The sequence below is a fragment of the Ralstonia sp. 25C genome, from assembly GCF_051904805.1.
In the GTDB taxonomy this organism is placed as follows: Bacteria; Pseudomonadota; Gammaproteobacteria; order Burkholderiales; family Burkholderiaceae; genus Ralstonia.
The window spans coordinates 978628-1093382 of record NZ_CP196738.1 but is presented as its reverse complement, the minus strand read 5'-3'; the positions used below and the strand labels follow the sequence as shown (position 1 = coordinate 1093382).

The 114755-nt window shown below is 59.5% G+C and carries 103 protein-coding genes and 5 pseudogenes (2 of these 108 only partly in view); 47 read left to right on the top strand and 61 right to left on the bottom strand.

The window, feature by feature from the left end:
* Nucleotides 1-73 carry the 3' end of a hypothetical protein gene (locus tag ACS7SF_RS23355; RefSeq protein ID WP_439892867.1) on the top strand. The gene continues 221 nt to the left of window position 1, outside the view, so the window shows 73 of its 294 coding nt (coding positions 222-294); its start codon lies beyond the left edge, outside the window; it ends in the stop codon at nt 71-73.
* A 124-nt stretch (nt 74-197) separates the two neighbouring features.
* On the opposite strand, the gene ACS7SF_RS23350 is transcribed toward ACS7SF_RS23355, so the two are convergent.
* The 6 genes from ACS7SF_RS23350 to ACS7SF_RS23325 form a co-directional block, all read right to left on the bottom strand.
* Entirely contained in the window at nt 198-1334 is a 1137-nt protein-coding gene (locus tag ACS7SF_RS23350) for a porin (protein WP_439892866.1), read from the bottom strand.
* Between the two features lie 111 nt (nt 1335-1445).
* Nucleotides 1446-2666, bottom strand: coding sequence for a 3-(3-hydroxy-phenyl)propionate transporter MhpT (mhpT, locus tag ACS7SF_RS23345; protein WP_439892865.1), 1221 nt, complete (start codon nt 2664-2666; stop codon nt 1446-1448).
* 29 nt (nt 2667-2695) lie between these two features.
* Nucleotides 2696-4429, bottom strand: a complete 1734-nt coding sequence (locus ACS7SF_RS23340; RefSeq protein WP_439892864.1) for a tannase/feruloyl esterase family alpha/beta hydrolase — start codon at nt 4427-4429, stop codon at nt 2696-2698.
* A 60-nt stretch (nt 4430-4489) separates the two neighbouring features.
* Nucleotides 4490-6391 (bottom strand): feruloyl-CoA synthase, encoded by a 1902-nt coding sequence (locus tag ACS7SF_RS23335; RefSeq protein WP_439894464.1) that lies wholly within the window; start codon nt 6389-6391, stop codon nt 4490-4492.
* An 81-nt stretch (nt 6392-6472) separates the two neighbouring features.
* Nucleotides 6473-7936 (bottom strand): aldehyde dehydrogenase, encoded by a 1464-nt coding sequence (locus tag ACS7SF_RS23330; RefSeq protein ID WP_439892863.1) that lies wholly within the window; start codon nt 7934-7936, stop codon nt 6473-6475.
* Nucleotides 7937-7979: 43 nt separating this feature from the next.
* The gene (locus ACS7SF_RS23325; protein WP_439892862.1) at nt 7980-8813 is read right to left on the bottom strand and encodes a p-hydroxycinnamoyl CoA hydratase/lyase; all 834 of its coding nucleotides are present in this window, start codon (nt 8811-8813) and stop codon (nt 7980-7982) included.
* Between the two features lie 190 nt (nt 8814-9003).
* Here ACS7SF_RS23325 and ACS7SF_RS23320 point away from each other — a divergent pair, with 190 nt between their 5' ends.
* From ACS7SF_RS23320 to ACS7SF_RS23305, 4 genes are all read left to right on the top strand, one after another.
* A complete protein-coding gene (locus ACS7SF_RS23320; RefSeq protein ID WP_439892861.1) occupies nt 9004-9486 on the top strand; it encodes a MarR family winged helix-turn-helix transcriptional regulator in 483 nt (160 codons plus the stop codon).
* Between the two features lie 177 nt (nt 9487-9663).
* On the top strand, nt 9664-12858 hold the full coding sequence (locus ACS7SF_RS23315) for an efflux RND transporter permease subunit (RefSeq protein ID WP_439892860.1): 3195 nt from the start codon (nt 9664-9666) through the stop codon (nt 12856-12858).
* Nucleotides 12851-14143: an efflux RND transporter periplasmic adaptor subunit gene (locus ACS7SF_RS23310; protein ID WP_439892859.1), complete on the top strand. Its 1293-nt coding sequence runs from the start codon at nt 12851-12853 to the stop codon at nt 14141-14143. Before ACS7SF_RS23315 ends, ACS7SF_RS23310 begins: the two co-directional genes overlap by 8 nt.
* Nucleotides 14140-15600, top strand: a complete 1461-nt coding sequence (locus ACS7SF_RS23305; RefSeq protein WP_439892858.1) for an efflux transporter outer membrane subunit — start codon at nt 14140-14142, stop codon at nt 15598-15600. Before ACS7SF_RS23310 ends, ACS7SF_RS23305 begins: the two co-directional genes overlap by 4 nt.
* Before the next feature lie 3 nt (nt 15601-15603).
* Here ACS7SF_RS23305 and ACS7SF_RS23300 read toward each other — a convergent pair whose 3' ends face one another.
* Nucleotides 15604-16533, bottom strand: coding sequence for a hypothetical protein (locus tag ACS7SF_RS23300; RefSeq protein WP_439892857.1), 930 nt, complete (start codon nt 16531-16533; stop codon nt 15604-15606).
* A 662-nt stretch (nt 16534-17195) separates the two neighbouring features.
* Between ACS7SF_RS23300 and mqo the strand changes: the two genes are divergently transcribed.
* The gene (gene mqo, locus ACS7SF_RS23295) at nt 17196-18854 is read left to right on the top strand and encodes a malate dehydrogenase (quinone) (protein ID WP_439892856.1); all 1659 of its coding nucleotides are present in this window, start codon (nt 17196-17198) and stop codon (nt 18852-18854) included.
* Nucleotides 18855-18973: 119 nt separating this feature from the next.
* Nucleotides 18974-19453, top strand: a complete 480-nt coding sequence (locus ACS7SF_RS23290; RefSeq protein ID WP_439892855.1) for a hypothetical protein — start codon at nt 18974-18976, stop codon at nt 19451-19453.
* Nucleotides 19454-19459: 6 nt separating this feature from the next.
* Here the strand turns inward: ACS7SF_RS23290 and ACS7SF_RS23285 are convergent, their stop codons facing one another.
* A complete protein-coding gene (locus tag ACS7SF_RS23285) occupies nt 19460-20113 on the bottom strand; it encodes a helix-turn-helix domain-containing protein (protein ID WP_439892854.1) in 654 nt (217 codons plus the stop codon).
* A 95-nt stretch (nt 20114-20208) separates the two neighbouring features.
* Here ACS7SF_RS23285 and ACS7SF_RS23280 point away from each other — a divergent pair, with 95 nt between their 5' ends.
* The 5 genes from ACS7SF_RS23280 to ACS7SF_RS23260 all read left to right on the top strand — a co-directional run bounded on the left by ACS7SF_RS23280 (nt 20209) and on the right by ACS7SF_RS23260 (nt 25489).
* Complete coding sequence (locus ACS7SF_RS23280) at nt 20209-21501, top strand: MFS transporter (protein ID WP_439892853.1); 1293 nt, start codon at nt 20209-20211, stop codon at nt 21499-21501.
* A 17-nt stretch (nt 21502-21518) separates the two neighbouring features.
* Nucleotides 21519-23042 carry an amidase gene (locus ACS7SF_RS23275; RefSeq protein WP_439892852.1) on the top strand — a complete coding sequence of 508 codons (1524 nt, stop codon included), beginning with the start codon at nt 21519-21521 and terminating at the stop codon, nt 23040-23042.
* A 31-nt stretch (nt 23043-23073) separates the two neighbouring features.
* Nucleotides 23074-23436, top strand: coding sequence for a RidA family protein (locus ACS7SF_RS23270; RefSeq protein WP_439892851.1), 363 nt, complete (start codon nt 23074-23076; stop codon nt 23434-23436).
* A gap of 10 nt (nt 23437-23446) precedes the next feature.
* Nucleotides 23447-24700, top strand: coding sequence for an NAD(P)/FAD-dependent oxidoreductase (locus ACS7SF_RS23265; protein WP_439892850.1), 1254 nt, complete (start codon nt 23447-23449; stop codon nt 24698-24700).
* Nucleotides 24701-24931: 231 nt separating this feature from the next.
* Nucleotides 24932-25489 carry a hypothetical protein gene (locus tag ACS7SF_RS23260; protein ID WP_439892849.1) on the top strand — a complete coding sequence of 186 codons (558 nt, stop codon included), beginning with the start codon at nt 24932-24934 and terminating at the stop codon, nt 25487-25489.
* A 90-nt stretch (nt 25490-25579) separates the two neighbouring features.
* On the opposite strand, the gene ACS7SF_RS23255 is transcribed toward ACS7SF_RS23260, so the two are convergent.
* Nucleotides 25580-26239: a glutathione S-transferase family protein gene (locus ACS7SF_RS23255; RefSeq protein WP_439892848.1), complete on the bottom strand. Its 660-nt coding sequence runs from the start codon at nt 26237-26239 to the stop codon at nt 25580-25582.
* Between the two features lie 265 nt (nt 26240-26504).
* Here ACS7SF_RS23255 and ACS7SF_RS23250 point away from each other — a divergent pair, with 265 nt between their 5' ends.
* Entirely contained in the window at nt 26505-27860 is a 1356-nt protein-coding gene (locus ACS7SF_RS23250) for a polyhydroxyalkanoate depolymerase (RefSeq protein WP_439892847.1), read from the top strand.
* Between the two features lie 101 nt (nt 27861-27961).
* Entirely contained in the window at nt 27962-29134 is a 1173-nt protein-coding gene (locus tag ACS7SF_RS23245; protein WP_439892846.1) for a hypothetical protein, read from the top strand.
* A 42-nt stretch (nt 29135-29176) separates the two neighbouring features.
* Here ACS7SF_RS23245 and ACS7SF_RS23240 read toward each other — a convergent pair.
* The 5 genes and pseudogenes from ACS7SF_RS23240 to ACS7SF_RS23220 all read right to left on the bottom strand — a co-directional run.
* Nucleotides 29177-29353 (bottom strand): annotated as a pseudogene (locus ACS7SF_RS23240) (cyanase); the annotation flags it as partial.
* Nucleotides 29354-29890: 537 nt separating this feature from the next.
* Nucleotides 29891-31786, bottom strand: a complete 1896-nt coding sequence (locus tag ACS7SF_RS23235) for a hypothetical protein (protein ID WP_439892845.1) — start codon at nt 31784-31786, stop codon at nt 29891-29893.
* 88 nt (nt 31787-31874) lie between these two features.
* Nucleotides 31875-33584: a site-specific integrase gene (locus ACS7SF_RS23230; RefSeq protein ID WP_439892844.1), complete on the bottom strand. Its 1710-nt coding sequence runs from the start codon at nt 33582-33584 to the stop codon at nt 31875-31877.
* Complete coding sequence (locus ACS7SF_RS23225) at nt 33577-34842, bottom strand: tyrosine-type recombinase/integrase (RefSeq protein ID WP_439892843.1); 1266 nt, start codon at nt 34840-34842, stop codon at nt 33577-33579. Before ACS7SF_RS23225 ends, ACS7SF_RS23230 begins: the two co-directional genes overlap by 8 nt.
* 240 nt (nt 34843-35082) lie before the next feature.
* A complete protein-coding gene (locus tag ACS7SF_RS23220; RefSeq protein WP_439892842.1) occupies nt 35083-35784 on the bottom strand; it encodes a hypothetical protein in 702 nt (233 codons plus the stop codon).
* 107 nt (nt 35785-35891) lie between these two features.
* Here ACS7SF_RS23220 and ACS7SF_RS23215 point away from each other — a divergent pair, with 107 nt between their 5' ends.
* From ACS7SF_RS23215 to ACS7SF_RS23200, 4 genes and pseudogenes are all read left to right on the top strand, one after another.
* Nucleotides 35892-36128: a hypothetical protein gene (locus ACS7SF_RS23215; RefSeq protein ID WP_439892841.1), complete on the top strand. Its 237-nt coding sequence runs from the start codon at nt 35892-35894 to the stop codon at nt 36126-36128.
* A 1668-nt stretch (nt 36129-37796) separates the two neighbouring features.
* On the top strand, nt 37797-38402 hold the full coding sequence (locus ACS7SF_RS23210; RefSeq protein WP_439892840.1) for a hypothetical protein: 606 nt from the start codon (nt 37797-37799) through the stop codon (nt 38400-38402).
* Between the two features lie 55 nt (nt 38403-38457).
* Nucleotides 38458-38574 (top strand): annotated as a pseudogene (locus ACS7SF_RS23205) (IS3 family transposase); the annotation flags it as partial.
* Nucleotides 38570-38897 (top strand): annotated as a pseudogene (locus tag ACS7SF_RS23200) (ATP-binding protein); the annotation flags it as partial. The pseudogenes ACS7SF_RS23205 and ACS7SF_RS23200, both read left to right, overlap by 5 nt.
* On the opposite strand, the pseudogene ACS7SF_RS23195 reads toward ACS7SF_RS23200, so the two are convergent.
* From ACS7SF_RS23195 to ACS7SF_RS23180, 4 genes and pseudogenes are all read right to left on the bottom strand, one after another.
* Nucleotides 38836-39179 (bottom strand): annotated as a pseudogene (locus tag ACS7SF_RS23195) (hypothetical protein); the annotation flags it as partial. The pseudogenes ACS7SF_RS23200 and ACS7SF_RS23195 overlap by 62 nt on opposite strands.
* 119 nt (nt 39180-39298) lie before the next feature.
* On the bottom strand, nt 39299-40462 hold the full coding sequence (locus ACS7SF_RS23190; protein ID WP_439892839.1) for a porin: 1164 nt from the start codon (nt 40460-40462) through the stop codon (nt 39299-39301).
* 282 nt (nt 40463-40744) lie between these two features.
* Nucleotides 40745-42046: an MFS transporter gene (locus ACS7SF_RS23185; protein WP_439892838.1), complete on the bottom strand. Its 1302-nt coding sequence runs from the start codon at nt 42044-42046 to the stop codon at nt 40745-40747.
* Between the two features lie 57 nt (nt 42047-42103).
* Nucleotides 42104-42943 (bottom strand): carbon-nitrogen hydrolase family protein, encoded by an 840-nt coding sequence (locus ACS7SF_RS23180; RefSeq protein WP_439892837.1) that lies wholly within the window; start codon nt 42941-42943, stop codon nt 42104-42106.
* 413 nt (nt 42944-43356) lie between these two features.
* Between ACS7SF_RS23180 and ACS7SF_RS23175 the strand changes: the two genes are divergently transcribed.
* The gene (locus ACS7SF_RS23175; RefSeq protein ID WP_439892836.1) at nt 43357-44313 is read left to right on the top strand and encodes a LysR substrate-binding domain-containing protein; all 957 of its coding nucleotides are present in this window, start codon (nt 43357-43359) and stop codon (nt 44311-44313) included.
* Between the two features lie 239 nt (nt 44314-44552).
* Here ACS7SF_RS23175 and ACS7SF_RS23170 read toward each other — a convergent pair whose 3' ends face one another.
* From ACS7SF_RS23170 to ACS7SF_RS23150, 5 genes are all read right to left on the bottom strand, one after another.
* On the bottom strand, nt 44553-45554 hold the full coding sequence (locus tag ACS7SF_RS23170; protein ID WP_439892835.1) for a WD40/YVTN/BNR-like repeat-containing protein: 1002 nt from the start codon (nt 45552-45554) through the stop codon (nt 44553-44555).
* 17 nt (nt 45555-45571) lie between these two features.
* Nucleotides 45572-47929 (bottom strand): efflux RND transporter permease subunit, encoded by a 2358-nt coding sequence (locus ACS7SF_RS23165; protein ID WP_439894463.1) that lies wholly within the window; start codon nt 47927-47929, stop codon nt 45572-45574.
* A 120-nt stretch (nt 47930-48049) separates the two neighbouring features.
* Nucleotides 48050-49780 (bottom strand): DUF1302 domain-containing protein, encoded by a 1731-nt coding sequence (locus ACS7SF_RS23160; RefSeq protein ID WP_439892834.1) that lies wholly within the window; start codon nt 49778-49780, stop codon nt 48050-48052.
* A gap of 149 nt (nt 49781-49929) precedes the next feature.
* The gene (locus ACS7SF_RS23155) at nt 49930-51297 is read right to left on the bottom strand and encodes a DUF1329 domain-containing protein (RefSeq protein ID WP_439892833.1); all 1368 of its coding nucleotides are present in this window, start codon (nt 51295-51297) and stop codon (nt 49930-49932) included.
* A 5-nt stretch (nt 51298-51302) separates the two neighbouring features.
* Nucleotides 51303-51554 carry a hypothetical protein gene (locus ACS7SF_RS23150; RefSeq protein ID WP_439892832.1) on the bottom strand — a complete coding sequence of 84 codons (252 nt, stop codon included), beginning with the start codon at nt 51552-51554 and terminating at the stop codon, nt 51303-51305.
* Nucleotides 51555-51810: 256 nt separating this feature from the next.
* Here ACS7SF_RS23150 and ACS7SF_RS23145 point away from each other — a divergent pair, with 256 nt between their 5' ends.
* Complete coding sequence (locus ACS7SF_RS23145) at nt 51811-52710, top strand: LysR substrate-binding domain-containing protein (protein ID WP_439892831.1); 900 nt, start codon at nt 51811-51813, stop codon at nt 52708-52710.
* Nucleotides 52711-52773: 63 nt separating this feature from the next.
* On the opposite strand, the gene lhgO is transcribed toward ACS7SF_RS23145, so the two are convergent.
* The 11 genes from lhgO to ACS7SF_RS23090 form a co-directional block, all read right to left on the bottom strand.
* Nucleotides 52774-53976: an L-2-hydroxyglutarate oxidase gene (gene lhgO, locus ACS7SF_RS23140; RefSeq protein ID WP_439892830.1), complete on the bottom strand. Its 1203-nt coding sequence runs from the start codon at nt 53974-53976 to the stop codon at nt 52774-52776.
* A gap of 14 nt (nt 53977-53990) precedes the next feature.
* Nucleotides 53991-54929, bottom strand: coding sequence for a glutarate dioxygenase GlaH (glaH, locus tag ACS7SF_RS23135; protein WP_439894462.1), 939 nt, complete (start codon nt 54927-54929; stop codon nt 53991-53993).
* 129 nt (nt 54930-55058) lie between these two features.
* Nucleotides 55059-55847, bottom strand: a complete 789-nt coding sequence (locus ACS7SF_RS23130) for an HAD hydrolase-like protein (protein WP_439892829.1) — start codon at nt 55845-55847, stop codon at nt 55059-55061.
* 332 nt (nt 55848-56179) lie between these two features.
* Nucleotides 56180-57607 (bottom strand): aldehyde dehydrogenase family protein, encoded by a 1428-nt coding sequence (locus tag ACS7SF_RS23125; RefSeq protein WP_439892828.1) that lies wholly within the window; start codon nt 57605-57607, stop codon nt 56180-56182.
* Complete coding sequence (locus tag ACS7SF_RS23120; RefSeq protein WP_439892827.1) at nt 57604-58839, bottom strand: CaiB/BaiF CoA transferase family protein; 1236 nt, start codon at nt 58837-58839, stop codon at nt 57604-57606. Before ACS7SF_RS23120 ends, ACS7SF_RS23125 begins: the two co-directional genes overlap by 4 nt.
* 101 nt (nt 58840-58940) lie before the next feature.
* Complete coding sequence (gene gabT / locus ACS7SF_RS23115; RefSeq protein WP_439892826.1) at nt 58941-60257, bottom strand: 4-aminobutyrate--2-oxoglutarate transaminase; 1317 nt, start codon at nt 60255-60257, stop codon at nt 58941-58943.
* 77 nt (nt 60258-60334) lie between these two features.
* Nucleotides 60335-60874 carry a hypothetical protein gene (locus tag ACS7SF_RS23110; RefSeq protein ID WP_439892825.1) on the bottom strand — a complete coding sequence of 180 codons (540 nt, stop codon included), beginning with the start codon at nt 60872-60874 and terminating at the stop codon, nt 60335-60337.
* A gap of 193 nt (nt 60875-61067) precedes the next feature.
* Entirely contained in the window at nt 61068-62606 is a 1539-nt protein-coding gene (locus ACS7SF_RS23105; protein ID WP_439892824.1) for an APC family permease, read from the bottom strand.
* A 130-nt stretch (nt 62607-62736) separates the two neighbouring features.
* Nucleotides 62737-64239, bottom strand: a complete 1503-nt coding sequence (locus ACS7SF_RS23100) for an aldehyde dehydrogenase (protein WP_439892823.1) — start codon at nt 64237-64239, stop codon at nt 62737-62739.
* 191 nt (nt 64240-64430) lie between these two features.
* Nucleotides 64431-65888 (bottom strand): sigma-54 interaction domain-containing protein, encoded by a 1458-nt coding sequence (locus ACS7SF_RS23095; protein ID WP_439892822.1) that lies wholly within the window; start codon nt 65886-65888, stop codon nt 64431-64433.
* Nucleotides 65875-67044 carry a PAS domain-containing protein gene (locus ACS7SF_RS23090; protein WP_439892821.1) on the bottom strand — a complete coding sequence of 390 codons (1170 nt, stop codon included), beginning with the start codon at nt 67042-67044 and terminating at the stop codon, nt 65875-65877. Before ACS7SF_RS23090 ends, ACS7SF_RS23095 begins: the two co-directional genes overlap by 14 nt.
* A 268-nt stretch (nt 67045-67312) precedes the next feature.
* Here ACS7SF_RS23090 and ACS7SF_RS23085 point away from each other — a divergent pair, with 268 nt between their 5' ends.
* The 6 genes from ACS7SF_RS23085 (at nt 67313) to ACS7SF_RS23060 (ending at nt 72760) form a co-directional block, all read left to right on the top strand.
* Nucleotides 67313-67915, top strand: a complete 603-nt coding sequence (locus tag ACS7SF_RS23085) for a dimethylamine monooxygenase subunit DmmA family protein (protein WP_439892820.1) — start codon at nt 67313-67315, stop codon at nt 67913-67915.
* Nucleotides 67912-68877, top strand: a complete 966-nt coding sequence (locus tag ACS7SF_RS23080; protein ID WP_439892819.1) for a PDR/VanB family oxidoreductase — start codon at nt 67912-67914, stop codon at nt 68875-68877. The genes ACS7SF_RS23085 and ACS7SF_RS23080 overlap by 4 nt, the downstream gene beginning before the upstream one ends.
* Nucleotides 68878-68889: 12 nt before the next feature.
* The gene (locus tag ACS7SF_RS23075) at nt 68890-69936 is read left to right on the top strand and encodes a heme-dependent oxidative N-demethylase family protein (protein ID WP_439892818.1); all 1047 of its coding nucleotides are present in this window, start codon (nt 68890-68892) and stop codon (nt 69934-69936) included.
* Nucleotides 69937-70040: 104 nt separating this feature from the next.
* Nucleotides 70041-70460 carry a nuclear transport factor 2 family protein gene (locus ACS7SF_RS23070; protein ID WP_439892817.1) on the top strand — a complete coding sequence of 140 codons (420 nt, stop codon included), beginning with the start codon at nt 70041-70043 and terminating at the stop codon, nt 70458-70460.
* 226 nt (nt 70461-70686) lie between these two features.
* Nucleotides 70687-71214 (top strand): hypothetical protein, encoded by a 528-nt coding sequence (locus tag ACS7SF_RS23065; RefSeq protein ID WP_439892816.1) that lies wholly within the window; start codon nt 70687-70689, stop codon nt 71212-71214.
* A gap of 481 nt (nt 71215-71695) precedes the next feature.
* On the top strand, nt 71696-72760 hold the full coding sequence (locus tag ACS7SF_RS23060) for a porin (RefSeq protein ID WP_439892815.1): 1065 nt from the start codon (nt 71696-71698) through the stop codon (nt 72758-72760).
* Nucleotides 72761-73025: 265 nt separating this feature from the next.
* On the opposite strand, the gene ACS7SF_RS23055 is transcribed toward ACS7SF_RS23060, so the two are convergent.
* Complete coding sequence (locus ACS7SF_RS23055; protein WP_439892814.1) at nt 73026-73787, bottom strand: FadR/GntR family transcriptional regulator; 762 nt, start codon at nt 73785-73787, stop codon at nt 73026-73028.
* A 108-nt stretch (nt 73788-73895) separates the two neighbouring features.
* Between ACS7SF_RS23055 and ACS7SF_RS23050 the strand changes: the two genes are divergently transcribed.
* From ACS7SF_RS23050 to ACS7SF_RS23035, 4 genes are read left to right on the top strand one after another with little or no spacing between them, the layout of a single operon-like run.
* Entirely contained in the window at nt 73896-74618 is a 723-nt protein-coding gene (locus tag ACS7SF_RS23050) for a gamma-glutamyl-gamma-aminobutyrate hydrolase family protein (protein ID WP_439892813.1), read from the top strand.
* A 19-nt stretch (nt 74619-74637) separates the two neighbouring features.
* Nucleotides 74638-75507: an ABC transporter substrate-binding protein gene (locus tag ACS7SF_RS23045; protein WP_439892812.1), complete on the top strand. Its 870-nt coding sequence runs from the start codon at nt 74638-74640 to the stop codon at nt 75505-75507.
* Entirely contained in the window at nt 75504-76610 is a 1107-nt protein-coding gene (locus ACS7SF_RS23040) for an amino acid ABC transporter permease (protein WP_439892811.1), read from the top strand. The genes ACS7SF_RS23045 and ACS7SF_RS23040 overlap by 4 nt, the downstream gene beginning before the upstream one ends.
* 3 nt (nt 76611-76613) lie before the next feature.
* Nucleotides 76614-77357, top strand: coding sequence for an amino acid ABC transporter ATP-binding protein (locus ACS7SF_RS23035; protein ID WP_439894461.1), 744 nt, complete (start codon nt 76614-76616; stop codon nt 77355-77357).
* Nucleotides 77358-78018: 661 nt separating this feature from the next.
* Here the strand turns inward: ACS7SF_RS23035 and ACS7SF_RS23030 are convergent.
* The 6 genes from ACS7SF_RS23030 to ACS7SF_RS23005 form a co-directional block, all read right to left on the bottom strand.
* The gene (locus tag ACS7SF_RS23030; RefSeq protein WP_439892810.1) at nt 78019-78468 is read right to left on the bottom strand and encodes a GlcG/HbpS family heme-binding protein; all 450 of its coding nucleotides are present in this window, start codon (nt 78466-78468) and stop codon (nt 78019-78021) included.
* A 119-nt stretch (nt 78469-78587) separates the two neighbouring features.
* The gene (locus ACS7SF_RS23025) at nt 78588-80045 is read right to left on the bottom strand and encodes an NAD-dependent succinate-semialdehyde dehydrogenase (protein ID WP_439892809.1); all 1458 of its coding nucleotides are present in this window, start codon (nt 80043-80045) and stop codon (nt 78588-78590) included.
* Nucleotides 80046-80154: 109 nt separating this feature from the next.
* On the bottom strand, nt 80155-80460 hold the full coding sequence (locus tag ACS7SF_RS23020) for a DUF1330 domain-containing protein (protein ID WP_439892808.1): 306 nt from the start codon (nt 80458-80460) through the stop codon (nt 80155-80157).
* A 2-nt stretch (nt 80461-80462) separates the two neighbouring features.
* Nucleotides 80463-81149, bottom strand: coding sequence for a type 1 glutamine amidotransferase domain-containing protein (locus ACS7SF_RS23015; protein WP_439894427.1), 687 nt, complete (start codon nt 81147-81149; stop codon nt 80463-80465).
* 104 nt (nt 81150-81253) lie between these two features.
* Entirely contained in the window at nt 81254-81859 is a 606-nt protein-coding gene (locus tag ACS7SF_RS23010; RefSeq protein WP_439894426.1) for a TetR/AcrR family transcriptional regulator, read from the bottom strand.
* A 116-nt stretch (nt 81860-81975) separates the two neighbouring features.
* The gene (locus tag ACS7SF_RS23005) at nt 81976-82629 is read right to left on the bottom strand and encodes a hypothetical protein (protein WP_439894425.1); all 654 of its coding nucleotides are present in this window, start codon (nt 82627-82629) and stop codon (nt 81976-81978) included.
* Here ACS7SF_RS23005 and istA point away from each other — a divergent pair.
* Nucleotides 82598-83938, top strand: coding sequence for an IS21 family transposase (istA, locus tag ACS7SF_RS23000; protein WP_439894424.1), 1341 nt, complete (start codon nt 82598-82600; stop codon nt 83936-83938). The two genes, ACS7SF_RS23005 and istA, sit on opposite strands and share 32 nt — an antisense overlap.
* Nucleotides 83935-84684 (top strand): IS21-like element helper ATPase IstB, encoded by a 750-nt coding sequence (istB, locus tag ACS7SF_RS22995; protein ID WP_439894423.1) that lies wholly within the window; start codon nt 83935-83937, stop codon nt 84682-84684. Before istA ends, istB begins: the two co-directional genes overlap by 4 nt.
* 190 nt (nt 84685-84874) lie before the next feature.
* Here istB and ACS7SF_RS22990 read toward each other — a convergent pair whose 3' ends face one another.
* Nucleotides 84875-86035 carry an IS30 family transposase gene (locus tag ACS7SF_RS22990; protein WP_439893089.1) on the bottom strand — a complete coding sequence of 387 codons (1161 nt, stop codon included), beginning with the start codon at nt 86033-86035 and terminating at the stop codon, nt 84875-84877.
* 419 nt (nt 86036-86454) lie between these two features.
* Between ACS7SF_RS22990 and ACS7SF_RS22985 the strand changes: the two genes are divergently transcribed.
* From ACS7SF_RS22985 to ACS7SF_RS22975, 3 genes are all read left to right on the top strand, one after another.
* A complete protein-coding gene (locus tag ACS7SF_RS22985) occupies nt 86455-86667 on the top strand; it encodes a hypothetical protein (protein ID WP_439894422.1) in 213 nt (70 codons plus the stop codon).
* Between the two features lie 184 nt (nt 86668-86851).
* Nucleotides 86852-87142 (top strand): hypothetical protein, encoded by a 291-nt coding sequence (locus tag ACS7SF_RS22980; protein WP_439894421.1) that lies wholly within the window; start codon nt 86852-86854, stop codon nt 87140-87142.
* A 114-nt stretch (nt 87143-87256) separates the two neighbouring features.
* On the top strand, nt 87257-87505 hold the full coding sequence (locus ACS7SF_RS22975; protein WP_439894420.1) for a hypothetical protein: 249 nt from the start codon (nt 87257-87259) through the stop codon (nt 87503-87505).
* A 50-nt stretch (nt 87506-87555) separates the two neighbouring features.
* On the opposite strand, the gene ACS7SF_RS22970 is transcribed toward ACS7SF_RS22975, so the two are convergent.
* Nucleotides 87556-87795: a hypothetical protein gene (locus tag ACS7SF_RS22970; protein ID WP_439894419.1), complete on the bottom strand. Its 240-nt coding sequence runs from the start codon at nt 87793-87795 to the stop codon at nt 87556-87558.
* Nucleotides 87796-88052: 257 nt separating this feature from the next.
* Here ACS7SF_RS22970 and ACS7SF_RS22965 point away from each other — a divergent pair, with 257 nt between their 5' ends.
* The 3 genes from ACS7SF_RS22965 to ACS7SF_RS22955 all read left to right on the top strand — a co-directional run bounded on the left by ACS7SF_RS22965 (nt 88053) and on the right by ACS7SF_RS22955 (nt 90615).
* Entirely contained in the window at nt 88053-88340 is a 288-nt protein-coding gene (locus ACS7SF_RS22965; protein WP_369120163.1) for an H-NS histone family protein, read from the top strand.
* A gap of 492 nt (nt 88341-88832) precedes the next feature.
* Nucleotides 88833-89723: an HNH endonuclease gene (locus ACS7SF_RS22960; protein WP_439894418.1), complete on the top strand. Its 891-nt coding sequence runs from the start codon at nt 88833-88835 to the stop codon at nt 89721-89723.
* A gap of 13 nt (nt 89724-89736) precedes the next feature.
* On the top strand, nt 89737-90615 hold the full coding sequence (locus ACS7SF_RS22955; RefSeq protein ID WP_439894417.1) for an HNH endonuclease: 879 nt from the start codon (nt 89737-89739) through the stop codon (nt 90613-90615).
* Nucleotides 90616-91023: 408 nt separating this feature from the next.
* Here the strand turns inward: ACS7SF_RS22955 and ACS7SF_RS22950 are convergent, their stop codons facing one another.
* From ACS7SF_RS22950 to ACS7SF_RS22900, 11 genes are read right to left on the bottom strand one after another with little or no spacing between them, the layout of a single operon-like run.
* Nucleotides 91024-91248, bottom strand: a complete 225-nt coding sequence (locus ACS7SF_RS22950; RefSeq protein WP_439894460.1) for a UTRA domain-containing protein — start codon at nt 91246-91248, stop codon at nt 91024-91026.
* Nucleotides 91249-91253: 5 nt separating this feature from the next.
* Nucleotides 91254-92201, bottom strand: a complete 948-nt coding sequence (locus ACS7SF_RS22945) for an NAD-dependent epimerase/dehydratase family protein (protein WP_439894416.1) — start codon at nt 92199-92201, stop codon at nt 91254-91256.
* Complete coding sequence (locus ACS7SF_RS22940; RefSeq protein WP_439894415.1) at nt 92198-93205, bottom strand: fumarylacetoacetate hydrolase family protein; 1008 nt, start codon at nt 93203-93205, stop codon at nt 92198-92200. The genes ACS7SF_RS22945 and ACS7SF_RS22940 overlap by 4 nt, the downstream gene beginning before the upstream one ends.
* Nucleotides 93202-93798, bottom strand: coding sequence for a cupin domain-containing protein (locus ACS7SF_RS22935; protein ID WP_439894414.1), 597 nt, complete (start codon nt 93796-93798; stop codon nt 93202-93204). The genes ACS7SF_RS22940 and ACS7SF_RS22935 overlap by 4 nt, the downstream gene beginning before the upstream one ends.
* Complete coding sequence (locus ACS7SF_RS22930) at nt 93795-94607, bottom strand: cyclase family protein (RefSeq protein WP_439894459.1); 813 nt, start codon at nt 94605-94607, stop codon at nt 93795-93797. The genes ACS7SF_RS22935 and ACS7SF_RS22930 overlap by 4 nt, the downstream gene beginning before the upstream one ends.
* A gap of 2 nt (nt 94608-94609) precedes the next feature.
* On the bottom strand, nt 94610-95782 hold the full coding sequence (locus ACS7SF_RS22925) for an MFS transporter (RefSeq protein ID WP_439894413.1): 1173 nt from the start codon (nt 95780-95782) through the stop codon (nt 94610-94612).
* Nucleotides 95783-95798: 16 nt separating this feature from the next.
* Complete coding sequence (locus ACS7SF_RS22920; protein WP_439894412.1) at nt 95799-96929, bottom strand: FAD-dependent oxidoreductase; 1131 nt, start codon at nt 96927-96929, stop codon at nt 95799-95801.
* Entirely contained in the window at nt 96926-97294 is a 369-nt protein-coding gene (locus tag ACS7SF_RS22915) for a Rieske (2Fe-2S) protein (RefSeq protein ID WP_439894411.1), read from the bottom strand. The genes ACS7SF_RS22920 and ACS7SF_RS22915 overlap by 4 nt, the downstream gene beginning before the upstream one ends.
* A gap of 17 nt (nt 97295-97311) precedes the next feature.
* Nucleotides 97312-98265, bottom strand: a complete 954-nt coding sequence (locus ACS7SF_RS22910; RefSeq protein WP_439894410.1) for a VOC family protein — start codon at nt 98263-98265, stop codon at nt 97312-97314.
* 28 nt (nt 98266-98293) lie between these two features.
* The gene (locus ACS7SF_RS22905) at nt 98294-99454 is read right to left on the bottom strand and encodes an alpha/beta hydrolase family protein (protein WP_439894409.1); all 1161 of its coding nucleotides are present in this window, start codon (nt 99452-99454) and stop codon (nt 98294-98296) included.
* A gap of 21 nt (nt 99455-99475) precedes the next feature.
* Nucleotides 99476-100408 carry a SphA family protein gene (locus ACS7SF_RS22900; protein WP_439894408.1) on the bottom strand — a complete coding sequence of 311 codons (933 nt, stop codon included), beginning with the start codon at nt 100406-100408 and terminating at the stop codon, nt 99476-99478.
* A 305-nt stretch (nt 100409-100713) separates the two neighbouring features.
* Here ACS7SF_RS22900 and ACS7SF_RS22895 point away from each other — a divergent pair, with 305 nt between their 5' ends.
* Nucleotides 100714-101658, top strand: coding sequence for a LysR family transcriptional regulator (locus tag ACS7SF_RS22895; protein ID WP_439894407.1), 945 nt, complete (start codon nt 100714-100716; stop codon nt 101656-101658).
* 111 nt (nt 101659-101769) lie between these two features.
* Entirely contained in the window at nt 101770-101943 is a 174-nt protein-coding gene (locus tag ACS7SF_RS22890; RefSeq protein WP_439894406.1) for a hypothetical protein, read from the top strand.
* 397 nt (nt 101944-102340) lie between these two features.
* Here the strand turns inward: ACS7SF_RS22890 and ACS7SF_RS22885 are convergent, their stop codons facing one another.
* Entirely contained in the window at nt 102341-102718 is a 378-nt protein-coding gene (locus ACS7SF_RS22885; protein ID WP_439894458.1) for a helix-turn-helix domain-containing protein, read from the bottom strand.
* A 1109-nt stretch (nt 102719-103827) separates the two neighbouring features.
* Between ACS7SF_RS22885 and ACS7SF_RS22880 the strand changes: the two genes are divergently transcribed.
* Complete coding sequence (locus ACS7SF_RS22880; RefSeq protein WP_439894405.1) at nt 103828-104124, top strand: hypothetical protein; 297 nt, start codon at nt 103828-103830, stop codon at nt 104122-104124.
* A 200-nt stretch (nt 104125-104324) separates the two neighbouring features.
* Here the strand turns inward: ACS7SF_RS22880 and ACS7SF_RS22875 are convergent, their stop codons facing one another.
* From ACS7SF_RS22875 to ACS7SF_RS22865, 3 genes are all read right to left on the bottom strand, one after another.
* Nucleotides 104325-104555, bottom strand: coding sequence for a hypothetical protein (locus tag ACS7SF_RS22875; protein WP_439894404.1), 231 nt, complete (start codon nt 104553-104555; stop codon nt 104325-104327).
* A 272-nt stretch (nt 104556-104827) separates the two neighbouring features.
* Nucleotides 104828-105427: an ImmA/IrrE family metallo-endopeptidase gene (locus tag ACS7SF_RS22870; RefSeq protein ID WP_439894403.1), complete on the bottom strand. Its 600-nt coding sequence runs from the start codon at nt 105425-105427 to the stop codon at nt 104828-104830.
* Nucleotides 105411-105767, bottom strand: coding sequence for a helix-turn-helix domain-containing protein (locus ACS7SF_RS22865; protein WP_439894402.1), 357 nt, complete (start codon nt 105765-105767; stop codon nt 105411-105413). The genes ACS7SF_RS22870 and ACS7SF_RS22865 overlap by 17 nt, the downstream gene beginning before the upstream one ends.
* 433 nt (nt 105768-106200) lie before the next feature.
* Here ACS7SF_RS22865 and ACS7SF_RS22860 point away from each other — a divergent pair, with 433 nt between their 5' ends.
* The 6 genes from ACS7SF_RS22860 to ACS7SF_RS22835 all read left to right on the top strand — a co-directional run bounded on the left by ACS7SF_RS22860 (nt 106201) and on the right by ACS7SF_RS22835 (nt 111107).
* A complete protein-coding gene (locus tag ACS7SF_RS22860; protein ID WP_439894401.1) occupies nt 106201-106914 on the top strand; it encodes a hypothetical protein in 714 nt (237 codons plus the stop codon).
* A 2-nt stretch (nt 106915-106916) separates the two neighbouring features.
* Nucleotides 106917-107393, top strand: coding sequence for a hypothetical protein (locus ACS7SF_RS22855; RefSeq protein ID WP_439894400.1), 477 nt, complete (start codon nt 106917-106919; stop codon nt 107391-107393).
* Nucleotides 107390-107872, top strand: a complete 483-nt coding sequence (locus ACS7SF_RS22850; RefSeq protein WP_439894399.1) for a hypothetical protein — start codon at nt 107390-107392, stop codon at nt 107870-107872. The genes ACS7SF_RS22855 and ACS7SF_RS22850 overlap by 4 nt, the downstream gene beginning before the upstream one ends.
* A complete protein-coding gene (locus ACS7SF_RS22845; RefSeq protein ID WP_439894398.1) occupies nt 107869-109350 on the top strand; it encodes a ThiF family adenylyltransferase in 1482 nt (493 codons plus the stop codon). The genes ACS7SF_RS22850 and ACS7SF_RS22845 overlap by 4 nt, the downstream gene beginning before the upstream one ends.
* Nucleotides 109351-109572: 222 nt before the next feature.
* Complete coding sequence (locus ACS7SF_RS22840) at nt 109573-110181, top strand: hypothetical protein (RefSeq protein ID WP_439894397.1); 609 nt, start codon at nt 109573-109575, stop codon at nt 110179-110181.
* Between the two features lie 131 nt (nt 110182-110312).
* Complete coding sequence (locus ACS7SF_RS22835; RefSeq protein ID WP_439894396.1) at nt 110313-111107, top strand: hypothetical protein; 795 nt, start codon at nt 110313-110315, stop codon at nt 111105-111107.
* Between the two features lie 617 nt (nt 111108-111724).
* On the opposite strand, the gene ACS7SF_RS22830 is transcribed toward ACS7SF_RS22835, so the two are convergent.
* The 3 genes and pseudogenes from ACS7SF_RS22830 to ACS7SF_RS22820 form a co-directional block, all read right to left on the bottom strand.
* A complete protein-coding gene (locus ACS7SF_RS22830) occupies nt 111725-112510 on the bottom strand; it encodes a hypothetical protein (protein WP_439894395.1) in 786 nt (261 codons plus the stop codon).
* Nucleotides 112511-113671: 1161 nt separating this feature from the next.
* Nucleotides 113672-113947, bottom strand: a pseudogene (locus ACS7SF_RS22825) (cyanase); the annotation flags it as partial.
* Between the two features lie 147 nt (nt 113948-114094).
* A protein-coding gene (locus ACS7SF_RS22820; RefSeq protein ID WP_439894394.1) for a porin crosses the window boundary here: on the bottom strand, nt 114095-114755 show its 3' portion. Its footprint extends 428 nt past the window's final position; only the last 661 of its 1089 coding nucleotides appear in the window; its start codon lies beyond the right edge, outside the window; its stop codon occupies nt 114095-114097.

Here is a 114755-nt window from a genome sequence, read left to right as displayed (position 1 = left end):
CCTAGGCTGCCCTAACGGCTGCTGCACCGCCGATGGGAAGCCCACGATCGTCCCCATTGGATCGCCTGATTAGGCCTTTCGGGTTCTATCAACCGCCCACGGGGTACCTCTCGGTGTCCTTCCCCTGCGTGGTGGACAAGAAGCGTCGCGACGCCTGATCGGCCGCAAGACTGTCAGGCGCCACCTTACCCACTAAATCAAAACGCCGTCCGCACCCCCACCATCGCGCCGAGCTGGCCCACACCCTTCGCGGGCGTGGTCCCGCCGCCACCGCCGCTCACGGAATACTGCGCGTTAGCGCTGTTCCACAGATAGCCCGTCTGCGCGTACAGCGCCGTGCGCTTGGACAGCGCATACACGCCGCGCACCACGGCCATCGTCGCGCTGCGGCTCTGGTCTGCATTGACGATGCGAAGCAGGCCGGCATCCAGCGTGAGCGCGCCGGTGAGCGGGTAACTGCCGTTGACGAAGTACAGGTTGGAGCGCACGTCACCGGCGGCGGCTTGCAGGTGACGGCCGATCCAGCCTGCGCTGAGTTTGGCGTTACCCAGCTTCACATAGCCATTGGCGACGATGCGGCGGTCCTTGTCGCCGGCGTCGGCAAAGGCAATGGGTGCGCTGCCGTTGAAGAACGAAGCGGTGGCGCCCGTGCCGCCGCGCTGCTCTTCATAAGCGCCCGCCACGCCGAAGGTGGCGGCATCGTATTTCACCATCGCAGACATCGTGCGGCACGCCGACGGGTTGCCGGCCACTTCCCCGGCGCACGTGCCGGATGCCGGCACACCGCCTGCCGCATCGTGACCAAACGAGTACGTGGCGCCCACCGTCAAACCGTTGAAAGTGCCCTTGTACCCGATGCTGTTGTCGGTGCGGGCGTTGGGGATGTAGGCATCCAGCGAGCCGACGGCGTATTGGCTGGGGCCGAGGATGTCAGCATCGAGCATGGACAGGAAGACCATGCTGTACTGCCGGCCGAACGTGACGGTGCCGTAGTCGCTCGCCAAGCCCACCCACGCTTGCCGGCCGAACAGGCGGCCGCCCTGGCCGGACGTGCCGGTGTCGGTGTTGAAGCCGCTCTCCAGCGTGAACACGGCCTTCATGCCGTTGCCGAGGTCTTCTGCGCCGCGCAGCCCCCAGCGCGAAGGCAAGGTCCCCGTGACGGACGGGATGCGTGTCAGGCCATTGCCGTTGGCATTGGCGTGGCTGACGTATTCGATGCCGGTATCAACTAGGCCGTAAAGCGTGACGCTCTGGGCGTTGGCGGCACCGCTGGCAAGTGCACAAGTGGCGGCGGCCAGCGCGATGCGGCGCAGGCACGAGGTGGTGTTTTGCATGTGGGGGCCCCTCCTAGGGTCGAGCCGGTCCCGCCCCCCATATCTGGCGAGCCGGCAGTTTGGAATGTGTGAAAGGCGCCATCCGGGCGGACGGCGCCAGCATGCGATGCGCTAGTCCTGCACGCGCGGCCGCTTGAGCAACAGCAGTGCAGCCACTGCGGCCACGATGGTGACGGGGATGCTCGCGCCGATGATGGTGGTTCCGTTCTGCCCCATCGCCAGCAACTGCCCGGCGAGCATCGGGCCGGCAATCGAGCCCAGCCGGCCCACCGCCACCGCCGCTCCCACGCCGGTGCCCCGCACGGCCGTCGGGTAGTACGCCGCCCCCAGCGCATAGAGCACCGACTGCGCGCCGACCACGAACAGCCCCGCCATGAAGGCCCCCACCGACATCGAAACCATGCCGCCCGCCGCCGCCAGCAGCGCCAGCGCGGCGATGATGCCGACATACATGCCCGACACCACCCAGCGCGGGCGTGCTGCGTCCATCAGCATGCCGATGCCCAGCGCCCCGGCGCCAGCGCCGATGTTGAACAGGATCTGCACCATGCCCACCTGCGGGCGGCTCAGCCCCTGCGCGGCCATCAAGGAAGGCAACCAATTGAGCAGGAAGTACAGCACGATCAGCGTGAAGAAATAGCTCACCCACAGGAACAGCGTGGCGGCGGCGCGGCGTTCGCCGAACAACGCCCAGGACACCGGCGGTGGCTGAACATTGGCACGTTGCGCGCTATCAAAGCGGCGCGATTCCCGCAGCGTCAGCAGCAGCGGCACCACCACCAGCGGCCCGAAACCGCCCACGTAGAAGATATGGCGCCAGCCCGTGTCACCTGCACTCAACAAGCCGACCACCGCCGCGATGGCCCCGCCGAACGGAATGCCGCAGTACATGACACTCACGGCGGTGTTGCGCAGGCGCGTGGGCACGGCCTCGGCACACAGCGCGATCAGGTTGGGCATGGCGGCGCCCAGCCCGAGACCGGTCGCCACGCGGATCACCAGCAGGCTGTTGAAATCCCACACGTGTGCGGTGGCGATGGAAAAAATGCCGAACAGCGCGGTCGCCAGAATCAGCACGCGCTTGCGGCCGATGCGATCGGCCAGGCGGCCGCCCAGCATCGCACCGGGCAGCAGCCCGAACGTGCCCGCACTGAAGGCCAGGCCCATCTGCCCGACCGACAGGCCGAACTCGCGCGCCATGCGCGGCGCGGCCACGCCGATGGATTGCAGATCGAGCCCCTCGAGCAGCGCAACGATGAAGCACAGCCCGAGGGTCATGGCGATGCCGGAGCCCGCTGACTCGCGGCTCAAGGCAGGACTTGTGGTTTGCATGGCGTCTCCTTCCGGAAGTTGGGCCGACGTCATTGGCAGCTGAAGCTGGATGCGTCGTTGATGTTGCCGGTGCCCCTGTAGCGCGCGGTCTTCGGATACGCGCACAGTGGGCGGGTGCGGTCGTGGCCGGCGGCATTCCAATCGCTCGGCACTTCGGTGTTGGGCACGGCGTTGGCAGGTCCGCGCGCGGTAGCAACCACGCTGTCGGGCGCAACGCCACGTTCAACCCACGCCACCAGCGGTGTCAGCATGTCGAACTGGTCGGCCGTCGGGCCGCCCGAGCAGTGGTTCATGCCGGGCACCGGATAGAAGCGTGCGAAGTTGCTGGCATCGCCACCGTTGGCAGCGGCCAGGCGCTGGTACCAGTCCGTTGTGTCGTCGGACGAGAAAACCGGATCGCTGGTGCCGTGGTAGACCATCAGCTTGGCGCCACGCTGCTTGAGTGTGCTGAGGTTGGTCTCGTTGGGCGGCGTCATGAATGACCATGACGATTCGGTGTAGGTGGCGTCGGTAGCGAAGATCTTGGGCGCGTCGGTATCCATGTTGAACGCCAGCCCGTATGCCGTGAGCGTGGTGATGGCCGATGCCGGCTGCGGCGGGGTCGTGAACAGAAACGCCAGTGCCGCCGGATCCAACCGCAGCGAGTTGCCCTGCTTCCACGCAGCCCAGCCGCTGCCGCTGATGCCGGCATCGAACGGGAAGCCCGAGTACAGCGCTTGGCCCGCGCTGTTGCGCGCGCCGGCAAACACGTTTGCCAATACGGTCTTCTGTGCCGGGGTCAGGCACGTGCCGTCGCGTGCGCCGCTGCAGGTCGGCACATCGTTCGCGAGGCTGAACGCAGCCTGGCAGGCCTTGAGGTTGTTCACCATGCCGTCGGTCGCACCGTCCAGCGCATCACACTTGGCGAGCACGTGGCTGGCCACCATGGCCCGCTCCGTATCGGTGAGCGACGTGGTGATGTCGGGTTGCCCTGCGCTGGTGTTGGCCGTGGCCACCGTGGCCAGTTGCTGCGCGGTATACACCTCGTTGATGGCCGCCTTGGGCAAATGGAAGCCCGGGTCGCCCGCCAGAATGCCGTCATACGCATTGGCCGAACGCGCTGCCGCCACCATCGCATGGCGCCCGCCATTGGAGCAGCCGCCAAAGTAGCTGCGGTCCGGCGCCTTGCCGTACACCTGCGCGATCATCGACTTCGCCATCGGCGTGAGCACGGCGACCGCGTTGTAGCCGTAGTCCTGCCGTGCTTGTGGGTCCAGCCCGAACAGCGGGTTCTGGCTACCGTTGTGCCCCGCATCGGAACTGATGACGGCAAAGCCCGAGCCCAGCGCGCTGCTGATGGGCCCACCGCCCAGGCTCCCAAGCGCCGTCAGCACAGCGCCGTCCAGCCCGCCGTTGGCCTGATAGAAGAAGCGGCCGTTCCACGCTTTCGGCAGGCGCATCTCGAAACCGATGGCGTAGGTCTTGCCGTCCACTGGGCTCACACGCGTGTTCATGGTGCCGGTGATCAGGCAATGCTCGGGCACGGCGTTGCCGCCCACGGTCAACGTGCCGGCGGCCACGGTAGAGACCGCCGTAATGCTGGTGTTGGCAAAGCTCAGCTTGCCGGCAAAGCTCTCGCACGTGGCGGCGAGGTTCATGCCGGTGGCGGGGGCGAGTTGGGGCAAGGCATCGCTGGTGTTAGCACTGTCGTCGTTGCAGCCGGCACAGCTCAGCGCGAGGGCGAGCGCGGACAGTGCCATGCCCCGTGACATGACGGTCTTCATGAGTCTCCTCCTGGGTGGATGAACCGGTCTTTGCCGGTTGGTCGTGGTGCTGCGTTGGGATCAGCCCGCGCGAATCACGGCAGGGTCGCCATCGCGATACAGCGCGTCGACCTGCGCCGCGCGGTAGGCCAGCACAGCGCGCTGGTTGAGCGTGCCCTTGTCGGTGATCTCGCCGCGGTCCAGCGACGGCGGCGCGTCCAGCAGCATCAGCCGCGCCACGCGCGTTGCACTGCCGGTGGCCGTGGCGTTCAGCTCATGCAGCAGCGCGGCGAATGCGGAACGCACGTTAGGTGCCGCCAGCACCTCCGCCACGGTCGCCGTGGACAGAAGACCCGCGAGAGCCCGGCAGCGCTCGACCTGCGGAAACACCAGCAGCCCGATGTCGTCACGGTTCATGCCGGCAATCACCACGTCCTGCACATACGGTGCGCCCGTCGCGATCACGCAGGCGCGCAGCGGCCCGACGCTTACGAAGGTGCCGGAGCTGAGCTTGAAGTCCTCGGCGATGCGGCCATCGAAGACGAGGCCTTTCTCGGGCTGCGCCGGATCATAGAAACGCAGGGCGTCCCCGCTGCAGTAGTAGCCGTCTTCGTCGAAGACGTCAGCGGCGGACGCATCGCCCAAACGCCAGTAACCCCGCATGACGTGCGGCCCGCGAAAGCGCGCTTCCAGCTTGTCGCCCACGGGCACGAGCTTGAGTTCGCAGCCCGGCGCCGGTGTGCCGACATAGCCCGCGCGCATGATCGGCCCGGTGGTGAAGAGGCAGCATGGCGAGGTCTCGGTCATGCCCAGGCCAGCCATGATGCGGATGCGTTCTCCGCAGTGCTGGCCGGTCACGCGTTCGAGCCGGTCCCACGCGTCTTGCGACAACCCCGCGCCGCCAAAGAAGTAGAGCTTCACGCGCGAGAAGAAGGTCTCGCGCAGTGCCGGGTCCCGTTCGAGCGCCAGCGCAAGTTCTTCCCACCCCTTGGGCACGTTGAAGTACGCCGTGGGCGCAATCTCGTGCAGGTTGCGCAGGGTCTCGTCAAACTTGCCGGGCACGGGGCGGCCATCGTCGATATACAGCGTGCCGCCGTTGTAGAGCACGATGCCTACGTTGTGGCTGCCGCCAAAGGTGTGATTCCAGGGCAGCCAGTCCACCAGCACCGGCGGCTCCTTGGCGAACTCGGGAATGGTCTGGCGCAGCATCTGCTGGTTGCTGCACAGCATGCGGTGCGTGGTCGGCACAGCCTTGGGCTGGCGTGTCGAGCCGGAGGTGAACAGCACCTTCACCAGTGTGTCGGGGCCGGTGGCAGCCTGTGCAGCGTCGGCGGTGGTCACCGGTGTTTGCAGCAGCGTATCGAAAGCGGTGGCCTTGGTGACGATATGGCCGGGCAATGCACCGTCCCGCGTGATGACTTCAATACCCTCCGGCACCACAGCGTCGATCGCCTTGGCGAAGGCCACGCCATCTGCTGCATAGACGAGCCCCGGCGTGAGCACGTCGAACACATGGCGCAGCTTGCCGAAATCCGTCGACACCAGCGCATACGGCGGCGACACCGGCGCATACGGCACACCCGCCCACATGGCGCCAAACGCCAGTTGCAGATGCTCCAGGTCATTGCCCGACAGGATCACCAGCGGGCGCTCGGCAGATACACCGCGATCCAGCAACGCCTGGCCGATGGCACGCGCGCGCTCCAGCATCTCGCGGTAGGTCAGCTTGATCCATTCGCCATCCGCGCCACGACGTGCGGCCAGCACGCGATCCGGGTGGCGCTGCGCACCGGCCACCAGGCAATCCGTCATGCGCTGGGGGTGGTCCGCCAGTGCTTCGGTATTGCGCACATGCCAGACCGTGCTGTCCCGCTCGTCCCTCTCGCAACGCGCGGGCGCATCGCTCACGGCGACCTGTCGATAGGGCACGCTCGTCGGGGGCGACGCGTGGTGCCCGGTTTGAACCTGCCGGGTTTGCTGCATTTCGACGTGGTTCACGTCTTGTCTCCTGAATGCGCCGCCCGTTTTATGGTTGTAGTGGGCGGCTGCGGCACTTCAGATCGGTTAAATCGGGTAGTGGCGAGGCGTGTTCTGTAGCGTGATCCAACGCAGTTCGGTGAATTCGGCAATCGATGCCTTGCCGCCAAAGCGGCCATAACCACTGCTCTTCACGCCGCCAAAGGGCATCTGCGCCTCGTCGTGCACGGTGGGCCCGTTGATATGGCAGATGCCTGACTCAATGCGCTGCGCAACCTGCATGGCACGTGACACATCGCGACTGAACACGGCGGCCGACAAGCCGTATTCGCTGTCGTTGGCCAGGCGAATCGCTTCTTCATCGCCATCCACGCGCGCCACCGTCACCACGGGGCCGAACGATTCCTCGCCGTACAGCCGCATGGCCGGTGTCACGCCATCGACGATGACTGGCTGCACGATCGCGCCATCTGCGTGCAGACCTACCGGCAGCGCGGCACCTTGTGTGCGCGCGTCTTCCACGAGTGCTTGCACACGCTTGGCCGCATCCACGCTGACCATCGCGCCGAGCTGTGCGGTAGCGTCCATCGGATCGCCCGCGCGCAGCGTGCGGGCCTTGGCGGCCAGCTTGTCGACCAATGCATCGGCAACCTTGCGATCGACGATCACGCGTTCGGTCGACATGCAGATCTGGCCCTGGTTGAAGAACGCGCCAAAGGCGATAGCCTCCACTGCGGCATCCAGGTCGGCATCGTCCAGCACCAACACCGGTGCCTTGCCGCCCAGCTCCAGCAGCGCGGGCTTGAGGTGGCGCGCCGCGTGCTGCGCGATGATGCGCCCCACGTGCGTCGAGCCGGTGAAGTTCACGCGCCGCACGGCCGGATGCGCGATCAAGCGTTCGACCACCTGCGCAGCATCCGCCGGCGCATTCGTCACCACGTTGACCACGCCGTCGCCCAGGCCGGCTTCGTGCAGTACCGTGCCGATCAGCCTGTGGATACCCGGGCACATTTCCGATGCCTTGAGCACGACCGTATTGCCGCACGCCAGCGGCATCGCCAGCGCACGCGTGCCCAGAATCACCGGCGCATTCCACGGTGCAATGCCGAGCACGACGCCGCACGGCTGGCGCACCGCCATCGCAAAATTGCCCGGCACATCCGACGGGATCACGCTGCCGTCGATCTGCGTGGTCATGGAGGCGGCTTCGCGCAGCATGTTGGCGGCCAGCATGACGTTGAAGCCGATCCAGTTGGGGCTGGCGCCCGTCTCGGCAGCACCGGTGCGGATGAACGCTTCGGTGTGCTGGTCCATCAAGTCAGCGGCCTTGAGCAGGCGCTTGCGGCGCTCGCCCGACGGCAATGCGGCCCACGCGGGGAAGGCATCGGCAGCTGCTTGCACGGCAGCGTCCGCGTCCTCCAGCATGGCCGCCGCTGCGCGCGAGGCCACCGCGTCGTTGACGGGGTTGCGGCGCTCGAAGGTGGCACCGTTGGCGGCCGGCCGGCTTTGTCCGCCGATCAGCAGGGTCACAAGCTGATTCACGTCAGGCATGGAATCGTCTCCGGGGGCGTTGTATGCGGGATCGACGATGGCTTTAAGCGCGCTTGTACGCTTGCAGGCCCGGCTTGATCGACTTGTCGTCGAGGAACTGCTTGAGCCCCTGCTCGCGGCCGCCTTCCGGATCACGCAGCGTGGCCTGGTCGAGCTTGGCGTAGAGGTAGTCCTCGTTCTGCTCCCACGTCAGCTCGCGGCTGCGCTTGAAGCCGTGCTTGGCGGCGCGCAGCACCACCGGGTTCTTCTCCAGCAGCTTCTCGGCCAGCGCCACAGTGCGGGCGCGCAGATGGGTGCGCGGCACGCTCTCGTTGACGAGGCCCATGGCGGCGGCCTGCTGGCCGGTGAAGGTCTCGCCGGTCATGATGTAGTACAGCGCCTGGCGGTGGCCCACCGTATCGGCCATCGCCTTGCTGACGAGGTTGCCCGGCGGGATGCCCCAGTTGATTTCCGACAGGCCGAATGTGGCTTCATCTGCAGCAATCGCCAGGTCGCAGGCCACCAGCGGCGAGAACCCACCGCCAAAGCACCAGCCATTGACCATCGCGATGGTCGGCTTGGCGTACATGCGCAGCAGCTTCCATTGCCATTGGCAGGCATCGCGGCGGATCTTCTCTTGCAGAATTTCCGGGCCGGCGTCGACTTCGCGGAAGTACTCCTTCAGGTCCATGCCCGCCGTCCAGGCGTCACCCGCACCGGTCAGCACCAGCACCTTGGCGTCGGCATCCAGCTCCAGCGCTTCGAGCACCTGGATCATCTCGGCATTGAGCGTCGGGCTCATGGCGTTGCGCTTTTCGGGGCGGTTGAACGTCACCCACGCGATGCCCTGGTCGACCTTCACGTCCACGGTTTTCCAGCGCCCTTGGTAATCAGCCATTTCCATCTCCTTGATCTGTCGGCTTGCTTGAGACCGGCACCGTCCGGTGTGCGGCGCGTCTCAGCTTGGTGCCCATTTAATATCAGGTAGCCTGATATAACAAGGAGATTGTGCTTGCCGTAAACCCTGATCCAAACGACACGTAGCAGAATGTGCGCATCTGCACGCGCATCCACCTCACCCCACATCCATGGCGGCCACAAAAACCACCCGCACCGCACCTCGATCGAACCCGCCAGGCCCAGCCTCTGCTCCGGCAACGTCTGCCCGCTTGCCCTACCTGATCGGCCGTACCGATCGCATCGTCAAGCGGCGGTTAGGTGAAGCGCTCGCCCCGCACGGGCTGACGGTGCCGCAGTTCACCGCGCTGTCGGTGCTGCACGCACGCGGCAACCTGTCGAACGCGCAACTGGCGGAGCGCTCGTTCATGTCGCCCCAATCGGCCAATGAGGTGGTGAAGACGATGGAAGCGCGCGGGTGGGTCACCCGTACGCCCGACCCGACGCACGGTCGCATCGTCATGCTGGGCCTGACGGACGCGGCGCTGGCGCTGCTGGCCATCTGCGACGAAGCCGTCAGCCGGCTGGAGGCGGAAATGCTGCAGGGCATTGATGCCGCGCATGCCGAACTACTGCACGATCTGCTGCTGCAATGCGGGCGTAACCTGCGCTGAGCGCGGGCCTTCTCTGGCCCCTTCAGTTGCCCCGGCAATCGCCGTTATGCAATGTAATAAAGACAGATCAAAGGAACATGCAGAGCGACTGACCCCGGCGATAGAATGGTGAGTCGCCGCCGTTCGAGCGGCTTGCGCCCCGATCAACGCCTCGCACCGCAGTTCTGAAACCTCTCCATGTGGATTGTCCAACTCGCGCTGCGAAGGCCGCTGACGTTCATCGTCCTCGCCCTGCTGATTCTGCTGGCGACGCCGTTTACGCTCATGCGTACGCCAACGGACATCTTTCCGGAAATCGATATTCCGGTCGCCAGCATTATCTGGAACTACAACGGCCTGCCTGCCAAGGAGATGGCCGACCGCATCGTCTCCGTGACGGAGCGCAGCCTGACGACCACCGTCAACGACATCGAGCACATCGAGTCGCAATCCCTCGGTGGGGTGTCGATCATCAAGGTCTTCTTCCAGCCCAACGCCAACATCCAAACCGCGCTCGCGCAGATCGTGGCGAGCACGCAGGCGCAGGTGCGGCAGTTGCCGCCGGGCACCACGCCGCCGCTGGTGATCAAGTATTCGGCGTCGAGCATTCCGATCCTGCAGCTCGGGCTCTCAAGCAACACACTCTCGGAGCAGGAACTCAACGATGCCGCAGTGAACTTCCTGCGCCCGCGCCTGATTACCGTGCCGGGCATCGCAGTGCCGTTTCCGTACGGCGGCAAGAGCCGGCAGATCACGGTGGACCTCGACACGCAGAAGCTGCTGGCGCAAGGCCTCACGCCCGTGGACATCGTCAACGCAGTGGGCGCGCAGAACCTGATCCTGCCCGCCGGCACGCAAAAGATCGACGCGACCGAATACGGCGTCACGCTCAACGGCACGCCGGGCAGCATCGCGGCGCTCAACGCGATTCCGGTCAAGACCAGCAATGGCGCCACGCTCTACCTGGGCGATGTGGCCAACGTGCGCGACGGCTTCTCGCCGCAGACCAACGTGGTGCGCCAGGACGGCCAGCGCGGCGTGCTGCTCTCCATCTTGAAGAACGGCGGCGCGTCCACGCTGGATATCGTCAACAACATCTACAAGCTGTTGCCGACCGCCGCCGCCGCGCTGCCGCAAGACCTGAAGATCACGCCGCTGTTTGACCAGTCGCTCTTCGTGAAAGCCGCCATTGAAGGCGTAATTCGCGAAGCGATCATCGCCGCGTGCCTGACGGCGGCCATGATCCTGCTGTTCCTCGGCAACTGGCGCAGCACGGCCATCATCGCCGTGTCGATTCCCTTGTCGATCCTGTCGTCGATCATCGTGCTGCACCTGATTGGCGAGACCATCAACCTGATGACGCTCGGCGGCCTGGCGCTGGCAGTGGGGATTCTGGTGGACGATGCCACCGTCACCATCGAGAACATCGAGCGCCACCTGCACGAGGGCAAGGACCCCGTCACGGCCATCCTGGACGGCGCGGCCGAGATTGCCGTGCCGGCCTTCGTGTCGACCATCTGTATCTGCATCGTCTTCGTGCCGATGTTCTTCCTCACGGGCGTGGCGCGTTACCTGTTCGTGCCGATGGCCGAGGCGGTGATCTTTGCGATGCTGGCGTCGTACGTGCTGTCACGCACGCTGGTGCCGACGCTGGTGATGATGCTCATGACCGGCCATACGAACGACGCCAAGAAGCCCAGCGCATTCCGCCGGATTTACGAATCCTTCAACACGCAGTTCGAGCACATGCGCGGCAACTACGCCGCCATCCTGGGCGGGCTGCTGGAGCACCGCCGGGTGTTTGCCCTGTCGTTCCTGGGCTTCTGCGTGGCGTCGTGCGCGCTGTACTTTGCGCTGGGCCGCGACTTCTTCCCCGATGTGGATGCCGGCCAGATCCGCCTGCACATGCGCGCGCCGTCGGGCCTGCGCATCGAAGAAACCGCGCGCCTCGCGGATGAAGTCGAAACCGCCATCCGCGAGATCATTCCCAAGCAGGAACTGTCGACCATCCTCGACAACCTGGGCGTGCCGAACTCGGGCATCAACCTGTCGTACAGCAACGCCGGCACGATCGGCACGCTGGATGGCGAAATCCTCATCGCCCTGCATGAGGGGGAGCGCAAACCCAGCGCGGTCTATATCAGCCGCCTGCGCGAAGAATTGCCCAAGCGCTTTCCCGGCGTGGAATTCGCGTTCCAGCCGGCGGACATCGTCAGCCAGATTCTGAACTTCGGTTTGCCGTCGGCGATTGACGTGCAGTTCTCGGGCTCCGATGTGGCCACCAATCAGCAGTTGGCGGGCATTCTGGCCAACCGCATCAAGCAGATTCCGGGCGCAGTCGATACACACGTGCACCAGCGCTTCGACCAGCCAACGCTGGCTCTGAACATGGACCGCACCCGCATCCAGCAGGTCGGTCTGGAAGGGCGTGACGTGGCGCAGAACCTGCTGGTGTCGCTCAGCTCGAGCTTCCAGACCTCGCCCACGTTCTGGCTGAATCCGGTCAACGGCGTCGTGTATCAGGTGGCCGTGACGAGCCCGCAATACCGCGTCGATTCGCTCGATGCGCTGCTGCGCACGCCGGTCGCCGGCTCGCGTGGCGGCGCTGGACAAGCGGGCGGCCCGCAGTTGCTCGGCAACCTCGTGCAGGTAAGCCCCGGCGTCCAACCGCAGGTGGTGTCGCACTACGACATCACGCCGGTGGTGGACGTGTATGCCGCCGTGCAGGGGCGTGACCTGGGCGCCGTCGCCAAGGAAGTGCAGAAGGCCGTTGACGACATCCGCCCCAAGCTGCCGCGCGGCGCGCAGGTGACGGTGCGCGGCCAGGTGAAGACGATGGAATCGTCGTTCCTCGGCTTGGGGCTGGGCCTGGTGATGGCCATCGTGCTGGTGTACCTGCTGATCGTCGTGAACTTCCAGTCGTGGATCGATCCGCTCATCATCGTGACCGCCCTGCCGGCGGCGCTGGCGGGCATTGCTTGGATGCTGTTCGTGACGGGGACGACGCTGTCGGTGCCGTCGCTCACGGGCGCGATCATGACGATGGGCGTGGCGACGGCCAATTCGATTCTGCTGATCTCATTTGCGCGTGAGCGGCTGGCGGAAGGCATTGCGCCGGTGCAGGCCGCGCTGGAAGCCGGCGCCACCCGCCTGCGCCCGGTGCTGATGACGGCGCTGGCGATGATCATCGGCATGGTGCCCATGGCGCTGGGCCTGGGCGAAGGCGCAGAGCAGAACGCGCCGCTGGGTCGCGCGGTGATCGGCGGTCTGCTGTTTGCAACCGTCTCGACCCTCTTCTTTGTTCCGGTGGTGTTTGCCAGCGTGCACAACAGATTGCAGCGGCGCGCCACCCGGCGTAGTCACGATTTGCGGGGAAGCGAAGGACATGTCTGAGCAAACTTCCGGTGCCCATGTGGACCACAAAGCTGGGCACCATGTCGTCACGGTTGACCCGATAGAACAGGTTGACCGCGCCCCAGCCATGCGCCGTGCACGCTGGGTGCTGATTGTCGTGGCCGTGCTGCTGGCGCTGGGCGCGGCACGCACGCTGGTGAACCGCTACACCAACGCGCATGCGCTGGAGCGCCAGGTGAACGCGCAGACCAGCCGCTACGTCAACACCACCGCGCCCAAACCCGCCAAAGCCAACCGCGAGCTGACGCTGCCGGGCACGCTGCAGGGCTATGTGGAATCGCCCATCTACGCGCGCACCAGCGGCTACGTGCTGCGCTGGTACAAGGACATCGGCGCGCATGTGGACAAGGGGGAGGTGCTGGCACTGCTCGATACGCCCGAAGTCGATCAGGAGTTGAACCAGGCCCAGGCCGCGCGCAACCAGGCCGCCGCACGCAAGGCGCTGGCGCAGACCTCGCTCACGCGCTGGCAGAACCTGCGCCAGAAAGACGCCGTCTCGCAACAGGAACTGGACGAGCGCACCAGCGCCGCCAACCAGTCCCAGGCCGACCTGGCCGCCGCCGAGGCCAACGTGCGCCGCCTGCAGGAGCTGCAGGGATTCCGCCGTGTGGTCGCGCCGTTTGCTGGCGTGGTCACCAAGCGCAATGTCGACGTGGGCGCGCTGGTCAACGCCGGCAACGCGGGCGCCAACCGCGAGCTGTTCACGCTGGCGCAGACCGATCCGCTGCGCATCTATCTGTACGTGCCGCAGGCGTATTCGCAGCAAGTGAAGGTTGGGCAGGACGTGGCCGTCACGGTGGCCGAGCTGCCGGGCCAGACCTTCCACGGCACCATCGCGCGCGCGTCCGGCGCCATCGACGCCGCCACCCGCACCATGCAGGTGGAAGTGCAGTTGCCCAACAAGGAAGGCCGCCTGTTGCCGGGCGCGTATGTGCAGGTCGCCATCCAGGGCAAGACCTCCGGCGAAGAAACCGATGCCGGCGCGTCGACGGCATTCATCGTCCCCACCAACACGCTGCTGTTCCGCAAGGAAGGCCCGCGCATTGCCATCGCAGAAAACGGCCGTGTCGACCTGCGCCCCGTCGTCATCGGGCGAGACTACGGCCGCAATGTCGAAATCGTCTCGGGCCTGAAGGCGAACGATGCGCTGATCCTCAACCCGGCCGACTCCATCGAACAGGGCGAAGCCGTGACCATCGTCGCGCCTGCGCCTGCGCCTGCATCGGCACCGGCACCGGCGGCTTCTGCGCCGCACGCATCATGATCCGCCTGGCCCGGCCACGCGCGACCGCACTGGCGGCGACGCTGATCGTCTCGCTGGCCGGCTGCTCGCTGGCGCCGACGTATGAGCGCCCGGCGATGGACGTGCCCGCGCACTGGCAGACCGAAGCGCCCTGGCGCGCCGCGCAGCCCGCCGACGACGCACCCAAGGGCCCGTGGTGGCAGCGCTTCAACGATCCGCAGCTCGACCAGCTGATCACGCAGGCGCTGCAGCAAAACCAATCGCTCAAGGTCGCGCTGTCGAACCTGGAGCAGGCGCAGGCACAAACGCGTATCGCACGTGCCAGCTTGCTGCCGACAATCACGGCCACCAACAACGACACACGCACGCGCACGTCGGCGGAACGACCGCTCTCGTCGTACACCAGCCCGACCATGTCGACCGTGCAGAGCGATTTCGTGCTGCGCGCTGACGCGAGCTACGAAGCCGACCTCTTCGGCCGCGTGCGCAATACCGTCGCCAACGCTGCTGCCAGCGAAGAACAGGCCGGCGCCAATTTCGAGAACTTCCGCCTGCTGCTCGCCGCACAGGTGGCCACCACCTGGTACAACCTGCGCGAAACCGACGCGGAAATCGCCGTGGTGCAGGAAGGCCTGGCCCTGCAGCGCAAGGCACTCGATTACGTCACCTCGCGGCATCAGGATGGCGTGGCCTCGGGGCTCGATCTTGCACAACAACAAACGCTGGTCGACAGCACCGCCACGCAAGCCGAGCTGCTGACCAAGCAACGCGCGCAGTACGAACACGCCCTGGCCACGCTGGTGGGCACGCCCGCGCCCGCGTTCCATATCGACCCGATTCCGCTCAAGGGCACGGCGCCGCAGATTCCGGTGGCGTTGCCGTCCGATGTGATCGAACGCCGCCCCGATGTGGCCGCCGCCGAGCGCGGTGCCGCCGCCGCCAATGCACAGGTGGGCGTGGCACGCGCCGCCTTCTTCCCCAGCGTGATGCTCAACGGCGGCGCCGGTTGGGAAAGCCGCGATCTCGCACTGCTGTTCTCGGCGCCTACGCTGCTGTGGTCATTCGGCACGCAGATCGCGCAGACGGTGTTCGATGCCGGCCGCACGCGCGCGCGCGTGGACTTTGCCAACGCGGCTTATCAGGGTGCGATCGCCAACTACCGGCAAACGGTGCTCGGCGCGTTGCAAGAGGTAGAAGATGGATTAGCCGGGCTGCAATCGCTGGATCGCGCCGCAAGCCAGGCGCGCGCGGCCGTGGAGAGCGCTCGCAAGGTCTATGACATTGCCAGCGTGCGTTACGAAGGCGGGCTGGCGACGTCGCTGGACGTAATCACCGCGCAGCAGTCGCTGCTGAACAACCAGCGCACGGCGGTGCAGATTCTCGGCCAGCAGATGGCGACGAGCGTGTTCCTCGTCAAAGCGGTGGGCGGGGATTGGAACCACACCGTCACCACGCCGCCGGCGACGGCCAAGCAGTAGACGTCAGGCCACGGCGCGCAGGAAACGCGCGCCGGCAAATAGGCCGGCCAGCCAACACAATGGCAGCACGGCCCATACGAGTATTTCGATAAGCACGTTGGCATCGTCGGGTAAGCGCATTGCAAGCGCAATCACCGCAGCCATGAGCGCGCCCGCTACGACAAGGCTGATCAACAATGCACCCAGCCCAGAGGCGAGTGTGCGCGCCAGTGCGGGATGCACATGTGCCGGCGGGCACAGCAGCGCCATGCGGGCACGCACATAGGCGGCCGTGCGCGCGCTATCGGTGCCATCGGCGTGATGGCGCATCACTTGCGCCCAGGTTTGCGTATCCAGCACGCCGGAACTCAACTCCTGACTCACGCGGCGCAATGCCGCGCGCTCGCGCGCATGGTCGGTGGCATCGGTGGGTGTTTCGTTTCGGCTGGGCCGGTCAAACACCGCCGGAACGGCTGCCGGATCGCTGGCGCGCACCTCATGCCGATAAGTCACGCGCGCACGGCGTGAAAGCAACAGATATGCGGCCGACCCAAGAAGAAGCACGGCTTCAAGTACGACCAGCAGCATGACCGGCAACGACCCCGCTGTCCCACCCGATGCCTGCGCGAGAATCGTCGTCATTCGGCTGCCCATGGCAAGCGTGGCCGACAACTGGAGCAGGCAGTACGCCAACCAAAGCGCGGGAAACCAGCGCACACGCAGAAACGCGAAGGCAATCAGCACCAACGGAAAAGCCAGCCCCGCACACGCCACCACCGGCTTCGTCGAGCCGCCCGCCATCTGGCCAAGCGTCAGGACCATGCTCAGCCCAAAGACGATTGCCAGCATCGGCAGGGTATTCAGCCACAACAGCGTCAAGAGCCAGCCGCGCACGCCGTACAACCGATGCGCTTTCGCGCGCGCCGCTGAAATTGCGATCCAGCTTTCCTGCATGAAGCTCCTTTGTCTGGCGGGACAGCCTCTTGCTGTCGAGCAATGCCAAGTTTTGCGCATTGTGTCATCGCGCCGCTAGCATCCACCCCCCTCGACCGTGGGGAAATTCTTAAATGTTCCTAACACTTCCGCCAACCCAGTGCCGGCGCGGCTTTGCGGCGAAACAACGTTATTTAATTCTGATTGATACAACGCTAACTGTTGTTCTGACGTCTCGACTTCCGCGGCAGTCCCCGGGGCATGGTTATGGCCGACACCGAAGTTGCGTTGCTGCATTCGAAGAGGGGCAAAGCGCCAATGCTGCGCCGCAAAACACAATCGTCAATTTCGGTTATATTACGCGCCCGGTCGCGCGTAGCACGTCAACACGCGGCCCCTTCCGCAACCCGCAACGGCAAAACCAACGGGCTTGCGGATGCGCATATCCGGCGTTGCCCCACATGCCCTGTTACGGCGCAGTTCTGCGCTTTGACGCGCGTTTGCGGCAATACGCGCCCTCCTTTTCTCGCGCTCGCATCTCGCGGCGCCCTGTATCCCCGAGTCGGTGCATCGATTGCAGTCCTCACGGAACGCTGTGCGGACAGGGGCTGAGTTCGTCGTGTTGCGACGCACCATTTCGGGGCACAGGAAAGGCCGGCGTACGGTGAATTCGTTCAGTCAGTTTGAGAGAGTGGGTTGTGGTGATCAAAGCAATTCGAAGGGTCGTATCGGCGGTGGTGGTGGCGTGCTTCGCGGCAGCGTCCGCGCACGCGGCCGAGGCCAAGAAGGTGGATGTGCTGCTGGTGGGCGGCGGCATCATGAGTTCGACGCTGGGCGTCTGGCTGCACGAGCTGGAGCCGAGCTGGTCGATGATGATGGTCGAGCGCCTGGACGGTGTGGCCAAGGAAAGCTCCAACGGCTGGAACAACGCCGGCACGGGGCACTCGGCGCTGGCTGAGCTGAACTACACGCCCGAGAAGGCTGACGGCCATATCGACATCTCGAAGGCCATCGAGATCAACGAGTCGTTCCAGATCTCGCGCCAGTTCTGGACGTGGCAGGTCAAGAACGGTGTGCTGACGAACCCGCGCTCGTTCATCAATTCGACCCCGCACATGAGTTTTGTGTGGGGCGATGCAAACGTTCGCTACCTCAAGAAGCGCTATGAAGCACTGCAGGCGAGCCCGCTGTTCCGCGGCATGCAGTATTCGGAAGACTTCGACCAGATCAGCAAGTGGGTGCCGCTGATGATGGAAGGCCGTGACCGCTCACAGAAGGTGGCGGCCACGTGGATGCCGGTCGGCACCGACGTGAACTTTGGCGAGATCACGCGCCAGTTCGTCAGCTACCTGCAGCGCCAGCCGAACTTTGCGCTGTCGCTGTCCAGCGAAGTACGCGGCATCAAGCGCAATGACGACGGCACGTGGCACGTGACGTACGTCAACCTGCAATCGGGCGCGCAGCAGGACGTGGATGCCAAGTTCCTGTTCATCGGCGCGGGCGGCGGTGCGCTCAAGCTGCTGCAGGCCTCGGGCATTCCGGAAGCGCGCGAGTACGGCGCCTTCCCGGTAGGCGGCTCGTTCCTCGTCACCGACAACCCCGAGGTGGTGCAGCGCCATCTGGCCAAGGCGTATGGCAAGGCGTCGGTCGGTTCGCCGCCGATGTCGGTGCCGCACCTGGATACGCGCGTGCTCGACGGCAAGCGCATCATCCTGTTCGGGCCGTTTGCGACGTTCTCGACCAAGTTCCTGAAGAACGGGTCGTACCTGGACCTGCTGCGCAGCACGAACACGCACAACGTCGTGCCGATGATGCACGTGGGCGTGGATGAATTCCCGCTGGTGGAATACCTGGCCGGCCAGTTGATGCTGTCGGATGACGACCGCTTCAACGCGCTCAAGGAATATTTCCCGAACGCGAAGAAGGAAGACTGGCGCCTGTGGCAAGCCGGTCAGCGCGTGCAGATCATCAAGCGCGACGAGGCTAAGGGCGGCGTGCTGAAACTCGGCACGGAGATCGTCGCGTCCAAGGACGGCACCATCGCTGGCCTGCTCGGCGCATCGCCGGGTGCATCGACCGCTGCGCCGATCATGCTGAGCGTGCTGGAGAAGGTGTTCAAGGACAAGGTGGCCACGCCCGCGTGGCAGCAGAAGATCCGCCAGATCGTGCCGAGCTACGGCACCAAGCTGAACGACAGCCCGGCAAAGGTCTACGAAGAGTGGGTCACCACGGCCAACGCACTGCAGTTGAGCCCGCCGCCGCAGATCGACATGCGGGTGGCGCCGGCTGCCAAGCCTGCTGCGCCGCAGCCCGCTAAAGCCTCGGCAGAGATGGCGCTGTAATCCCGCTGCCTTCGCTTTGCATCAACGCATTTCGCCCCGCTCTGTCGGGGCGATTTCCTTTGCGCGATAAAAAACCGGATCAACCGGTCCGGCCAAGCTCTACAACTTCGGGTGTCACCATGAAACGCCATCGCATCATTCTCTCCGCACTGCTACTGACCACGGGCCCGCTGGCCGGCACCGTGCACGCTGCGCCCGATTGCGTGGGCACCGCCGCGCCGTTCTTTGAAACCGGCGACATCCAGTGGCAATGGAACGCTGCGCTCAAGGCCCACGAGCACATGATCTGCGGCGATGCCACCACGCCGGGCAAGCCGTTCATCCAGATGCTGAAGTTTCCGCCCAACTACGTGGGCAGCCGCCACAACCATCCGATCGATCGCGTGGTGATCGTGGAAAGCGGCAAGTGGATTTCCACCACCTACGACGGCCCCAAGGGCGCGGCGGAAGAACACGTGATCACCGCCGGCAAAAAGTACTACGAGCCGGCGTACTACGACCACAGCTTTGCCACCGGAGAAGACGGCGCCGTCATCTACGTGCTGGGCTGGTCCGGCCCGAACATCCGCCTCGACCCAAACTACAAGCACGCAGATTGATCCCGCTTAGATCACGTCACCCAGATCGCGCACATCGGTGCCGGTGCAGCACGCAAGGATTTCGGCCGGCTCTTCGCTGACGGACAGATAGACATGGCCGACGGCGCTGTCGAAATACAGGCTGTCGCCGGGCGCCAGGCGAAATGCCTCGCCGTTCTCAAAGCGCAGTTCGATTTCGCCGCCCAGCACGAAGACGAACTCTTCGCCTGGATGGCGGATGTAGTCGGGAAAATCGTCGACCGAGCGTGCGCGGATGTGTGCCCGCATCGGCAGCATGCGTTTGCCGGTCAGCGCGTCGGCCAGCATGCCGTATTCATAGTTCGGCGTGTCGTAGATGACCTGACCGCCCGAGGGCGTGAAGGTCGGACGCAACGGGCCGGCATCGGGCGTGCGGCGCCGGCCGAGCAGTTGCTCGAATTCCAGCCCCAGTGCTTGCGCCAGGCCCGCAAACTTTTCATACGTGAGGGCAATGTCGCCGCGCTCCGCTTTGGAGATGGTCAACAGCGCCACGCCAGAACGCTCCGACAGCTCCTGCAGCGTCAGCCCATGCGCCTTGCGCGCCTCGCGGATGCGCGCGCCCACTTCCTGATGGTTGAGCTGCGCCGGGGCCTCATCGGCGGGTAAATCGTCTTGGATGGCGGCTTTTGTGCTCGATGCCACGCGCTGTCTCCGGGTTTTCTCGTATACGAGAATTTAATTTTTCTCGTATACGATAACTTAAACCCTTGCCAGCCTCCAACCCCTAGGAGAGCCCCGTGTCGACACTCGCCCTCGACAGCCGCCCCGCGCTGTCACGCACGCAAGTCATTGCCGCCACCACCATCGGCACGGCGCTCGAGTTCTACGACTTCACCATCTACAGCTACTTCGCCATCCAGATCGGGCAACTGTTCTTTCCTTCGGCCTCGCCGGTGAACCAGTTCCTGTTGTCGATCGGGGTGTTTGGCGTGGGCTTTGTGGTGCGGCCACTGGGCGGCGTGATCATCGGCGCGTATGCCGACCGCGCCGGCCGCAAGAAGGCGATGGTGCTGACCATCATGATGATGGCGCTGTCGTGCGCATTGATCGCCACCGCGCCCACGTACGCCACGGCGGGCATCTTCGCGCCGATGATCGTGCTGGCTGCGCGGCTGATGCAGGGCTTTGCCGCCGGCGGCGAATTCGGGCCGGGCACCACGCTGCTGGTCGAATATGCGACCGACCGCACACGCGCATTCTTCGCCAGTTGGAACTTCGCAGCCACGGCGTTGGGGCTCGCGCTGGGCGCGGCAGTGGCCACGCTCATCAACGTGACGCTATCCAAAGAAGCGGTGCTGGCCTGGGGCTGGCGGCTGCCGTTCCTGTTGGGCATCTTCGCGGCGCCCATGGGCATGCTGATCCGCCGCCGGCTGGAAGAAACGCTGGACAACCGCGCCGCTGCACCCGGACACGCCAAGCCCCAAGGCGCACTCAAGGCCGCGCTCACCACGCATTGGAAACTCACCGTGCTTGGCACGTTTGCAGAGCTGGGCGGCTCGGTGTCGGTGTACATCACCGCGTTCTTCCTGCCGAGCCACGCAGTGCGCACGCTGCATATGTCGCCGACGGCTGCCGTGGCCTCGGGCGTGGTCAGCTCGCTGGTGCTGTTCGTGGCTGCACCGATTGCCGGCCGTCTGGCCGATCGCTACACCCGCAAGCGCGTGCTGGTCACCTCGCGCATCATCATGCTGCTGGCGGTGTATCCGGCGTTTGCGTTCCTGGGCGCGCATCCGACGCCGCTGACGCTGTACGCGGTGTCGGCCTTGTTGGCGGTGTTCGTGGCTGCGCAGATCGTGCCGGTGCTGGTGATGATTCCCGAGCTGTTTCCCAAGCACGTGCGCGCCACGGGCATTGCGCTCACGTATGTGGTGAGCGCATCGTTCTTCGGCGGGTTCTCGCCGTTCATTGCGAGCTGGCTGGTGGAGCGCACCGGCAACTCGCTGGCGCCAGCGTGGTACGTAGCGGCGGCATGCCTGGTGTCATTGGTGCCGGTGATCTGGCTGCGCGATCGCACGGGTGAAGCGCTCTAAATGGATTGAGGACTGCTATGTCGCACAACGACCCACTCGTCACCCTGTCCGCCGTAGAACTGCGCCGCCTGATCGGCGCCAAGGAAATCTCGCCCGTCGAGCTGCTCGATGCCTGCATTGCGCGCATCGAAGCCATCAACCCCGCCGTCAACGCCGTTACGGCAACGTGCTTTCCGCAGGCGCGTGAAGCCGCAAAAGCCGCCGAACGCGCAGTGCTCAAGGGCGAACCGCTCGGCCTGTTGCACGGCCTGCCGCTGGGTGTGAAAGACCTGGAAGACACTGCCGGCTTGCTGACGACGTATGGCTCCCCCACCGCGCGCAGCAACGTGCCGACGCAGGATGTGGTGCTGGTCGAACGGCTGCGGGCCGCAGGCGCCGTGCTGGTCGCAAAGACCAACGTGCCGGAGTTTGGCGCGGGCGCCAACACGCGTAACCCGGTGTGGGGTGCCACCGGCAACCCGTTCAATCCGATGCTGAATGCGGGCGGTTCGTCCGGGGGTGCGGCGGCGGCGCTGGCGTGCGACATGCTGCCCATCTGCACCGGCTCCGACACCGGCGGCTCGCTGCGCATTCCGGCCTCCAAATGCGGCGTGGTGGGCTTTCGTCCATCGCCGGGCTTGGTGCCGAATTCGCGCAAGAAGCTGGGCTGGACGCCCATCTCCGTCGTCGGCCCGATGGGGCGCACGGTGGCCGAAGCGTGCCTGCAACTCGCGGCCACAGCCGGCCTCTCGGCGAGCGACCCGCTCAGCTATGCCGTGGACCCGCTCAGCTTCATCACACCCTCGCCTATCGATCTCTCCACCCTGCGCGTTGGCTGGACGGAAGACTTCGGCTGCTGCGATGTCGACGCCAGCATCCGCACCCTCTTCCGCGAGCGCATTGCGGCCATCGCGCCAATGTTCCAATCGTGCGAGCCCGTGCAGTTTGACTTGGGTGACGTACACCGCTGCTTTGACGTGATCCGCGCAGAGAGCTTTGTCGCCGGCCTGCACGACGCCTACACGCGCGATCCGGCCTCGATCGGCCCCAACTCGCGTGCCAACTACGAGCTGGGCGCCGCGATGACGCTGGCTGACTGCGCGTGGGCACAGGCGGAGCAAACCCGCATCCTCAAACGCTTCCAGGCGGCGTTCAGTCAGTACGACGTAATCCTCTCGCCGACGACACCGGTGTCGCCGTTCCCGTGGAGCGAGCTGTATGCCACGCACATCGACGGCCGCGCGCAAGAGAACTACTACCGCTGGCTGGCGCTGACCTACGTCGTTACGCTGACCACGCATCCGGCGCTGTCATTGCCATGCGGTGTCGACCACGACGGCATGCCGTTCGGCCTGCAGATCGTCGGCCCCTTTCATGGCGACCGCAAAACGCTGGCCGTGGCGCATGCGCTTGAGCAGGCGTTCGACGCGTCTGCTACGCTGCGTCGTCCGCGTCCGGACCTCGCCAAGCTGGCACAACCGACGCCGGCACTGCAATCCATCGTCACTGCGCCGCCGGTGTTCGATGCCACCACGAGTGGCGTGGGCACCTCGGCCGTCTGAACCTACAACAGACCCCTTCTCGATACTCGACATGACCGACATCCAACGCTTCCACACCAACGCCCGCATGAGCCAGATCGTGATTGCCAACGGCATCGTGCATCTGGCCGGCCAAGTGCCTGACGCCGCCTTCGATTTCAAGTCGGTGACCGAGCAGACCAACAACATCCTCGCGCGCATCGACGCGCTGCTGGCCGACGCCGGTGTCAACAAGACGCGCCTGATCTCGGCCAACATCTGGCTGACCGACGCCAAGCACTTCGCCGAGCTGAACGCCGCATGGGAAGCCTGGGTGCCTGCCGGCCACGCGCCCACGCGCGCCTGCGTGCAGTCGGGCCTGATGCGCCCGGGCATCGACGTGGAAATCGCTGTGACGGCGCTGGCCAAGGGCTGAGGAGCCGCCCATGCGCTTTGACACCCTTGTGCTGGGCGCCGGCATTGTCGGCGTATCGGTGGCGGTGCACTTGCAGAAACGCGGGCGCGCCGTCGCCCTCGTGGATCGCCGGGCGCCGGGCTTTGAAACGTCGTTCGGCAATGCGGGGCTGATCCAGCGCGAGGGTGTGTATCCGTATGCGTTTCCGCGCGATCTGGCGACGCTGCTGCGCTACGCGGGCAACACGTCGGCGGACGTGCACTACCACCCCGGCGATTTACCCCGGTTGCTGCCGTTTCTGTGGCAGTACTGGCGCAATTCGCATCCGACGCGGCACGCCGCCATTGCGCGGGCGTATGCGCCGCTCATCGCGCACAGCGTGAGCGAGCATCGCGCGCTGGCGGAAGCAGCCGGCGCCATGCACTTGATCCGCCCGAGCGGCTGGATCAAGGTCTTCCGCAATGCCGCCACGCAAGACAAGGAAACGCGCAACGTCGAGCGCTGGCAACGCGAATACGGCGTCGCCTTTGAAGCGCTGGACCCCGCGCGCCTGCGCGAGGGGGAGCCCCATCTGGACACATCGCTGCTGGGCGGCCTGCGCTACACGGAAGCCGATTCCGTGAGCGACCCGAACGCGCTGGTGACGGCGTATGCGAAGTACTTCGAGCAACTTGGCGGCCGTCTGGTTGAAGCCGATGCCAACACGCTGACGCCTAACGCGCCGTGGCTCTTGCAGACGAAGGCCGGCGAGCTGCGCGCAGACAACGTCGTCGTCGCCATGGGCCCATGGTCGGACGTGCTGACATCGCGCCTGGGCTACAGCCTGCCGCTGGCCGTCAAGCGCGGTTATCACATGCATTACGCACCGGCGGACGGTGCGCAGTTGAACCACCCGGTGCTGGATGCCGACGGCGGCTACGTGCTGGCCCCGATGGCACGTGGCATCCGCCTGACCACCGGCGCCGAGCTCGCCCACCGCGACGCGCCGAAAACGCCCGTGCAGTTGAACGCTGTCGAACCTGTCGCACGCACGCTCTTCCCGCTGGCCGAACGTATCGATGCGGAACCGTGGATGGGCGCCCGCCCCTGCACGCCCGACATGCTGCCGATCATCGGGCCGGCGCCGCACCACGCGAACATGTGGTTCGCGTTTGGCCACGCACACCACGGCCTGACGTTGGGCCCCATCACCGGACGCTTAATTGCAGAAATGATGGCGGGCGAAACACCGGCTGTGGATGCTCACCCGTTCCGTGCGCAACGCTTCTGGGATTCGGCTCGCTAGCTCAGGTCAGGTCACGCCCGCCGTGGCGCAGGTCCTTGATCGACAAGTCATCATCCGACCCGCGCCGCTACAACTTTCAGCGCAGAAACCCGCTCGGCGAACGGCTTGCCCTGCTCCAGCGAAATCATCCGCACGGTAGCGCCACGTCCATACCCCACTTCATGTCCGCCACATGTGCCGCACTTTGCTTTACGCTGCACCGCCTCAACACTCTCCGATATTCGATTCGCCATGAAACGCCTGCTACTGACCGCGCTGTGCCTGTCGAGCACCGCAGCCTTCGCCAAGGGTCCGGTTTTACTGGAAACCCCGATCACCTATCTGCCTGACGCAGGCGTGGTGCAGTCGATCAAGGATGAATGCAAGATCGAAGACATGCTAGCCAAGCACATGGGCGGCGTGCTGCGCAAGATCGACAAGGCCGACAACGTCACCATCGCCGCCGGCAGCGATGCGGGCGATGCATCTGTGTTGCGTTTGCAGATCTCGCACGTGCTGGGCGTCGGTGGCGGCGCCTGGACAGGCCCCAAGGCCATCACGGTCGTGGCCTCGCTGCTTCAGGACGGCAAGGTGGTGCGTCAGACCAAGATCAACCGCTGGACAATCGGCGGCATGTGGGGCGGCTTCAAGGGCACGTGTTCGATTCTGGAGCGTAGCGCCACCGCCATCGGCAAGGACCTGGGCCGCTGGGCACGCGATCCGTCCTACACGATCAAGAACGAGGACCCGCCTGCCGAAGCCGCATCGGCCCCGGCTGCGCAAACCGCGTCGGCGGAAAAGCAGCAATAAGCGCAGCGAGACCGATCGGTGTTTGCGCCGATGGCGGGCACGCCGCCATCGCGCTTCGGAGTCCGGCGGGAAGCGCGTCAGAACCCCGCCCTAAAACTCCATATCCAGCTCGTCAATATCTTCCTTCTCGGCCTTTGCCTCGGCAATCCATTCGGCAACGTGCGGGTGCGCGAGCACGCGCATGCAGTACTCGGCGATCTCCGGATCGAGCTTGACGTCGTAGGTCAGGAATCGCATGACGACGGGCGCATACATGGCGTCGGCCATGCTGATCTCACCAAACAGCCAGGGGCCGCCGTACTGGGCTAGGCATTCGCGCCAGATGAGCGTGATCCGCTCGATGTCGTGCTGCGCGCGCGACCAGATGCGGAAGTTCGGAAAATGTGCGCGCAAGTTCATCGGCAGAGCGGAGCGCAGCGCGCTGAAACCCGAATGCATCTCGCCGCAGATTGCGCGGCAATGTGCGCGAGCATGCCGGTCGGCGGGCAACAGCTTGGCCTCGGGTGAGAGTTCGTTGAGGTATTCGGCAATCGCCAGCACGTCCCACACCTTGCGGCCCTCGTGCGTGAGGCACGGCACCAGGATCGACGGCGACAGCAGCAGCAATTCCGCGCGCGATGAGGCATCGATCGGCACGCTCACCGTCTCGAACGGCAGGCCGCTCAATTTGGCGAGCAACCACCCACGCATCGACCACGACGAATAATTGCGGCTGCTGATGGTGAGCGTGGTCAGGTCGGCGGATTTCATCTCGGTCCCCGGTTGTCGCGTTTCCAATCCGGTGCATGGTCGGCGCCAGGCACCTTGCCGGTGCGCTGTCTGCACTCCTGCGCTGCAAGGGCGCAGGCCGCGCCGCGCCCGGCGTGAATGCCGCGCAAAGCCTGTGCCAGTCATCACCAGCACGCATGCGGTTTCCCGCCCACCGGCGCCTGAGTTGGCACACGTATTGCCTGCTTCGCTCGACCTGCTTTCACGTCCGTTCGCGTGCATTCACGTGTCCTGCGGCGCAATCGCCATGAACCTGCTCGCGTATCCCCTCTACCAGTGGCTCTCCGAATGCCTGCGGCCCGCGCGGGCATGGGCCTCGTTCTCGCGGCTGGCGATGGCGCAGTGGCCACCCTCGACCGAGCACCCGACTGGCCGCGCCATCGATGCTTGGCTCGAACTGCTGGAATGCAGCGCGATCACGCACCGCCGCCCGTCGTTCGGCATCGACAGCGTTGAGGTCAACGGCCAGGCGGTGCCGGTGGTGGAAGACACCGCGATGCAAACGCCGTTCGGCACCCTCGTGCATTTCCGCAAGGCCACACCCACGCGGCAACCGCGTGTGCTGGTTGCCGCGCCCTTGTCCGGCCACTTCGCCACGCTGCTGCGCGGCACGCTGCGCACGATGCTGGCCGACCACGACGTGTATGTGACGGACTGGCATAACGCACGCGACATTCCCGTTTCAGCCGGGCGCTTCGGCTTTGATGAATACGTCGGCCACCTGATCGACTTCATCCGCCACATCGGCCCGGATGCACACGTGCTGGCCATCTGCCAGCCGACCGTAGCCGCGCTGTCGGCGGTCTCGCTCATGGCCGCCGACAACGACCCCGCGCAGCCGGCCAGCCTCACACTCATGGCCGGCCCCATCGATTGCCGCGTGGAGCCAACCGCAGTCAATGCATTGGCAAACAGCAAGCCGATCGAATGGTTCGAGAAGAACCTGATCGGCGTCGTGCCGCCCGGCTTTGTGGGCGAGCAGCGCCGCGTGTATCCGGGCTTCGTGCAGTTGAGCGCGTTCATGTCGATGAATTCGGATCGTCACGTGCAATCGTTTGAAGAGCTGTACTACCAGCGCGCGAAGGGGGACCCTGCCAAGGCAAACACGATCCGCGCCTTCTACGACGAATATCTCGCCACGTGCGACCTCACCGCCGAGTTCTATCTGGAAACGGTCGAAAAGGTGTTTCAGCAATACGCACTGCCGCTCGGCCAGCTGATAGTCGGCGGCAGACTGGTTGAACCGGCAGCAATCCATCGCACCGCGCTGCTGACGGTCGAGGGCGAGAAGGACGACATCTGTGCAGTCGGGCAAACCGTGGCCGCGCAAGACCTCTGCTCGGGGCTGCCGCCGTATCTGAAGACCCACCATGTGCAAGCCGGTGTGGGGCACTACGGCGTGTTCAACGGCAGCAAATGGGAAAAGCAGATCTACCCGATTGTGCGCGCCACCATCCACGACAACGAGCCCTTCGATGCCAGCACCACCGCCGGCGACGCAGACAACGCCCACCGCGTCACGCTATGGGCGCTGCTCAATGCACAAGCGTCGAGCCAGACCGTCACGCGCGGGCGCTCGCGCAAGGTGGCGGTCACAAACTGACCCCCAAGGTCGGTGTCAGCGAGGCGTAATTTGGACGGACGAGGATCGAGCCACGAGCGGGTCATTCTCCATCGACGTTGATCGATTCACGGAGGGTTGCGATGAACACTCACACCACGGAGTCCCCACGCGCTTCGAGCCTGTTGCATCCGGCCGGCCAGCCCATCCGCCTCAATACGGGGGACTTCGTTGCCATCGATCGCCGCCAGGATGCCAAGTACGAGGCGACCTATCGCCCGCAGGCACTCTACAGCCGCGCCGACGAAGGCTTTGCCGCCAACAACGAAGCCTTTCTGCTGCATGAGGTCGCCACCAACCGGCCGATCTACCTGGAAGACACGGGCCCGACCGATTTCCACACGCATCTGCCGCCGGGCGCCTTCCAGTTCGTGCTGGTCACATCGGGCGTGTTTACGTTCGACTACGATGGCCGGCTGCATTACGTCGGCCCCGGCTCGGTGATCCTGCAAAGCGCGATCGTGCATCGGCAGCTTTTCTACACGTGGTCTGGCCTGTCTACGGAAGACAACTTGAGCACGCCGCAAACCGTGGTGCCCGATGCGCTTTCCATGGGTTGCTCGGGCAAGTTTCTCGAAGCGTTCATCACCGATCCGACCACGTTTCCCAACCCCACGATCGTGCCGCCAGCACTGATCAACGAAGCCGAAACGCCGCGCATCGCCTGGAGCCATCCGGTGCATGATCGGCCGGCAGGCGCAGGCTTCTGGGTGCAAGACCCGCTGGAGTTGAATGCGCTCTACAGGCCGTTGGCCGGCGATTCCATCCGATCGCCCGAACCGGTGTACGTGCGCGACACTGGCATCGAAGCGCCAAGCGGCCAGCTTGTGACGGGACACCTCATCGCCACCGACCCTCACGGCGAGTCAAGCCTGCCCAAGAGCCAGGCGGGCACGGTCGACGCGGCTTCCTTTTCGAAGGGCGAGGTGGTCATCTACCGCGTCATTCGCGGCACGGCCACATTCAAGGACGGCGCGGGCAAGCTGTTTGAACTGACCGCCGGCGACGTGGTGACGGCGGGCCAGCATTCGGTCGCGCTCGTCGGCATGGACGAAGACACGCAGATTCTCCGGCTTGGCCTGCTGCAGAACATCGAGAATCTGCGCAGTTGGACGCCCGCGCAATGCGAAGAGATCGACGGTTTGGCGGGCCGCATCATTACCAAGACCGAGACGCGCCCGCAGCGGACCGAGGGCAAGCCGGTCGGGTATCTCTACGAAGCAGTCGCCGCATCCAACGGAAACACCGGCCGCTGACCGACGAGCACGACAGCAGCGGCGGCGATGGCGCGTAACGGTTCAGTAGGTCTTGTACGGCAGGAACTTGCCGCTCATGACGATGCGTACCCGATCGCCCTTGGGGTCGGGCTCGCGCTGGACGTCCATGTTGAAGTCGATCGCGCTCATGATGCCGTCGCCAAACTCTTCGTGGATCAGCGCTTTGAACGTGGTGCCGTACACGCTGATAGCGTCCACCCGCGAATAGCAGATGTATGGACACGGCGGAAACCCTTATAACTAGGCGCTTCCGCGCCAGGGGCCGATGTCCACAGCAAAAGCCGACAGATCCGGGCTGTCGTGCTGCGGATGTCCATACCTCACCGCCTTCTGATTGGCGTTGGCGGCGGCAGCACTTCATCGAGTCTTCGTTGAAGCGACTGCACCTCTTCGGTGAGTTCCAGGATCCTCCGGTTTGCGCTAGCCATTAGCGATTGTGCCGCGTCGCGTTGCTTTATAAGATCCGCCTTTAGTTCTCGATCAAATCGCGTTGCGCAGCGACGCGCGATTTTCGACCGATGTTGAGACGCACCGTCATTTCCTCGAATCTCAACATATGCCTGGATCTCTCGAACTAGAGATGGGAATCTTGATTTCTTTAATGCCGAAGGATCGCACCCTGCCTCTCTAGCGACGTTATTCTGCGAAACTGTAGCATCCGAATTAAGTATCTCCGGGTTGCCATTCTTGAGGCGCTCGAATGCCTGCCTAAATCGATCCTCAGCACTCGTCAATTCACTTCCGCTCAACGACATTCAAAAAACTCTCCATTCCGATCCGTTCTTTTTCCAGTGCTTTATAACGCGGACTATCCTCTGACAATCGCGCCATTTCCGCGAGCAACCATTCGAGGTTTCTTTTAACTTGAGGCGCCTTAGTCCGATCAAAAATCGCGTCCACGCACGGTTTAGTTCCACCCCCGCCAGCGCAGTGCGTGATGGACTCCACTCCGCCATACTCACACGGCCCCGACTTAAGACACCCACCCAACCTTGTTTGGCGATATGAGATCTTTCCATTCTTCGCCCAATTGACCAGTTTCGTTTCGTCCTTGCTACTCAGCAAAGTAACAACGGAGTGCTGATTCCGATCGACAGGATGCGGTGGGACAAATCGCTCACTCATGGCACCCTTAATTCTCAACGCCAGTGCTTCATACATAGCGGTTACAATCGTAGCCTCTACACTTTCATTGAGGTGCAACCGGGTGTAGCCGCGGGCATAGTAGAGTGGCATTAGCCTAGAACTATGCTTCATCTGCAGCTGCATCGAGCTGTCGGAGATAATTCCCGACGAGAACATATTCACTGCACCCGTGCGACGATACTGGTGCCAGGCCAGCGGCCACACCTTACCGACGGCGTATTCATTCTCTGGCAAGTTTGGCGTTAGCTTTCTTGCGATTCTGAGATCCTTCTCGGAAATTCGCATTTTCTCCACATCGAATAGCCGCGGATAAGTTTCTATGATTTCTGATACAGGTGGTACGGGCGGCCGAAGGTCATAGCGTCTTAGTTTTTTCGTTCCCCACGGCTCCGTTGCGAAACTTCGAAGATATGGGTCTACCCGATCTAACGGTGTTAGCATCAACTTCGGGTTCGCTTCGTCACATCGAACTCTCAGGCGCGCAATCACCGTCATTGCCTCGACCGCCACAGAAACACTCGGACTCGCAACCCATCTGGCGTCGGAATCTTGAATAGTTTTGGTAGTTTCTCCACAGATGACCGGCACGCGCCCCAGCTTCTCGTCTGTCTCCCATAGGAGACAGGAGGCTCGTAGAGCTGCTACTTCCTCCTTTCTTTGGAGGGTGAAGTTGGCGATGTAGGCAAGACCCGCGAGCACAACCATGTTCATGTAGGTGGACATCGCTCGCGGCGTCAACCTGTTCGATGGGCTTGGCACCCAGGTCCTAAGCAGCTCTTCAATACCAAAACGTCTGGCCGTATCGGAAAACGGCCCTAGGCTTCTGCCCGAGCCAAAAGGTGTCTTCCAGTTATCTCTGCCGGCCACAGCAGCTTGCAGCGAACCAAGGCTTGCCTCATAAGCATCAATGCAAAAATTGAAACAGGCCACAACTTGGTCACGATGCGCGAGAAACTGATCGAGGCACTCACGTAGGCGACCAACCTGATACGACCAGATGCGTGGGGGAATGTATGCTGTCTGCACTCTCTCTTGGTCGAGCGGCGCAGTTGCCCATCGCTTCAATGCTGGCGGGTCAAGGACAACGAATCCGACGGCGGCGCGCGCTGTGTATAGCCGGTGAAATTCCTTAATGTCGCTTAGTCTTCTACTCGGTGTCATAACGCTAGGAAGTTGCTCCACCACCTTCGGAAAGCGCGCGAGATCACTCGCCAAGATGCTGTTGCGGTTGCACAAGGAGACGACCGCCCGAGCCATATTATGGAAGGCTAGCAATGCGGCAATCGAGCGAACGGCGCGAGGTCCCCACATGCGCCACGTAACAAGAACTCGAAGCAAATCAGCGTTGCGAGAATCGAGATAGCTTCGTCGAGGGTCCTCACCATCACCAAAATTCAGGGTGAATGCTCTACCCGCCAGTGGGGCCAAATTCCAAATTGCGTCGCCCCACCGAGACAGCACGGTTCCGTCGACATCGATGCTCACAGGCCAATCTCGCGGAGGCGGCCAACTTGGCGGTCGAAAACAAGGCGAGGATTCAGTGATCCAATTCGGTTTGAGGGCCAGACCAAGGTCAATGATCCGCGCTTTCATAGCCCTCACCCTCAACTTCGTTGATCAATAGTGCCCAGTCGGGGTGGTAGCTTCCCTCGTCTAACCTCGCCATCGACTCCGCGACCCAGTCATTACGGACGGCATTGGAATCACGGAACCACGCTAATTTTTTGCTGATACGCTTTATCGCATGATCCGCCGGGTGCTCACTTTTTTCTCCTGTCGGAGGACAGTACCTGGCCACCTCGACAGTCTTGAGGTGTCTAAAGGAGGTCAAGGCCCATATGTAGTCGAAAGAATCAATATCTCGATGATGTGCACACCATAGGCATCCCGAAGGATGGAGGCAGTCAGGACTCGGGGCGGACTGCGGCTTAAAGGAAACGACTTCTGGCTTGCCATTGCAAGCACCTGCCACTATCGAAGCGTGCGGTGTATTCGTAGTTAGATGCGGATCGGCTTTGCTCCAGAACCGCGTAATCTCCGCAATCGCCACCTGCTGGGAGGGATCTTCATAGTTGCGGAATAGCGTCTGCTTACTATGCTGCGCCATCTCTGCAGTTAGATCTGCATCCCCGCTGCGACGCAGCAGCCAGTTGACCCGTGTATTGCGTAGCGTTCTTGGAGATACCCACTTTATACCCACTTCGGCACACGCTTTTTTTATAGACCAAAATGATGGCACCCTATCTTCGTGCGCTTTCCTGCGTGCCAGAGGGAACAACCTCACTTCATCCGGGAAAACGGACCTACGCCATTCCAGGTAGCGCTCAAAATGCCCGCGATACTCTCGATAGATCTCGAACAAAACTTCGCCACCTCGGCGCTTCTTGTAGTCTTTTACTTTGTAGCCATCTACATCGCTTGCATAGCAGAAATGCCGCAACTCAAGTCGGTGCGCCTGTGCAAGATTCATCCCTGTCTGGCCTATAAACATAAGCAGTTCCGCAGATGTGCGTAGGTTCGCGAGCGAGGACCGCGTACGCAGTGTCCCTTCCTCCTCAAATACGGCGCGTTTGGAGTGTTGCTTGTCCCGCCAGTCCTCGAGGGGCATCAAACCGCTGTAGCGGTGCAGTTCGCGGCCATCTCTCAATGAAATACGAGCAGGTAGCTGACCCCATAAAACGTCGATGGTCAGACCGTCGCAGATATCCTGCAATAGATGTCCGAAGTGAAACGTAATTTCGAGGTTCTGCTTGTCGGTCTTGAGGCCGCACCCCTTCTTCCGAGTATCGACCGCACTTACTAGCCTTGTTTGGTCAAATAGCCTGAATGATTCCTCAAATATCGAGTCTAGTATCTGCCCGACACCACTCCCCAAACTCTTTGCAGTGGAACCCATAATGCTCCTCTCGACACGCAAGCGATGAAGCAACGCATCCGTCCATCGCGTATACAGATCGATTGCAGTATCCATGGAAAGCAGGTGACCGCAGTCATCGACCCACTTTATAAATATGTTCATTCTTTGCAAATAACTTCTTACACTCGCGAAGGCGCTCCCGCTCTCAATCTTCAAGTTGATGCAGTCTCTAATTGAAGTTATCAAAATTATTCGCTCTGAAATCACCTCCCCCAGCATTCCGCTCTTAATTGATTCATAAACTCTGTTAAGGCGTGTCCCCGCGCCTCCAACGTATAACCATTTGACAAGGTCCCACTGCGTCTCGTGCTTCCCCAACGGCATACCGCTGATTTCCAGATTTGGAATATTATTTTTTTCATGCACGGAATCTTCTCCAATCACGATCCTTGATCCCGGAGAAGACTTCACTGAATTCGTTCGATACCGCCGCCTTCACGCGAGTTTCTCGAATAAATCGAACATAACGCAGAGTGGTAGCCTCCTTCTTATGAAGCATGGCATCGCGAACGAACGCTATCGCAGCCGCCTCATTGGCCACTCGAAGCGCAAGCTCCATCAACCATGTTCCGTACGTTGAACGTGTTTGATGAAACTTGAAGTTCCGCATAAAGTGATGACCACATCGAACAGCTCGACGCCGAATTTCGGTCATTAATCGATTGAAAGATCTCTCACGGTATGGGTTACCTCGTGAAGTCAGGAAAAGAACGTCGCAGAACTCTGTCGATGCCTTTGCCTGCCGACCCAACCTTTCCATGGAGTACGCATACCCTCTAAGTGTTTTGATGAGGAAATGAGGAACGAGTAGGTCTCCAGTGACGTTAAATTTGGTGCTCACTCCGGTACCGGGACCAACGGCAATTCGATAGAAGTTGGGCATCGTCAGATCAGGCATCGCGCCCTCGATATTTCTGACGTTCAACGTGGTGATTGTTCCAATTCGAGCACCTGTAAAGAAGCCCATGGAGAGCATCAGATGCATCTCCTCGAGTCGTTCGCTGGCGGTGAATTGCAGCAGTTCTTTCATGTGCTCGCCCCGCAAAGGGGTAAGCCCATCCTCGAGGACGAGACCCGGGCGAGCTCGGTTCGGGATAGAGAGATCCGAGACAAGGCGCTTCAATGTGCGCTCGAATCCCATGGAGTCGAAGTAGCGGATGGCCGCCATCCGATCAACCCACATAGGAGACTCGTGACTGACGAAGCCGCGAATCTGCGCGTAGCGATAGAACTGAATTACGGCGCCCATGCGCGCGGACGTGGTACTCGGTTTCAAATGTCCGCTATCACGTAGGTCGATGAGGTCTTTCCGATATCTCGCTAGCACACTGCCAGAACGATTTGCAGGGAAATGACGCCAGTCGCACCCCTCCTCCTCAAGCCAACAAGAGTAGGCGTACAAGTGCTTCATCAGAGCGGTGACGGTCTTGATATGAGCGCCGTGAATGCCACGGGCTCGCTCGATTGCCCAGTCATTGGCTTCCGCCCATCCCTCGCCTGTTGACCAGAAGATTTGCGGTAGTCGAGAGATGGAGCGCGCAAGCGCATCCAGTTCCCAGCGAGCCGTCCCGGCCTCCACTACCTCGCGCGCGAGGTGGAACTCTATGTATTCGAGATTGGACATAGCTGTCCGGTCTCCTCATTGGTTTGCGAACTACCCAACGCTCGCCTGCCCCTAAAGCCCGGCGCACACAGTGCGCGTGTGCAGTGGAATGGCGATTCGTGTGGGAGCATCAAGTGGACGTCCAGCATGGCCCGCTGCCGTTGACGGCAGTTGCGCCAAAGTCAGGACGAGCGGAGGTTGGCTGATGCGCTCCGCAGGTAAAAGAGCGCACTGCGGAGCGCATCAAACCGTCACATTGACTCAGTCGCGTATGTGTCCGATCGTGCAGAGAAGCACGTTTGGCCTATCAGATCCGCTCATTTCGGACATCTCTCCTTGGTGACTTCTTACCTTCGCACGACGCAGTCGCACTATCCGGCCAGGATGCTCTTTCTTGAGCTTCAAGATGTGTCTGTACAAAGCGCCTTGACCCTGCGCCAAACAAAACAAGGGATAGTCCGCGTCGGTGCGTCCTGCCTCACGCAGCAATTGCAGGAACCGGCTCCAAACATTGCCCAAAGTCACTGTTTGCAACTGATCCGGCTCGCATCCTTCTGGAAAGAACACCAGCCGTTTGATAGCGACGTCCAATCCCGGGATGTCTTTGAGCAACTGGCGCCACGCACCTGCAGCACCTTCTCGCGAGGTCACGGTCGCCACGCGCTCGTACTCCTTGCGAAAGGCACCAGGCACCAAAGCCCTATAGCCTTTGATTTGTCCGTCCGGGGCCGTCTCAAGACATAGCGTGACGAGCCATCTCACTCCGGCCCGGCTCAAGTCTTTTTGCCGCTCAATGGTCGCAAAAGGCTGGCAGTCGCGAGCCATGTCGACTACCTGCTTGCGCCAGATATACAACTGTCGCTTCGATTCACTGAGTGCCAGGAGGGTAGCCTGACTAGGGAGTGGCCACTCGATCAGCGCGAACTGAGAGGGGATGAGTGTTTGCGGTCGCCCTCGGGTCATGCTTTCGCTCCCGAGGCGATGTCAGCACGAAGATTGTTTCGCGTGAGGTATTTCGAATCAGAGTTTGCCGAGGTCTCTCGCTCGACGTAACGCAAGGCAGATGGAGCTTGCAGGCTCTGGCGAAGGCCTTTGCCGTCTGTTACGCGGCCGGCGGCAATGCCACAGCCAGTATTGAAGTTGGCCGCGGGGGTCCGGGCCGTGAACGCTTTAATCATGCGGGTTCCATTGAAAATGGTTACCCCGCCGCACAGAAAAAAAGGCGTAAACGCCCCTTGACTTCGGCAGAAACGATGCCAAAATCTCGTGTGTATGCAGCAGGAAAAGAGACGCTGCCCTTCTGGTAAAAGGGCACAGTCACGGGGTAGAGGGCAACGGTCTGTTGGCTTTCTCCTTACTGGTTGTTGATGCATCAAGCCGGCCCGGCAAGGCCGGCTTTTTTGCTTTGGTGCCTATGCGGCGGTTAGAAAAAGTGTGTCGGCAGTCCATCTGGGCCGCCGAAGCCTTGTGCTTCGTACGCCGAGACTACGCACAGCAGGTGTCGCTGCCCCTTACCCCTTGGCCTCAAATCGAGCACGGCGAACTCCATCCGCGACTGAACGCATTGGGCGCTTGCACGCCCGCGATATCAGCCTCCATCTGAGCATAAGAACGTCACATCTGATTAGCCTGAAAGTGTAGCAAGCTTTAAACCGCCTTTGCTACACCTCATCGCTTTTATCGCCTCGTATCGGCATTATATTTTGCATAGAATTTTGCTTGTTTTTATTCTCTGCACGGATGCTCGACGCGCCTCAATCACCCATAAACCCTTACGCCACAAGGATCTTATGAAGAACAATCCGGGAACTCTCGCTTTTTCCAAGTTCCCTCACAGAGGCGTGACATCAATCCTTGTCTCCGAGCGGAGTCGGGGGAATTTAATGGATCTCCAGCGCTTGACGACCCCTTGCCGATTGGAATTCATGCGCGCAAATTCTTGTAGCTCGATATTTTAAAAAAGAAAATCACACACGCCCCACTTTGCACGTGCAAAGTGGGGTTGCCTTGTACGAGCCACCGCACGCGACGATATGACTTTATATTTCAAAGCCAGGGATGCGAGTGCCCGCAGACCTCTGGCTACCAAGTAGCTCTCTATACGAGACAGTCTCGGGGACGGCGTGCACCGACCTTCGCGTAGCGTAGCTACTCGAGCGGACTCGCAGCCTGAGCGACCACACGTGTATGTTTGCGCGTCAAAGCTCTAAGGCACGCACACTTGTTATGCATTGCGGGAATTCCGGCGCCACGTAGTAGTCCGCTAGATTTGTATGATCAGCCCGGCATTGAATGCGAAGCTCTCTGCACTTCGCCCAGTCGGAGCATAGCCGCTCGGGTTGCAGATAACGCTGTAATCGAGATGCGTCCACGCTGGCCGTTTCGGTGTCGCGCGATAGGTTCGCTCGAGCCATCTTAAGAGAGAGAAAAGCAGCGGCCGTCGATCGAGTTTGAGGGCCTTTCGGCCGGTTACCTCAACGGAGGGCATTGCCAAATCCTGCACCGACACAAGACAATCGATCGTGCGCGAGCACGCCGGCGACTTGACCGTGCCGCACGTTGACGTCCAATCGCAACGGAAACTGTCATATCGGGGGGATGGGTGGGCATCTATCGGCTTCCAGGCAATCACTGCGAGACCTCTGTGGGAACGTTACCCAGTGGCGACCTCACAGCCCTCAGCTCGGGCAATAGCGCAGTGGTTTCGTTGGCCCGTCCGGTCACGATGCGCAACCGGGGTTCGTGGAACGAGCACTATCGCAACTGGATCGTTCCCAATCGCCATGGCCAGGCCTTACTGGCAGCCCTCTCCACAAGTTGTTGGAAGGTGGATTAGCCGGCAACACCGCAATCACCGGCGTGCAGGCTGCGATCCAGATCGGTCATCGACCCACACATCTCGCCCTCCCCCCCACATCAGCAAATCAGCAAGCTCGCTCGATTGCGCCGCGCGCCGGCTCATAGACATCCGTCACATGGCAACCTACTTAGATCAGTTCATCGAATCCGTCCGCTACCTGGAGACGTTCCAGCCGGGGCAACGGCTCGATTACGCTGCGATGAGGCGAGGGCTCTTGGGTTTCCAGGCACCCAGAAAGGCGCAGACGTATCAGTCGCTGCTTGATGGAGTGCTGCTTCCGTTGAGCACGTCATTCCTGGCGCGCTCCCCCCTCCATGTCGCGCACGCCTGCCACAGCGTCAGCCACGCGTTCCGGCACAACTTCCGCAGCCTCCCCGACGTAGGCCACGCGTTTGAGCTGGCGCTTACCGTCGGCAACGTCTACTACCGTGGCGAGAACATCTATCAGGCAAGTCGAAGCTGTATTCGAGACCTCATCCTGCGCGGGCCGCGCAATGGAGAGGAATTACCGGTCCATGTCTGGTTGACGTTGGAAGACATGACCATCCTGGATCTGACCATTCTTGCCAGCCTGCGACATCACGGGCGATACGACGGTGAGTCCGATCGCATGCTGGTGTGGAAAGAAAACGAACCTAGCGATTTTCACTTCGAGCCGCTGTTGGTCGACAACCTGTTCGCCACGCGCGTCGACGACACCACGATGGTCTCTGCCCACTGATGTCGCTCCGCGCTCTACCTGGTCTGGCGCAGAGCAGACTGAGCCAGGAAACGAGATGCTCAAAGCGCGGCTAGTTGAGCTGGCGCATGAGCGCCGTCGCTTTGGCCACCGGCGATTGCATGTGCTGCTGGAGCGCGAGGGCATTCATGCGAATCACAAACGCGTACAGCGGCGAGGACAAGGACCCGATCGAACAGGCATTGGGCTATCTCAACCGAATCCGCAGTGGACACACGCAAACAGCAAGCGGCCGACCGATCCCGGGCTTAGATGAGATTCCCGGCTTCTGCTACGTTATTTGTGACCTCACGCCGTCTGTCGAAAAGAGGTGCAAGATGGCTCAATTGACCGTAACAAACGATCGACAGGGCTATTTCGGCTACAACGCGAACTACAAGGCTTATATCGAAGTGATTTCTTTCGATCGCCATTCTCAATGGGGCCCGAGAGCGTAATCGGGCTTTCTTCGACAAATTAGGGCTTCCAACGAGCTAGAAAGGTATTTGATCTCTCCCCCGCCAGAGCGGTTATGACCCGGAAACCGAGCCAACATTTCGGAGGGCTCCGCATCGCAGCGCAACAGATAAGCCACCAGCATCGGCGGCTTGCCCGCCAAGGGCCACCCCCCGACGCCTGCCTCGCGGCTGGATGCGATGTGCGTTGCGCCCCCAGGCCCAAGGCCAAGCCAGTGGAAACCAGGGTCATCATCACTTCGAAGGTCGCCACGCGCTGTGCGACCAAGGGATCCTGATCGAGTTTGCGGAGAAAGCAATCAACCTAGCGAGCGTGGTCTTCGCTCACCATATCCGGCACCAGCCAAGGCGACGCACTTCTCGCCATGCAGCAGTGCCTCGTCTGCCTGACGAAGCGCGTTCGTCAGGCAGAGGCCGAATCACTTAGAACTTGTGGCGCATACCCACTGCCACGCCCATCATCGAGTTCGCACCATTCGGCAGCGTGTAGCTGGAGCCGAGGGCCAAGCTGGTCAGATAGCTGGTGGCTGCCGAATCCAGCGTCAGTCCTGCATTCTTCGAGTAGGCGGCGCTCAGGTAAAGATCCGTACGCTTGGAGAGCGAGTACGTCGAGATCAGCGCGATCTGCCACGGATTGGGCGCGCCCGTATTGCCGAACAGATTCTTCACCTTGTCGTACGAATACTCGAGCGACAGACCCACGGCCGGCGTCACCTGATAATTGGCGCCGACCCAGTAGAGGTCATCACGCACCATCACAATGTCTGCGGGCGTCTTGCTCTGCCCCCAGCGATAGCCGGCCATGATCTTCGCCGGGCCGAAGGTGTAGCTCGCTGCAGCGGACGCCTTCTTGACGGTGCCACTGGAGACGCCGATCGTGGGGTTCCATTGGTCATACCCGACCGCCGCGCCAAACGGGCCCACCACATACGTCGCGGCGACACCGTAGGCGCTATCGCGTCGGCCCTGCCCAGGCACCTCGCCGTTACCGCCAAACGTGACGGCACTCGCCGACGCCTGCGGCACCGTCGTGCCGACGCCGAACGACCAGTGTGCCCAGGTGGTCAGCGGACCGAATTGCCCCGTGTACTTGACGGTGTTGTCTTCGCGATAGTTGCCCCCGACCATCAGCACCGTCGGCTCATACAGCGTGGCATAGGCAAACGGGCTGAAGTTGGCCAGTGCCTCGAAGAGGGACGTGTACTGGCGGCCAAAGGTCAGCTGCCCGTAGTTGTTCTGGAGCCCGACGTATGCCTGGCGGCCGAACAGACGACCACCTTGCTGGCTTTGACCCGCGTCTGCGGAAAAGCCGCTTTCCAGGACGAAGATGCTCTGCAGCCCGTTCCCCAGGTCCTCCGTGCCGCGGATACCCCAACGCGAACCACCCAAACCGCCGCCCGAACCCATGCGGATGATGCGATTGCTCGGCCCAGCATTAAAGCCGTTTGCAGCCGAAGGGATGTTGCCCACGTGGTTGGTGTACTCCACGTTGATGTCCATCACGCCGTACAGCGTGACACCGCTTTGTGCATATGCGCTTCCCGTGCACGCGAGCACCGATGCCGCCGCAATCATTTTAATTTTCATAAACGCTTCCTCCTTTCTTCTCTTTGCGTGGACAAGGGTTTCTTGTCCGGTTTGGTAAAGATTTCGTGACTACCGACCGCCTGACATCAGGTCTACGCACTAGCAGGGCCGGCACGCGAGATGGCATGACGCCATCCCACAGAGCAATACGCAATTGCCCAATAAAGCCGTTTTCGGGGATACGTCCTTCGAGCCTGCCACGTGCGATCGACCGATGACGCTGGAGTCATGCATGCGGAACCCGAACGCTGACTTTCCGTTCCGCGCGCGCTTACAGTGCACTCAGTTTTTTTCGTCTTCCGCGTGGACCAGCGATGACTTGAACGTTTCGGGAAGCGCAAACGCTACGAACAGCACGAGGAGCGCAATCGCAGTTCCGTAGTAGGCGGGGGCCAACTTGCTGCCCGTCGCAGCAACGAGCCATGTGCCAATGTACGGCGCAGTGCCGCCAAACATTGCATACGCAAGATTCAAACTAATTGCAGAGCCTGTGAAGCGGGTCCGGGTGGGAAACAACTCGAGGAGCACGATAGGCATGGCGCCCCAAAACGGTCCAGTGCACAGGGCGATCAATCCTTGCCCAAGGATCGCTGACCACAAAGTCCCGTGACTTGCCAAAAGATATCCGGGAACGCAGGCGATCGCGCTTAAGAAAACGCCACCGATGATCAGGAAGCGCCGCCCAAGAATGTCGGACAGGTATCCGCCAATGTTCATTGACAGGAACGCGATGAACAATGCAATGCTGTTGGAGATGAGCGCATCGTTCTTGCTGAGTCCGACCGGTCCAGTGAGATAGCTAACGAAATATCCGGCAAGGGTATAGAAGCCCAAGCTTGAAAGTGCGGCCAGCGCAAAGGTAAAGCCCATGGCCTTCCTGTTGTATTGGAACGCATCCCGCAGCGGAGTGGCGGCAGTGCGTCGCGCTGCGATGGTCGCCTTGAAGGCGGGTGTTTCGTCCACTTTGGAACGGATATAGAGTCCTACGAGCGCCAACGGTCCACCGATAATGAATGGGATACGCCAACCCCAGCTGTCGTATTCGGCGCCCGACATCATGTTGGAAATCAGTAGCACCACCAAAGCCGCGACAACAGGCGCGATGTTTGCGAAGGAGTATGTAAGCGCAACCCAGCGGCCACGTTGTCCGGTTGGAGCATGCTCGGCAACGAACGAATTGGAGCCCGTAGCTTCGCCTGCAGCCGACAGGCCTTGCACCAATCGGCAAAGCACAAGCAAGATCGGCGCATAGATTCCGATTTGCTGATAGGTGGGAAGTAGCCCGATGGCAACGGTAGACCCGCCCATCAGGAGAATGATCAATGCGAGGATCCCTCGTCGCCCGAGGCGATCTCCCAGTACGCCAAACACTAAGCCGCCAACGGGCCTCATCAAGAATCCCACGGCGTACACGGCGAACGCTGCCAAAAGCGCAGCCACCGGATCTGAATTCGGGAAAAAAAGTCTCGCGATAACGCCTGCCGAGTAGGCATAGACAACGAAGTCATACCATTCGACGAATTGGCCTAAGGCCGCGGATGTGACGACGCGCCGAAATTCACTCCGGGGAACGGACTTGTTCATCACGCTCTGACGCGCTGCGTGCTCTGCCTGCATTGTTGTCTCCTCGATGATGGTCGCTCAGTTGAGTCCTGTGGGTTTTTGACTAATGAAATATCGACGTTGCGACACGCAAGGCAGGATCTCTCGTACCTGCAGCTGTCGTTGGATCGATACGTTCGCGACAGCAAGGCCTTGGTTTTCGGCGACGCCTGCAATCTGCGCACCCATCGGGTCCAAGATCATCGAGAGGCCGACGGACCGAGGCGCGGGTTGGCATGCTCCGGCGACGTAGCAAGTGTTCTCTATGGCTCTCGCTCTGAGTAGCGTTTCCCAATGCAACTCTTTGAGTGGCCCCGCCACCCACCCAGAGGCCACCAGCAAGACGTCTGCCCCCTTGTCGATAAGGACTCGGGCTTGCTCCGGAAATCTGAGGTCGTAGCAGTTGAGGAGACCGAAGTTCAATCCGCCAGCCTCAAAGACGCAAACCTCATCGAAGTTCGGCTTCAATGGAGCGTCGTCATGCTTATCCGACTCCCTGAATGCGAAGGCGTTGTAAAGGTGGAGCTTCTGGTACTTTGCCGCCACGCGGCCGTGCGTGTCGGCTACCAGAAGCACGTTGTCCGAGCGCCCGGTGGGGGATTGCGCATACATTCCGGCCACCACGTGAATTTCGTACTTTCGAGCAATCTCTCGGATCCCATTCTCAAATTCACTCCCGTGTTCACGGGCCACCTCCGCGAGCCGCTCACCGTCGACCAGGTAGTCAAACATCACCGCCTCCGGAAAAACGATCAGCGACGCTCCTTGCCCTTTCGCGTCGCGTGTCATCGCTTCGATGTTGTCAAGATTGGCGGCGACGTCGGCGATGCCTGCGAGTTGTGCAACGGCAATCTTTGGCCCCTGTGCTTGGTTTGTCATCCTTTGCTCCATTGACGAAATCACTTGAATTTTGAGATTTCATCCATAATCTGTCTAATATCAAATTAGGCTTTATTGATATCTATAAAGCATCAATAATTCTGAGAAGCCGAGCTCCACGCACTTCGTGCACAGAGCCGAGTGCATCGGTGGCGCCAGGCTCGCACGCCCTACGACATCGCCCAAAGGTTCGAGGTCGCGACGCTCAAGGAGCGGCTGGCAGTGAATGTGGGAATGCCGAGTAACCCGACAACGGCTTCGCCGTGGTCAAAGCATTCGACTAGTTGCCGAGCCAATGACCGGGCACCCGAAGATGGATGCCCGGCTCGGCAACCGTCTTGCCGCCTCCGGTGGCGCGGAGCCACGCCGACACCAAGGCTGACTGACAACGTTAATTGCTCAGGACGGACTCAATGATCAACACACCAAGCTTCCATAAGATCCGCTGCTTCCTGGTCGTGGCTGAGGAACTGAACTTCCGGCGCGCGGCCGAAAAACTCAACATTGCACAGCCTGCTGTTAGCAGAGCCGTCAAGGAACTTGAGACCGAACTCTGTGCGACGCTCTTCGAACGCACGACTCGTAGTGTCCAACTCACTCAGGCCGGAGAATCCTTTGCTCGCGATGCTCGTCGCGCACTGGACCTGTTGTCGCTGGCGGCAAAGAGCGCAAAGCAGACGGCGGCAGGCGAGGCAGGGCACGTCTCTCTAGGCTATGCCGCGCTCACCAACTATTCGCAGATGGCCGATATCGTCTTGCAGTTCAAGACGGCCTTCCCCAAGGCCGAAGTCGAGGTCAATTCCTTGTCTTCTGCCGATCAGGCCTCCGCCCTTGCGAAGGGAGAGCTCGACGCCGGATTGCTGCTAAGCGCGGCATGCAACGATAGCTTTCATCACGCACCCTTCTGTCGCGAGCCATTGGTCGCACTGGTTCCCGCCCATCATCCGTATGCGCAGAATAAGGAATTGCGCCTTCGCGAACTGGCGCACCAGCCTTTCGTACTAGGCACACGAAGGAGGTGGGCAACGTATCGATCTGTCCTGGACAGCATTTGCCTCCGTGCAGGATTCTTGCCGAACGTAGTCGAGGAGGGAGATGATGTTCCGGTGCTTATACGCCTCGTGTCGATCGGAAGAGGCATTACGCTCTATGGCGCATCGATCTGCCAATCTCTGCCTTTCAACGTGGTTGGAATACCCATCGTCAACGCAAAGAGCGACATCGAGGTAAGTCTCGGTTGGAAGAAGACTTCGGACTTCCCCCTACTCATGCGGTTCGTGGAGCACGCCCTGAGCGTAGCGGCAAGGCACTCAATCCCAGATAAAGCTGAGCCTCGCCGTAGATCGAGCAAGCAACTCAGAACACGATAGGAACTCTCCGATCAGGTGCACGAGCTGCGTAACGCGTGAAGCTTGCCCAACAGGAGGTGGTGGCTGGCTGCCTTCAAACGCTCGAGTTCATCGAGTAGTGCATCGACTTTCCTTTTCGGACCCACTTTGCTCTGCTTGCCAGGTCGCGTAGCAATGTGCCGGCGAATGTCTTGCGGTGATGAAGCAGGTGGAGCACGAACGTCCTGTACGCGCTCGCACCCCAAGGACGCGCTTCCTCCTCAGTTCGAGGCGGCTACCGGACCATTGCCTGAAAACAAGACCAGCCGCCCGTCAGCATTTGGGAGAACCGCCGTGAGCGGCGCCCGATCCTCGCGATTGACCCCGGCAAAAGTCTTCCCGCCGTCGTTACTTTTCAGAACGGCACCGTCGAGGCCCACCGCCACAACGGTCCCTCCCGACACCTGCGCGAGGGCGGTTATCGAGCTCTGCATGGCGCTTTTCGCTGTTGCCCAGGTCGTGCCATTGTCGGAGCTTGCAAGCAGGCTTCCTCGAAGCCCACCAGCGACGACAGTCCCATCCTTCAGAGTCACACCGGTCCAGAGCGAACCTTTATATCCGGTCTGCAGATAGGTCCAGTTCGCGCCTCCGTTAACGGAGCGCAGCATCACCCCTTGCTCAGAGGTAATGAAAAGCGCGTCATCTTTCCCTGGAAAAATGGCATACAAATTCTTATCTGCCTTCTTCGCGCCTTCCGGCGGTGGCAGAGTCACCGTTGTCCACGTGCGACCGCCATCGGAAGTGTGAAGAACCAACGACCAGAGGCCGACCGCCCAACCTTCGGACGCATTCCGGAAGAAAACGGAGAACAACGGCTGGTCAACCTTAAGGTCCTCACGCTGCAGACGCCACGTCTCACCACCATCATCCGTGGCGAGAATGACGCCGCCATGCCCCACCGCCCAACCCTTTGCCGAGTCGGCAAACGAGACCGCAGTCAGCGTAAGGTCAGTTGGCACACTCCGGGCCTGGCGAAACGTCCTCCCGTCGTCGTCCGATAGCAGGATTACGCCGTGGTCACCAACCGCAACGATGCGCCCTCCTGCGCGTGCAGCGCCGAGTATCGCCGTCTTCGTCGCTGCCGCTACCCGTTCTGCCGGGTGCAGACGAAGCGTCGGTGCATCGTTCGCAAATGCGAGCGGCGCAGCGGCGAGCAACGTAATCCAAACCAGAGACGCCTGCGCCAGAGTTTTGGCCTTCAGACTCACACTTTCATAGTTCATCTGCTTCACCTGACGCATTAGTGACTGAGGACTCCAGGAGCTCGCACTGGACGGCGCCGTGGAAAGATGATTTCGAGAACAACCGCAAGCGCCGGCAGCGCCGTCATCGCCATGATCAGATTGACCATGAACATGAAGGCCAGCAGCTTGCCCATGTCAGCCTGGAATTTGAGCGCGCTGAACGACCAGGTGGCTACGCCAATAGCGAGCGTGATTGCCGTAAACACGGTCGCCATCCCGACCTCCAACATCGAATGCTCAAGCGCCTTCGTGATGGGCTCTCCGTTCGCGAGGTGCAATTGGAGACGGTTGTAGATATAGAAGGCGTAGTCCACGCCAATACCGACCGCGAGCACCATCACCGGAAGCGTCGCAACCGTCAGCCCAATCTGGAACTCTTTCATGAACCAGTAGCCAACGAAGGTTCCGACCGTGAGCGGAAGGCAGCACGCTACGACGGCTCTCAAGTCGCGATAGACAAAGAACACAAGCAAGATGATTGCGCCATAGACGTACATCATCATCGGTGTTTCCGACTTTTCGACTTCGTCGTTGGTCGCCGCTAGAACACCCGCATTGCCCGCTGCGAGCTTGATAGACACCCCTTCGAGCGTGTGCGTCTTCTCGAACGCTTGCACAGCCGAAATCACACGGTTGATCGTTGAAGCCTTGTGGTCCGAGAGATAGAGGTGAACTGCAGTCATGCTGCAATCTTTGGACAGGTATCCGCGCACGCGATTGATTTCGGCGCTGAGAGATGCATAGTTTCCCGAATCGAGCGGCACCACGTTCATCTTCGGATTACCTTCGTTGTAACCCTCGTTGTAGGTTCTCAGCATGGACGGATAAGAGCTGATCGAAACCACACCAGGCACCGTCTGCATGTGATAGGCCAAGTTGTCAGAAAACTGGCCAACCGCGGGGCTCTCGCAAGAGTCTGGAGGTGCTGCGATGACAACGGACAGCCAATCAAGACCGACGTCGAAGCTGTTCGAAATATCCACAGCGTCACGATTGAACCGGGCTTCGGGCCGCAACTCCGGCGCACCCGGCTGCAACGTACCCACGACTCGGTCACGGCTCTCATAGATGGATGTCGCGAACACAGCTCCGACCGCGATCAAAACCATCACAGCGTTGCGCGGTTTGGCCACAGCTGCCAGCGCACTCAGCCACTGCGCGCGTCGCTCGCGCTTGCGCATGGCTTTTTCCGCATACTCGCGCGTGAAATTGAAGCAAGAGGCCGCTACCGGCAGCATCACCAGGTTGGTAACAATCTTGTAGGCAACGCCAAGCGACGCCGTGATTGCGAGCTCCCGAATCATCGGAATCGGAATGAGCATCAGAGTGATGAAAGAAACGAAGGCCGTCACCAATGCCAAGGTTCCCGGGATCAGCAGCCCCGTGAAGCTCGAACGCGCTGCCTCCATCGAGCTCTTGCCGTGCGAGAGTTCGCGAACGATGTAGTTGATCTGCTGCACGCCGTGCGAAACACCGATTGCGAACACCAGAAATGGAACAAGCACAGCAAGGGGATCCAGACCAAAGCCAAGGAGCTTCAACGTGCCGAACTGCCACACAAGCGACGTAAGCGAGCAGACAATGGGCAAAATCGTGAAGCGCACGGAGTGCGAATACCAATACACCGCTGCGGCGGTCAACAGCAGCGCGATAGCGCAAAAGACGAGAACGCCTTGGGCACCGTCGGCAATGTCACCAATCTGTTTGGCGAAGCCGATAATCTCGATCTTGTAGTTGCCGTCCTCATACTTGCTGCGCAACTGCTCGAGCAGCTTGTTGTACTCAACGTAGTCAACCTTCTTTCCGTCAGCACCGACTTCATTGATTTCGGCGGTAATCATCGCCGCGGTCTCGTCGCGGGAGACTAGGGAGCCGAGGAACCCACCGGCAGTCGTTGTTTTACGAATGGCATCGATGTCTTGCGCAGTCATCGTGTCAGAAATCACGGTCGCTGGAATGACCGGCTGGGCTCGAAACCCCTCCTCCGTGATTTCGTTGACGAAGCTGTTCGGCGTCCACAATGACTGCACGCCCGCTCGATCAACATTGGACAGCGAGGCGACGGCTTGGGTCACCTCGTCAAGCCGCTTCAAGCCTTCTTTAGTCCAGATGGTGCCGTGGTTGGCATGTACCACCACCGTCAGACGATTGGCGCCTAAAAGGTCCGCTCGATACTTCTGGAACGTCTGAACGTAAGGGTGTCCGACTGGAATCTGCTTTTCGAAACCCGCGTCCATGTGCAGCTTGGAGCCAAACACTCCCATGACCACGGTGAAGAGGCCCAGCGCTAAGAGCGTGAGCATTCGATGAGTGAAAAACCAATCTTCCAACCGCTTGATGACTCTGTTCACGATAACTCCTGTGCGTGGCAAAGCCACGATCCTGCTGTGTCAGGCACTCCGCGAGCGACTGTGCGCCGACAAATCAAAGCATTGCCCCGCGCGCGCCTGTTCAGACGCGCGCAGGTCCCTCCATCAGAAATTGCGTGTCAGGAACATGCCGATAAAGTTGCGGTCGCCAAAAGGCTGGCTCAGAGCATTCCCGCCGAAGTACGTAGTGAAGTTGATACCGCCCTGCCACTTCGTCGGGTTCTGGTTGAACAGCACGTAAAGGTTCACCGACTTTGCGCCGCTCATGTAGTTGGCCGAGAACGTGGGCGTGTACCCCAGCATGCTGGCCGAGAACGTGACGCCCGGCGTAACCTGCCACCCTTGGATCAGAGAGCCGTCATAGGTCCAGTTGAAATCCAGAACGACGCCACCCGAGCTCGATGTGCCTTGGCCCGCGGCGATCGGATAGCCCAGTCCAGAGTTGTTGTTGAGCCACGTGCTGTAGCCGGTGGCTGGCACTTGGACGACGTTCACGCCATTGACGGTGCGGAAAAACTGCGAGCCCGCGCTCACACCTGGATACTTGACCCACGTGAATTCAGCAGTGAAGACTGCCGCTTGTGCTCCGAGGTACTTGATGAAGGGTGCGCTACTCTCGGTCAGGTTAATTTGAGCATTGATGTCAAACTGGAATTTCTTCTTGTCGATCCATTGCTGGCAGTTGATACCAGTCACCGAATTCGTGTTTGCGTCGAGTGGCCCACCCGGCCCGTAACAGCCAGAAAGCGCGACGGCATCATGAGGCCGGTAAGAGAGCTCGGAACCAATGGCCCAGTCGCCCACTTGGAAATTGGTGCTCACGCCAAAGAGCTTTCGGCGTTCGCGGTATGACCATTGGAAGGATCCGTCCGCGAGCGTGGACAGCGTTGGCGCTTGATCCGTGTACTGCATGTAATAGAGGCCGAAGTTTGCATCCACGGCCGTGGGCTTGAACGCAAGCTTGACGCCATACTGCGGCGAGCGATTGCTTGGCAGTTGCGTGCTGACGGGCACCGGTACCCCATTGGGCGAAGTCGCAGACACGTTGAAATTGTTCGGGTCTGCATAGAACGGCTGCGCCCCGCGGCCGAAGACGTTGGTCGTTGAAAAGTACGTTCCCACCGGCGGATACCTGTTGCCGTTCCACCTGAACTGGTAGTACGCCTCCGTGCTCATCCCATAGGGGAGGTCGGTAGCGAACTCAACCATCGGTGAAGGAAGAAGTGCCTGCTTCAACTGCACGCCCGGAATCAGAATCTTCTGGATATCAAGCGGGTTGGTCGCGTTGATCCCACCAGATGCAAAGTAGCTCTCCCCCCAGTTGATCACCTGATTACCAAGGCGCACGTGTGCGTTCTTCCCTGCGATGTCAAAGTCCTTCTCTCCCCAAAGGTCCAGTAACTGGGCGGGATAGACCGTCTGAGACTTGGCGGTCGATGAGAGGTCGGCGTATTTCGTATGATCGGCCGCGAAGTCATACAAGCCCGTGCCGCGAACCATGAACTTGTAGCCCTCGGACGGCATCGTGAGGAGAAGCTCGCTCGTCAAACCGAGGTAACTCGTGTAGGGCTGGCCGTTCTTGTAGTTGAGGTTGCCATTGCTGCCTGACCCATACTGGGCCACGTTCGCACTGGCTCCACAGCTGTTGTAGGCATTCGGGTCACCCGTCAGCGCACAGCTTGGATTCTTGAGCCGAATACCCAGGCCTGCGGTTGCGCTCGTAACCCAAGACGCGTGCAGGTCACCCAGCCCAGTGTCGAATTCGTAAGCGGACGCGTGTCCTGACAGTACTGCCGCCCCGACTAAGAAGCCCGCTCTTCCCAACGCTTTTTTCATTTCATCCTCCGCCAAATGCCGCAATTGGCACGAACGCGTGCCCACCGAAGTCCTTGCCGTCCTTCGCTGGGCAGCGCGTAAGCACCTCGGCTATCACCGATATATTTTTGAAATAGGGCCGGGCGGTGCGGACGCACCGCCCAGAGGGATTACCGCTCGCTCATCGACTGCAAGCTTTGGGAAGTGAAGAAATCGTCCTTGAGCCGTTTGTCAGATGCGGACTCGTACCGACGTTGGTCCTTACCCGTGCCATACACGAGCATGTCTGCGACGTATCGGCCATTGGTCAGGTCGTACATAGCGAAGGTCGGAACCGTGCAGGTGCCGCCCAGCTCCCATGTCGGCACAACGTTGTTCTCTTTGGTCTTCCAGAGCTTGCCTTGCACGTCATAGTCGTCACCGACCACGATGTTCCAGGAGTCCTCGTCGAGGTACATCACCTTCTTGGCAGCGGTATGGCGCACGCCGGACTTCACCGTGCCGACGACTTCCCAGACGCGGTGCAGTTCATAGCGGCGTTGCGCCGGGTTGACGAACGTAGGACCGATTGCATCAGAGACCTTCACGTTGAAGTTCTGAGCCTGGAAGTTGTTGTACGGCACGTACATTTCCTTCTTGCCGACAATCTTCCAATCGAAGCGATCGGGGTTACCGTAGAAAATGAACTGCGAATCCGATGGGTACTGGTTCTCGAAACCAATCAGCGGCGAGTCGTACGCATAGCTGGGCAGACGACGCACGCGACGCTGTCCGGTGAAGTAGTAGTAAGCATCAGTATCCTTGGAGAAGTAGTACCGCTGCACCAGACCTTGACCGGCCAAGGCGGCAGGGTCCGTATAGCTGTAGTACATCGCGTTTTCGATCCCGCCATGATCCGATGGCGAACTCGCTCCCTTCTTACCCCACGGGAAATAGATGAGCTGAGTCCAAGAGATCTCGATACGGTTGGAGCCACCTGGCGATGCCGATACGACAGACACGCCAGCAGGCCAGTCTTGGCCGACGCCTTGATAGCGAGCAAGCCAGTTCCACATGGCCTCGATGCCCGACTTCGGTTCCGGGAACGGGATGGAGGGGAGCACCGCCTTATCAAGTGACCAGCCGTCCGAGCCGATTGCCGCCTTGCCAGCATTTGCCTTCGTGTTCTCGAGCACGAAATCTGGGAAACCACAATCGCGATGCGACGGATACACGGGCATCGTGTAGCCCTTGTTCGTCTTGATCAGTTGAACTTGCCCTGGCGAGAGCTTGCTTGCGTACTTGTCGACGTTGGAGGCATCGATGACAAAAATCGGCTTCTCGTCCTTATGCGACGAATAGTCACCGCGGTACTTTCCAACGGACCAGCCCGAAGTGGGCGAACTCTTGCCGTTGAACGCCGGAATGGTGCCATCTTTGTTGCCACCTTTCTCCGCCCCCGCAGGCGTCAGCTCTTCTGCGAAAGAAGCGTGCGCTGAAAGCAATGCTGTAACCGCCAGCACAATTACCCGAATGCTTGATTTCACTTTCCTCTCCATCTTGGTTAAACGTCAAGCTGATAGCCGACGAAATCTTCCATTGGCATAACGTATTTATCTGACTGCTCTCCGGCGATGACTTCAAGTGAAACCGGAAAGCTTGCTTGAGCATCTGCCATAGGGCAGAGAACTGGCGGCTGATCAGCTTTGCTGCGGCTTACTTGAGCGTATTGCCACAGGGATTCGAGACAGCGCGGACGCTTAAAAGCAGGAACAATGCCAACTGTTGCCAAAGAATTTTTCCCCATATGAATCATGTACTTAGCACACACAACCAAGGGAAATCCCGGGAGTACGGGGTGATGCAGTTCTGCGTGGACGACTGATGCAGGTGATGCGCGTTTACTACTGCCGCCTGCTCCACTGCGCTTCAACTCGTTCCGCGTTGAATCGCCGGAAACTCCTTGCTTAAGCCAGCAAGCTCCGTATCATTAAAATCCTTGCACCAGCCGGCATAAGCGAGACATGTCCTGCTCATTGCGGTGACATCGAAAGCGTTACAGGCGACCACAGATGGACCTCAAGCAGCTTCGATACTTCATAACCGTCGCCGAGCAATTGCACTTTGGGAACGCTGCCGAGCTGCTCGACATCGCCCCTTCTGCACTAAGCATGCAGATCCAAGCCCTTGAACGAGAGCTCGGCGTCAAGCTACTAACCCGTACGAAGCGTTCAGTCAGCCTCAATACGGCGGGCGCTCTGTTTCTCAAAGAAGCTCAACAAACGCTCGCTTCCGCCGAGAATGCGAAGCGTGTGGCGATGATGGCCGGCCGAGGCCAAGTGGGTGCTCTGGAAGTTGGCTACGTGATCTCTGCCGCCTGCGCCGGCGTCGTGCAGCAGTTGCTGGCAAAGCATGGAGAGAGGTTTCCGCAGGTCCACACAAACCTGCACTCTCTGGAGAGTCCGACGCAGATTCAACTGCTTCAGCAACGCGTGCTAGATGCATGCATCGTGCGTACCGCGGCCGGGCACCGCGATGAAGTGGAGCAGATAAGAATGCTTCGGGAAAAGCTTGTGGTTGCTCTACCCAAGACCCACCGCCTAGCGGCCGCTGCCGCCGTGCACGCGAAGGACCTGGCCAATGAAGTGTTCACCGCTCCGCAGTTTCACAAGGACATCGGATTTGCCCGCCACGTGATCGCAATCGGAAAGGGGGCAGGATTCACGCCGAACATCGAGTTTCAGACGAAAGACTTTCTGACCGCCCTCGTCCACGTCGCATCAGGTCACGGCATCGCGGTGATTCCCAAGAGCATCAGTAGCATCCAGCTTCCGGGATTGGTCTTCCGAGAACTTTTGGACGTGGAGGACGACTCGGAGCTGTTTCTGGTGATGAGGCGCAACGACTCGTCACCGTTCGTTTCCAGCTTGCGCGATATCGCGATTGAACTCGGTGGACAACGTATCGGCTGAGTGTGGCTCTCACCTTATGGGCAAGAGCCACGGGCGCCAGTGATGTTTGGCGCTTAATAACCTTCAGTGACCCCGCGCATCTATCGCTCGAGCGATATGCTGACCAATCTCGATGGACGCAGTTGCGGCAGGTGACGGCGCGTTGCAGACGTGAATAGCCCGATCGCTTGGGATGAGATGAAAGTCGTCGACAAGCGTGCCGTCTGCTTTCAGGGCCTGGGCACGAACACCTGCGGGTGCCGGCACAAGATCACACTCTTGAATCTCGGGAATGAGCTCCTGCAAACTCTTCACGAACGCAGCCTTGCTGATCGAACGGTGCATTTCCTCCAGACCCTCTCGCCAGTACTTTGACGAGAGCTTCCAGAAACCGGGATAACTTAGAACTTCGCTCAAGTCGCGAAGACTGAAGTCGCGTTTGCGGTAGCCCTCACGTTTGAAAGCGAGCACCGCGTTAGGCCCGGCTTCGACGTGCCCTCCGATCATGCGCGTGTAGTGCACACCCAGGAAGGGGAAGTTCGGATTGGGCACCGGATATATCAGGTGCTTTACGAGATGCCTGCGCTCGGGGCGAAGTTCGTAGTACTCACCTCTAAATGGGACGATCTTGAGATCGTCGGCGACCTCGTCCATGCGCGCCACGCGGTCCGAATGTAGACCCGCGCAGTTCACAACAAACTTCGCTTCGATGACACCGCTACGCGTCTCGACTTCGACGTGCGAGGACTTCTTGCGGATCGCCGAGACTTTCTCGCCCAGGCAAATCTCCCCGCCACCCATTGAGATGATGCGACCGAACGCCTGACATACCTGCTTGTAGTTCACGATGCCAGCTGCAGGAACGCGAATAGCTTGCAGGCCTGACACGTGCGGCTCAATCTCCACAAGTCTTTCTGGGCCGATCCTCTCGATGGTTAGACCGTTTTCCAGTCCCCGCTGGTACAGATTCTCAAGAAGAGGCAATTCTGCCCGCTTCGTGGCGACAATAACTTTGCCGCAGATTTCATGTTCAATTCCATGCTCCTCGCAGAAGCGGACCATCGACTCACTACCGGCGCGGGCGAACTTGGCTTTAAAACTCCCAGGTTTGTAGTAGATGCCCGAATGAATGACACCGCTGTTGTGTCCCGTCTGGTGCTCGGCGAGGGAGTTCTCTTTCTCGATGACGATAATCTTCTTGCCGGGATAGCGCTGTGTCAGCGCCATTCCCGTAGAGAGTCCGACGATGCCTCCGCCGACGATCGCAAAATCATATGGCTGCTTCATAGACTTCGATCGCCTCACAGTTGCGAGAACTCTCCGCGAATGCGCATGAGTTCGCGGTGCAGTTCAGGGTTTTTCTCGAAGGGCGCACGACCGTGCAGCCAGAACAAATTGTTCAGCATGACGAGGTCGCCGACGGGCAGCGGAATCGCCCCCGTTCCCTTCGATGCTTCCATCGAATCCGAGAGGCTTTGCAGGTAGTGTGCGTGCTCAATGGATTCAGGACATGCGAATTGGTCAATGAAGCAGATCCCAGGCTTGCCGTCGACTTTGAAAAACGTACGTCGCTCAACTTCCTGCGCGACATTCTTGCTCGGCGGAGACTTGTACGTGAATTTGTAGCTGGCAAGCGGATGCTGACTGAACTCGTCCAGTTGCTCCCAGTCGTCCAGGTGCAGCAAGCGTGATTCGCCGCCGACGGCATTAAGCTCGCTGAACTTCATCATCAGCAGCCAGTCGGTCGGCTCGTCGACAAAGGTACCGTCGGTGTGCAGCGTGAACAGGCGATAAGCCTGTCGGAGGTAAGAGTCGCTGTTGTCGGTATCCTTCACGAGGAAGCGTGCGTAGTACGTGCCCGACATTGAGTCGTGATTCGCAGGCCCGACAAGATGCCCCATCGCGGTACCAAACTTAACGTAGTCATCCGCGTCACTAGTCATGCCCTGCACGCCAACGGTCAGAGCACCGCTTTCGCGATCGCGAAGGATCGCGCGAACCGTCTGTGTGAACGTCGGGCCAAGCAACGCTGCGAGCTTCCCGGCGAGTACAAAGCGCATGTACGGCACGTACTCAAGGTTCTGGCTGTTGATCGTGCGCGTTTGCTCAAAAAACTGCTCAAGCACTTGTTGATCAATATCGATATGACGGATTCGCGCGTGATGCGGATTGTCCCCCACAGTGAAGCGCTGCTTCTGGTTAAAAAGGCTCGAATCCTTGAGCTCTGCAATATTGGTCATATTCATCCCCTCAGTCTCCTTCGCGTATCTGTTTCGGATGAAAACCATTCTAGTGACGGCATAGATGGCTCTCAATTCGATTCAGGCACGATTCAATTCAGAAAAACTGATTTGTTGGCGGAGATGGCCTCAAATTTTGCGTACAGAAGAGCGCAGGGGCACGCTGAGCTGCCTGTGACCGGACGATGAGACTTGTTGACGAATACGAGTGATGGCCGGGACTGTGAGCACACCCGCGTTGAGTTCCTTAATGCCGACAACGTTCAGAAGCGGCTGTGACTCATCTCCCATATGCGGCAAGATCATGTGCGCCGCCTCGAAGTCCTGGTCTGCGCTCCAGAAGGTCGGAAGCGCAACCGTCCAGATGCCGGCAGCAGCTGCGGCTCGAACGCCCAAGGTTGTCGCCGCTAATGCCACCGCGGTGTTTGTGGGCAGCTCAAGCGCATGCAAGAGCCGTTGAAACATGTCGCTTGTGACCTCGCTGAAGCGGGTGCCATCACCGGCAACAACAGCGCAGATCTTAGCTGGCCAATTGCCACCCAGAAGCGACTCAAGCGCAATGGATACCGAACTCGGAGCCTGACTCGTGATAACAGCAATGCGATAACCCTCCTGCTCGGCTTGCTTCAGAACGCGCGAGACGCCCGGCCTGAAAGCGAGACCGCGCTCCTTGAGCAGTTGGTTGAATGCGTTGACGCGTTCAACCTCGATGCTATTCAAGAGATCCTCTGACCAGTGGGCCTCAACTTGTTCCTGGTAGCACGATGGCAGTTGGGATCGGCTGCTGACCGCAAGCAGGCGTTGGTACACCTCGGGCGTCCATCGCAAATCCAGCCCCACGCGAGCAAAGGCAGTGTTGAAGGCCAGCAGATGGAGCGCATCCGTATCGGCCAGCGCTCCATCCAGAGTGAAAATCAAGACTTCTATCGACACGTGTCACCTCGAATGAAAAGTGACCAAGACGCACGCACGGTGCTTTGCTCACAGATTGATGAGCGGTCGATTTGCTTTCCGAGTTGGAAACTACGACCGCCAAAAATTGTCGAATTACAATCACGTTTCGTGCCAACCCGCGCCATGCACGCGGATATATACCTGAGGCCATTTCAACGACGACTAAACGATTATTTGATGCGATTCTGCGTTGTTGGCGTACCGCGATATGGCAGAAATGAATCACCGAAAAAAAAGGCATCGACGAATCGATGCCACAACGTCCCTAGGAGACCGGACGAAACTGTTTAGCGTATTCAGCCGTTATATGCCGTCTTAACTGTGGTAAAGAATTCCGCAGCGTAGCTACCCTGTTCACGGCTGCCATAACTCGACGCCTTGCGCCCTCCAAACGGCACGTGGTAATCCACGCCCGCCGTTGGTACGTTAACCATGACCATGCCGGCTTGCGCCTCCCGCTTGAACCGCGTTGCGAGCTTGAGGGAGGTGGTGCAGATGCCTGCCGACAGGCCGAACTCACTGTCATTGGCCTTCTGCAACGCATCGTCGAAGTCACGCGCCGCAATCAGACTCACGACCGGTCCGAAGATTTCCTCGCGCGCGATGCGCATAGAACTATCAACATCGGTGAAAAGCGTGGGCGTCAAGAAGAAACCATCTGTGTCCCGCTTGATGCGTTCACCACCGAATGCCAGCGTTGCACCTTCGTCCAAGCCGATACGGATGTATCGCATGTCAGTTTCGATTTGGCCAGCATCGACGACCGGGCCGATATCGGTTTCGGGCGACAAGGCGTGGCCAACACGCAAGCGCGAAAGGCGGTCCACAAGCGCGTCGCGGAAACGTGCATAGATGCCTTCCGTGACGATGATGCGACTGGAAGCCGTGCAACGTTGACCCGTTGAGTAATAGGACCCCTGCACCGCACAGGTCAGCGCCGTTTCAAGGTCGGCATCATCGGTAATAACGAGCGGGTTCTTACCGCCCATTTCTAACTGCAGCTTTGCAAACCGCGCACCCGCCGTTGCCATTACGCGAGAGCCTGTCCCGGTTGAGCCCGTAAAGCTGATCGCGTGCACCTTCGGGTTTTCAAGCATCGCCTTTCCGACAACGCTACCTCGGCCGATGACGAGATTGAAGACACCGGGTTGAAAGCCCGCGCGGCTGATGATTTCGCTGAGTGCCCAAGCCGATGAAGGAACGAGCTCAGCGGGCTTGAAGACCACGCAGTTTCCGTAAGCCAATGCCGGTGCGATCTTCCACGCCGGAATTGCGATCGGGAAGTTCCACGGAGCAATGATGCCGACGACGCCCACCGGCTCGCGCGTGATATCAACACTCAGGCCGGCGCGAACAGACTCAACATGCTCCCCGCGTTGACGAAGAACTTCACCTGCGAAGAACTTGAAAATTTGTCCTGCGCGGGCGACCTCTCCTATTCCTTCAACACGGGTCTTTCCCTCTTCGCGAGAGAGCAACTCGCCCAGCTCTTCCTTGCGCGCAAGCAGTTCGCTTCCCACGCGGTCCAACGCTTCCGAGCGAGCCTGCACTCCGAGCGTTTGTCTCGTTACGAATGCCTCGTATGCACTGTCTATTGCCTCGTTTGCCAGTGCTTCGTCAGCTTGGGAGAACTCATCAACGACATCCGACGTGTCGGACGGGTTGATATTTCGATAGACCTCGGAGCCTTGACGCCACTGCCCACCAATAAAGCTCGATTTCATTCCTGTACCCCGATAACTTGTTGATTCAGTAGAAGGTCAATCTTCTCGTCGGACATGCCGAGCACACCGCTTAGCACTTCCCTCGTGTGCTGTCCGAGCAGGGGTGGCGGGGCGTTGTACTTTGGAGGCGCCTCGCTCATGCGAATCGGATTGGCAACTGTCCTGACCACACCTCCCAACGGATGCGGTTGCTCGATAACTGTGTTGCGCGCGATCACATGCGGGTCGCTGAAAGCCTGACCAATGTTATTGACCGGGCTGCATGGAACCCCATTTGCCTCAAGAGCGGCCAGCAGTTCCGATGTGCGCCACCGCCGGATGTCTTCCTGAAGCATTGGAACCAGCGTGACTCTCGCGTTGACGCGCCCACGATTGGTCGAAAATCGTTCGTCGTCAGCCAGTTCCTCTCGCAGAAGTACTCGGCACAGACTTCTGAACTGCGTGTCATTTCCCACTGCGACAACGAGCCTGCCGTCCGATGTCTCGAAGTCTTGATATGGGACGATGTTAGGGTGAGCGTTGCCCAGGCGTACCGGGGAGACACCTGTCGTAAGGAAGTTGGAAGCCTGATTTGCGAGAGCTGCGAGCTGAACGTCCAGTAGGGAAATGTCGATGTATTGACCAACCCCGCTTGTCGCTCTGCGATGCAATGCCGCGAGAATAGCGGTACTGGCGTAGATACCGGTCATGACATCGGTAAGGGCAACGCCAACCTTTTGGGGCCCGGCGCCAGGTTGACCATCGGGGACGCCCGTAATGCTCATAAGCCCGCCGATAGCCTGTATTGCAAAGTCATAACCAGGTCGATCAGCGTAGGGGCCTGTCTGTCCGAACCCGGTAATCGAGCAGTAAATCAAGCGCGGGTTGTGCTCACGAAGGCTTTCGTAATCCAAGCCATATTGCGCAAGGCCCCCTGCCTTGAAGTTTTCCACCAGCACGTCGGACTGACACGCGAGACTCTTGACGATTTCCTGGCCGGCAGGCGTAGCGACATCCACAGCGAGCGAGCGCTTGTTGCGGTTGGCCGTGAGGAAGTATGCCGACTCGGACGTCGGCCTCCCTTCCTGGTTCGTCAGGTAAGGCGGTCCCCAGGCACGGGTGTCATCCCCTAACCCACGTCGCTCAACCTTGATGACATCAGCGCCGAGGTCCGCGAGGATTTGAGTTGCCCACGGCCCGGCAAGGACCCTCGATAGATCGAGGACGCGAACGTCAGATAGTGCAGAAGCCATCGGATTACTCGGTTATCAGTGCAGAGTGAAAAAGGGGCGCGAGCTTGCGCCGCGCCCTCTTCCAGATGACGATAGGCAATCGATACGAATCGTTCGTCCGCTCAGGTCCCGGTACGCAGTTCAGCGCCGTTGGCTCCAGCAGAAAGCTTCAGCAGAATGTTCTCGATAATGTCGAGCCCTTCATCGATAAGGGCATTCGAGACGGTAAGCGGCAGCATGACGCGCAGCACGTTGCCGTACGAACCGCACGTGAGCAACAAGAGCCCCTCTTTCTGAGCCTCGGCTTTCAGCGTATTCGCGATGTCCGCTGCGGGCTGGCCGTTTCTCGTAAACTCGACGCCGGTCATGGCGCCAAGCCCTCGCACATCCGCAATTTCGGGCACCTGCTCGCGCAATGCATTGAAGCGAGCACGCAAGCGTTCGCCAATCGCTTCGCTACGGGCGCAGAGCGACTCCTCTTCCATCACGTCGAGTACGGCCAACGATGCAACACAGGCCATGGGGTGCCCTGCGTACGTACTGCCAAGACCGCCCGGCGGAATCGAATCGAGGACATCGGCGCGGCCGACCACCGCGGAAATCGTCATGCCCCCGCCAAGGCCCTTGGCCATCGTGGTGAGGTCCGGGACGACGCCCGAATGCTCCATGGCAAACATGCGGCCGGTACGGCCCACGCCGGTCTGGATTTCGTCGGCAATCAGCACGATGCCGTGTTTATCGCAAATTTCGCGCAGTTGCTTGAGGAACGCGGTCGGGGCAGGAATATAACCGCCCTCGCCCTGAACGGGCTCAACAATGATTGTCGCCACACGCTGCGGGTCAACCGTGTATTTGAAGAGGCGCTCGACCCCGTGAATGGCGTCATCTACCGAAATCCCGTGCAGCTCGGAGGGGAACGGTGCCTGGTAAACCTCCGCGGACATCGGACCGAACCCAGCCTTGTACGGTGCGACCTTGCCCGTCAAAGCCATCGCCATGAACGTACGCCCATGAAAGGCGCCGTCAAACGAAATAACAGCCGAGCGCTTGGTGTAATGGCGAGCCACCTTGACGGCATTCTCGACAGCTTCAGCGCCCGTGGTCATGAAAAACGCTTTCTTCGCAAAGTTGCCTGGCGCAAGGGCCGAAAGGCGTTCGGCAAGTTCCACATACGATTCGTATGCGACGACCTGGAAGCAGGTATGCGAGAACTTCTCAGCCTGCTTGGCAACAGCCTCCGAGATTTTTGGATGGCGGTGTCCCGTATTGAGAACGGCGATGCCAGCGCAAAAATCGATATAGCGATTGCCTTCTACGTCCCAAATTTCTCCGTTCTCGGCACGCTGCGCGAAAACCGGGTGAGCATTCCCAATGCCTTGCGGCACCGCGTTTGCACGTCGTGCCATCAAGGCCTTGTTCGTTTGCTCTGCATTCGACATCTTTTCACTCCTGGTGGATACGATGTGGCCATCTGACCACGACAATTCAAAGACTCAGTACATGCCGCGACTCGCCGCTACTTGGACAGAACGATTTCACCCTTTCCACTTCCGAAACCCGTCCAGTGGGTGTCCGACTGGCTCGTGAAAGCCTCTTTCGAAACCAGCCGACCAGATGCCGTCTTCCATTTACCGGTTCCGCCGTCCAACTTAAAGGTGATGCCGTCATAGACTGTGTCGATGGCGCTGAACAACTTGTCGCCATCCTTGTCCTTCATTTCGCATCGGCCACTGCCCTTGGCAGTCACCTCTTTACCGACGGTGGTATCGGTTTCTATGCCGACGCACGTTGTATCGAAGAAGACGTCGCCCTTCGAGGCCAAGTTGAGCCGATAACTTCCGCGCAACTGAAACACTGCGGTCGACCGATTCCCGCTCTCAGCCATGCTTGGCGAGAAATCCGCTGTCCAGCCGCTTGACAGCACAACGGGCTCCGCAGACGCGGCTGCGGACACAAACAGGACGCCCAGTCCGAGCAACATCGCTTTTGTCTTCATGGCACTGTTTTGAAAGGTAATAAAACCGTCGAACTCGCTCGACGCCTGAAATTCAACCAAAGCGCTTTAGATTCCAGTCCTGGAGGCAAAGCAAAGTACAAATGCCTCGGCCAGAAACCTGCAAACTCGGGTAGAGATCTTCTTCATTTCACTCTCCTTCTGGCAGAACCTCGACAAGGCACCTGCCGAACAATCTTGCGGAGCGGAGTGAGCCCAGAGTTTGCGAGCCCCTCCGCAGGGCACGCGCCAGATATCAGCTGTTACGGGTCGCAGACACTTCCTGGAATGTGCTTGCCTCATGCGTCGCAACTCGCTGCCGCTTCTGCAGCAAATGAGCGTCGCCAGCGGGGGCATCACCGCGTTCATACGGGCGACGGAGCACCATGTAGAAGAGCCCAACGCCGACCACGACCGCCGCGGAAACCAACATGGCATAGTTGGAGTACCAAGGAGCATTGGGCGTACGCGGCCACACCATATTGACGATTGCTGCGACACCGTAGGCAAACGCGGCGAGATTCACCGGCCACGCCCAGAGGCCCAGGCGGAACTTGCCCGAAGGTACCCAGCCACGGGCGCGTGCAATCAAGGCACCAAGGACAATCATCTGGAAGCCGAGATAAATGCCGACCGAGCCAAAGATGATGATGGTTTGAACAGCGTTTTCCAGAAAGAGACCGAGAATCGCGACACCGGCAGGGAAGAAACCTGCGACCAACAGTGCACCGACGGGCACTTGTGTGTTGGGCGAGAGCTTCGACAGCCGCGCACTACCAAAGATCATCTTGTCGCGTGCATACGCAAACAGGAGGCGGCTCGCTGCTGCCTGAAGGCTCAGCAAGCACGAGAAGAACGAAACGAGCACCACTGCGATCACCACGCGGAAGCCCACCTCTCCGACTGCAGTACGCAGCACGGTCGCGACCGGATCGGTGTCCTTGCCTGCAAGCACGTCTGCCAGATTGGGAATAGCGAGAATGAGCGCAAGGAGAACGAACATCGCTGAGCCGCCGCCGATGTAGATCGTCATTCGCATCGCCTTCGGAATCGCCTTACCAGGGTTCGGTGTCTCTTCAGCAACATCACCACAGGCTTCGAAGCCATAGTAGGCAAACATCGCTGCAACGCTCGATGCGATGAAGGCCTTCAGGTAGCTGCCATCCACGTTCACGCCGTGCGTCTGAAACAGGGTGGAGAAATCCAGATGACGCGCGAAGAGGAGTAGGTATCCGCCAACCACAACAGCGCCAATCAATTCGCAGATGAAGCCGAACATCGCTACGCGCGCAAGCAGACGTGTACCGCTTACGTTCAGTACCGTCGTGAAGACAATCATCGCAACCGCAATCCAGACCTCAATCGAGTGTGAGACCTGCAACCCGAGTAGCTGAGCGACATACGGTGCTCCGCCTGTGGCCACTGCAGCGATGGTCGTACATAACGCCCAGATGTAAATCCAGCCCGCCATCCACGCCCAGCGCTTGCCAACCAGTCGGCGCGCCCATGGATACAGACCGCCCGAGATTGGGAACTGAGAAACCACCTCGCCGAAAACGAGGCACACCAACAACTGCCCAAGCCCGACGAGCAGATAGGTCCAGAACACCGGTGGGCCACCCGCGGTAAGCGCGAACTGGAACACCGTGTAGACACCGACGACAGGGGAAAGATAGGTGAAGCCAAGCGAGAAATTCTCCCAAAGGCTCATCGAGCGATCAAAGTTGGACGAATAGCCCAGGGCTTCAAGTTGAGCCGAATCGTCAGCGGCATCATGGTGGTTGGATAGGGGCATGGTCTCTCCCACGAATTCAATGGGGGTTTTTAAGGGACAGTCTTGCGCTGCCGTAATGCAAGCTTGATTTGAGATATGACGCTGGCCAGGCACGGCGCTGTCTAAGATGCACGGCGCCGTGCCAGTGGATTTATTCCAGGTTCAGCCACACGGACTTGCTTTGCGTGTGGGCCAGGATGGTTTCGAAGCACTTGTCGCGGCCTTGGCCCGATTGTTTGAAGCCGCCCCAAGGCTGGGTCATATCGCCATGGTCGTAGCAGTTAATCCAGACGATGCCCGACTCAACGTTGCGAGCCACGCGGTGAGCACGCGTGACGTTCGATGTCCAGATGCCGGCAGCCAGGCCGTAAATCGACGAGTTGGCAATGTCGACCGCCTCTTCTTCAGAGTCGAAGGGCATGATGGCAGCGACCGGCCCGAAGATTTCTTCGTTTGCGATGCGCATGCTGCGGTTGACGTCTGTGAAAAGTGTCGGGGCAACAAAATTGCCGGCACGCAGTTCCGTCGGAATCTGGCCGGCGAGCGACAGCACGCCGCCTTCGCCATGGCCGATGTCGATATACGACATGACGCGCTTGAACTGCTCCTTGGTCACGAGGGGGCCCATCGTCGTGTTCGGATCGAGCGGGTCGCCAGGCTTGAACATTGTCGGAGCAAGTTCCACGAATTTCGCGACAAACTGATCGTAGATGCCGCGTTGAACGAGGATACGAGAGCCCGCGCTACAGACTTCGCCTTGGTTTCCGTAGATGCCCGTAATCGCATAACGGACAGCCGTTTCAAGATCTGCGACGTCATCGAAAACGATCTGCGGGCTCTTGCCACCACACTCGGTCGTCACGCGCTTCATGTTCGACTGACCGGCGTAAATCATCATCAGCTTCCCAACTTCGGTGGAGCCGGTGAAAGAGATCTTGTCGACGTCCTTGTGGAGCGCCAATGCCTTGCCTGCGTCTTCGCCAAAACCATTGACGACGTTGAACACCCCGGCGGGGCCACCCGCCTCGACGAAAAGGCGAGCGAGCAAGAGTGCGCTCGTCGGTGATTGTTCTGCAGGCTTGAGCACGACCGAGTTGCCGGCAGCAAGGGCCGGCGCCACCTTCCACGCTGCCATCATGAGCGGGTAGTTCCAGGGCGTCACGGCACCAACGACGCCGATGGGCTCGCGGGAGATGAAGTGAAACGCGCTGGAAGCCGTGTTGGTCACGACGCCTTCGATCTTATCGATGGCTTCAGCGAAGTACTGGAAGGTATGCGCCGAGAACGGTACGTCACCGTTGAGCAAGTCGCTGATGGGCTTGCCCATATCGAGACTGTCGAGGAGAGCGAACTCTTCAGTATGGTCCGAAATCAGTTGAGCCATGCGGAAGAGCACGTCCATGCGATCGCGGGGCGCCATTCTCGACCACACGCCTTCTTTGAACGTACGGCGTGCTGCTGCAACAGCCAGGTCAATGTCCTTTTCGTTGCCGCGAACCATCGTATGCTGGTTCAAGCCTGTGGCAGGATTCACCGTCGTGAAGCGACCACCGTCGACGGCATCGACGAACTTGCCGTCGATGAAAAGTTCGGTCTGAACCTTCAGGTCCTTCGCCCGGGCATGCCAATCGACCGCTTTGACTTCTTCGCTCATTTTCCTGTTGCTCCTCAAACATGTTTTAGCTGGTGCTCCGAACGAACCGCCAGTCGGGCCAATCAATGCACCTTCCGTGCCAACCTCATGTTTAAGCCGTAGAAGCCTTACAGGTACTGAGTCTCTCTAATCTGATTGGATTTATAAAATAGTCGTTGATGCGACAGAGCATCGAACGATGCGAATACGCATCACGTTTCTGAAGCGGTTGATGATCGACTCTTGCGCGAGATGGTGGCGATGTCGGTTTGCAACAGCTCAGCCGCCTTACGCTTGCTGCCGCCGCGGCGAATAGCGTCTTCAATGACCTTGCTTTCGTACCGGCGCACAAGCGCCTTCAGACCTAGCCCTGTCGCCGCCTCTTCCTCAGAGACATCGTCAGTCAAAGCTCCGCGACCGGTGACCAGCATGTTGCCGCCGTCCAATGCCACTTCTTCGGGGACCTCAAGAAGAAGGTCGTCTTCAGTCGCCGTGGTTTCACAAGCCACAGACAGATACTCAACCAGATTTTGAAGCTCGCGAATGTTGCCCGGAAAGTCGTAGCTTCTCAGCTTCTCTCGACAGCCCTTTGTGAGCTGCAGAGGGGTTTCGCGACGCTGGTTGGCGTCCGTGAGGAAGCGCTCCAGGAGCGGGTCAATGAGGTCTCGTTGCAAACGCAACGGAGGCAGGGATAGCACAACAACCGACAGACGGTAGTAGAGGTCGCGCCGAAAGCGTCCCTGCTCCACCAGTTCGCGCAGATTCTGGTTGGTCGCAGCAACGACATTCACCTTGACCCGGCGTGGCTGCGTGGCCCCCACTCGCTGCACCAGCCCCGACTCGAGAACCATCAGAAGCTTCGCCTGGGATTGCAGCGGCGTCTCACCGATTTCGTCGAGAAAGAGCGTCCCCCCATCTGCCGATTCAATCAGTCCGGGCTTGCCTCGAGTCAGTGCGCCTGTGAAGGAGCCCCGCTCATAGCCAAACATTTCGGATTCGAAAAGCGATTCGGGAATACCCGCGCAGTTCACATGTACAAAAGGCGAACTCTCGCGACCAGAGCGACGATGCAGCAGCTTGGCGAATTCCGTCTTCCCGACGCCAGACTCCCCCAACAGCAGCACGCGGCTCCCCATGGCGATCGCGCGTTGCCCGACGGTCAGGAGCTTCGCCGTGAGCCCCGTGGCGCCCATCAAGGAATTGGTCTCGAAGTGTGATTTGTTTGCTGCCTTCGACGCGCTCGCAAGCACCCCGGGGGCGCCCTTGCTGAATGCATCGAGATTGCGCTGCATGATGATGTAACACGTCATTGCGCCTTTTCTGTCGCGCAATGCGCGTCCCGTGATCACGAGACTCCGACCTATGCCATCAACCAAGTTCTCGACAAAACGCTCGCCTTTCGTGAAGGCCTCAAGAATTCCCGGACATTGGATAAAAGACTCGTTCACGAACTCGGCAAGCGGCCTACCTACGATGGAAGCACGAGGCATTTCATTCATGCTCTCGCCAGCCGCATTTACGAATCGCGTCACCCCACCGCGGTCGACCATCAACATTCCATCCGGAAGGAGATCGCACACTGTGCTCCACCGCGGGTCGTCGAGGAACTCAAGCAGTTCTTCATGCGACCAACCCGCCTCATCGAGTTCAGAGATGTTAGCGAACTTCATCGGTGGACCTCTTTGACGCAGCACTGCGCCGACGCGCCTGAATGGACTTCCGTACCACGGGGGCAACTGGACGAATGGAGAATACAAATTCGGAGAACAGGTCATCACCCACGGGCCCCACCCGGACATCACAGTCCATCACGGCACCGTTCTCAAACTTCACGACATCAACCCAACGATGCGTCTCACCATTGGTCCACCGGCGCTGAACCTTGGCGTCAGACATCGACATGAAGTCGGTCACCTGCGCGGTCAGAATGCGCGATGAGGTTGTTTTGAAGAGTCGCTCACAGGCGGGGTTCACCGCTGTGATGGTGCCGCTTCTGTTAGCTACGAGCACGGCATCAGGAATTGCGCTCAAGATGCGTTGCACAATTTCTGCCGTCTGCATGAGCTTGTCCCGCTCATTCCGGAAGTCTGTCAGATCTTGCAGCGTTCCCCACATTCGCGTGAGAAAGCCATCCTGTATCTTTCCGCGCACGTTGTTCTCAACGTACATGGTTGAGCCGTCGTACTTCAGGTCGATGGTGAGACTGCGATCAACGTTGAAGTTGTTCCGTATCAGGCTGCGAACGAAAGACTCGTTCTGCGGACTGCGTGGGAAGTAGGTCCGCACAGGCTGGTCGTTGATATCGACGCCTTCGGGAAGCGAATAGAAGCGAGACATCGCTTCGTTGCAGTTCGACCAGTGACACTCGTTCGAAAAGATTTGGCGAATGATTTCCGGCTCTGTCTCCCGCAGGTCGACGGGCTCCGTGAACTCGATACACCACATCGGCTGACTCGTGGTCTCAATGTAGCCGCGCAGAAGCTCAGCGCCACTCTCAATCTGGGCGTACAACTGGCGCTCACCCACTGCCTCTACGGCGAAGACTTGAAGTGCCGGCTCTCCATGGTGCCGCACCCCTGTGAGCCTCGCGCTGACCGCAACGGGTTTACCCTCGAGGATCATCTCGAGTTCTTCATTCGCCGTAACCGTGTCGAGCGTGCTCAGGCCGAGGTAGTTATCCAGGACGCCAACAGACTTGTCAGTGAACAACTGAGGGCTTGGCAGCCCGATGACCGAAGCGGCATCGCCACCACTCAAATCCAGCAGCAAAGTACTCGCGTCGACTACGACTCCAGAGCGCGAAATCGCCAGTGCAATGACTGGCATGTCTGACAGCACGGTGAACCTCCCGGAGGACCGCTGCCGAAGCAGCGCTGATGCGCGTTTGTTATATCTTGCTGCGAATTTGCATCAATCAAACATAAAACGAAAGCACTTCCTCCCTAAGGATTTCCCCTATACGCCCGCATTTATGGGCTTCCTGGGATCTGGCACACATCTCGCTTACGTCGCCTCCGAATTCGCTTCGCACGATCGGTTGATTCACACACAGCATCGGCGATGCGAAGTAAACGAACGTCCAAGGAGGCAAACCATGTTGATCACCGGCATCAAAAGCCGTCCGGTGTATGACGTCCTCACGCCGATGAGCAATGGCGCGATGCACGTCCTAGCAGGTCAAGGAAGCGGAGGCCAAGCGCTCTTGCGTTTGCTTGGCGAACTCACCGGCAAGTCTGAACAGATCACCGTCTTCTACTCCGCCGAATCGTTTTCCGGGAAGGACTATTCAACACAGCTGCGCTCCGCTGCAGCAGACAATCTCACGCTGTTCGAGACCAACGCACAACTGGTCTCGCACCTCGACTCCTACCTGTTGACGGCAAAGACCGGGCTGCGCCTTTACCTCGCTGGCTCGGAAAGCTTCATCGGCACGGCGATGCAGGTTGCCAACAAGTTCAACCTGAACAACGACGAAGTGCTGCGTGAACATGGCGGCACATTCGTGCGGCGAGTCTGGTGCGTGCACTGCGACACGTACACGGAAAACGTCACGCACCGAGTCTTCAAGTGCCCTGGCTGCGGCCTCGACCTTGTCGTTCGCGACCATTATTCGCGCCACCTGGCTGCATTCATGGGCGTCAAAGCAGACGCGGAACAGACCGGCAACATGCCGGCGGCAGAGGAGCTCGATACATGAACTCGCACGCAGGTACCTTGCCGGTTGTTGTCACGGCAATCGAAGACATCACTCCCCTCATCAAAGTGTTCACGCTTGAAGACCGGGAAGGCAAACCGCTTCCTGGCTTCTCCGGCGGGAGTCATGTGGTCGTGCTGATTCCCGACGAAGGGAAGATCTATCGCAACCCGTACTCGCTGATGAGTACGCCTTTCGATACCACGTCGTACAAGATCGGCGTGCGCCGTCAGGACAATGGCCGGGGCGGCTCACTCAGCATGCACAACGACGTGCACGTGGGCATGACTTTGCACATCACCCACCCCATTAACAACTTCCCCCTGAACCGTCGCTCGCTCAAGCACATTTTCATTGCGGGTGGCGTTGGCATTACGCCCATCATTTCGCAGATTCACGACCTTCAGGTCGGCTCGGTTCCGTATGAGTTGCACTACGCAGTGCGCAACGGGGACCACGCAGGAATGAAGCAGTTCATCGGGGACGACGAGATCGGCACCACGTCGATGTACTTCGACAGCGCGGATGCACAGATTGACTTCGACGCTATTCTGGGCAATCAGCCCTTGGGCTCGGATGTGTACATCTGCGGTCCGGCACCCATGATCGAAGCTGTTATCGCTTCGGCTCGCGCGCTCGGTTGGGCCGACAGCCACATTCATTGGGAAGAGTTTGTCGAAGCCTCTACGGGTGAGGCCTTCGAGGCGTTTCTTAAGAAAGCGAACAAACGAATCATGGTGCCGCCGGAGCTCAGCTTGCTCGAAGCAATTGAAGGCGCCGGTTTGGATATGCCGTACCTATGCCGCGGCGGTGCCTGCGGTCACTGCGAAACCGAAGTGGTCGAGCTCGACGGCGAAATCATCCACCGAGACATCTGGCTCAGCGACGAGGACAAAGCGGCGAATCGAAAAATGATGCCGTGCGTTTCGCGCGCCAAGTGCAAGAAGCTCGTCCTCGACCTCTAACCGGAGCGAATCATGTCCATCGCGTTCAAAACGACTGAAACCTATCGCGACGATTACACCTTCAAGAACAGCAAAGAAAGCATTCAGCGCTTCCCTTTCCCGTTCTTTGAAGACAAGTACGAATACACGATGAACCTTGAGCCGCACGTGCGCATCCCGGGGGGCGTGTACGAGGCCAACTTCGACATCGATGAACACTACGTCTCCGAGATGAAAGAGCGAGCCATCGCGCTCGCCGAAAGGCCTGGCCAGCACTACAAGGCCTTGCCCAACATGATGCAGGCGCAGTGGGACCTGCTCGAGCTCATCATGGAATCCTATGCTAGGGATTACCCAGAGTATTTCTCTTTGAGCATCGACGGGGCAAAGTGGACCTGGGAGAACAAGCTTCTCGGCTTGAAGGATACATTCACCTTCGGTGATCCAAAAACACTGCCATACGAGCCGATGGAGTACATCACTCGCCAGGCTCAGGGGGAATGGATTGTCGTGGATGACCGCGATGACACGCTCTACTGGTCCGCGGCCATGGCGACCGAACGCGCGGACTATTCCCTGCGCTTCAATCTCGGCATGAGCTGGAAGGAGTGGCATGGCCCGACAATTTCGTCGCTGCATGACAGCGGCATTCTCGAACGAGGCCTGAAGTTCCTTAAGCGCATGCGAATTGGTCACCCAGTTCGCCGTCTTAACTGGACATTTACTGTCAACCCACGTCTCGAAACGTCTGCAGAGACATTACCGGTGTGGGCTCCTGACCGAGCCAAGCTGACGCCTGAAGATGTTGGCAAGAAGGTCAACATGCGCGTGGAACTGCAGCCCCTCCACCGTCTGCCACGCAGCAACGCTATCGTGTTTCCTGTGCGTACGTACTTCGCGAGTCTCGAAGAACTCTGCACGATTCCGAAATGGGCACGTCGCATGCACCGTGTGCTGCGTGATCTCAATCCCGAACTACGAGACTACAAAGGGTTCACGCTCTACTACGACCTGATGGTCGAGTACCTCTCGAAATTCGACGACGGCGCTCCCACGTCACCGGGCAACGGTCCGGAATAAATTCCTCAAAAGAATCGCTCAGGCGCACGCGGCAACACGAGCGCCTGAGCATTCAGCACGACTTGATTTTCGTGCTACTACCACATCAACCAAGGAGACACAGGATGTCGCAAGTTCAATCGGAACAGCAGCTGGACCGGGAATTCCATGAGGCCATTGCTTCCAAGTACGCTGTCTTGACCGATGGCTTCGCAAAGAACGATTCCGGCACGATTGCCAACGAGTTCTTCACGCCGGATGCGTGGTCGGTTGGCGAGGGCGAAGAGACTGCCGTGGGCGCCCACGCTATCGACCGACTGTATGCCGACTTCGTGGGCGCGTACACCTTCGAAGCAAAGAGCGTATCCGCTCACCGCGTGGGTAACGCCGGTTGGGACTTTGCTGAAGTGACGCTCGTGTCCACTGATGGCCAAAAAGAAGTTCACCCCTATAAGGTCCTCTACGTCTGGGAACGCATCGACGGCGTCTGGAATTGCAAAGGACAGATGTACGTTGAAGGCAGCTTTAAGGGAGCGGTTGTCTGAGATCGGCGAATAGCTGTCCTTGCCTCGCTCACTCGCGGTTGCGCTGCCCGCGAGGCAAACGTCAGCTTCCAGCATTCAGACTCTTCTGATCGCGTCGGCCCAGGGTTACCTTGCCCATGGCTATGCGGACCAGGAATCGCACCGTCCAGTGGTTGAAAGCGTTGCTCGTGACCGTTCAAGCGAACGGAGAGACTGTCGGCTAACGCGCCTATACAACAAATCCGCCATGGCTGCTCCATCGCGCCCACAACGGGCAACGACCACCCGGCTTCAACCGCGCCTAAGCGCGTTGCTTGGGCAGGTCCGCGAGACCAGTCGGCATGCCATCCGAATTGCGCGCGAAGATGCCCAGCATGGCAAGGGCGATTTTGTCGATTGCCTCGCTCGGCTATATGACCACTGGATATGCTTCAGTCGGGGACCACAGCGCCTAATCAAGATTGCCAGCGCCGCCGAAGTCGGTGCACTGAGTCTGCAGCATCTGCAGCATGGCGAGGCGGACATCAATGTGACCGACGACCCAGCCCTGCGCGCACTCTACTGGACCACCGCACGTCGCTGGAAAAACGCTCGTCGGGACGTGATGAACGTCGAATCGCACATCGCCCAGAAGCCTGACGGCAACCAACTGAACCCAGAGCAACAGGCCGGCACGCTCCGCTGTCGATGCAAAGAGTGCACTACGCAATTGGCACGCCATCGAGCCGCCCACGAGTTGTTTGCCGCATGGACGGCAATAGCCGCCCGACTATAACCGGACCGGCAGCCTCAGCTGGCGAGCCCTGGTCTGTCGGGCCAGAGCTACTTTTAGCTCATCGCGCCGACGCTTACTTCCGCCGCCGAGACGGCGATGTCTTCGCTCCATCAATCACGCCCGCGCCGTGCTCCAGTCCGCAATTCAATCGTAGAGCGAGTGCCTGCCAGCAGATTCGCTGACTCAAGGTCCCTTACGTCACCAGCTTCGGGTAAGTACGTATCCCTCCCTTATTGAACATTAACCTCTATATGTTAGAGTCTTAATGGGCGAGCATCCCGATACGGAGGAAGGAGGAGGGGCGCCCCAATCGTCTACACCGCGACCGGCCCAAGTGATCTCGTCTTACCGAAATCGTCGTTTGGGGTTATTTCCCGGGCATGCGGGAACGTAGGTGCAATGGCGTTCAATATCCGTGTTTTCACACGGGGTGGACGCCCTTTTATGTAATAAAAGTCGATAATAAAACTGGGATGTTTTTATGAAGATTGCTCTGAGTGCCATTGCGGCATCGATCCTGGCCGGACTGAGTTCCGCTTCTTACGCACAATCAAACCTTACGCTTTATGGCGTGGCTGATGTTAGCTTGGTTTGGCAGAATCATGCCAATCCCCAAGGACAGAGTCTTTTACAGATGTCTAATGGGGCAATTAATCACAGCCGCTGGGGGCTGACTGGTGGCGAAGATCTAGGCGGAGGAACAAAGGCGTTCTTCAAATTGGAGAGCGGCTTCAACCTCCAAGATGGAAAAATGGCATCCAGCGGAGTGATTTTCGACAGAGCTGCGTTTGTTGGCCTTTCCGGAGATTATGGAAAGCTATCCCTCGGGCGGCAAAACACTATCTTCTACAATACCATGCAGGTCTACGACCCACTGACGGTCGGTGTTTACTACAACACAGCGTGGTGGTATGGGACCGATCAAGTCCGCAGATCTAGTTCCATCAACTATAGTAAAGATTTTGGCCCTGTAACCGTCGCCCTCGAATATGGAGTTGGCGGCGTTCCAGGCAGCATAGCAACGGGATCGCAAATTGGCGCAGCCATTTCATACTCTCAAAATGGCTTCTCAATTGGGTCAACTTACCAACAAACGAAAAGCTCAACAGGAGCAGGCGCACAGCGGTTGTTTGGCGCCGGCGCGTCCTATGCGATTGGATCGGCAACTTTGTACGCAGGCTACCAGAATAACCACGACTTAGCCGGCATCGGTGATGGGCAACTCAATATTATCGGAGCGCCGAGTGGCACGACGGATGTTGCACGCAAAGATTCTGGATTTTTTGCAGGGGTATCCTATCAATTGACGCCTCGCATCTTGCTGCGAGAGGCTTATTATTACGACAGAATCCGCGACGCCATGAAAACCCCAGGGAACAATGGCGTCAGGTGGTCAGTCGTATCGGAAGCTGAGTATTCTTTCTCGAAGAGAACAAGCGTTTACACCCAAGTGGATTTTAATCACGTAAGTGGTGCAGCGAATGTTCAGCTCCCAGGCGGAAATAGCCAAACTGAAGTTGCGGTCGGGCTGAGGCATTGGTTTTAACCGCTTACTTTTAAAAAGAGGGGGGACTCCCCCTCTTTTTTCGAAGACTGCGTGCATCACCGTTTGGACTCAGTTGTAGAGTCTGCCCGCATTGGCCAACAGCGCGCGAACCACCCTCCCCGCGGCCCAGCATTCGCTCTTTCGAGCTTCCTATCCCCCAACCAGTCAAAAACGATCCTTGCTGCTCATCTGAACATTGATGAAGCGAGGGCGCACTTTGCCTCACGCTTCGTGCCAGACCGCTGCCATAGCTTGTGCTCGCTGGTTAAGTTGTTGAACGTCTGCGACGACTCACGGGAGCGCCCGACGTGGTTATCAGGCTAAACACCCAGTCGTAAGTCGATTCAACGTGCTCAATAGTCTCCTGCCGAGCGCCCTCCGCATCCCTCCGAAGAATCGCAGCGACAAGCGGATGATGCTGCATCGCGCGCGTTGTCTTGGCCAGTGACGGAGTCGGCTGCGCCAAAATCAATTTAGTGAGCTGCTTCTGAATTTGGATTTCTTGCTGGACCAAGTCCGCAGATTTCGAGACTTCTGCAATCAACGTATGCAAACGTGCGTCTGCAATCCGGCGCTGCGGGTCAATTGGCGTACAGCGTTTGAACTCGTCTGCAGCAGCTTGGATTGCTGCGAAATCTTCGGCCGTACCTCGCTGAGCCGCAAGATATGCGGCTTCTCCCGAAATGGCTCTACGCCAGTCGGTCAGGCTACGAAGCTCCTCGACCGTCATCGTGGTCGCCTTGGCGGCCTCCCTTAGGCGCTCTGCCAAGTCGATCGAAACATAGGTCCCTCCGTGCCGGCCTCGGGTGGTTTCGACCAAGCCGATCTCGCGAAGTGATGCAAGTGCGTTCCGCAACGTCATTGGCGCAACGCCAAGCGCACGCGCGAGTTCACTTTCCGAAGGCAGTCTGTCCCCCGGCTTGAGTTCCCCAGCCGTAATCCTCTCTGTGAGGCGCCGCACGATGGCCTCCGGGGCACTTTGCCCACTTACTGGGGTAAGTCCTAATGCCGAAAAATTCTTGACCATAACATCTATATGTTAGAGTTTTAGATAGTACAACACTTTAACGTATAGATGATATCGAACATCGACTGCGGCGCCACCCGGAACCCTCGCGTCTTGGTTTCCGGTTCCATGGACTCAAAGCTGGTGTCGCCCGAGCTCAACGCAACGCTTCGAACACTAACCAAGAGCGTGACCGATCAACTGGCGGCCGCCGGACTGGATGCCGACGTTGTCGATGCCGCAACTTCGTGCGAAGCCGCAGAGGATCTGACGAGTCTGTATGACGGTCTGGTGATACTCGGTGGGGGTGACATCCATCCGGAAATCTATGGGCAGCAAGCAGCAAGTTGCCTCTCATATGGAATCGATGTCAAAGCGGACAACTTTGAAATTGGCCTCGTTCGCTCGGCCATAAGCGTCGGGCTTCCTCTTGTTGGCATCTGCCGCGGAATGCAGATTCTGAACGTTGCCCTTGGCGGCACGTTGATTCAAGACCTTGGGCCCGAGACGATGCACAACTCCACTTCCGATAACGCTTTCATGACTGGACACAGCGTGCGAGTCCTTCGGAATACGAGGCTGGGGGAAATTTTTGGCGAGTGCGACATGGCGATTCGGTCAGGCCACCACCAAGCGGTGGACCGATTGGGTGACGGACTAATCATTTCTGCGTTCGCAGCAGACGGAGTGGTAGAGGCAATTGAGCTGGACGGACATGCGTGGGGCGTTGGCGTCCAATGGCATCCCGAAGAATCGCTTGCTGACACAACCCAAATTGGTAAGTTGTTCGAAGCATTTGCGCGGCATTGCACCGTATTCGCAGAGCGTCGGGCACTCACTTCCTTGTCGTAATTGCTATCAGGAGATAGTCGTGCTGAAACGTTCTTCGCTCATCAACTCCGCCTTGCTCGCCGCTGCACTTGCAAGTGCATGTTCAGCGTCGTTTGCCGCCACTTCGGCGCCGAACGGATTCTCTTTCGGTTCCTGCAAACTGACAGGAAAACCTAGCAGCGTTACGCTCGCAACGCAGGAAGCGGACACTCTGACAGTTGGTACCGTCCTTCCTAATCCAGGATGGTGGAATGGCATCTCGCCAACAGCGGTCGATAGTGGCTTCGAATACTGCCTTGCTGCGAACGTTGCTTATCGTGCAGGTCTGCACCATGTGAAAATCAAGAACATGGCCTGGGACCAGTTCATTTCCGGTACGGCAACGAATTACGACATTGCATTGGCAACCATTACGATCACGGACGCTAGAAAGCGAGTTTTCACTTTCTCTCGACCCTATTTCTCATCTAATCTCGGCGTAGCAACAACAGGTTCCTCGGATGTTTCGGAAGCTAATCTGCGCGGAAAGCGAGTCGGCGTTCTCCAAGGGAATGCAGGATCAGATTGGGTGAACCACGTTCTGAAACCTCGAAGTGTGGCCGTGTATCAAAGCCAGCCGGATATGTTCACGGCCCTGATCGCTGGTCAGGTCGATGCTGTCATCACAGATACAACGCTAGCGCTAGCCCAAGCTAAGACATCCAACGCAATGGTACGGGTTGTGGCGCAATTCAAGATTGACCAAGGTTACGGCGCCATTACACCGCCCGGCTCGCCCAATTCCAAAACCATCGATTCGATTGTTGGCGAGTTTTCGCAGGACGGAACGCTCAAAGAGCTTTCCGCTGCATACCTTCAACCGAAGTTCGGTGTGGACCCTGCATCCGTTCCGTTCTGGAGCGTGAAATGACAACCACAGCCGCACCATTGGACCGAACTCCCAATAGGGGAGCTCTGAGTCCAGCATCGCCAAGCCTTGGAATCTCGGTTGCATCGCTGCTATCGGCGCTGGGCCTACTGATCGCTATTGCCACCATTGGAGGCAACATCGCTCGAAATGCCACCACTGATGCGACTCATGCAATTGGCGTTGCATTGAGTACCGTGGGAGTGGCGGCAAGCGTGGGGATTCTTTTCTTTGCAGTTCGCGCTATGTTTTCTTCTCGCCGCAGCGGACGAGAGGCAAAGCTTGGACAGGTGCTGGCCTCGCGCGCAAGCGCGGAACTCGCACGTCAGGATGCGCTGATTGCATTTGGACTCATGTTCACGCTGTCGATTGGCGTTCTTTTGCTGCTGGCCGTTGCGATGAACAACGCCAGCATTCAAAAGACGTTTTTCCGCTGGGATTTCATCCGCGAGAGCGCCTTAGATATCTTTAAAGCATTTTGGCTCAATATATGGATGGCAATTGTCGCCCAATTCTTTGTTTTGATCTTGGGCCTTGTTCTCGCCATAGCTCGCATGGTACCCGGAAGAGCTGGCAAGCCGGTGCGTGCATTGGCAATCGCATATATCGATACGATGCGAGCTGTGCCAGCCATCATCATCCTCTACCTTATTGGGTTCGGATTGCCGATCGCGAAAGTACCCATTATTAGCGACCTATCTCCGGAATTTTTCGCCATTCTTGCGCTCACTCTGACATATAGCGCATATATGGCTGAAATATACCGTTCTGGCATCGAATCCATTCACCCGTCACAATGGTCGGCCACGCGTTCTCTTGGTTTTTCTTACGGGCAGACGCTCCGTTACGTGATCTTGCCGCAGGCGATTCGTCGGGTTGTTCCCCCGCTGCTTGGAGCCTTCATTGCTTTGCAAAAAGATACGTCGCTCGTAAATATCATTGGAACGATGGACGCATTTAACCAAGCCAAATTCTACGCCTCCGCCAACTTCAACCTATCCTCGGTTACCGTGGTGGCGCTGCTGTTTGTCGCAGTTACCATTCCTCAAACTAGGTTCGTCGATTGGATGCTGGCTCGCGGCACCAAAGTTAGAGCAAAGGGTTAAATGATGTCGTTCATCGAACTGTTTGATGTAAAAAAAAGCTACGGCCAACATGATGTTTTGAAAGGCATCAATCTAAACATAGAAAAACATCAGGTCGTTACGTTAATTGGGGCATCCGGAAGTGGAAAATCCACGCTGCTTCGTTGCTTGAATTCCCTGGAGGCAATTGATGGGGGCCAGGTTCGAATCGCCGGCGATGTGGTTTCTGGCCCAGGTGTAAACGTCAATCAGCTGCGCCGAAAGGTTGGTATGGTTTTTCAATCATACAATCTCTTTCCGCACATGACGGTTGTGGACAATATTGCCCTAGGCCCTATCAAGCTTTTGGGCAAGAGCAAGAACGAGGCGCAGGCGGAAGCGCACGAATTGCTGAAGCGAGTGAACCTCCAGCATCGAGCTAACTACTACCCAGATCAACTTTCAGGGGGACAACAGCAGCGGGTCGCCATCGCACGCGCGATCGCAATGAAACCGGAAGCGATTTTATTGGATGAGATTACTTCGGCACTCGATCCCGAACTTGTCGCAGAGGTCCTGAACATGGTGCGTGGCTTGGCTCGCGACGGCATGACCATGATCCTGGCCACGCACGAGATGCATTTTGCTCGTGAGGTTTCGGATCTGGTTGTGTTTTTGGAGCAAGGCCATTTGCTGGAACAAGGCCCTCCAGAGCAAATCTTCGGTGATCCCGTGGAGCCTCGTACGCGTGAGTTTCTTAAGCAGATCATTGAGGCTGGGCGGCTCTGAACGGGCGGTGTTTCGTCCTTACGCTGGCTTACTGCTGATGCATGTGACATGACATCGGCGCAATACATCAGCAGCATGGCTACTTAGGCTGACGTCGGTCCGAGTTGGCGGCAACGTACGAGCACTTCTGCATCAAAGTGCCTTGGCTGCCCTCCTCTGTCTAGCTCATATCGAGCTCACGCTATCGCTCTTGTTCTGCGTCGAGCTTGCCGCGGCAATCGCGTCCACGGAAGGCCGCCTTCATGGCGGCGAACCGGTCGTTAAGATTCTGTAAGCGAGTTCACGGCTCAGGGCGAAGCAGTCCTTCTGAACTGGAAAAATTCGGACTAAATCGAACTCCAGAGGTCAGCTGCGAAATTACATCCCAACTGCACACCCAGTTGCATTCTCAGTGCACACCCATGACCATTTGTACTGCGCACCAGTTTCATCTTATTGCACAGGGGGGGGCGCGTTTTCAGCGTATCTGACCACTTGTTCCGGTCGCGCTGACCGCTTCCGGCACTCTCCGCTGGTTGCGACTGAAATATGCAGCTCTGCTGTCATCATGACTCTGAGCCAAATCTGGCCGAGTTCGGCCAACGGCCGGTCGCTGTTTCCGCAGACCGGCCATTTGAGTGGCCGCTTCGATCGGTTATTCCTTCAGACCAGACCCTAGACCTTATCGCAGCTCGAACCCTTGGCTTTTCAAAGCGACGATGCATGCATCGTGGTCCTGTTGCGTGGTACCGCCCGAGATGCCAATTCCTCCAACGACCTCGCCATTGAGAATGATGGGGTAGCCACCGCCGACCGCGACGAGTCGAGGACGATGCGCCAGTTGGGCGACCTGCCCATTATCGAGGATCTCGTTCCACGTCTGCGTGGCCAAGCCAAACGACGCTGCGGTCCAAGCCTTGTCGGTGGCGACGTCAGCAGTCAAAAAAGCCGCTTTGTCGGAACGCTCGAAAGCCTTCAAGTGGCCGGCTGCATCGGTAATTGCGATCGTTACTTCGATGCCGATAACGCGGCAGGCCGTGCGTGCGGCATCGATCAAGGCCAATGCAGCATCGCGGGTAATGTTTGAGCTGGCGACCGTTTGGCGGGACGGGGTAATTGCTGGTGCGTTCATATTGCCTCCGATTGCGTGGCGGGTTGTCATGAGGCCAATTCTGTATTGGCGACCTAGTTGTATTGGTAGATAAGGCGCGTACTGGCAGCCTCACCGGGGCGGCTATTGCTTGTTCGCGCTTACATACCGCCGAGGCTGATGTATTTGAGGTGCAAGTATTCCTCGATGCCATGTGAAGAACCTTCACTACCGATGCCACTGTTTTTGACACCGCCGAACGGCGCGACTTCGGTCGTGACCAGGCCCGCGTTGACGCCGACCATGCCGCTCTCCAGCGCACGCGACATGCGGAACACGCGAGATAGGTCGCGGGTGTAGAAATATGCGGCCAATCCAAACTCGGTGGCATTCGCCTTGTCGATGGCTTCCTGCTCGTCCTTGAAGCGGAACAGTGCTGCCACCGGGCCGAAGGTTTCTTCGTGGGCGATCAGCATGTCGTCGCTTGCATTGGCGATGACGGTCGGCTCGAAGAACGCCGCGCCAAGTGCGTGAGGCTTGCCGCCGGCGAGGATCTTTCCGCCTTTGGCTTGCGCATCGGCAACGTGGCTCGCGACTTTTTGTACCGCTGCAGCATTGATGAGCGGGCCTTGCTGCACGTCCGGCTCGAAGCCGTTGCCGACCTTGATCGCACGCACATGCTCGGTGAAGCGGCGGGCGAACTCGTCGTAGATGCCGTCCTGCACGTAGAAGCGATTGGTGCAGATGCAGGTCTGCCCGCTGTTGCGGTACTTGGATACCAGCGCGCCTTTGATGGCCGCGTCGATGTCGGCATCGTCGAACACGATGAACGGTGCGTTGCCGCCCAGTTCCAGCGAGAGCTTCTTCATCGTTTCTGCGGACTGTCCGTACAGCAGCTTGCCGACCCGGGTGGAGCCGGTGAAGGTCAGCTTGCGCACACGCGCATCGGCGGTCAGTTCACTACCAATGGCCGACGCATCGCCCGTCACCACGTTGAGCACGCCTGCCGGGATGCCCGCCTTCTCGGCCAGCACGCCCCACAGCAGACCGCAGTAAGGCGTCAGCTCGGCCGGCTTGATCACGATCGTGCAGCCTGCCGCCAGCGCTGGCGCAACCTTGCGCGCCAGCATCGAGAACGGAAAATTCCACGGCGAAATCGCCGCCACCACACCGACCGGCTCGCGTGTCACCAGGATCTGCCGATCTTTCCATGGCGACGGAATGATCTCGCCATTGATGCGACGAGCTTCTTCGGCGAACCACTGGATGTAGTCGGCGCCGAGTTTCATCTCGGTACGGGCCTCGGCCAGCGGCTTGCCTTGCTCCAGCGTGAGCATGGCGGCCAGCTCGTCCATGTTCTCGCGCACGATGCGCGCCATCGCTTGCAGCAGTTCCGCACGTTCGGCGGCCGTGGTCATTGACCAGTCCGTGAACGCAGCCTGGGCGGCGTCGATAGCGCGATGGGTTTCAGCCGCACCAGCTCGAGCAATCGTGCCGATCTGCATGCCGGTGGCGGGGTCTTCCACGGCGATGGTGTGACCATCATCCGCAGCGACCCATAGGCCGTTGATGAAATTGGTTTCGCGCAACCAGCCGGCGGACTTGATACGTTCCAGCATAGGATCACCTTTATTCTGTTAGGGCGGACGTTGTCGTCTCAGCCCTGCGCCGGCGCGCTTGCATCAGGACAACCGCGCCGGCAGGACTTCTTGTGTCGTGTCGCGGCAATCAAGCCGCCGGTTTCGCATCGATGCCTTCGACGATGAAGACGCGGTAGTCCGCGCCGCGCTGGCGGTGAACGCGCGCCGCCTTATAGGCCGAGCTGTCGTACCAGCGGCGGGCGTCTTCCATCGTAGGGAAGCGGTTGATGACCACGCCATCGGCCGGCGCACCTTCCAGCGCGTCCAGCGCGCCGTAGAAGGCCAGACGTTCAATGTCGTGTCCTTCACGCGCGAGCGGGGCCAACCGGGCGTAGGTATCCATCTCCGCCTGATCGGTCACGCGCTCACGGATCATCACCACGTAGGCACCCATGCTTACTTGCTCACACCGACCTGCTTGAGCAGCAGTTGCGCAGTCGGAGTCGAGGATGCCGGGTTCTGGCCGGTAATCAGCAGGCCATCGCTCACCACATACGGTGCCCAGTCGTCGCCGCGCGAGAAGTTGCCGCCCTTGGCCTTGAGTTCGTCTTCGACCAGGAACGGCACCACATCAGTGAGTTCCACGGCCGCTTCCTCGGTGTTGGTGAAACCGGTGACGCTCTTGCCTTCGACCAGCGGGCGGCCATCCGGCTTCTTGACGTGACGCAGTACGCCCGGCGCGTGGCAGACTAGTGCGACCGGCTTGTTCGCGGCGAGAAAGGATTCGATCAGGGCGATCGAATGCTTATCCTCGGCCAAGTCCCACAGCGGACCGTGGCCGCCCGGATAGAACACCGTATCGAAGTCGGCCTCGTTCACGCTGTCCAGACGCACGGTCGCGGCCAGCTGAGCCGTTGCTTGCGCATCGGCCTCGAAGCGGCGGGTGTCGTCGGTCTGGAAGGCCGGTTCGTTGCTCTTGGGATCGAGCGGCGGCTGGCCACCCTTGGGCGAGGCCAGCACGATCTGGGCACCGGCGTCCTTGAAGGCGTAGTAAGGGGCAGCCAGTTCTTCGAGCCAAAAGCCGGTCTTGCGGCCGGTGTTGCCGAGTTGGTCGTGCGAGGTCAGAACCATCAGAACTTTCATGTTACTTCTCCATTTGAGGGCAAAAACACAATTAGACCGGTCGTCTACAAAGTAGGTGCAAAAAAAGCACTTCACGAAAAGTGCGGCTGCGTCTTCCCTTCCGGTCAGCGGGAAAGATGCAGTATCTGGCGAGTGGTCATCATGGCCGTCTCGAAAGGTTGGGTATTGCGAACGATCTTCACCATCACGCTAGCACCCAGCCACAATTGGTAAAGGCTTTGCGCCACGGCGTCGGGCGTGCCATCGACGGACAACGAGCCCTCCGCCATGCCGGCCTTGATGGCACGCGCCAAACGGTCGGTAATGCCGGCCGTTCCACGCTTTAGCGCCAAGCGCATGGCTTCCGACAGGTCTGCGACTTCCGCGCCCAACTTCACCGCCAAGCATTTGCCTTGGCAGTCGAAGAAGGATTGCGTGTCTTGCCAGTTTTGCCAGTAGTTCATCAGGCGCTGAGCCATGTTCAGACCCGCCGCGTTCAAGGTGGCATCCAGGTCGGTCAGGTAGTCCTCGAAGTAGTCTTCGAGCATAGCTTCCCCGAGGGCGTCCTTCGAGCCGAAGTAGTAGTAGAACGACCCCTTCGGAACGCCTGAGGCGGTCAGAATCTCGTTGATGCCAACGGCGGAAAAACCCTTGCCGGCCATGAGACGTTGGCCATTGGCAAGGATGTTCTTGCGGACATCGTTGGTTTTGGTTGGGGGCGACGTGTTCATGGTGCTTACTATAGCCACAATTAGACCGGTCGTCTAGTGATTGTATTGGGACTGTTGCGGAATGTTCCCAATTTGTTCATTTTTACGCAGCGCTACTGGGTTTCCGCATGGCCGCCTCACCGGTCCGCCAAAGCGGGGGGCTGACTCTTAGTCCATTCGAATGTGTCGAACTTGGCCTCCAGCTCATCCCATAGTGCGTCGTTAGGAATCCGCCCGTTGGAATTACGGTTCAGATGAGTCCAACCCCACAGCCAATCCAGGCAGTGATATCGCCAAAGCCCCCATTGCTTTCTGGTGGGCGGGCCCTCTCGCCAGTCTGGCAACAGCAGGATCTGCAGGCCAAACTGCGCGTCTAGGCCCTTCTCGCCGTTGAGTAACTTTTGCATGGCCTGGCAGCGGGCGAACCAGGATGCGAAGGGGTTCAGGTCGCGGACTTTGTACAATTGGCAATACAGCAGGTGGACTCCGCGCACGTAGAGGGCTTCATCCAGAGCGAAGCGCCCATCCTCCCAGTCCGTGCGATCAAACACCTTGGCCCAAAACATCAGGAACAGCTCTTCAGCCATATGGCGCCGATGGAACTCCATGCCAAGCATCAGCAGCAATTGGTAAAGGAGTCCTGCCAACTGTCGCATGTCCTCAAGACGGTCATGATGTCGTGCCTCCAGCCAGAGCAGCAGCAATGCAGTTAGTGCGTCAAGATTTCCCAGTTTGACCAGGCGCCGGCCCTGCGACAGGGTGAATGCCAACCGCCAGTTGGGAGCGGTCATCCCATCGTGCGGCTTACGGTACAGCGTCGTCTGTACCCTAGGCTCCAGCTTCTCGAGCCAGGCATCAAGACGGGGTACACAGGCCTCGCCTACGCAATACACCCGTCTGTATCGTGCCTGGCGGCGAAGCTGCAAACTCAGCCTGCGGCTAAGCCACCCGCCCGGCGAAAAACTGTTCGTTGATTTCTGCGGGCGCACCATGCCAATCCGCGACGCCAACACCGGTGAGATCATCTTTGCTCAGGTATTCGTCGGTGCGCTGGGGGCATCGGGCTACCTGTTCGCTACGGCGGTGGCATCGCAGAAGATCGAGGATTGGCTCAAAGCGCACGAACGGATGCTGGCCCATCTCGGCGGGGTGCCGCGTTATGTGGTACCAGACAATCTGAAGGCTGGCGTCTTGAAGCACGACCGGCAGGCGCTGATTCTCAACCCCGCCTATATGGAGTTCGCCGAGCATTACGACTTCATCGTGCTGCCAGCCCGGCCACGCAAGCCCAAGGACAAATCCATGGCCGAGATTGGGGTGCAGATCGTGCAGCGCTGGGTCTTGGCACGTCTGCGCCATCAAGTGTTCTTCAGCCTAGTCGAGCTTAATGCTGCACTCGGCTACTGGATGGAAAAGCTGAATGAGCGGACAACCCGGACCTATCCGGTCAGCCGTATGCAACGCTTCCTGGATCTGGATGCCCCCGCACTACGGCCGCTGAACCACCATCCCTATCCTTACAGCCAATGGCGCTATCGCATCCGTGTCGATGAAAGTTATCACGTGGAGCATGAGAGGCACCTGTATTCCGTACCGTACACCTTTGCCCACCGGCACGTGGACATCAGGGCCTCTGCCGACGAGATTCACATCTACCACCAGCGCAGACTGATCGCGGCACATCTGCGCTTGGCACAGCTCGGCAGAACGACACGAGACGAACATCTACCTCCCCATCATCTGATGCAACGAGATGGCTCGCCCGACAGTCTGTTGGCCTGGGCTAAATCGCTGGGGCCGGCGACGTTCGCCTTCCTTGAGCAAAGCTTCAAAGAAAAGCGCCACTTCGCTGGCCGGCTGAAGGCAGCGCAAGCACTCAGGCGCGATGCGCGCCGAGAAGGTTGGCAGGATCGCATCGAAGCAGCATGCGCCTACGCCTTGAGCCTGCATTGTTTGAGCTTCGACCGGTTGCGGAGCATTATCCGCACCCGCGCCGACGCCCGCACCGAGCAGCAAAACGCAGTGCCCGTCCAGCAGCACGGCAACCTGCGTGGCGCAGGCTATTACGGCGAACAACTCGCACAGGAGGCACAGGCATGACACAACCATACTCGATGACCAGCCAAATGCTCGGCCAACTGGGATTGCACGGCATGGCCGATGCCCTCGAACGACAACAATCCGACCCCGCATTTACCACCATGCCATTCGAGCAACGCCTTGGCCTGCTGGTCGAGTTTGAGTTGAGGAACAAGGAAAACCGCAAGGTGGAAAGGTTGCTCAAAAAGGCCAAACTACGCTACAGCCAGGCGGTTCTGGAAGACATGGACTACCGAAACGGCCGGGGCCTGGACCCTCTACAGATTCAAACCTTGGCGACAGGCGACTGGATGCGGCACAAGCAGAACTTGATTCTGACCGGTGCGACGGGAACGGGGAAAAGTTGGCTGGCTTGTGCATTCGGCCAACTGGCCTGCCGCCAAGGCACCGGTACCCTATATATGACCGCCACCCGTCTATTCGAGGAGTTGGCCAACAGCCAAGCGGATGGAAGCTTGCCAAAACTGCGGCGGCAGCTGGTCTCCACCCCTCTGCTGATTATCGATGACCTGGGCATTGGAGGCATCAATCCGCAACTGGGCCCGGTACTACTGGACATCCTGGATCACCAGTCGATGATCGGTTCGCTGATCCTGACCAGCCAATACCCGCCAAGCGCTTGGTACGACCTCTTTGGAGATCCAACAATAGCCGACGCCATCCTGGACCGGATCGTACACCGGGCACACCCACTGGAGTTGAAAGGGGAGTCGATGCGGAAACTGAGGGCTAAGAAAACAACATAAACTGATTACCTGCGCACCCGTCAGGTCGAGGGTGCGCAAGCGATGCAATTGGGCGTGCAATGGGAATGCAATTGAGTGCTCAAGTCCGTGCAATTACGCAGTCAGCGACGCATGGCGAGCCCTTTGAATCTCATCATATTGGAGCGCCATGAAGGTGGGGCGTCCACAATGACTGCTATCGGCTGCGGATTCAACCGGTCGATGCAACGTATTGATGGAATCGTTCCGCTGGCGTGTCGAAGTTTAGAGTCTTGCGCGGACGCTCGTTGAGCCGTCTGGCGACAGCATTGAGCTTAGCCTGTGAATGCACGGAGAGATCAGTCCCTTTCGGGAAGTACTGTCTCAGGAGGCCATTCGTGTTCTCGTTCGAGCCGCGTTGCCAGGGATGATGAGGATCACAGAAGTAGACCTTGATGTCCGTAGCAACGGTGAAGCGCTTGTGTTGTGCCATCTCTGGCCCGCGATCCCAGGTGAGCGATTTATAGAGTTCCTGCGGCAGTTTGCGCGCATGCTTTACGAGCGCGTTGACGACTGTCGCGCTGTCCTTGCTGTCGATCTTGACCAGCATGAGATAGCGCGTTTGGCGTTCCACAAGGGTCACGATCTGGGTGCCGCCGCTACCACACAGCATGTCGCCCTCCCAATGACCGGGCACCGCACGGTCGTCCGCCGTAGCAGGCCGCTCGCTGATCGGCAGCGTGTCGCAGATCCGACCATGGTCGTCCGTCTTCTGCGTATGGTGCCGCGAACGACGCATGGCTCTTTCACGCCGCAGGTGTTCGAGCAGCTCCTTCTTAAGCGCACCGCGGGCCTGTATGTACAGGCTGCGATAGATCGTCTCGTGTGACACCAGGTAGTCCTTGTTGACGGCATATGCGTGCTTGAGCCAGCCGGCAATTTGCTCAGGGGACCACTGTAGCCGCAGCTTGGCTGCCACGACCTGAGCCAGCGTCCGGTTTCTGACGAGCTTACATGTCTTGGGTCGGCGTGCTCGAGCCCAGGCAAGCTCGTCGGCCTGATTCGCACGATAGCTATGGCTTCCGCCATTTCGCCGGAGTTCGCGGCTAATTGTGGACGGAGCTCGCCCTAGCCGGAAGGCGATCGAACGTATCGAGAGCCCCGCCACAACCGAGCGGGAGATTTCTTCTCGCTCGGCAAGCGTCAACGCTAGTCTGGAGCGGTGTCGTTGCGCTGGCTGGATACCACCAGTCTGCGCGAGAATCCGTTGTACAGAAGAATGGTTCCGATCGAACAGTTGGGCAATGTGCTGGAGAGAGTCGCCCTTACGCCAGCGCTCCCACATGAGTGCCTTCTGACTCTCGGTGTAGTAGATCCGGCGCCGTTGTTTCATTTGCAACACCTCCACTGCTCACGCAGTCTCTAGTGTGTTGCATCGACCGGTTGAATCCGCAGCCAGAAGCGGTCGCTTGCCACTAGGCCATGGACCGTCGCCCCGCTGCGATTGTCGGGCGCCGAAACGTCACTCCCAACGGATGCAAACTATTTATGCTGATTTGGGCGCCAACACGGAAATCGCTTGACGGTCGAGGTACAAGCCCAGGCACGACCAAAAAGGTCGAGATTGCACAACTTAGCGACGGTAGCTATCTGATGATGCGGTACGAATCGGTAGAAGCGTCTTTTCCGACGTCGGACCATTGGTATGCGTCACTCGAAGAGGTATACGACGAGTGCGAGCGCGTCTACGGCATTGCTCCCGACGACTGGCGACAAGGATGAGAGTGCAGACCAACCCTTCGCTGGTCGAGAATGACAATCGAAGAACTACGTGACCATCTGTTGCGGCTTATTGAAACCTACGTCACGAGCTCTGCCGCCCAGGAAGAATTGGTCTCACTTGTGAACCGGTGTGACGTGCCCGTGAAAGCGATTCTCGTTCGCCTCGCGCCCTTTGTTTCGAGTGAGCGAGTCTCCGAGATGGATGCGCAGACCATTGGCGATATTGCATTCCACTTTTGCTGAGAACGGCGCGGCCTCCGGCCGACTGCGCAGGTCGCTTCTTCTCGGGCAAGAGCGGCCGTTCCGCCAATAGAATGGCGCAACACAACTGAACGCACAGCGCCGTCCACGTTCGGCCACAAGCTGTCGTTTACCGATAGCCGAAGCGCGGATTGACTCACGGCCAGCCATTGGAGCGCACGTCATCATGGAGAATTCGCTGCTGGAAATGATTGAAGCAGCCCTTCGGCAGATTCGACCACTAGCCGCCCAGGCATTTCCGCCAGCAGTCAGCATTGAGCGTCAGCTCAATTGGTGTCGCAATTTTGAGTGTGGACTTCCTTGCGAACCTGCACCGGGCCCATTTTCGATGGGCCTGATTGCGGTCCGTGAGTTTGATATGTATGGCGACATGCCCGAACTTGCATATCTCGTAAACAAGGTGCAGCGCCTCGTCGAGGAGAAGCTTGCTAGCGCGGCGGAGAAACGGTCCGCTTGAACGCCCCGCACGAGGGCAAGCCGGACGACCGCAACCGGTTCAGGAGCAGCCAGCAAACTCGATGAGCCGTCGGCATGGCCAAGGAAATGGTTCACAATCAGGAACATCTGAACCTTGGCTGACGCCAGTGCACAAGTGACCGATTCAGAACTTCGAGAGGAGCAGTACGCTTACGTACTCGACATCTCCGACAGACTTGGACTGCCGCCCGATGTCGTTGCACCGGTTTTTCGCGAGACGTTGCGGACGTTGTCGGCTGCTGCAACCGTGGAAACCTACGTAGTCCTTCTTGCCGCCAAAAAGACGCTCTCAAAACTCAGGTCTACGGCTGGAACCACCGGCACCTTCCACGACGAATTCTGATTGGGGTGGGTAGAGCTCAAGGAGATGCCAGACCAGCGTTAAGCCCTCGCCTACGTCGCCTTTTCGTCGGTGACGATGAACTGGCCAGCTGCCTTGCGGTGGATTGCCGCCATAATTCCCAATTCGCGCTTGCTGTTTGGCTCACTCGCAGTGACGCCTGTGGCGTATTTCGCCTTCACGCCCGGAGGGTAGAAGACAAACAGGGCCTTAGGCGAGGCACCTACCTCGGAGCGCAGACGTTTGTTCAGGATTTTTAGGTACTTCTTCTTCGAGACCTCTTTCGCAGCCATGACGCCCTCCTGTCTGGTTGTCGTAGTAGGCAGCATACCAGCTTTGATGTTTTGGCCGGCTCTGCTAGAGGGTGGTGCACTGCTCGAACTGCAAGCGACCGAATCGGCAGAATGTGGGCGGCGAAACTTATCTACTCGTCCACGAGAACCCATTCGAAATCCGTTTTGCCAATATGTCCGCGTTAGGAGCAAATCTGCACTCGTTCTCCTTTGTTCTAGCGGTATCCTTCCCATTCCATACCACCTAGAGGAAAACCATGGCGACTTACAAAGACCTGCTCGCTCAGAAAGCTAAATTGGAAGAACAACTCGAGGCTGCGCGTGCGGCAGAAGTTGAAAAGGCTATCGCGCAGGTGCGTCAAATCGTGCTCGAGTATGGATTGACGGCAGAAGACCTTGGTCTCGCCGCGAAGACGAAGAAGCGGAAAGGCTCTGTCGTCCAACCCAAATATCAGGACCCGAAGTCAGGCTCGACTTGGACTGGCCGAGGCCGAGCACCGGCATGGATTGCAGGCAAGAACTACGAACGGTTCCTGATTAAGTAATCTCGTTGCATCTTCGCGAGCCCTGCACCGACGCGGAGTAAGGCTCGCCCCGCCGATTGGTCAACACGGCCACCTCGCCAGGGTTGACGAGTTACCAGGGCCAGTCCATATCAGCAGACATCCATATGCATGGGGTGCAACCATTTGGAGAGTCCTCTTGGCGAAAAGCGAAGAAGACATACAAGGACGATGCGTAAGGCCCGCCGCCGCTCTTTGAGCATTCGGGTCTCGTCACCGTATAGCGGTGAGACCTGAGCAACATACATAGGCACCCCGCCGTCCGCTGACGGCCAATTGCCGACAGTCGCTGTTGTTGGCGCATGGCCATTCCAACGGCCGTTTTTCTCTAGAAGGCTGACGCTGAAGCCAAATCCGCGCCACGGTGTTCTCGCACCTCTAGATCGAATGTACTTGATCGCGAATCATGCGCTTTCGTCACCCCTTATGGTGCGTGATACGATCGACCGACCAAAGAACAAGAAGGCCTTGGCCATGCCTCAACTGAACCGTTGGTTTGACATTCCCAACCTCTGCACGCCGTTCCTCGCGATCAACCTCAGCAATCGGAAGCCAGAAAGCAGGGAGACGAACGACAAGTTCTTTCCCAAGAAACAGACGGGCCATTGGCCCCTTGCGAAGGCCATTCTGGACCACGGGATTGAAGGGCAGACGATCGTGCTGTTCAATTCCGACAAGGGCATGTCGAGCATCTACGTGGGCACCTGCGTCTCCAAGCGCGAGACGGGCCAGACCAAGGACGGAAAGCCGCGCTATACCCTGACGGTGGCACAGCCATGGCAAGGCGAAGGGGACACCAGTGTTTCCTTCTCGAAGTTCTTCGAAGGATTTTCGATGAGCTCCAACCCGACGGTGGTGTGGGCAGACGTGAAGGGCTATACCTCGCCCCAGGGCGAGGAAGTCGCTCGAAGTGGGAGCGATAACGGGGGCGGTTATCAAGGTGGTGACGGTGGGTATGACGTGCCCGGGATGTCCTCGCAGCGTGTCGGTCACGATGTCTTCGTTCAGCGCGTCGTCGATTTTTGGGGGAAGCGATGCGCGCTCACCAATCTAAAAGCGCCGCGCTTGGTCGAGGCGTGCCACATCGTCCCATGGAGCGAAGCTACACCAGAGGAGCGTACGAACGCTCACAACGGTCTTATGTTGTGTGCACACCTTCATGCCCTGCTCGACTCACATCTGCTTGGCTTCGATACAGACGGGCACTTGCTATTGGCCCATGGGATGGACGCGGGTGTGCGCGCTTTGGTGATGACGGGTGGTCGAGTGCGTTTGCGCAATGCCCCTTCGGCGCGCCAGGCTGAGTTCTTGCGGCGCCATCGGGAAGGCGCAAGGAAGGCCGGCCATCGCCTTGTTCGGGTTTAGGTAGGAGACTCCGATGGCATTCACGACTGGGCATGTGGACGCGATCATGGCGCTGGGCGGGCAGAACCCCAGTCAGCATTGGGCAGCGTTCGACGTGTCCATGGCCCAAGCACGCGAAGGGCACGCGACGCGCCTGGTCACGACGATCTGGAACTACCACAGCGTTAAAGATGAGCAAGGTAAGCGCGTGCCGACGGTGGTGGCTATCTGCAAAGACGTATTGGACGGCAGCCTTTGGTATTGCGCGAGTAGACCGACGCCTCGCACGACGCGAAGAACATGGGTGGCGCACTGGAACCGGCTTGAGCTTGCACGGAGCAATGGAATACCGATCGTCGGCGTGTTGAAAGACGTGTACACAGGGCGTTGTTCCTTGGAGCATGTGTTTGAGGTCGGCCGCACGCTGTCCTCGGCGAGTGGTGACGCGTTCTGGATGGAACTCGTCCCGACGAAGGAACCTCCGCCGCAAACACGGTCGATCGACATCCGTGCCTTGGTGGTCGACGACGAACCGGCCTGTTTCCCGTTTGATGTCGAGGTGGAGCTGCAGCAGGCCATCGAGCAATCCAGCCAACTCTCCCGGGAGGCACGCTTGGACCGCTTGAGGGCAGCGCCGAGGTTCCCGACCCGGATAGAGGTAACGACGAGCGTGTTCCGGCGGAACGCGGACGTGATCGTCGAAGTCCTCGCTCGAGCCGCCGGGGGATGCGAAGGGTGCGGCATGCCGGCACCTTTCCGTCGTCGAAGTGACGGTTCCCCTTACCTTGAGGTGCACCACCGCGTCCCCTTGGCGATCGGCGGGGAGGACACAATCGACAACGCGATAGCGCTGTGCCCAAACTGCCATCGAGGCGCTCATTTCGGTGGATACGCCGGGGATTCCGAGGAGTGAGAGGTTGGGTGGCGGCAGGCGTTGAGCCATCGAAACCCGGTCAAACTGATTCGTCCGCTATATGGCGAGCAACGTGAAATCCACTGGGAATCGATGGGCAGCGCCGCCAGCGTAAATGACCGCTTGCGCTGAATATACGTCGGACTACCTCATCCTACGAGTGGCGGTTTTACTTCTGAAACGACCTTTTGGAAGGAGACATGTTGAACGGCCGCTCAGGGGCGAAAGCGGGCGGCCGTAGGTAGTGCCATCACCGACCGCCTTCGGCGAATTTCAGCCATTCGTCGGCGCATCCAAAGCAGGCATTGAAACGGCCGCGCGAAGTTGGCGAATCATGGCCAGCGTCTGAGACGCCTCCACATACGACTGTCACCGCGCTCCTTCGGTACAGTGCAGTCCAGCCAGTCTCTACCCTGCAGATCGCTTCAGCCGCATCGACAACGAAAAGCTGTCTGCAGGATGCACCGTCACGGAGAACTCAAAGGCTTCACCGGTGGCAACCAGGTAGCGGCGCGAAATCTTCAACACCGGTGCGCCGGGCTCAAGTTTGAGCCCCTTTCCGATGCGTTCGTCCGAAAGGGTCGATGCGCGCACGTCCTGCTCGATCTCGGCGATCTGGCGGCCATGGTGCAGCCGCGCTATACGGCCAGCGCACGTTCAATCAGTTGTTCGACCGTGCCGTCGTGGACAAAGCCCGCCGCTGCCGCCCTTTTGTCCTCGATTGGTGGCTGACGCCCAAACAGCTGTTCAATGGCTGCCACCGGCGCATAGTCAATGTGACCTGTTCCAAAACGCCGAGCCAAACCATCCAGCACCATTTGAACTGCCAGATGTAAAACGGGTAGCGTCCACACCCGTGTGGCATGAAGCTGATCGGCAGGTAGTCGCGCCGCGTGCACTAGATTGTCAACGCAGCAATCTCGCGACATCCACCATGAAGTTGCTGATGGAGAGACCGGACAAGTGTAGGGCTGGCCTTGTTGTGCTGCACGAAAGATCGCGCTCATGAACGCCGAACCGTGGCCAACTGATAACCCCGGCCGCGCTACGATTCCCGGCAAGCGCAATGAGCGGCCATCGAGCATGCCTCGACGCGACCAATCCGTGAGGATCTGCTCCCCAACCAGCTTGTGCACGCCGTAGCTGATCGTGGGATGCGCAGCCGTGTACTCGTCCATCTGTGCCGGCAGTGGCGCACCGTAGACCGCGACGCTGCTTGCAAAGACAACACGCGGTATCCGAGCATGCCGCTTTGCCTGGTCCGCAAGCCGCTCAAACAGCGCCAGCGTGCCGTACAAGTTAATCCGGTCACCCAAATCAGGATTGGATTCGGCCAGCGCGCCTGGCACACTTGCCAAGTGGAAAGCGAGATCTACTGGCTCCGAAAGTGCAGTGTCGAGCGTCTGTTTCGCGCCGAAATCCCCATGGACGATCTTGACGCGAGCATCCTGCGGTGCGGCATCCACCTGCTGGTCAAGCAGCAGCAGTTCCTGCACATCGCCTGCGGCCGCAACACCTTCTCCCAGCAATCGCCGCACGAGCGCCGTTCCGACGAAACCGTTGGCACCTGTCACAAGCACTCTCATCGCGGAGCCTTCCCCACCTTGGATTCACTGTATGCGATGACGCGCTGGTCAATGATGCCGAAAGGGGCCGTACCGCTGGCATCGCGCGCAACCATGCGGACGCGATCACCAAAGCGCATGAACGCGGTCTTAGGCTGCCCTTCGTCGATAATCTCGATGACGCGTCTTTCCGCAATGCAAGCAGACCCTGCCGTGCGGCTTGCATTCGACACAGTGCCCGAACCGATGATGGTGCCGGCAGACAGCCGGCGCGTGCGCGCTGCGTGCGCAATCAGGTCACCAAAGCTGAAGTTCATATCGCCGCCACACGGGTGGCCGAACCATTGGCCGTTCCATTCGACATGCAAGCGCAATTGCACGCGGCCATCGCGCCAGTTCAAGTCCAACTCATCGGGCGTGACGGCAACCGGTGCAAAGCTGGTCGACGGTTTGGCTTGCAGGAAGCCGAAGCCTGTCTTCATTTCACGTGGACCGAACCCGCGCAGGCTCCAGTCGTTGATCTGCACGATCAAGCGGATGTGCTCCAACGCCTGTGCGGCCGTCACCCCCATCGGCACGCGGCCAACGACGACGCCAAACTCGCCCTCAAAGTCGATACCGTCGGCTTCGCTTGGCAGCGGCACATCTTCCGACGGGCCGAGAAAGTCGTCGCTCGCACCCTGGTACATCACCGGGATGGTGTCGAAATCGGGGATCGGCGGCGAGTTGAACGCGCGCTCCATCAGGCGGCCATGGTTCAGGAACGCCGAGCCGTCACACCATTGCGGACTGCGTGGCAACGGAGCCAGGCACGCTTGCGGGTCGAATGCGAATGCCTCGGCAACGCGCCCGGCATTGAGTTCGTCATAGCGAGCCTGAAGGCGGGCGGCAACGTCGTCCCAGCGCTCCAGAGCGTCAAGCAGCGTGGCGGCAATCGGTGCCGCATCGACGGCAAGCTTAAGATCACGCGACACGAGGACCAGCCGCCCGCCGGCGCCGGCACCAGACAAGGTGGCGAATTTCATGGCGCCTCCGCATGCGTGCGGGCCTGCAATGCCTCGGCGATGGCCGGGTCGTAGGCGCCGTCAATGAGCACGAACAGCATCCGGCACAGCCTGTCGGAACGGTTGGCCCAAGCATGATTCGTACCGCGCTGAATGACGACGCTGCCCGGGACAAGCGCCACCTCGGAGTCATCCAGCACCAGCGTCATCTCGCCGTCGATGACGACGCCGTAGTCGACCGACTCCGTGCGATGCATCAGCGGATGCGGTGAATTGGCACGCACGGTGGAGGCATGTGCGTCGCCCACCTGCGTGAATGCTTCCTGCATCCTGGTCGCGCCACGCGCCAGGAACTCCGAGGTATCGGGCGGAATATCGACAAAGCGGAAGCGCGTGCCCTGCGTTGGCGGCGGCAGCATCAACGCGCCCACGGTCGGGTCCGCACCGTTGTCGATCGGCGCCGGGGTGTCCGACGTGCTCCACACCTCATGAAACACCGTGCCCGGAATTGCGGCAATTTCTACCACGGTTGGTAAGGGCCCCTGCGAGACGATCACCGCGCGCCCATCGGCGTCATGACCCGTCACGATACGTTGAATGGTCGGCAAGCTCATGCCATGTGTTCCTTGTCGGCGTCAAAGATGGCGACCGCGCGCGTCCACCCGGCAGACGCACCGCGAATCTTGTGCGGGAAGCAACTGATGACAAAACCGTGTGGCGGCAGCGCTTCAAGGTTGTGCAGCTTTTCCAGGTGGCAGTAGCCGATGTCGCGGCCGGCCTTGTGCCCTTCCCAGATCAGCGAGGTGTCGCCCGTTTCTGCGATCTTCTTGGCGGTGTAGGAGAACGGTGCGTCCCAACTCCATGCATCGGTACCCGTCAGCCGCACGCCGCGTTCGAGCAGATACATCGTCGCTTCGTAGCCCATGCCGCAGCCCGCGTTGACGTAATCGTTGTGCCCATAGCGGGAACCCGCCCGTGTGTTGACCACGACGATGTCGAGCGGCTGCAGCGCATGGCCGATCCGTGCAAGCTCGGCTTCCACATCTGCGGCCGTCACCACGTAGCCATCGGGAAAATGCCGGAAGTCGAGCTTCACACCCGGTTGGAAGCACCATTCCAGCGGCACTTCATCGATGGTGATGGACGGTTTGGCCTCACCCAGGGTTGCGTCCATCGTTGAATGGAAATGCCACGGCGCATCGAGGTGCGTGCCGCTGTGCGTGGTGAGCGTGACCCACTCGGCTGCGGCAGCTTCACCATCGGGGTAGTCCTCCCGCTTTGTGCCAGGCAGCATTGCCATGAACTCGGGCAAGGTGTCGGCGTGCTTCTGGTAGGTGATCTTCGGCGCCAGTGGTGGCGGATCGGAGAGCACGTCGTTCTCCAGGTAGATGGAGAGGTCGACAAAGCGACGCTTCGGTTTCAGTGTCATGCGGAGGCTCCTGCCGGCACTGCGCGGCGTTCAAGGCGCGAGAAACACAGCACTGCGGCAGAGGCCATCAAGACGGCGGCGATGCCAAGGCTGCCGTAGCCCAGGAACTTGACGAGCGTGCCGCCCAGGATCGGGCCAATGGCGGCGCCGGTCATCAGCATGGCGGGCGTGGCGGCCACGGCACGGCCGGTGGTGTCCATTCTCGCCAATACGCCAAAGGCGAAGGTGTGCGTGAAGATCATGACGGCGACGAACACCGCGCCAGCCGCAGCATAGGGAGCCAACATGGAACTCTGCGTAATGATGAGTGCGAGTGTTGCCTGCGCGAGTGGCCCACCCAGCACCACCCGCCGGGCTGGTACATGCAACTCCAGCAAGCCCGCCAGCGGCGCCGGCAGCAGATTCACCAACCCCGTTGCGATCAGCACCGAGGTGACGGCAGCCAGGCCAAAGCCTCGATCCACGCCAATGCGTTCGACAAAGCTGAACACCATGGCTTGTGTTAGGGCCATGCAGGCAACACCCAGCATGCCGCTCCACACGGCCGGCGAAAAGCGTGGCTCGGCAGCGGACACCTCGCGGCGCGGCGCTTCGAGCGTCGGAAACGCCACCGCGCACAGCACAGCAGCAATCGCCATGACACCCGCAAACACGCGGAAGAGAATCGGCCCACCATGCGCCGCGACCAACCCGGGCGTGATGCCAAGGAAAGCGATGGCGAAGCAGCCCAGCGCCAAGCCCGCCGCAGCAAACAACCGATGTGGATTGCGGCTACGCCCGATCGTGCCATGCGTAAAACTGAGGCTGCACCCCACCGCCAATCCCGCAACGGCATGCAAACCAGCCATGCCGGCATAGCTGTCGCTCAAGGTCGCCATGCCGAGAAACGCCAGCATTGCCACCGCAAAGCCGGCGGATGCCGATGCGCGTGTCGGCAAGCGGTTGACCCGCGGCGCAAAGAACACACTGCTCGCCACGGCCCCTGCCAGAAACAACGTCACCAAGCCGCCCGCCTGCTGCGGGTCGAGGTGATAGCTGCCGATCAGGGTGCCGACCCATACCGGCAAGGCGACCAAGTCAACCATGCCGGCGCAATGCGCCACCAATAGCGCAACCGTGCCCCGGCCGCCCAAGCGGGCGACGCCACCCGTCTGAAGATTCGATTCCATGGTGGTCTCCGCCGTGTCAGATGGCCTGTGCCAGGCTCATGAGGGTGTCGCGCATGATGCGAGCGTGCTCGGCTTTGTCGCCGCCGGTAATCTCGATCTCGCCCAGGCGGCCGGAGTTCTCCACCACCATACGGCAGCGCTCCCAGCGGCGGTCCTGGAAGGCTTGCAGCGCCGCGTCGAGCGTGGTGGCACGCTCCAGCTCTTCGGCCAGCACGATGGCATCCTCCAGGCCGATGCCAGCACCTGCCGCCATGTGTGGCGTCGTGGCGTGGACCGTATCCCCAACCAGCACGATGCGGCCGCTGAACCATGGACGTGGCATCAGCAAGCTTTCCAGTGGGCGATAGTTGATCAGCGACTGTGCGGAGATCTGCCCGCGGATGGTCTGCATCAACGGTGCGCTAAACGGCGCGAGCAGATCTGCCAGCATCTGCGGCCAACGCTGCGGGTCGATGTACTCATTCGTCTCGCGGTCTTCGGTCACGAACAGGTACATCTCGTCTTGCGAAACCGGGTTGACGCCGGTCTTGACCTTCTGCCCGAGCCACATCGTCGCGCAACTGATGTCGGCGGGGCGAGGGACCACAGCGCGCCAAACACCCTGGCCGGTGTATTGCGGCGTGGGCGCGTCAGGAAATGCCGCCTCGCGCACCTTCGAATACAAGCCATCGGCGCCGATCACCAGGTCGTAGCGGTCTTGTGTGCCGTCTGTAAAGGCAACCTCCACACCGTCGGCGCGCTGCTCAATCGTGGTGAATGTGCAGCCCAGGCGTACGTTCACGCCTGCAGCGACTGTCGCCTTGGCCAGGATGTCAGCCAGCACCGGGCGCATGATCGCACCGCCGCCCGGTACGTCCGGTCCCGCCACGCGCGGCGTGGGCAATTGCCCCAGCGCCTGGCCGCTCGATGTGAACAAGTTGACGCCATCGCCGCAGTGGCCGCGCTTGCGGAAGGCATCGAGCACGCCAATGGTTTTCAAGGCGCGCAGCGTGGGGCCACCGATGCTGATGCCAGCGCCATAGGCCTGCCATTGCGCATCAATCTCAACCATGTCGATCTGCATGCCGAGCTTGGCACACTGGATGGCCGCAGCCATGCCGGAAAAGCCGCCCCCGATGATGAGGATCTTGTGCACTGGGGATGTCATTGTGGTGTCTCCTTGTTGTCTTGCATCAAGAGCACGGTGCCGTCTTCGGCCACCGCAACCTTGACGGGCTCAAGCGCTTGTCCCAGGCAGGGGCCAAGAACGCAAACGCCGGAGCCGATATCGAATTGCGCGCCATGCGCATGGCAGACGATGCGGGTGCCGTCGCCATTGAGGTAGGCATCCTTTCGCCATGCCATCGGCGTTCCACCGTGATGCGGGCAGGCGTCACGATAAGCATGCAGCGCCTCGCCACGCCGCACCACGAACACTGTGTCCCGGCCGATGCTGCGCGGGTCAAAGCCACGCGAGCGGCCATCGACCAAATCATGCAACTGGCACAGCGGTACGGGGTTGGACGCGGACATGGCTGAGTTCTACCCGGTCAGGATGCGTGCGCGGCCCCGGGTGCCGGCGGGCCGCCCGGTGCCCACTTCTCGCGGTGCTGGAACAGGAACAGTTGCGAGGTGTCCGCCCCCATGGGCGCTTCGCGTGCGATCCAGTCGGTATCGTGCAAGTCCATGTCGGCGTCGTATTCCACATGGCAGCCGAGTGGGCTGTTGAAGTACCAGAACCAGTTGGAGCCGAAGCGATGGCGTCCTGGGCCCCAGAAGGATTGATAGCCCTTTTCGACCAGCCGAGCGCCAGCCTGCATCACCTCGGTCGGACCGCCCAGGTGGAAGGTGAAGTGCTCGCAGCCCTTCATGAACGGCGGCGTCTCAATCAGGAACAGCGTGTGGTGGTCCAGCGTGCCGGCCGGGCGCAGGAACGGCCCCACGCCAACAAAGCGGTCGGTGCAGACAAAGCCGAGGCGCTTCACATAGAACGCCTCCGCCTTTGCGGCATCCGGAACGAAGTAGACGACGTGCGACAGCGTGCGGGGCCGCACCACGGCATCGCCGTCCACACCGACAACGTTCGCCGGCCGCTGTGCAGGTGCGCCCGGTGCGTTGACGCGTTCAGCCGGCAATTCCAGCGGACGACGTGCCGTCACCTGAAACGCCAGCGCGAAGCCTGCATCGTCCACGGTGTGGATGGAGCCATCTGCATGGCGTTCGACGGGGCGGTCTTTCTGCAGCTCCGCGGCAATCGCCTCCAGCGTTTGCGGGTCGGCCACGCCGTAGGTGGTCTGGCGGAGGAAGCTGGCGGTGCCGAGCGAGTGCGGCAAGGACGCATCGTCCTTGTGCGCGATGCGGATAGACGTGCCGTCCAGCGCCTCGAAGCGCCCCCCGGCGGCCGTAACGCCAACCGGTTTCAAGCCATAGTCGGTCAGATATTGCGCGCACGCAGCAACATCGTCGACGCCAAACAGCAGTGCATCGGGTCCGATGATGTTCATGGATGTCCTATCGGTCATGGGTTGGTGATCAAGGGGCTGTCCTGCCGCCCAGTGTTTCTGCGACCCAGTCGGCGATGTAGGCACCAGCATTGGCCGAGTTGTCGAAACTGCTGTGCTGCACGCCGCCTTCGCGGTCCGTAAAGATCTTCAGCTCGCGCTTGGGGCTGTTGATGAGCTGTTCGTACGTGCGGTGCGCCCACTGCACGGGAATCTGCGAGTCCTTCTCCCCGTGCGTGACGAGGAAGGGCACACGAATGCGGTCCAACACGCCATCCAGGTGCACGTTCTCGGCAATGCGCATGAAGGCGTCCATGTCGGGGGCGCCCCACACCCAGCACACGTGTTCCCAGTAGTGGGGCACGGGGAAGCTACCCTCGCGCGCCAGACGCTTCTTCTGCACGTCGCGCCAGTCATGGTTGGCGCCCCAAACCACACCGCACGCAAAGCGCGGCTCGAACGCCACCGCGCGCGGGCAGTAGTACCCGCCGAGTGAAACGCCTTCCAGGCCGATGCGCTTCGGGTCCACGTCATCACGCGTTTCCAGCCAGTCGACGATCTTGCTGGCCCACACCTCGGTGTTGTAGACGGCATGCATGTCGTGCAGGCGCAGGGCTTCGCCTGTACCGGGCTGATCGACCACGAGCGACGACACCCCACGCCGGGCCAGCCACTGCGGCAGTCCAACGCGGTACTTCATCTCCTTGGTCGAATCCAGGCCGTTGATCTGCACGAGAATCGGGGCGCGCCCCGTCACACCTTCCGCGCGCACGTAGAGCGCAGAGAGATGGGCATCGCCGTACGGAATCTCCACGCGTTCACAGTTCTCGCCCGTTGCGGCAATGCCTTTGGCAAACACATCGAGAAAGCGCTTGTAGAGTTCCAAGCGGCCCTCCGCACCATGTGCCTGCAGGCGCTCGCCGGTGAGGTAGTACGTGGCGGCACGGTTGTACTTGTCGCCGGCCGAGAGCACGCGCCCGCGGGCTTCGTCCTCCTCGGCCAGTTCGCACAGCTTGTCGGCCATGCGCGACCACGTTTCGCGAAACGCGCGCGTACCGGCGGCATCGGGCTGCTTGGCGGCCTCTTGCAGCGGTGCGCACATCTCTTCGATTTCGCCGATGCGCGCGCCCATCTCGATGGCGAGATCGACGGACAGGTTCCAGACGTAGTTCGTGGGGAAATAGCGGAACATCCCGATTCCTTTGATGCGTTGTTAGATGCCGTTGCCAGGGCCAGGCGGTTTTGCCCACAGTGGAATGGCGATGTTTAGCCACACCGTGTTGCTCTTTGACGTATTGGCCGCATACACCCCTTGCTGATAATTGAGGTTGATACTGAAGGCGCCTCCGTCGTAGGCGACGGACGGCCCCAGCGCGAGACTGCGAGCACGGTTTCCGGCGATGGTCGTGCCGTTCACCTTGTCGTCGGTGAACTGGTTCAAGTAACCGCCCACCACGCCGACCTTCCATTTGCCGAAGTTCCAGCCCGCCGTGAAATCGGCCACATAGGCCGTGCCAGAGCGGTATCCCGTATCGCTATTCTTCTGGTTGATGAGAAGGCGATTGGTCATGCCGACGTTGACGCCGTCGGGCACGTTGTAGCGGAAGGAGAACACGGGCTGCCACGACGTGTAGCCCACGGCAACGCTCGGGTGGGTGGGGCTGTATGAGCCCGTCTCAAGCGCGATATCGAGGCCGGTGACGATGGCCAGGTTTGGTGTCACGGACCACTTCAAGATGGCGGGCGACACGGTGATGTTCGACAAGCCGTTGTGGCGCTGGCTCTGGCCCGCAATGTCGGTGTGTAGGAACACCACCGGCATGACAAGCTGTGAGTACAGTCCTGCGCCAAGCACGGTCACCGGATACGACGCCAGAAGACGTGTCGTCAGCGATGGCGCAGACGCGCTGAACGGCACAGGCAGCTTGTTTCCGTTGTTGTCGTAGATCCCATTGGAAGTGCTGTAACTGAACTGCTCCAGCATGAAAAGCCCTGGGATCGGCGGCATGGCCGCGATGCTCGTCGCGGCAGCGCCTGCTGGATACGGCGAGACGCCGTTTTCCAGCGCGTTTGCAGTGCTCGGCGCCAGCGCGGCCAGCGTCATGCAGCCTGCGGCAGTACACGCCGCGGCCAGGTGTTTGGTCATGTTGTCTCCTCACTTTCGACACCTCGTTTTTGGGTGTCTCTTATGTCGTGGAATGCGCGCAATGAAGCTGTAGCCGTAGCGCATTTCGGGCACACATCATCCCGACTCACGCACCGCAAATTCAGTGGTGCGGCGGAACGGGTTTAGATTAAGATGCCCGCGCGGATCGCTCAAATTGATTGTTTCCATCCGCTGTATTGGCGCCCTGAATACTTTCAGGGGAAACCCTAGCGCGGCACCACAACACCGCCTCGCAGGGTTGCCCTGACCGCGTCGGGAGAAGACCTTGAACGGAGACGGCGCCCATGCGCTTCAACAAGCTCAACCTGAATCTGCTCGTCGCGCTTGATGCGCTTCTGACTGAGCAGAACATCAGCCGTGCCGCAGAGAAGGTCCACCTGAGCCAAGCCGCGATGAGCAATGCGCTGGCGCGGCTGCGCGAATACTTTGACGACGAATTGCTCGTCCAGGTCGGCCGCAAGATGGAACTGACGGCACGGGCAGAAGGCTTGAGAGACCCCGTGCGCGACATCCTGGTGCGGATCGATGCCACAGTGGCCGCGCAACCGGATTTCCTGCCACGGCAGTCGGACCGTGTGTTCCGGTTACTGGTCTCCGACTACACCACCTTGACCCTGATGCCGCATCTTTTGCGGCTCGCGTATCGGCAAGCACCCGGCGTCCGGTTTGAACTGCGCCCGCAGGTTGCTTCCCCCGGGCGTGCGCTGGAACGCGGCGAAGTCGACCTGCTCATCATTCCGAAGGAATACTGCCCGGCCGAGCATCCCGCCGAGGTCGTCTTCGAAGAAACCTTCTGCTGCGTGCTGTGGGACGAGAGCCCACTGGCCACGGGCGAACTGACCGCCGAACGCTACATGGCCGCGGGCCATATCGTCGTGCAGCCGGGCGATGAGCACTCCTCGCTGGAGCAATGGTTCATGCATAAGCTGGGCATCGTGCGGCGGATAGAAACCACCACGTTCAGCTTCATGGCGCCGGCGCATCTGGTGGTCGGCACGGACCGGATTGCCACCATGCACCGCCGGCTTGCCACGCAGGCCGCCCGCAGCCTGCCCATTGCGATTCGCCCCGTGCCGGTACGCATTCCGCGGATGGAGCAATCCATGCAATGGCACAAGCATCGCAGTGCCGACCTTGGCCTGCGCTGGCTGCGCTCGCTCATCAAGGAAGCCGCATCGGCCATGGGCGATTCCTCGCCTGCGACACCACCATCCACGCCGCAGTCCTGAAGTCGACGCAAGCGCCCAACGCCAACAAGGCCGCCATGCCGCTATTCGGAGGGCGCAACGGCCGAGTGCTAGTGGCTTCGGAACCTTGGATCCCCGGAGCGAGCGAAACTTATGCTTCTCCCCCTACTGTTGCTTCACTACATCGAAATCCATGGCTATGTCCCACCTGCCGAATATCTGGCCGCAGTGGAGAAGCTCACACCTGAGACGCCTTTCGATGGAGAAGTGTTTTACCGTAAGAAATTGATTGGTTGCGGTTGGTTTGCTAACCGCACCATGAGCTGAGTCACTGGGACTTTGCGATGATGGGACTCATCACGGCATATCACTGCGTGCTACTGGGCCGGTCAGGACTGTGATCATGAACGCATATGGGGGCGCGCGCCAGGTGGGCGCCCACCGAAGGTCAGAGCGCTGTGCCACCCCTGGGCGAAATTGAGGCGATTGACCCAGTTGCCGCGAAAGCTGGTTCCCTGTGGCAGGCGGAAGAGTTGGCCGCCTAGACCGCTTGCGCCGACAGAGGTGTATGTCCGCTTCCGGCTGCGGATTCAACCGGTCAATGCAACACATCTAATCACGGAGGTCCGTATGGGGCGAAGGCTGATGCGTCGTCTGTATGCAGATATCCGCTGTCAACGCTCGCTCTAGCGCGGCACTGCTTGGAGCAAGCCTGACATCATGTCTAGCGCCGTTGCTTCTTCATCGGCCGAACAGGCTGGGAACCTGCGGCCAGACGATTGCACAGCTCCGTCACCCACTCTCGGACCCAAACTTGGTCCTCTGTTGTCAAGCGAGCAAGCTGGTTCTCCAATTCCTCTGCAATGTCCTTCGACCGTGGCGAACGTTGCTGGAGAAGCGAGCCAACTGAGACATTGTATAGGTCAGCCAAGGACATTAACCGAGGTAGCGTTGGCCACGTGGCACCTCGCTCCATCCGGCTAATTGTCTCCACGTCAACCCCTAGGAGCTCAGCTACTTGCTCCTGGGTCCGACCATGACTAGAACGCAAGGCCGCAAGGAATTGGCCTAGTTGTGCTGCATCGGAGAGTTTGGAACGCACAGCCACGGAGGCGACATCCTGTGTTGATCATCAACACAAATCGTCGCCTCCCTGGAGCATTCTGGTAACATCACAAAATGTTGGGTGTCAACATTTTATGTTGGGTTCATCAACTTAAAGCAGAACCCGCGTGTTGTTGTGAAGGAAGAGGAAATGCTGTTGACAGATAGGATCTGGGAAGACTCCCATCCAATTAGGCGAGCGCTTGCTCACCCCTATCAAACCTGGCGGTGCGTGGCGTGGACAGATGAGGCACCCAGTTTCCTAGTTGTCGCAGAAAGAGAGGCAAACACAGACGTGCAACTGCCAGACAGTTGGTTTGTTGACGGACCTGCTGCGCTCTTGGCGATAGTTTCCAAACTGAATCTGAGTACTGTTTCCGTCTACGTTCTGGACAGAACGCCAGACGGACGACGGGTGGAACTTAGTCGACTTACCGGCATTTGGCGCGAACGCAATCGATTCGACCGAGAGGACAATATGCCGTGGTTTTGGTACGAAACAGATAGAGGTGAAATGAAGCCCTGCCTGTACGGAGGACTCGTTGAAGACGTACCACCGGATCTAATAAATGAACTGATATTCGACGAGCCAAGAGCAGGCGAACTGGTTTCTTTAAGGACAGCTTCCCTGGACGGCGGCACACCACCAAAAAGGGAACGTGCGATGTAGCTCGGCTATGAAGCTGCGGCCCGCTAGCATAGCCGCCTCACTCGTGACAACCCAAGGTGCCGGCTAATGGACAACACTGAGATTGCGATGCACGAACGTGACCGTTTCACTGGCGCGGAGACGAACCAAGCAGGCGAGACTCCTTCTATTGTCGGGGAGCGCTCCGCAGCAGAGATGCTAATTGGACTTGCGTCATTGCCAGCATCACAGCAACGTCTTCGGGTTCGCTCAGTGCTTCACAAGTGTCACCATCGTGTCCCGCGAGACAGGTCTCCTTCGGATGCGCTGGCAAGCGTCAGGAGCGATCATCCCGTCACCGCGAAATAGCGCCTGCTTGCCTGTAGGAGCGCGTAGGAGACATTGTTGCACCCCTGTTGCGTTCGCTAAGCAGCCCAGCGAGATGAAAGCAGCAAGACAATGCAGGAGCAAAACACGCCATGAAGGCTGATTTGGATGTGCTGCGCAATTTGCGTATTGCGCGAGTGGCGCCTGATAAAACGCACTATGTCCGTCTCATCGACATCCCTGAGCCATTCCGTACGGAGTTTCGCGCGTGGATGCGCTTAGGACAATGTCCTGTCGTCCAGAGTGAGGACCGGTACGGTTGCATGTACCACCATGACTTCGAAGGCTACCGTCAAGAGCGGCTAAAAGGGGTCTACCGCAAATGGAGCGGCAAGGCACCATGGGAGTTGCCACATTATGAGCCGCCAGCAAACGACGATCAGAGGTAAGCAACCACCGGATCTGTCTTGCTAGTTCGGTTGCGACGTGGGGGCAGTTTGTCAGCGGTCTCTCACCGCCGCACAGGTGGCCCGTACCCGCGCCGCTACTTAGCGCTCCCGATGCAACGCAAATCCGATTTCAAGTTGTCAGGAGCCGCCGCATGGATATGAGGCCCACGCAGCCAGAGAGAAAGAACCCGCGCGAAAACCTAGGACTCCAATGCGCGAGCACCAATGCGTGCCAGAACATGAATCAACATCACCGGAATAAGGAGTTGCACCGCCTGCGATGCGAGTGCGGGCGTGGCATCCGGAGTCTCTCGTGCGAGGATGGCCAGGAAAACATAAAGCAGCAGTACCAAGAAGCCGAGCGCGTAAGTCCACCGCGAGATTCTTTTGAGAGTTGGTACCAGTAGCGGCTTCCACTGACTCAGAGACATGGGTTCCTCCTCCAAATTGACCGCTTGGAGAACGGCGTGTATGGCTGCTACCCGCAGAGCCATGAATACAAGAGCTTCTGCCAGAGTGCGCCACACAACAGAATCTGCAGAACAAGCTCAACTAGGCAAACTCGAAGTGACTGCTGTCGATGTGCACAGCGCTATGCGGCCAATAAGAAAAGCGCACGCTTCCCCAGCAGATCAAATTTCGATTGGGAAAGTACAAAAGAGAAAGAGATACCTTGCTACGGCGCCTCGATTCCGCTCACATATCAAGCGCTTACGAGCACCTCGTTGTCCATCAACTCCAGCACCTTTAACTGCTGCAGTCGAATGGACATAGCTTGTTCACTGACAGCGAACATGGTCGATAGAGCTGCCACGCCCGCCTCATCCCAAAGATCTCGCCCCAAAGCTGCATACCTAACCATGGCTGCGGGCATCAGCAAAGCCGCAGCAAACATGTTGGCTTCTCGCTCCTGCTGAGGAGTTGTACCCGATGATGGCTGACTATACGCCGCTGAAGTTGGCTCACCCACACGCTGATAAACGCGAAGCTGGGTATCCACAAATAGCTGATCTCCCTCCCCATCATGCAGCACGAGGTGGCCGAGTTCATGCCCTATCGTGAATCGCTGACGATTGGGGTGATGTGCAGCATTGATCAAGATATGGCGATCGCCACCTTTCACGATGAGCACTCCAGACACCTGATCCTCCATTGTCTGGTAGTGGATCTTCGCCTTTAGGTGTTCTGCGATCTGGTTGAGATCGACTGGAGCCGATCGCACGCCCGCTTGGCGGAGTAAGAGCTCCGCATCTTGCTCAATGGACTCGGATGTGTGTGAGCGCATGTTATTTGTCGTGTCCAAGTACGGACTCAATTGCTTGCTTCACCAAAGGAGGCACCATCTCTACTCGCTCGCCGATAGTGACCTCTTCTGTCGCCACTGTATCGGCCGCGGACTGCACCTCGGCAACGGTTGGCAGCAGCTCTGTTACTGCAACCCCCAGCGCTTCACTAATACGAAATAGCACGTGCAAAGGCACCTTCTGGACGCCCTTTTCTATGTTCGTAATGGAAGTACGTTCGAGCCGCACCTGCGAAGCAAGCTCACCCTGGGTCAACCGTCCACGAACCCCTCTCTGCTGCTCCCGCAGCGCGCGCAGCCGCTCTCCGACGTGTCGGTAGAGCCCTTGCTCGTCAATCATTTCTGCACCCTGTTTTTAACACAATAGTATATCGTCAAACAGTTAAATGTCAACAACATTGACATTAACATGTGTAACAGCCCACATGTGATTTACTGGGCGCACGACGCAAAGCAGCACTCTTGACTACCGAGTGCTTCACTTTGCCGCATGGCGTGTGGTATGCTTCGCTCAGAACGTTTACATCATTGACGTTCAGGTCAACGCCATCAACATCAAAGGAGGCGCTGAAGTGCTGGCCCTGAATGAAACAAGGGGTCAGACCCGTAAGGACTGACCCCCTGAGTGAACTTGCGCGAACGCTCGTCCGGTGTAGGAACCTAGAGTGTCGTGGCATGTGCACCCGTACGTCAATCCTTCATGGGGAAAACCTGTACTGCGCTGTGGCTTTTGGCCAGGTGCAGAAAGAGTTACTTCTCGTATGGAGGGGCTCATGCCCGCCAAAAGCGTACAAATCGTTGTTGACCGCGAGCCGCGGTCCGTCACCCCTGGCGCCGTCCGTGGCCAGGCCATCATTGCACTGGCCAACCTCGCCGAAGGCGAGCAAGTCCTGCTGGAGGTCACCGGGGACGTAGATATCCCCATCTCTCCGACGGACCTGATCTTCATTCGTGGTGGGGAAGCGTTCAGCATCGGCGACGGCACGCCGCACGTGGACGACAACCCGATCATGCGCCAGATCCCTGCGGCCACGCTCAATGGTCAGCCCATCCCCGCGAACGGGCACCCTCCGCACGCCAAGATGAGCGGGCATCAGCTTAAGGCGTTGGTCAATGCTGGTGACGTTGACCTCTGGAGCGACCTGGATGGTCTCGCTGACGAGATCATCGAAGACCATGACCGGCTGATTCTGCAGTCCGTCGACAGCCTCTTCACCGTGCCTCGCGCGCATGAGGACCGCTTCTATGAAGTGAAAGTGCTTTTGGACGGCGAAGAGCGCGAGATGCGCTTCCCGGCCATGATCACCGTCCAAGAAGCCATCCGCCGCCGCCTGCCGCCCCATGATCGCCCGCACGTCGCCGACTTCGAAATGGTTGACGTAGATATCGGTCCGACTCCCCTGCTTTCGCATCTGACGCTGAAGGACGCTGGCGTGCGTGACTGCCACGTTCTCTCCATCACCAAGAAGAACGGCGGCGGGGGCTAATCATGGGTCAAGCAGCTATCGTTCATCCGCAGTTGGCCAAAGCCAGCTTCGCACGCGCGATCCAGCTGCTCACCTCATCCGATGCGTACGAGAAGCTCGGCATCAAGTGTGTCGGCTTCTCGTTCCCGTACCTCGACGTAGAGCTGGCTTGGCGCCGTCACGGCACCAAGCTACTCCTACGCGTCGACGGCACGGATTTCCCGTATCGGCCGGTGAGCGGTTGGTGGATTGCCTCGGACGGGACACCCCTTTTGCAAGGGAGCAACGCTGTCCCTAGTGGAGCGGGTTTTCATATCAATGGTCTCGACGGCGAGCAGCGTTGCTGGTTCTGCTTCAAGGGCTGGCGTGAGTACCACAACCATTCGAGCCACCAGGACGTCTCATGGGCATCGCTCCGAGACAATCCGCGGTACAGCGTCCCCCAACTGATCGCTCAGCTCCAGAAGGACCTGAACAGCGAGGGAGTCATGCGGGTATGAAATACACACAATGGGCCATCCCGCCGGCGGTCGTTGCGCAGACCGAGGCTGCCATGCTATCGGGGCGGCACGAAGTCTTTGCCATCTGGACCGCGCCGTACGACCGCGAGCAGCACTCCGGTACAAACGCAAACATCACCCGCAGCATCATCCCAGCGCAAACACCTGGTGAAACTGCTGACGGCGTGTACGTACACATCGCCGGCAGTGAATTGCAGCGCATCCAGCTGGACAACTATCGCCGCAATGAACGCAGCGTGGTGCAGCTCCACACGCATCCCGGGGCAGACGTACGGATGTCGCCTCTTGACCGGAAGTGGGAGGTCGTCCGGCACGTGGGGGCGCTGAGCATCATCGTCCCGTTCTATGGGACACGCGGCCTGAGCCTCGTTCAAGGCGCAAACATCTACGAGCGCGAGCTGGATGACTGGCGACTATGGTCACGCCAAGAAGCGGCGGAAAGGATGGTGCTGCTATGAGCGCAAGGGAGAAAAACGCGCAGGCGTTGCAGGCGCTGTTCAAGAGTGCGGCTCTCGTGCAGCGGCTCGAGGATGCGCGAATTGCGGTGATCCTGCCCACGACACCTCTACCGCAGTCCGGACAGCTCTTAGCGACAACCCTGGCGGATACGCTCGGGCGGCTTTGGCCGAATGTCGATTTCTCCGGCCACGACGCCATGACCGTCCAAGCGATAGCCCTTGCAGCCGCCCAATCGGGTGGCTCCACGGGAGAAGGTGTGAAGAGCGGCTGTGCCGGGTCGTATGACGTTGCCATCGCAATCGCGTGCGATTCTCCTATCGCGGCCAAGCGCACCTTGCGCGTGGGCGCGAACGGGTGGACTGCCTGGCTCGGGCCTGAAGCCAGTTGCTCAACAAGCAGCAATCCGGTTGGGCCGACCTTCGCCGCTGCCTTGGCTGCCGCCCAAACCTTCCACTGCATCTTCGAGCAGGAGTTGCAAGACCTTGGGGCGTCGCCCATCTTCGATGCGGCAGTCGATGTGCGCGAGCTATTCGGCATCACCGATCTTCCTGACGATGCACCGCTTGCATTGGGCGAGACCCACGTGTTCGGGGTCGGTGCTGTCACGCACGGGTTCATGTGGGTCTTGGAACGGTGGGCAGGAACGGTCTCCGGCTCTTTTCACCTGGTGGACCAGGACCACTACGGCAGTTCGAACGGCCAGCGCTATGCAGGCATGCGCAGCAGCTGCCTCGAGCAGTTGAAGGTTGAGAAAGTCGCGACGCGATTGGTGGCCGCCCATCCCGCGCTCCAGGTGTCGCCGCACGCAACCGACCTGAACAGTTACTGCGCCGAGCGGGGCTATGCATCGCCGATCGCGCGGTTGATCGTCGGCCTCGACTCGGCGGAGGCGCGCAGGCAAGCCGCACTGAAGCTTCCCGAGCGTGCCATCAACATGTGGACCGAAGGGGTGCGACTGGGCGCTGGCATGTACGTGCCCATCGACCGGAACGCTTGCCTCGCGTGTGGCTACATCGAGAGTCGTCAAACACCGCTGGACGAAGTCGCCGAAATCGCCGGGCAAACAGGTCTACGGCCACATATCGTTCGCGCCCTGCTTGATAGTGGTCGAGGGCTGACTGCAGCAGATGCCGCCGAGTTGGCAACTCGATGGGGAGGCATCTCGCATGAGCAGTTCATCGGTCAGCCATTGCGCTCTGTCCTGCCCGCCTTGTGCGCAACAGGCAGGTTGCAGTTGCCTGGCCAGTCCGAACTCGCAGACGTCCCGTTCGCGTTTGCTTCACTGTTCGCCGGCATTGCCGGCTTCATGATGCTCCTGAAGGAGCTTGGCGGCATCGCAGAAAGCCACGGCTGGACCCAGCACACCTTCAAGCCCCCAACGACACACATGCGACAGCTTCTAGTCGCCCGGAACGAGTGTGCTTGTTGCTCGCAGTTCGCGTATCTCACGGGAGGGCTCGCAAGCAACGCTCTCTAGGTCAGTCCAGGGCCTGCGGGAGCAGGCCCTGGGAAGCGCCAGCCTTCGCTCGCAGCATTTGAGGAGGCGCGCTAGGCCAGTGAGCCCAGTCGACACGGAATCGTCAAACTTCAGCATAAATCAGAATTGTGGAAGCACAGCACCGATACAGACGGACCGTATTGCTGCCTGTGAACGTCAAGCGACCGGCGCCCTCTCCCGCCGCCCTCCTAGAGCTACATCATGACCATCAAAGCGTACCTTCGCGACGAACTCCGAAAGATTGGCCCAAATGATTTGCTGCCCGATAGCTCGTTCAAAACGGCCCTCTGGACTTTCTTCACATGGGCGGCACTTGCGATTCTCTTCGTGGGGGCCACAAGCTGGCTCGGCCAATTCAAGTCCACGAAATATCTCACCGACACGATTTCCGAAGGCATCGGCCCACATCTGTGGAACGTCGTCGGCACATTTGGGTGCACATTTCTGGGCGCGCTGGTAATTGCACCGAAAACCAAACTGTTGGCGATCCTGGCTAGCGAAGCTTTCGCCAACACCTATGTGATTGGAGCGCTTTCCTTCGGCCTGCTGGCGGGCCAAGTTGCCGAGTTGTTCATCACCGCACCGCCTGCCCCTAAGGTGTATTGGCTTTATGCCATCGCCTTTCCCATTCTTTTCGCAGCTCTCGCGGCTCTGAATCTCTCGACGTGGTACCTCTCCTATCTCTCTTCGCCCGCAAGACTCAGCAAGGGCTTCCTCTGCCAGCTCGCCAAGGTTGATATGCGGCTTCGCCTGCCCGTTGGCCTTGCTCTTACTTTTTTACCGCTCATCTATGCCATTTGCCAGCGCTAAGGGAACCCCATCGGCTGACCTCGGCCTCGCAGCAACCATCTTGTATTGCAGACCCAACGCAACTGCGGGGCAGCTGCCAAGAAGGTCGCAGGCTTGCAGTAAGCCCACTAAATCAATTTGAGAACAAACAGATGACCAAGAAAGAGACGGCCTTCGGCGCGTGGAGGCACGAGGCACATGGATTGGTCCAGCAGGTCATTCGCGAGCAATACGCCTCCGAGCTTGCCGGCAACTGGCATGAGAACAACATCACGGGCCAGCTCCTCCTCAAACTGGAATCAGTCGGCACACACCTGATCTGGTCGGACTATGCCCAGCACGTGAAATGGCGTGGGCTCAAATATTCCGGCAAGCCGGAGCAGACTTACGGCGACATTGCCGTCTTTGTCCGCGTTGCATTGACTGACAACACGGTTCTGGAAGGGGTCGCGTACTACGAAGCAAAACGCCAGTATTTCACGTCTAACCGTACGACGGCCGGATTTGCTGCGCTTGATCTCGACCAGTTGGTGAAGATCAATGAGAACACCCAAGCGAGCCACGTGTTGCTGTACGACATGACAAACTCCAATGTAGGAGTGGCTTCAGCACTGCCGACTTCGTTTGTGATCGCGTTGATGGAGCAACGAAAGCGTGAAGAGACGACCGGAAATCTCGACCGAGAACTGCATCGCTATGGCCGTCATTGGATAGATCGACTGGGAAGCAACCTCCTTGGATACGAACTAGATTTCTCCGAGAAAGGAGTCCAGTCTGTAAAGGACTACATCCGAAAATTCCCGGGGGCTGCTGTATTGCTTACTGGTGTGGCGATGTCTACGACCCTAGAACCAGAATTGCCCAGGGACGATTTCCTGAGCGCCGAGTATGTTCGGTTGGACACACCGGACCGCAAGCCGGATGTTGGGAGTGATCTCAGCTTTTAAATTCCCATAAAAGCCTGCCTCTGACCGGAAACGGTCATCGATGCCATTTACTAAGTTGTTTGAAGTACCACGGCTCATGGGCGGAGCAGTTTCGGTACGCCGGTGGCAAAGCACGGCAACTCGCGTGCTTCCCTTGTGGCGCCTCACCACCACGCTGCTCCCAATGCCTATGACCCGCTCCAGCACTATCGGTTTGTTGAGGAACGACTAAAAATCGTCGGCCCAAAACCCGCCAAGCCGTGAGCATCCACCGTGCACCCGTCGATTACACGAAACTGCATATCGGGAACATTGCAGAAATTCGGGATATCCTGAAACAGAGAAGTCTCGAGGCCATCACATCAGGAATGGACAGCCTCGTAAGATGCGTTGGACCTTCACCCTATTAGCTGGCCAGCAAGTTTAAAAAACTAGTCGGGCGCAGCGAGCTTCCTTCAGTTAACGACCTATTGCCATTATCCAGATCCCCCAACTGGACTTCTTTTTCGCAAAGGAATCGATCACCCAATTTTGTCGAGTCACGATGATCGCACTTACAAATCTAAACGCTTTCACCAAAAATCCCCTGGGAACTAACCACCAGGAATGCATCGACCCATCACCGATTGCCGTGCCCCTCAATTTGGCGTGACGTCCAAAACATACTGGACCTGCTCGTCAATATTCGCGACTAACGCAGAGCATTTTTTTATTAGATCGATGACATGCTCCTCCTCAATACCAGTCGGATTCCCATCCTTGTCTACACCGTTGCGATGAACGCAATCGTGACGAATAAGGACGGCTTTGAAAAGCCACCCAACATCCCCGAAATCGATACCCAGGACGTCCCGGTACATGGGCTTCACTTTTTTAAGATCGTGAAATATAAGATCCTTCAAATATTTTGCAACGAGAATCTTCAATCCTTCCCATTGCGTAAAAATCTCTTTTAGAGAGAATTGCCGCTTTGACAACTCAGGATCGGTTTCAACCAGTTTCCGAATGAGAGCATTCGAATTTACGACGGTGTGGATAAATATTCCTGAAAGGTAAGCCTCTACCGCAGTCACCGCCTGTGCGTACAGCATGTTAAACAGGGTTATTTTTGTGTCACCAGCCGTCGAAATTTTCAGCAAAGCAACCACGTCAGTCATTACTTTCCGAAAATTATCTAATTGCTCGGTCAACTCAATAACCCATGATATTTCCTCGTCTTCATGAATTGCGTCCATCACGATCTCGTGCGTCAGACCGATGGCGCCATCCACCTCTACGGTTGTTTCATACAGATTGCTGATAATGCGTGCTTCGAAGTCCTTCCCACACCCTTCGCAAACGAGAGCCCTATAATAGTCCTTTTCGCTTTCGCTATATTTTTCCGCAATAAAAGACGGCCCATCTACATGGACCTCCTGATACACTTCCGCCCCACATGGGCAATCGAAATTTATATTTATCAACATATGTCTTTTTCTTAACTAAACTCGACTCAGGAAGCATGCAGTCTTGAAAAAATCCAAGACCATAAAGAGCCAACTATCCGCTTAGTGAAATCCAATTCTCTTCCTAATTCGAGCAACACGAGTTGCCGGCGCAAATATACTCAAGCTAGGCACAAAAAATTGCGGTGACTTGAAAAGTCCCAACATCCTTAAGCGTGGTGCAAGGACTCACCCCTGCAGAATGCACCATCCTGCACAACGACCATCAATAGAAACACGGGCCAAGACGCTATGGACACAATATGTCGTTGTACAGTTCAGCGTGATTCAGTGCTTCACCGTTATGTTCTGTGCGTATCAAATTTTTTGGGCGGTTGCACTCCCCGACTTTCCACACGTTGTGGTAGATATCGAATACTGGTCTACCGAGACTACTACCGACGAACTGCTATACAAGTCGTCAGTCATACTGAATCTGACATCGGACGGTCGCTCCTTGTCGAAAGCAGACGGGTACGGCCTAACTCTTCAAGCTATCTGCGAAACGCCTTCGTATATTTTCCCCGTCCGCCCCGACAAAAGCACTCCCTCTTATTAACTACCTCGGCTCCAATCCAGGCCCTTCAGCAGCTCCTACTGATACAACTACACCCACACTCCCTTCGGCAAGCAGCTGCTTACGGGACGCTGGAAGCTCCGCGAACGGTTCACTCGCCATGCGCTCAACGCAGTGCCCTCTTTGGCTTTTCTTCTTGAAACGCCCTCCGCATTTTGTAGGGCGATAACCCCGTAGAAAAATCGGGACTGAGTTATGTATGTTCTGAGCCAGTCAATTCAGGGAGGCCTGACCTTCGCCGCGATACCTTTGAGCTTCCGCCGTTGTCAGGCAAATTATGAAGCTGTGAACGCAGACTTCGATCACTAAGAACCCATTTACATTGCCTAATTAAGGCAATCAGCTTGAGTATTGCTGGTTATTTCTATGCTACTCCGCACGGCATACGGCGGCGTGGTCGCCTTTGACCGATCCGTTGCGTTTGCCATAGGAGAGGGCGGGCATGGGCCCTCCGAGGTTTTGGAGATTGATGTCCACGGTTACACAGTAGAGGGTTGTGCGTCCATGGCGGCTACTCGCGGTTGGAGTTCGTAGAACCGATAGATGAGCGGGTCTGTCGGCACCGCGCTCGGCAGTGAGCCTTTGTACGGCGTCACCTGCAGCAGCATGACGGCCTCTTCAGGCAAGTCCAATGCCACGCCCACCGCTTTGGCCTGGGCTTCGGTCAGCGTCATCTGGCCCAGCAGCGCTGCGGTGCTCCACTCTTTGCTGTGGCCGATCACCTCGGCCAATTGCGCCCACGTCAGTTGCTTCTTGATCTTCTGCAGGACGATCAGATCGGTTACGTCTTCGCGTTGCATGGCAGCTCCTTGGGTAGGGGGAGAAAACAGCATGCAACACGAGCAAGGTCAATGCCAACCAGCAAACGCCGCGCCCCTTCCCTTGCGGCGCTCCCGCAGATGGCGGCGATGCCGCCATCTGCGCGGAGGAGCACGGCGAAAAGCGCGTCAGAACCAGTGCATGATCCCGGTATATACGCCTTGCTGGCTGGAGCCCGGAGCCGGCTTGCCGCCACCCGCCTCGACCGAGAAGGCCGCGTTGTTGCCATTCAGAACCGTGCCGATGGTGCCGTACAGCAGCGTGCGCTTCGAGAAGTAGTAGTTGGCGCCCACCGTCAGCAGCGTGCCGTTTCCGGCGCCTTGATTGCGGTTCGCGCGGTACGCGCCGCCAATCAGCGTCAGGGCCGGGCTGATCTGATAGTTCGCTCCCAACCAGTACATCTGCTGCAGGGTCGCGCCGTTCGGGTTGTCCGCATCCACCGCGGTTTTGCCGCCCGACTGGATGCGGCTGTAACCGCTGAACAGCTTGAGGTCGCCAATCTGGTACGTGCCGCCCGCCGTGAACAAACGGGAAGCCGTATAGAGGTTGGTGAACTGCCCGTTGGTGTCACGAATTTCTTCGTAGAAAGCCTTGAGCATCAGCGGGCCGCTCTGGTAGGCCAGCGCGCCGGCAAGCTGTTTGCCCGAATTGAAATTCCCCGCCGTGCCGTTCAAACCGGCCTGCGCACGGAACGAGAAACCGCCCCACGTCGGCGAGTTGTAGGTGATCGCCTTCGGACGCGAGCCCCAGGTGCGATTCATCTGCAGGGTGGCGACGCTCATGTTCTGC

What these genes read in the sequence shown, in the direction of transcription:
- gabT (WP_439892826.1), bottom strand. Translation starts at nt 60,257, where the DNA reads ATGTCGAATGCAGAGCAAACGAACAAGGCCTTGATGGCACGACGTGCA.
- ACS7SF_RS23170 (WP_439892835.1), bottom strand. Translation starts at nt 45,554, where the DNA reads ATGAACTATGAAAGTGTGAGTCTGAAGGCCAAAACTCTGGCGCAGGCG.
- ACS7SF_RS23030 (WP_439892810.1), bottom strand. Translation starts at nt 78,468, where the DNA reads ATGAACGCACCAGCAATTACCCCGTCCCGCCAAACGGTCGCCAGCTCA.
- ACS7SF_RS23145 (WP_439892831.1), top strand. Translation starts at nt 51,811, where the DNA reads ATGGACCTCAAGCAGCTTCGATACTTCATAACCGTCGCCGAGCAATTG.
- ACS7SF_RS22980 (WP_439894421.1), top strand. Translation starts at nt 86,852, where the DNA reads ATGGAGAATTCGCTGCTGGAAATGATTGAAGCAGCCCTTCGGCAGATT.
- ACS7SF_RS23310 (WP_439892859.1), top strand. Translation starts at nt 12,851, where the DNA reads ATGTCTGAGCAAACTTCCGGTGCCCATGTGGACCACAAAGCTGGGCAC.
- ACS7SF_RS23025 (WP_439892809.1), bottom strand. Translation starts at nt 80,045, where the DNA reads ATGCTGGAACGTATCAAGTCCGCCGGCTGGTTGCGCGAAACCAATTTC.
- ACS7SF_RS23040 (WP_439892811.1), top strand. Translation starts at nt 75,504, where the DNA reads ATGACAACCACAGCCGCACCATTGGACCGAACTCCCAATAGGGGAGCT.
- ACS7SF_RS23060 (WP_439892815.1), top strand. Translation starts at nt 71,696, where the DNA reads ATGAAGATTGCTCTGAGTGCCATTGCGGCATCGATCCTGGCCGGACTG.
- ACS7SF_RS23270 (WP_439892851.1), top strand. Translation starts at nt 23,074, where the DNA reads ATGACCGACATCCAACGCTTCCACACCAACGCCCGCATGAGCCAGATC.
- ACS7SF_RS23160 (WP_439892834.1), bottom strand. Translation starts at nt 49,780, where the DNA reads ATGAAAAAAGCGTTGGGAAGAGCGGGCTTCTTAGTCGGGGCGGCAGTA.
- ACS7SF_RS23305 (WP_439892858.1), top strand. Translation starts at nt 14,140, where the DNA reads ATGATCCGCCTGGCCCGGCCACGCGCGACCGCACTGGCGGCGACGCTG.
- mhpT (WP_439892865.1), bottom strand. Translation starts at nt 2,666, where the DNA reads ATGCAAACCACAAGTCCTGCCTTGAGCCGCGAGTCAGCGGGCTCCGGC.
- ACS7SF_RS22955 (WP_439894417.1), top strand. Translation starts at nt 89,737, where the DNA reads ATGGCATTCACGACTGGGCATGTGGACGCGATCATGGCGCTGGGCGGG.
- ACS7SF_RS23290 (WP_439892855.1), top strand. Translation starts at nt 18,974, where the DNA reads ATGAAACGCCATCGCATCATTCTCTCCGCACTGCTACTGACCACGGGC.
- ACS7SF_RS22945 (WP_439894416.1), bottom strand. Translation starts at nt 92,201, where the DNA reads ATGAGAGTGCTTGTGACAGGTGCCAACGGTTTCGTCGGAACGGCGCTC.
- ACS7SF_RS23050 (WP_439892813.1), top strand. Translation starts at nt 73,896, where the DNA reads ATGGACTCAAAGCTGGTGTCGCCCGAGCTCAACGCAACGCTTCGAACA.
- ACS7SF_RS23255 (WP_439892848.1), bottom strand. Translation starts at nt 26,239, where the DNA reads ATGAAATCCGCCGACCTGACCACGCTCACCATCAGCAGCCGCAATTAT.
- ACS7SF_RS23175 (WP_439892836.1), top strand. Translation starts at nt 43,357, where the DNA reads ATGATCAACACACCAAGCTTCCATAAGATCCGCTGCTTCCTGGTCGTG.
- ACS7SF_RS22855 (WP_439894400.1), top strand. Translation starts at nt 106,917, where the DNA reads ATGGGTCAAGCAGCTATCGTTCATCCGCAGTTGGCCAAAGCCAGCTTC.
- glaH (WP_439894462.1), bottom strand. Translation starts at nt 54,929, where the DNA reads ATGACCAATATTGCAGAGCTCAAGGATTCGAGCCTTTTTAACCAGAAG.
- ACS7SF_RS23055 (WP_439892814.1), bottom strand. Translation starts at nt 73,787, where the DNA reads ATGGTCAAGAATTTTTCGGCATTAGGACTTACCCCAGTAAGTGGGCAA.
- ACS7SF_RS23350 (WP_439892866.1), bottom strand. Translation starts at nt 1,334, where the DNA reads ATGCAAAACACCACCTCGTGCCTGCGCCGCATCGCGCTGGCCGCCGCC.
- ACS7SF_RS23005 (WP_439894425.1), bottom strand. Translation starts at nt 82,629, where the DNA reads ATGACCGCTCCCAACTGGCGGTTGGCATTCACCCTGTCGCAGGGCCGG.
- ACS7SF_RS22895 (WP_439894407.1), top strand. Translation starts at nt 100,714, where the DNA reads ATGCGCTTCAACAAGCTCAACCTGAATCTGCTCGTCGCGCTTGATGCG.
- ACS7SF_RS22865 (WP_439894402.1), bottom strand. Translation starts at nt 105,767, where the DNA reads ATGATTGACGAGCAAGGGCTCTACCGACACGTCGGAGAGCGGCTGCGC.
- ACS7SF_RS22850 (WP_439894399.1), top strand. Translation starts at nt 107,390, where the DNA reads ATGAAATACACACAATGGGCCATCCCGCCGGCGGTCGTTGCGCAGACC.
- ACS7SF_RS23155 (WP_439892833.1), bottom strand. Translation starts at nt 51,297, where the DNA reads ATGGAGAGGAAAGTGAAATCAAGCATTCGGGTAATTGTGCTGGCGGTT.
- ACS7SF_RS23095 (WP_439892822.1), bottom strand. Translation starts at nt 65,888, where the DNA reads ATGAAGTTCGCTAACATCTCTGAACTCGATGAGGCGGGTTGGTCGCAT.
- ACS7SF_RS23335 (WP_439894464.1), bottom strand. Translation starts at nt 6,391, where the DNA reads ATGCAGCAAACCCGGCAGGTTCAAACCGGGCACCACGCGTCGCCCCCG.
- ACS7SF_RS23340 (WP_439892864.1), bottom strand. Translation starts at nt 4,429, where the DNA reads ATGAAGACCGTCATGTCACGGGGCATGGCACTGTCCGCGCTCGCCCTC.
- ACS7SF_RS23015 (WP_439894427.1), bottom strand. Translation starts at nt 81,149, where the DNA reads ATGAAAGTTCTGATGGTTCTGACCTCGCACGACCAACTCGGCAACACC.
- ACS7SF_RS22840 (WP_439894397.1), top strand. Translation starts at nt 109,573, where the DNA reads ATGACCATCAAAGCGTACCTTCGCGACGAACTCCGAAAGATTGGCCCA.
- ACS7SF_RS22890 (WP_439894406.1), top strand. Translation starts at nt 101,770, where the DNA reads ATGCTTCTCCCCCTACTGTTGCTTCACTACATCGAAATCCATGGCTAT.
- ACS7SF_RS23035 (WP_439894461.1), top strand. Translation starts at nt 76,614, where the DNA reads ATGTCGTTCATCGAACTGTTTGATGTAAAAAAAAGCTACGGCCAACAT.
- ACS7SF_RS23185 (WP_439892838.1), bottom strand. Translation starts at nt 42,046, where the DNA reads ATGAACAAGTCCGTTCCCCGGAGTGAATTTCGGCGCGTCGTCACATCC.
- ACS7SF_RS23070 (WP_439892817.1), top strand. Translation starts at nt 70,041, where the DNA reads ATGTCGCAAGTTCAATCGGAACAGCAGCTGGACCGGGAATTCCATGAG.
- ACS7SF_RS23105 (WP_439892824.1), bottom strand. Translation starts at nt 62,606, where the DNA reads ATGCCCCTATCCAACCACCATGATGCCGCTGACGATTCGGCTCAACTT.
- ACS7SF_RS23150 (WP_439892832.1), bottom strand. Translation starts at nt 51,554, where the DNA reads ATGATTCATATGGGGAAAAATTCTTTGGCAACAGTTGGCATTGTTCCT.
- ACS7SF_RS23100 (WP_439892823.1), bottom strand. Translation starts at nt 64,239, where the DNA reads ATGAGCGAAGAAGTCAAAGCGGTCGATTGGCATGCCCGGGCGAAGGAC.
- ACS7SF_RS22900 (WP_439894408.1), bottom strand. Translation starts at nt 100,408, where the DNA reads ATGACCAAACACCTGGCCGCGGCGTGTACTGCCGCAGGCTGCATGACG.
- ACS7SF_RS23225 (WP_439892843.1), bottom strand. Translation starts at nt 34,842, where the DNA reads ATGTCCAATCTCGAATACATAGAGTTCCACCTCGCGCGCGAGGTAGTG.
- ACS7SF_RS22835 (WP_439894396.1), top strand. Translation starts at nt 110,313, where the DNA reads ATGACCAAGAAAGAGACGGCCTTCGGCGCGTGGAGGCACGAGGCACAT.
- ACS7SF_RS23085 (WP_439892820.1), top strand. Translation starts at nt 67,313, where the DNA reads ATGTTGATCACCGGCATCAAAAGCCGTCCGGTGTATGACGTCCTCACG.
- ACS7SF_RS22915 (WP_439894411.1), bottom strand. Translation starts at nt 97,294, where the DNA reads ATGTCCGCGTCCAACCCCGTACCGCTGTGCCAGTTGCATGATTTGGTC.
- ACS7SF_RS23090 (WP_439892821.1), bottom strand. Translation starts at nt 67,044, where the DNA reads ATGCCAGTCATTGCACTGGCGATTTCGCGCTCTGGAGTCGTAGTCGAC.
- ACS7SF_RS23020 (WP_439892808.1), bottom strand. Translation starts at nt 80,460, where the DNA reads ATGGGTGCCTACGTGGTGATGATCCGTGAGCGCGTGACCGATCAGGCG.
- ACS7SF_RS22905 (WP_439894409.1), bottom strand. Translation starts at nt 99,454, where the DNA reads ATGTTCCGCTATTTCCCCACGAACTACGTCTGGAACCTGTCCGTCGAT.
- ACS7SF_RS23075 (WP_439892818.1), top strand. Translation starts at nt 68,890, where the DNA reads ATGTCCATCGCGTTCAAAACGACTGAAACCTATCGCGACGATTACACC.
- ACS7SF_RS22940 (WP_439894415.1), bottom strand. Translation starts at nt 93,205, where the DNA reads ATGAAATTCGCCACCTTGTCTGGTGCCGGCGCCGGCGGGCGGCTGGTC.
- ACS7SF_RS23250 (WP_439892847.1), top strand. Translation starts at nt 26,505, where the DNA reads ATGAACCTGCTCGCGTATCCCCTCTACCAGTGGCTCTCCGAATGCCTG.
- lhgO (WP_439892830.1), bottom strand. Translation starts at nt 53,976, where the DNA reads ATGAAGCAGCCATATGATTTTGCGATCGTCGGCGGAGGCATCGTCGGA.
- ACS7SF_RS23125 (WP_439892828.1), bottom strand. Translation starts at nt 57,607, where the DNA reads ATGAAATCGAGCTTTATTGGTGGGCAGTGGCGTCAAGGCTCCGAGGTC.
- ACS7SF_RS23325 (WP_439892862.1), bottom strand. Translation starts at nt 8,813, where the DNA reads ATGGCTGATTACCAAGGGCGCTGGAAAACCGTGGACGTGAAGGTCGAC.
- ACS7SF_RS22880 (WP_439894405.1), top strand. Translation starts at nt 103,828, where the DNA reads ATGAAGGCTGATTTGGATGTGCTGCGCAATTTGCGTATTGCGCGAGTG.
- ACS7SF_RS23080 (WP_439892819.1), top strand. Translation starts at nt 67,912, where the DNA reads ATGAACTCGCACGCAGGTACCTTGCCGGTTGTTGTCACGGCAATCGAA.
- ACS7SF_RS23190 (WP_439892839.1), bottom strand. Translation starts at nt 40,462, where the DNA reads ATGAAAATTAAAATGATTGCGGCGGCATCGGTGCTCGCGTGCACGGGA.
- ACS7SF_RS23120 (WP_439892827.1), bottom strand. Translation starts at nt 58,839, where the DNA reads ATGGCTTCTGCACTATCTGACGTTCGCGTCCTCGATCTATCGAGGGTC.
- ACS7SF_RS22920 (WP_439894412.1), bottom strand. Translation starts at nt 96,929, where the DNA reads ATGACATCCCCAGTGCACAAGATCCTCATCATCGGGGGCGGCTTTTCC.
- ACS7SF_RS23260 (WP_439892849.1), top strand. Translation starts at nt 24,932, where the DNA reads ATGAAACGCCTGCTACTGACCGCGCTGTGCCTGTCGAGCACCGCAGCC.
- ACS7SF_RS22925 (WP_439894413.1), bottom strand. Translation starts at nt 95,782, where the DNA reads ATGGAATCGAATCTTCAGACGGGTGGCGTCGCCCGCTTGGGCGGCCGG.
- ACS7SF_RS23210 (WP_439892840.1), top strand. Translation starts at nt 37,797, where the DNA reads ATGGCAACCTACTTAGATCAGTTCATCGAATCCGTCCGCTACCTGGAG.
- ACS7SF_RS23265 (WP_439892850.1), top strand. Translation starts at nt 23,447, where the DNA reads ATGCGCTTTGACACCCTTGTGCTGGGCGCCGGCATTGTCGGCGTATCG.
- ACS7SF_RS22960 (WP_439894418.1), top strand. Translation starts at nt 88,833, where the DNA reads ATGCCTCAACTGAACCGTTGGTTTGACATTCCCAACCTCTGCACGCCG.
- ACS7SF_RS22985 (WP_439894422.1), top strand. Translation starts at nt 86,455, where the DNA reads ATGACAATCGAAGAACTACGTGACCATCTGTTGCGGCTTATTGAAACC.
- ACS7SF_RS22965 (WP_369120163.1), top strand. Translation starts at nt 88,053, where the DNA reads ATGGCGACTTACAAAGACCTGCTCGCTCAGAAAGCTAAATTGGAAGAA.
- istB (WP_439894423.1), top strand. Translation starts at nt 83,935, where the DNA reads ATGACACAACCATACTCGATGACCAGCCAAATGCTCGGCCAACTGGGA.
- ACS7SF_RS23330 (WP_439892863.1), bottom strand. Translation starts at nt 7,936, where the DNA reads ATGCCTGACGTGAATCAGCTTGTGACCCTGCTGATCGGCGGACAAAGC.
- ACS7SF_RS22970 (WP_439894419.1), bottom strand. Translation starts at nt 87,795, where the DNA reads ATGGCTGCGAAAGAGGTCTCGAAGAAGAAGTACCTAAAAATCCTGAAC.
- ACS7SF_RS22845 (WP_439894398.1), top strand. Translation starts at nt 107,869, where the DNA reads ATGAGCGCAAGGGAGAAAAACGCGCAGGCGTTGCAGGCGCTGTTCAAG.
- ACS7SF_RS22875 (WP_439894404.1), bottom strand. Translation starts at nt 104,555, where the DNA reads ATGTCTCTGAGTCAGTGGAAGCCGCTACTGGTACCAACTCTCAAAAGA.
- ACS7SF_RS22990 (WP_439893089.1), bottom strand. Translation starts at nt 86,035, where the DNA reads ATGAAACAACGGCGCCGGATCTACTACACCGAGAGTCAGAAGGCACTC.
- ACS7SF_RS22910 (WP_439894410.1), bottom strand. Translation starts at nt 98,265, where the DNA reads ATGAACATCATCGGACCCGATGCACTGCTGTTTGGCGTCGACGATGTT.
- ACS7SF_RS23245 (WP_439892846.1), top strand. Translation starts at nt 27,962, where the DNA reads ATGAACACTCACACCACGGAGTCCCCACGCGCTTCGAGCCTGTTGCAT.
- ACS7SF_RS23320 (WP_439892861.1), top strand. Translation starts at nt 9,004, where the DNA reads ATGGCGGCCACAAAAACCACCCGCACCGCACCTCGATCGAACCCGCCA.
- ACS7SF_RS23315 (WP_439892860.1), top strand. Translation starts at nt 9,664, where the DNA reads ATGTGGATTGTCCAACTCGCGCTGCGAAGGCCGCTGACGTTCATCGTC.
- ACS7SF_RS23220 (WP_439892842.1), bottom strand. Translation starts at nt 35,784, where the DNA reads ATGACCCGAGGGCGACCGCAAACACTCATCCCCTCTCAGTTCGCGCTG.
- ACS7SF_RS23010 (WP_439894426.1), bottom strand. Translation starts at nt 81,859, where the DNA reads ATGAACACGTCGCCCCCAACCAAAACCAACGATGTCCGCAAGAACATC.
- ACS7SF_RS22935 (WP_439894414.1), bottom strand. Translation starts at nt 93,798, where the DNA reads ATGAGCTTGCCGACCATTCAACGTATCGTGACGGGTCATGACGCCGAT.
- ACS7SF_RS23300 (WP_439892857.1), bottom strand. Translation starts at nt 16,533, where the DNA reads ATGCAGGAAAGCTGGATCGCAATTTCAGCGGCGCGCGCGAAAGCGCAT.
- ACS7SF_RS23275 (WP_439892852.1), top strand. Translation starts at nt 21,519, where the DNA reads ATGTCGCACAACGACCCACTCGTCACCCTGTCCGCCGTAGAACTGCGC.
- ACS7SF_RS23180 (WP_439892837.1), bottom strand. Translation starts at nt 42,943, where the DNA reads ATGACAAACCAAGCACAGGGGCCAAAGATTGCCGTTGCACAACTCGCA.
- ACS7SF_RS23065 (WP_439892816.1), top strand. Translation starts at nt 70,687, where the DNA reads ATGGCTGCTCCATCGCGCCCACAACGGGCAACGACCACCCGGCTTCAA.
- ACS7SF_RS22860 (WP_439894401.1), top strand. Translation starts at nt 106,201, where the DNA reads ATGCCCGCCAAAAGCGTACAAATCGTTGTTGACCGCGAGCCGCGGTCC.